The organism is Paenibacillus sp. J2TS4 (genome assembly GCF_018403245.1).
Lineage (GTDB): Bacteria > Bacillota > Bacilli > Paenibacillales > NBRC-103111 > Paenibacillus_L.
Window position 1 is genome coordinate 634384 of record NZ_BOSH01000001.1, and the last position, 115343, is coordinate 749726.

Below are 115343 nucleotides of genomic sequence, written 5' to 3' on the forward strand. Positions count from 1 at the left end.
TTATGGGGCACGCTCACCCGGAAGTAGTGGAAGCGGTCCAAAGGACAGCCGCCCGGGGAACGAGCTTCGGAGCGCCTACCGAGCTGGAGACCGAAATGGCCAAGCTCGTTGCGGAACGGATTCCGTCGATTGACATCGTTCGGATGGTCAACAGCGGAACAGAAGCGACGATGAGCGCGCTTCGCCTGGCCAGAGGCTACACGGGCCGCAATAAAATTATGAAGTTCGAGGGATGCTATCACGGACATTCGGATTCTCTGCTCATCAAAGCCGGCTCCGGAGTGGCCACCCTGGGGCTGCCTGATAGTCCGGGCGTTCCGGAAGGGGTCGCCTCCAATACGATCACGGTTCCTTATAACGATCTTGAATCGGTTCGGCTGGCCTTCGACAAGTTCGGTGAACAAATCGCGGCTGTTATCGTCGAGCCTGTAGCGGGCAATATGGGAGTCGTACCTCCGCTTCCGGGCTTCTTGCAGGGCTTGCGGGATGTAACGAATGAGTACGGCACGCTGCTTATTTTTGACGAGGTCATGACCGGCTTCCGGGTCGGGTATTATAGCGCCCAAGGCTTGTTCGGGGTGACGCCGGACCTGACCTGCCTCGGCAAAGTCATCGGTGGCGGTCTCCCTGTCGGGGCCTATGGCGGCAAACGGGAAATTATGGAGCAAATGGCTCCGAGCGGTCCGATTTATCAGGCGGGCACCTTGTCCGGCAATCCGTTGGCGATGGCCGCTGGATATACGACGTTAAAGCTGATGACGCCGGAAGTGTATGAGGCGCTGGAGAAGAGAGCCTCCAGACTGGAGGAGGGCATCACTGCCAACGCCAGGGAAATCGGCATCCCGAGCACCATTAATCGAGTGGGCTCCATGGTCTGTCCTTTCTTTACAGAGCAGCAAGTAATCAACTATGATACGGCAAAAACATCCGATCTCTCGCTGTTTAATCGGTATTTTGCCAACCTGCTTGATGTAGGCGTCTCCGTCGCCCCTTCCCAATTCGAGGGAATGTTCGTCTCCGCAGCACACTCGGAGCAAGAGATCGAGATGACGCTGGAACGGCATTATGAAGCGCTGAAGAGGCTGTAAGCGAGAAATGAGAGCGAGAGTCTCATAACCATTCATTCATAGCGATCTCCCCGCCAGGGGTATCCACTTGACTTTTATTAACCCTCTGCCTTGGCATGATCGATTCATGCCAAGCTTTTTTCTTTTACATGCAGGACAGGAGGATGTCAATTTGAGTAAATATGTAATTGCCGGCTTGCCTTTGGATTTGATTCTTATTATTGGCTTGTTTGGGCTTGTACTCGTCGGGATATGGTTTATGGGGATTCGTTCGAGGTGAAGCTGTCGCGCAAAGGAGAATGGCTGGTTGTTACGTCTGCGACAACGGCTATAACTAGGACCAGGCCGCGGGTCAAGTCGGAGGATGACCCGCTTACGGAATTGGTAGAGAACAGGGAAGCGGCGAATTTGCAACCTCTTAGAACCACTGTGGAAGCTGCCTTGGACTCAGCTTCGTCCGCCACTCCAAATGCGGCAAATCTGTCCGACGAATGCGTGGAGGGGTTTCTAATTCATCTCGGCATTCCGGACAAGCTGAAGGCCAAGCTGTTGCGTACGGATGGCGTTCGCCGCCAAGGGAACCGGCTTCTCATCCGTTTATTCCCCGCAGAAAATAGCGGTTATGAGCCGGAATGGATGGATTTGGACGTCCTGTATGAGGATGATTATTGTCTGGTAGTCAATAAACCGGCGGGAATGGCTGTCCATCCGACCGATCGGGGCGGACGGGGGACACTGGCCAATGCGGTAGCCTCCTATTACGAGTCGACCGGGCAAGCCTGCCGGGTACGGCATATTCACAGGCTGGACGAAGACACGACCGGCCCGGTTCTCTACGGCAAGAACGAATTCGCCCAGCTTATTCTGGATGAGAAGCTGCGTGATAATGAAATGGAGCGGTTCTATGTCGCGTTAGTGGCAGGTCAGGTAAAGCCGGAACAGGGCACGATCCAGGCTCCTATAGGAAGAGACAGGCATCATTCCCAACGACGCCGGGTAAGCCGCAAAACAGGACAGGCTGCGATGACTCGTTACGAAACGCTGGAGAGCTATGCCGGGGCCACTCTGCTGAAGCTGAAGCTGGAAACCGGGCGCACCCATCAAATTCGAGTCCATCTAAGTTATATCGATCATCCGATTATCGGAGATCTACTTTACGGGGGGAGGACCGCTTCCATTTCTCGTCAGGCTTTGCATGGACTGGCCTTGTCTTTTCCCCACCCTCTTACCCGGGAGATCGTGGCTGTGGAAGCCCCGCTTCCCGATGATTTAGCTAATTTAATTCAAGCCTGCTCAGAAGGCTAACCGAAAAAATGTGGCATGCTCTCCTTAAATCTCCCATATAAATGGATTGAGCAAGGAAAGTCTCGATTCAAGAAGGGAGGAGTCAGGGTGACCGAGCATCAAAGCGGGTTGCGCTTCGACGTATATGAACGGGTGCACTTGGATGAAAGCTTGGCAGGCATTCAAGCGCTTGAGGAAATCGAAATGATCCCGCACATTCAGGTGATGCAGGAGGAAGAGCAAGCCGTTTTAAAAGGAAATTTGTGGCTCACCGGTACATATTTGGGAGACGATGGGGAGGACAGGCGGACGCTGGAGCATTTTATTCCGGTGGAAATTACTCTGCCCATGAACCGGATTCATCGGCTCGAAGATATTGCCGTCGAAATTGAAAATTTCGATATCGATTTGCTGTCCGCTCGCAGCCTCAATGTAACCGGCGTATTGTCGCTGCATGGAATCGAAGTGACCTCCAAAGCGGAGGAAGGCTGGAAGGAAGAAGAGGAATTTACCGTCGTTCACAGGGCGGAAGATGCAGAAGCCTGGAATCAGCAATGGGCAGCCGAGGCTGAGATGGAAGAGAGGGGACAGGAGGTCTCGGAGCGTCAGGAAGCGTCAGCCATTGGCAAGGAGGAAACGAGGGCGCGGGAGTTCCCGGCGACCGAGGCGGAAGAGAAGGCGCAAAGCAAACCGGTCATCCGGCCGGAAGTGGATATTCGCCGCGAACCGGAAACCTTTGCCGGGATGGAGAGAGCGGATGCGAGAAGCCGGGATGAACCAGTGGAGCCGCAGGAACCGCAGGCCTTCTTCGATGGGACGGATGCCGCGCAGGACGGGGAAGAGCAGTCCCGGACATCTGCGGAGCAAATATCGGTATCTTTCCGTCCGGCTTCGCCAAGAAGCAGCCCGGAGGAATGCAATGAGGACGGTGATCAGGGGGCGGCAGCTGCCCAATCAGGAGAAGACGCGGAGACTTCTGCGAATAGCGTCTCCTGGGCGGACTCCTTTTTTACCGTGCGTTCAGACGACAAGAGCCCAGATGAACGGGTTGAGATTGATTTGCCAGAGCTTCCCAAGATCGACCCGATGGAGCCATCTGCTAAACCCGGTTTTTCCGATGATGGACGATCGGAACAGAGCGAAAGCGCGTCGAACGAATCTTGCACATCCGGTGCGGATGCAGAGCAGCAGCCTGTGGTCGAAAGGGACCGTTCACAGTCAGGCTCTGAATGGTCAGATTTAGCGGGGACGGATCGTTCCGAGGGTCCTATCTCTGAAGAGAAGGCGGAAGCGCCGGTCTTGCAGGAGAACGAGCCTAACGAATTTATTGCAGCTAACGAAGCTAATCAAGCTAACCAAGAGCTGGCGGAGGCGGTTTCTGCCGAGGCTAACGAGGAAGCAGAGGAGATCATTGCGGTATCCATGCCGGAGGAGAAGCAGGAGCTGAAGATTGCTTTCGGTAAAAAGTCGTCCTCCGATCCTAATCCGCCGTATCATCTAACTAATCTGGTTCAAAAAACCGATATTACCGAGCTCGAAACCGATCACGCCGCCAATACAAGGGAGCAGGAAGCTGCAGAGAAGCCGGCGGCGAAGGAAGGCGTAGAATGGAAACGGCTGTTTATCCGCGAGGAAGGCGCGGAGAATCAATTCAAGAGGATGCGCATGTGCATCGTGCAGAAGGAAGATTCCATCGACACGATCGCCGAGAGATACAACATCAATCCTCGTGAAATTATTTTGTGCAACCGTCTAGGGGATCAGCCGATAGAAGAGGGACAGGTTCTTTACATTCCATGATTTAGTTATATTTTAAGCCCCAAGGCTTCCTACTTGGAAGCCTTGGGGCTTATTGTTGTTTGTTGGGATTAACGGAAGCTTCTCAGGCTTCTTTCTTGGAACGAGATGCTAATCTTTATTGGCCGAATTCAGCGTATGAACAAATATTCTAGAGTGGCACTGTCGGACAGACTCATAGGGTAGTATCGGATTCAGTACATATCGAACAGAAAGCCGAGATATAGTAGGAAGAAAGCGAATAAAAAAAAGACGTCCAGAGGATTGGGAAGCAATAAAGTTCGGATAAATTGCACGCATATGAGTGGGAAAAGCACGGCTCTAATCGTAATTCTTATTTTGAACCACCATCGCTGCATCGTCGGATCCCCCCTTTTACGATAACTTGTATGACTAAGTTTATGAAACGGACAAACCTGGATATGCTGTATTCATGGGGAATTTATCAAAATATTGACTCACCCGGCGAATATGTTTATCATAGTCTATATGTAAGCTCCCTTGAGCGGGGGGCGGGAGAGGATTTTCTTCCCATTGGACAACCAAATATAACCCATAAGCGAAGATAGGGAGGAGTAGGCAGTGAACCCTTCAGAGAGCGGAGCCCCAGGCTGGAAGGCTTTGCAGGATGTAACTGGCCGAATGTCGCCCTGGAGTTTGTAGAGAAGCGATAAGTCTGTTGTCTGGACAGAAGCGCTGCTCTGCCGGACACAGCCGTTATCTGTTCAAGTGCCGCGTGCAGGATTGCGCGGAATTAAGGTGGTACCACGGAAGAACAGCCTTTCGTCCTTTGCGGCGAAAGGCTTTTTGACATTGGGATTTATTCCGGGGCCCCCCGCAAAGTAATAGGAATACGCTTCGAAGGCCAAACGTCACTTTGTGGGGTATTTGGTGTTGAATAGACAGGAGGTATTAAGGTTAATGAATGAAACGAAAACGAATCAGCCTTCGATCGAGATGCCTACCACATACGATCCGAAAGAGGCCGAACACAAATGGTACCAAAGCTGGTTAAAGGGCGAATATTTCAAAGCGGGACAAAGACCGGACGCTGAGCCATATACGATCGTTATCCCGCCTCCGAACGTCACGGGAATGCTTCATATTGGTCACGCGCTGGACTTTACCCTCCAGGATATTGTGATCCGCACGAAGCGGATGCAAGGGTTTGACACATTGTGGCTGCCGGGCTCCGATCATGCGGGAATTGCTACTCAGACCAGGGTAGAGCAGAAGCTGCGCGAGGAAGGGCAATCCCGGTACGATCTGGGTCGTGTTGCCTTCCTGGAGAAGGTATGGGAATGGAAGGAGCTTTACGCCGATTCCATTCGCGAGCAATGGGCCAAAATGGGCTTCTCGCTGGACTACTCCCGCGAGCGATTTACTCTGGACGAGGGTCTTTCCAATGCGGTGCGGGAAGTGTTCGTTTCCTTGTATGAGAAGGGGCTAATTTACCGCGGGAAGTATATTATTAACTGGGATCCTGCGGCCAGAACGGCTCTGTCGGATATCGAGGTCGAATATAAGGAGGTTCAGGGCAACCTGTATCACCTGGTCTACCCGTTGAAGGACGGCAGCGGCTCGATTACGGTGGCAACCACCCGTCCGGAGACGATGCTGGGAGATACGGCGGTAGCGGTTCACCCCGAGGACGAACGGTATAAAGACATGATTGGCAAAATGCTGATCCTGCCCATTGTCGGCCGCGAAATCCCGGTCGTAGCCGATGAATATGTCGAGAAGGAATTTGGAAGCGGAGCGGTGAAAATTACTCCGGCCCACGATCCGAATGACTTTGAAGTAGGCAACCGGCATAATCTGCCGCAAATTCTCGTCATGGACGAATCCGGAACGATGAACGATAATGCCGGCAAGTATGAGGGAATGGACCGATTTGCTTGCCGCAAGCAGATCGTGGCCGATTTACAGGCTGCGGGTGTGTTGAGCAAAATCGAAGAGCACGTTCATCAGGTAGGACATAGCGAACGCAGCGGAGCCGTAGTGGAGCCGTACTTGTCCACTCAATGGTTTGTAAATATGAAGCCGCTGGCTGCCAAGGCGATTGAGACGCAAAAATCAGGGCAAGGCGTACGTTTTGTTCCCGACCGATTCGAAAAAATTTATTTGAATTGGATCGAAAATGTCCGCGACTGGTGTATTTCCCGTCAGCTGTGGTGGGGACACCGGATTCCAGCCTGGTATTGCGGTAATTGCGGAGAGATTCATGTCGCTCGCGAAGCGGTCAGCCAGTGCGGGAAGTGCGGCGGAACCGAGCTTCGTCAGGACGAGGATGTGCTTGATACCTGGTTCAGCTCGGCGCTATGGCCTTTCTCCACGCTGGGCTGGCCGGAGAAGACTGCGGATCTGCAGCGGTTTTATCCGACCAATGTGCTCGTGACGGGCTATGATATTATTTACTTCTGGGTGGCCAGAATGATTTTTACCGCCCTGGAGTTTACGGAAGAAATTCCGTTTAAGGACGTGCTTATGCATGGGCTGGTTCGTGATGCGGATGGACGCAAAATGTCCAAATCGCTCGGCAACGGCGTAGACCCGCTGGAAGTAGTGGACAAATATGGAGCCGATGCCATGCGTTATATGATTTCGACCAGCAGCACACCGGGTCAGGATCTTCGATTTCGCTGGGAACGGGTCGAGCAGGCCCGTAATTTTGCCAATAAAATATGGAACGCCTCGCGCTTCGCGCTAATGAACCTTGAAGGCTTCCGTACGGAAGACATCGATTTGAGCGGATCGCTTGGCACGGCTGACCGCTGGATTCTGCACCGGTTCAACGAAACCGTCCGCGACGTCACCCGGTTGATTGATCAGTACGAGTTCGGAGAGACGGGCCGGCTGCTCTATAACTTCATCTGGGATGATCTGTGCGATTGGTATATTGAATTCAGCAAGCTGTCCTTACATGGGCAGAAGCCGGAGGAGAAGAAGAACGCGCAATCGGTGCTTACCTACGTGCTGGACGGGACTCTGCGGCTGCTTCATCCGTTCATGCCGTTCATTACCGAAGAAATCTGGCAGCACCTTCCTCACGAAGGGGAGACGATTACGCTGGCCGCATGGCCGCAAGAACAGAAATCGTTCGAAGCTCCCGCTGCCGTTAAAGAAATGGAGCTGTTGATGGGCATCATCCGGTCCGTGCGCAATATTCGCGCGGAGGTTAACGTGCCGATGAGCAAGAAGGTGGAGCTGCTGATTAAGCCGGTTCATGCCGACGCTAAAGCTATTCTGGAGCGCAACGAAGAGTACTTGCGGCGGTTCTGCAATACGTCGCTGTTGGAGATCAACACCGAGCTTGCCACTCCGGATAAGGCGATGACGGCCCTTGTCACCGGAGCGGAAATTTATTTGCCGCTGTCGGGCTTGATAGATCTGTCGCAGGAAATAGCGAGACTGGAGAAGGAGCTTCAGACACTGCACGCGGAAGTGAACCGGGTGGAAAAGAAGCTTGCCAACGAAGGATTTATCGCTAAAGCGCCGGCCAAGGTCATTGAAGAGGAAAGAGCGAAGCTCGCTGATTATTCCGACAAGCGCGATAAAGTGATGGCACGGCTGGCTGAATTGAAGCAATCTTAATTTTGACCCGCCTAATGGATAGCTGAACCTGTCAAATTATAGCCTTAACTTCATATATTAACTTGAGAGTTCAAAAGGCAGACTTTTTGAACCTCCTCTTAAAAGGATGAGAGCAATGAATGGAAAAAGCGGACTGACAAGCTCAAGTTTTCAAACGTATGCCGAGGCTGTTGACTGGATTACCGGATTGCAGCCCTTCGGAATTCGCCCCGGATTGAAGCGGATGGAAACGTTCATGGAAAAGCTGGACCATCCGGAGCGGAGGCTCAAATTTATCCATGTAGCGGGAACGAACGGCAAAGGCTCTACCTGTGCCTTCCTGACCAAAGTGTTGCGTCGCAATGGATATGATGTCGGTACATTTACTTCCCCTTATATCGAGAAGTTCACGGACCGTCTTCGGTACAACGAAGAGGATATAGGCGAGGAAGATTTACTGCGGCTGGCCAACCGGCTTAAACCGCTGGCGGAAGAGATGGCCGCATCCGAGCTGGGTCACCCGACGATGTTCGAGTTTACGACGGCTCTGGCTATTCTCTATTTTGCGACCGTGGTTTACCCCGATTATGTCGTATGGGAAACCGGGCTGGGCGGAAGATTGGACTCGACCAATATTGTAAACCCTGTATTGTCGGTCATTACGAATGTTGGCCATGATCATATGGACGTGTTAGGAAATACTCTGGACCGGATTGCTTTGGAAAAAGCCGGCATAATTAAAGCCGGCGTTCCTCTTGTCTCCGCCGTGGAGCAGCCGGAGGCATTGGAGGCTATCGAGCAAGTTTGCAGAGACAAAAAATCGACGCATTACTGGCTCGGACGTGATTTCGAGTATCAGGTGGTATCGTCTGAGCTTAATCGGCAGCAGTTTGATTTTCGCGGGCCTTTTCGGGAGATGACAGGTTTAACGATTTCTCTTAATGGATATCATCAGTATAAGAACGCGGCTGTCGCTTTGATGGTTATTGAGGTTCTTCGCCAGTATTATGCTCTGATCGTGGAGAAAGAAGATCTATATGCCGCTTTAGCGGAGACGGTATGGCCGGGCCGGCTGGAAATGGTCTCTGACCACCCGCCTCTGCTCTTGGATGGAGCCCACAATCCAGAGGGAGCGGCGACGCTGGCGGAAGCATTGGCTTCCGTGTATAAGTACCGCAAGCTGCATCTAATGATCGGCATGCTGTCGACGAAGGAGCATTCTGACTACTTTAGGCATATACTGCCTTTGGCGGATACCGTTATCCTTACCGAGCCGAATTTCCGCAAAAAGCAAAGTGCCGAAGCTCTGGCGGTTAAAGCTCGTGAAGTGCTGCAAGAGCAAAATCGGGAAATCGAAATTACGGTGGAGCCCGATTGGAAGAAAGCATTGGAAATGCTGCTGAGCAGAACCGGTCCCGAAGATTTGGCAGTCGTCTCCGGAACCCTCTATTTAATTTCTGATGTCCGTTCATGGATTCTGTTTGAGTCCGAATCTGAAAAAGGTTGGTGAGCACATCGTGAACATTCCAGAGCACGTTCATTTTATCGGTATCGGCGGGTATGGCATGAGCGCCATCGCCAAAGTTATGCTGGAGATGGGATACAACGTCTCGGGTTCCGACTTGGCTTCGCAGGAATTGATTGAGAAGCTGGAGGCAAGAGGAGCCCAGGTTTATATCGGTCATCAGGCCAATCATGTCCAGGGGGCTGATTTGGTCGTTTATTCGACCGCATTGTCCAAAGATAATGTGGAGATGCGTAAAGCGGAGGAACTTCACATTCCCATTCTGCATCGTGCGCAAATGCTCGCCCGGCTAATGAACGAGCGGAAGGGGGTGGCGGTCGCCGGAGCACACGGCAAGACTTCAACCTCCTCCATGATCGCCCTGGTTATGGAACGATGTGAACAGGATCCGACCTACATCATTGGCGGAGAAGTGATGAATCTCGGCAACAATGCCAAGGCAGGGCAAGGAGATTTTGTTGTTGCGGAGGCGGACGAAAGCGACGGCTCCTTCCTGCAGTACCATCCCTTTCTGGCGGTGGTGACCAACATTGAAGCGGATCATCTGGAAAATTATGAGGGTGATTTTAATAAGCTTAAGCAGGCTTATGCTCAATTTTTATCTCAAGTGAGTCAGGGAGGGAAGGCGATCGTTTGTTATGATGACGAGAACCTTCAGGATTTGCTGCCAAGTATTCAGAGCGAAGTCATTACTTACGGCTTGCGCGAGGAAGCCGACTATATTGCATCTAATATACAGCTGGGGGACCGCAAGGTGTCGTTCGACGTTCGGCGACACGGCGAATGGCTGGGTCGAATTCACCTGTCCGTTCCCGGCAAACATAACGTCTACAATGCTCTGGCTACGTTAATTACCTGTATGGAAGCCGGCTTGAGCTTCGATCAGGTCGCGGAGGCCATCACCGAATTCCGGGGAGCTAAGCGCCGTTTCCAAGTGCTGGGTGAGATGGATGATGTTCTGGTCATTGATGATTACGCTCACCATCCCACAGAAATCGAAGCGACGATCTATGCTGCCAAGGCTACGGGCAAACGGATCATCGCTATTTTCCAGCCTCAGCGGTACACCCGTACCTTTTTCTTGTTGGAACAGTTTAGTCAAGCTTTCGGGCAGGCCGATGAGGTCATTATTACAGACATCTACAGTCCGGCTGGGGAGGCACAGATCGAAGGGGTGTCTTCTTCGAGGCTGGTGGAGCTTATCCGCAAGAACAGCAATCCGAATGTGACTTACATTCCGACAAAAGAAGAAGTGCAGAGCTTTTTGCTGGATCAGGTCAGACCTGGCGATCTCGTTCTGACGATGGGGGCCGGCGACATATGGAAGGTCGCTGCCGGCCTGGTTAATGAATGGGGAACGAGACAGCAAAAGGTCCAGTAGTCTCAGCCGTAAAAGACCTGATGACTGGTTGTATATGGCATTTTGCCTAATAATAGCAGATTTCTATAGTGGTTTGATGAAAACCCCCTTTTCTATGAGAAGGGGGTTTTCCTTTTTGCGGCCCGATTTTTCTGTGAACCGGGCTACTCTTCTTTCATATTTTGCAGGGACAGGTCATAGTCTAGTAGTACCAAGAAGGACAAGGGGAGAAAGCAATGAACAAAGCGAGGATCACATATCGACTGGACAATCAGCCGGATGGAGACCGGGAACGCACAAGGAAGCGGGGGCGGCATGCGGTGATTCCTCTTCATCAGGAGGAGTTTCAGGTGGTGGAGGAAACTCCGGATCGTCTTAACCAATATACAAGTGATTTCGGGACGTGGAAGAGTCCCTTTGATGAAGAAACGGAAAGAATAGAACGACTGATCCGGGAAACGACGGAACGCAGGCAGCCGGATTGGGATAACGAGCCGAAGGGCAATCCTCCGTCCCCGATTATAGAGGAGGAGCCGAGGCGAGAGAGGGAAGAAAGCTTGAGGGGTTCGTATTCCCCGCCCTATGAAGAGCAGCCGGTTATAACGACGACGAGATATGTCCGCTATTCTAAACCGCCCTGGCTCAAAATTGTTAGCGCCGTAGCCGCAGCTGTAGCTACCGGGGTGCTGCTAGGATTTTTCGTTTTGTCGATGTTGGGCGGCAAGGTGAGTCCACAGGAAATCGGAACGGGGGGCCAGATCTCACCGGATTCCGCAGCTTCGGTCAGCGGGACTGAAGGCGGAGAGGATGCTGGAACCATAGGGGCATCCGGGAACACGCAGAACGGGATGACAGAAGCAGTCTCCCAGAGCGCAGTCAGCGGGGTCGACATTCATATTGCGGCCAAAACTTTGTCAATACTCCAGAATGGAATATTCAGCACTGCAGAAGGAGCGCAGACGGCTCAGGAAGAATTGCGCCGCCAGGGGCTGGCCGGAGCTATCGAACAGTCCGACAGGCATTATGTATATGCTGGTATTGCGGCCGATCGCAATGATGCGCTTAATTTGAGCAAGGAACTGCAAAGCCGGCAAATAGAGATTTATGTCAAAAATTATTCTCTGCCGGCACTGACTAAAGTGAACTGGCCAGGCAGTACGGAGATACTGGAAAATTATTTGACGCAATCGGATCAGTTGGTCCAAATTATTAGCGGAATGACGGCTGTTCATCTGGAGGAAGCCACTCCGACACCGATGGATGAGAAAAGCATGCAGTCCTTGAAGGAGAGACATGAAGTGTGGAGCACGGCAGCCTCCAATGTATCCAGGGAAGCCCCGGAAGAGGCGAAGCCGATTCTGCAGAAGCTGGATCAGGCTATGAATACGGCCATCCAATCCATTGATGAGTATAAAAAGAATCCTGCCGGCTCGATGCTGTGGGAGGCCCAGACAAGCCTGATGAATTTTGTTCTCGCGGAGAAGGAATTGTTGGAGAAAATTGCAGTAAAGTAGCGTTTAATCAATTTGTGGAAGCACGTCCCGATGCGGATTATTCTCAATCGATATGAAGGAAGCTTTCATTCCGATGCTTAGCACCCTGTTGGGGAAATTGTGCCGCATCGGAATGATTTTTTTAATTGATAAGAATTTATCACTCCACTTTCCCAGAGCGAAAATCGGCTTGAAACCTTTGCAGTGACTGGAGCGCGAAGAGATCAGGTATCTTACTTTTTTTCGCCTAACGCCCTCTTTTTTCCTTTTTTCGACAAACCGGATGTGAAAATACGAATCTTTTCGACATTCATTGTATTGACATTCGTTAACCCGTATAATATGAATAGAGTTTGTAAATTTATCGCGAGGGACAACAGCTAATGAAGAAAAATACGCTAACTTTGATTTTGTTTTTACTGATCGGCCTGATAGCCGGGGCTATCATTACTCAACTACTCGCACCGGTACAAGCCCTTTCTTTTCTGACAAAATCGGCCGATATTGTTTGGCAGCCCAAAGCGGATTTACAAATTATTAAATATGATTTGTATTTTCAGATCAAACTAAATTTGGTAAGCATATTAGGGATTGTTCTGGCTATTTGGATTTATCGGAAGCTTTAATAACCGGTAAAAAGTGCGGAGAGAGGTTTGGAACGGGACCAGCGTTAGCTGTAAGCTTTCGTGAAGAACATCTATTCAAGTGTGCCTCTTGTATTTGTCGTCTAAAATCTTTATCAGGATGTGATAAATCCGCACTTTCGAGGACTATCACGGCTTAGGTTTTGATGAGTCTCCGTAACTTTCGCGTGAGCGGCTGCCTGATATCATTTGTGATCAAAAGGGAACTTTCTGAACAATCTATTTAAAGAGATTGTGTTTGGTGTAGGGAGGTTTTGGTGTGATCCCGCGCTCCAATAGGAATTCCTGGCTGGCCCATTGAACAGGCAACTGGAATAGTCGATGCTCCATAGCCAGTCTATTTTCGAGGAGGTTTCGTCGTGAGTTCAACACCTTCAGGCCGTCTTATTCTTGCTTCCACCTCACCGCGCAGGCGGGAATTGATCCGTAATCTCGGTCTTCCTTATGAGGTGATGGCTAGCGAAGCCGACGAAACGATCGAGGATGGATTAACTCCCGGACAGATTGTAGAAACGTTGTCCGAAAGAAAAGCCCGGGCTGTCTATGAACGTTTGCCCGCTGGCCCTCCACGTCAAATCGTGGTCGGTTCGGATACAATCGTTGTTTATAACGGAAGGGTGCTCGGCAAGCCGGAAGACCGGAATGACGCTCGAAGAATGCTTCAGATGCTGCAGGGCAGCACGCACCAAGTGTATACGGGCATTGCTTGCATCGAGACGGGGACGGGCAAGTCGTTGATTGCCCATCGGATGACGAAAGTCGTCATCAAGCCGCTCACTGAAAGCCAAATTGACCATTATATTGCAACGGGAGAACCGATGGACAAAGCCGGCTCCTACGCCATTCAAGGCATTGGGGCTACGATGGTGGAGTCGATCGAGGGCGATTATTTTAACGTGGTAGGACTTTCGTTAAATCTGCTTTCTGATATGCTTCAATCCTTTGATATCGACGTTTTGTAATAGGTTAATTAATCGGCGTTAAAGATTGTTAGTCCAGAAGGAGCGATAAACTGCGGAGCGGGTTTCTCCTTTGTATTTCACTGCACATACTTTGGGATACATAATGGAAATACAAGCAAGAGACTTGGAAGCCGGAGTCTTCTCTACGTAAAGTTTATTTCTGACAAAGCTTTAATGCCTTAATTTCTAACAAGGAAGTGGGGAGAGAATGGAATCTCAAACAATGACATTGAGCGAGATTCCCCATGAGGACAGACCTAGAGAACGAATGCAGCGGTATGGGGCTCATGCTCTGAGCAATGCGGAATTGCTGGCTATTTTGTTACGTACGGGAACCTATCAGGAATCAGCGGTTCAACTCGCACAGCGCATTTTGCGCGAGGCGGGGTCTTTGCGTGGCTTGGTTGAGATGAGCGTCGATCAGATGATGGAGACCCGAGGAATCGGCATGGCCAAGGCGCTCCAGCTCAAGGCAGGAATTGAGCTTGGTCGCAGGCTGGCGACCTCATTCCATCAGGAAGCTGTAACGATTCGATCTCCGCAGGATGTCCACTCTTTGCTCTCCGAAGATTTGAGATATTTACAGAAGGAACACTTCGTTTGCCTGTTTCTAAACACTAAGAATCATGTCCAGGCCAAGGAAACCTTGTCCATAGGCAGTCTTAACGCCTCTATCGTTCACCCCCGGGAGGTTTTTCTGGCAGCGATTCGAAGAAGCAGCGCATCTATTATTTGCGTACACAATCACCCCAGCGGCGATCCGACTCCTAGTCCCGAAGATATTGAGATAACCCAAAGGCTGGTTGAAGCGGGGCAAATTATCGGAATTGATGTGCTGGATCATATTATTATCGGAGATCGCAGTTATATCAGTTTGAAGGAAAAAGGGTATATGTAATATAATGATTAAATGCAGTTGAATTGCAGGAAGGGAGCTTCTATTTATGTTTGGTGGATTTTCAAAAGACCTGGGGATTGACCTGGGAACGGCTAATACCCTCGTCTATGTCAAAGGAAAAGGAATTGTCGTCAGGGAACCGTCCGTTGTTGCCCTGCGTACCGATACAAAAACGATAGAAGCGGTCGGGGAGGATGCCAAAAAAATGATTGGCCGGACTCCTGGCAATATTCGCGCCGTACGTCCCATGAAGGACGGTGTCATTGCCGATTTTGAAACGACGGCTACGATGATCAAATATTTTATCCGCCAGGCGTTAAAGCAGCGCCCTCTTTTTCAGCGCCATCCGAGTGTAATGGTATGTGTGCCTTCGGGCATCACCGCCGTGGAGAAAAGAGCGGTAGAGGATGCGACGAAGCAAGCCGGAGCGCGTGAGGCCTTTACGATCGAGGAGCCGTTTGCGGCGGCGATCGGGGCAGACCTGCCAGTATGGGAGCCCACTGGAAGCATGGTTGTCGATATCGGGGGCGGTACAACCGAAGTCGCAGTTATTTCTCTCGGGGGCATCGTTACCAGTCGCTCGATAAGAATTGCCGGCGATGATCTGGATGATGCCATCACCCAGTATATTAAGAAAATGTACAATTTAATGATCGGGGAGCGGACGGCCGAAACGATGAAGATTGAAATCGGCTCTGCCATTGCAATGGAAAAAAACGAAACGATCGAAATACGGGGACGCGACCTGGTGAGCGGATTGCCCAAAACGATGACGGTTACTTCGGAGGAAATTGCCGAGGCGTTGTCGGATCCGGTGACCAGCATCGTCGATGCGGTCAAGGTTACGTTGGAGAAATGTCCTCCGGAGCTGGCGGCAGACATTATGGATCGCGGCATCGTGCTGACCGGAGGCGGTGGATTGCTCCGCAATTTGGACAAGCTGCTGGCCAGAGAAACCGGGATGCCGGTTATGGTCGCCGAGAACCCTCTGGATTGCGTCGCTATTGGAACAGGAAGAGCGCTGGACAACATTCATTTGTTCAAAGCCAAATCTACAGCCGGAGGTCGAGTTAGACGGTAAAATGACGATAGATTAGAAGGTGGATCTGTTTGTTCAAATTTATGGGAAACAAAAAAATTGTTGTCCTTTTGGTTTCCTTGATCATCTTCGTTATTTTGATGGGTTTGACGATGCTGAGACCTGGAATGAGCTGGCCCGAAAAGTTCGTAAAAGACACGGTCTCCTGGACCCAAGGGCTATTCTACAGACCCGCTCAAGCGATAGCGGGTTTCTTTCAGGATATCCGCGATTTAAAAAATTTGTACGACGAAAACAAAGTGCTCAGAGCAACATTTTCTCACTACGCCAAAGACACGATGAGGCTGAATAAGCTGGAGGCGGACAACAAAAATTTGAAAGAGTTGCTGGAGTTTACCAATAGGCAGAAAGGCTTGGACAACTACAAATATCATGTGGCCCAAGTCTACGCTATGAGCGCTGACCCATATAGCGGCGTCGTCAACATCGATTTAGGGGAGAGAGACGGGATCCGTAAGGATATGGCCGTTGTTTCCGTCCATGGGCTGGTGGGACGGATCGACAAAGTGTCTGAATTTACCTCCAGCGTGCAGCTGCTGACTGAACTCGACGCGACGAACAACCTTTCCAAGGCAATTTCTGCAACGGTCAAAGGGAAAGAAAAATCATTTGGCATTATTCAAAACTACGACCACGAATCCCAGATGCTCGTTATGACCAATATTGATACCAACGACGATCTTGTCGAAGGCGATACCATCATTACTTCAGGAATGGGGCTTGTTTTTCCGAAAGGAATTGAGATTGGCACCGTCATCTCCAAGGAAGACGGTGATTTCGGCATCAACTATGTAGCCAAAATCAAGCCGTCCGCGACTTTTCGCCATCTGAGCGAGCTGATGGTCGTGGAAGTTCAAGATCCCGAGGTGAATTGATGGGACGCAATAAATTAACGCTTCTGTTGTTGCTGTTATTTCTGCTTGAGGGCACGGTAGCCAAATGGATTATCCCGCCCTCCTGGCAGCTGCAAGTAGTCGTCACTCCGCATTTGACCTTGGTAGCCATTATGTTCATAGGCATCTATCTTAATAAAAGGTTGGGGCTCGCTTACGGGCTGGGGTTCGGCCTGCTCCACGACATTGTCTATTACGGCCCGATGATTGGGACTTATTGTATGACTATGGGGGTCATCGGCTATTTAAGCGGATACATCCCCTTCCGTTCGCAAGCCAATATTATGACGAGCTTATTTCTGGTCGTTTCCGGCAACCTGCTTTTCGAATGGATGATTTACGGAATATACCGGGTGACACAAATCCGGCATATGGATCCTCAGTGGGCGTTTATGAATATCATGCTCCCGACTATTTTGGTCAATTTGCTTTTTGCATTGATGATTTATGTACCCATGAGAAAAATGCTGGATCATATCCGTAAAATTCAAAAGCGGGAGAAGGAGTAATTTTCATGCCGGGGGAGGAAAAGCGGCTGGACGAATGGAATTGTTAGGGCAGGAGGTTACGAAGGAACATGACTGCAGCCAAACACCATGTTACGATAAAAGGGGTTAAGGACGGGCTGGTTTTCGTTCTGGACGATACCTGCCGCTTAACGGATTTGCTGAAGGAGTTGCAGCATAAGCTCGAGAAAACTCATCAGAAAATCTTAACCGGACCGCTAATTCGAGTCTATGTCAAATTGGGCAAACGTGTCATTAATGAGGCGGAGCAAGAGCAGATTAAAGAAATTATTGGCAAGCGCGGCAATCTGATTATTCAGTCGTTCGAAACTTCAGTGCCAACGGCCCTTCCTTCCGATATAGTTCCAAGCGGCATTAAAGTGATGACGGGAATTGTGCGCTCAGGGCAGACTGTCTCTCATGACGGTAATTTGATGTGGCTCGGCGACGTCAATCCCGGAGGAACGATATTGTCAACCGGTGACATCTTTATTATGGGTTCTCTGCGTGGTTTGGCGCATGCGGGAAGCGAAGGCAATGAGCAGTCGATTATCGCCGCCTCTCACATGAGGCCCACCCAGCTTAGAATCGCCGGCATTTTCAGCCGTCCGCCGGACGAATGGGGCATTGATGAAGCTTTAATGGAATTTGCCTATATCCAGAACGGAATGATGGAAATTGATAAGATTTATCATATCCATCGCCTGCGGCCGGAACTGGGCAAAGGTTAAATTTATTGGGAAATGGGAGTGAGCATATGGGAGAGGCAATCGTCGTCACTTCCGGTAAAGGCGGTGTGGGCAAAACGACGACGTCCGCCAATGTCGGTACTGCCTTGGCCCTCCAAGGCAAGAAAGTTTGCATGGTGGATACCGATATCGGCCTGCGCAACCTGGACGTCGTCATGGGATTGGAAAACCGGATCATCTATGATCTGGTAGATGTAGTAGAAGGACGATGCCGGCTTAGCCAGGCATTAATCAAGGACAAACGGTTCGAGGAGCTGTACCTTCTGCCAGCCGCCCAAACGAGTGACAAGCATTCCGTGTCTCCGGATAATGTTCGCGATATTGTGTTGGAGCTGAAGAAAGATTTCGAGTTTATTGTCATTGATTGTCCGGCGGGAATCGAACAGGGCTTCAAGAATGCGGTGGCCGGGGCGGATAAGGCCATCGTCGTTACAACCCCCGAGAATGCGGCTGTACGAGACGCCGATCGGATTATTGGCCTATTGGAGAAGGAAAACGTCGAATCCCCCAAGCTGATCATCAACCGAGTTAAAGGAAGTATGATGAAAAAAGGGGAGATGCTGGATATCGACGAAATATGCTCGGTTCTTGCCATCGACTTGCTCGGGGTTGTGCCCGATGATGAGCAGGTGATTAAAGCCGCCAATTCCGGTGAGCCGACGGTGATGAATCCGGACTCCCGGGCCGCTCTTGCCTATCGCAATATTGCCCGTCGGATACTAGGGGATACCGTGCCTCTCTTGTCGTTGGAAGAGAAGCCCGGCATTTTCAAAAAAATGAAACAGTTCTTCGGGATGGGATGATCTAACCGTGCTCGCTAAACTTAAGAGGATCGATTGGTATATCGTTCTGATCCTTAGTGTCTTCATGATCATCAGCTCGCTTCTCATTTATAGCGCAACGGTTGATGTGCCGAAGTATGCTCATCTTAATTTTCATGTTAAAAATTTCATATATTACGGGCTGGGATTTCTGCTTTTTATGGTCGTATCGTTAGTCGACTATCGGCTCATTATGAAGTTCTCCTGGTACGCTTACGGATTAGGAATCCTTCTGCTACTGGGCCTGTATAAATGGGGGGTAGTCCGCGACGGGGCCATTGGCTGGTATCAGCTTCCCGGCAACTTCGATTTTCAGCCTGCGGAATTCATGAAGCTGGCCCTCATTATGGTGATTGCTTCCTTCATGGGCCTGAGGCAGGGAGAATCGCTGCGGACGATAAGGGATGTCATCCCGATCGGGTTGATCGTCTTCGTCCCGTTTATCCTCGTCTTCCAGCAGCCGGACTTGGGCAATGCAGTTATCTATTTGGCTATTCTGCTGGGTATGCTGTGGATCGGCAATGTGCCGTTCAAGCATGCCTTGATCGGAACTGTAATCGCAGCAGTTTGCATAGGCTCGTTCTACTATTTGTACCAGCATTATCATGATCCGATCGAGGCCTACCTGCAGGCCAATAACAAAGGGCACTGGGTCAAAAGGATCGATACTTTTTTAAACCCGGAGCAGGTGGATAAGGATGCGCGTTTTCACCTGGAGAGAGCCCAGATTGCTATCGGCTCCGGTTCCTTGATGGGGGACGGATACCTCAAGGGAGACTCGATTCACAACAACTTCGTTCCTGTTGCGTATTCGGATGCTATCTTTGTTGTCGTCGCTGAGGAGTTCGGCTTTGTCGGCTCGGCGGTGCTGCTTATGCTGCTGTTCAGCTTTCTGTATCGGATGATTCTGATTGCGCTGCAATCGAATGACCGGCGAGGCTCCTTTGTCGTGATCGGAATCGTATCCATGTATGTCTTTCAAATTTTTCAAAATATCGGCATGTGGTTCGGACTGTTGCCGGTTACCGGGATCACGCTTCCTTTTATCAGCTACGGAGGAACGTCGCTGTTGATCAACATGGTTTCGATCGCCATCGTAATAAGTGTTCAGATTCATCAGGATACGGAAGAAGAGTGACGCTGGACAGTAATGCTGAGAATGAACTTGAACAATGACCTGAAGAGTCGCACCGAAGAATTCCAAGAATAGCTAAACTATATAAATTGAACTAATGATTGAATAGGTCATGAAGTGGAGAAAGAAAGATGCTTCCAGGGCGAGTTTTGGCTTTGTATTCCTACCATCCGAAGGCCCATCCAAATAGAAGGAATACAAAACAAGATGTTTGAAGCTTCGGAGGCACTTTCCTTCGGAACGGAATGAGAGCTATTCTTTAGTTCAACATATATATTTGCTAGTAAGCTCTTGTTTTCGCCATACCGATCAAAAGGGGCGGAAGCGGGGGCTTATTTTGTTGTTTGGCGAGCTTTGGAGTGAAGACAATACCTTGTTCATAAACCTCCCCCAACGGACATAGGATGAAGTAAACAAGCAGTAAGTGGAATTTAATAAGTCCGCATGGAAGAAGCCGTTAGAAGTAGGGCAAGTCCAAACCGGGAGGGGTATGTGGTGGAAGTAAAAAGCAATGTGCGCCAGCGCAGACAAGAGCGAATTAAATCGATCCAGAATGACGGTCCGGACAGCATTCAACCGAAGGTTTCACTTCCGGTAATCGAACCGCCCTCCCCAATGGATGAAAGGTGGTCTGACCCGGAATATGTTTGGAAGATCAGACAAAGACAATGGATGGAGGCCGCCGTCCGTTCCTCTAATCGGGAATCGGATGAGGGGGGAGCCGGGGGGAATCGGTTTGTCCCGAGCGGTAAAACCATTTGGGCGAAATTGTTGATTAGTATAATATGCTTCTTGCTCGTTGGAGGGTTGTTCAAGTTCGAGCACCCTTGGGCGGTTCAGGGCAGACATTGGGTAAGCACTGCCTTGACAGAGGACATGCCCTTTACCGTCTTTGCCGGATGGTATGAGCGGACCTTTGGCGGCCCCCCTTCTTTTTTACCGGCTTTTCGCGGCAAGAAGGAGCAGGAGGCCCATAAAGTTAACTCTCCTCAGCTCAGGCATTTTACCGTTCCGGTGCAAGGAACGATTATTTCTTCCTTTACGGAAACCGAGCCGTGGATCGTTGTGCAGACGACAGGGGAAGCGCCGGTCTATGCGATGGATACAGGAAGAGTTGAATTTGCCGGCTATATGGAAGACACAGGCTATACGATCGTGATTCGTCACGCGAATGGATTACAGTCTATTTATGGATATTTAAAATCGAATTTATGGGAAGTCAACGACTGGATCGAGGGCGGGGAATTACTCGGAAAGACCCAACCGGGAACCGGCCGCTGGCCGCAGCAATTGTATTTTGCCGTTAAGAAGGAAGAGGAATCGATAAACCCGGCGGATGTGGTTGCCTTTGAATAAGTGGCTCGGAACCCGCTATCGTCTACATCCTCTATTTGTTGTCATGATGCTCCTGTCTCTGATTACGGGCTATTTTCTGGAACTGCTCACCCTGTTCGGCATCGTATTCATTCACGAGCTTGGGCATGTATTTACAGCCAAGAGCTTCGGATGGAACGTAACGGAGGTCCGTCTGCTTCCCTTCGGGGGAGTGGCGGTCGTGGAAGAAAGCGGGAATGTTCCGGCCAGGGAAGAATTGATTGTAGCGTTGGCGGGTCCCTTGCAGAATGTCTGGATGGCTCTATTTGCTCTATTTATAATGGCGATGGGCGGATCCGATCCGGAATGGTGGGTTTATTTCATGAAGGCAAATTTGTTGGTGGGCGCTTTTAATCTGCTGCCGATTCTCCCGTTGGACGGAGGGAAAATCATGCAAGCTTCTCTCAGTTACCTATTGCCCTATCATCGCACCTTGTTCATTACGACTGTGATAAGCCTTATTATGAGCGTTGGCCTGGTCGTTATTGCCATGCTCCCTTGGTCTGGAGGGGGAATTCAATTAAACCTGCTGGTCATCGGCCTGTTCCTTCTTTATTCCAATTGGTACGGGTATCGTCATCTTCCTTTTCAATACATTCGATTTTTGATGAGCCGTCACGACCGATTTGCCGCACATTGGATGCGTGGAGCTATCGCTCAGCCGATTATTGTGTCCGGGAGCCATCGGGTTCCGGAGATCATCAGGTTATTTATGAGGGAACAGTACCACTTGATCTATATTATGAGTGAGCGCGGGGTGATCCGGCATGTCGTGCCGGAGCAGAGACTGATCGATCTTTATTTTAGTGAAAAAAAAAGGAATTATGCGATTTCCGACCTGTTCGTGTAAAATGAAGAATAGCGGCTTAATGGATCAGAGGTGATCGTTTGAAACAAGTATTAGTTCAGAACGGGCGAGGCTTATGCAGCATTGCCGTCGTCGAGGACGGACAACTGATGGAATATTATGTGGAGCGTCCGTCCGAAATGGAGAAGGCAGGGCATGTATATAAAGGCAAGATTGTCAATGTGGTGCCGGGTCTTCAGGCTGCATTCGTAGATATTGGCCTGGAGAAAAACGCTTATTTATATATCGATGATCTGCTGCCTGCTCATTTGGAGAAACAGCCGGAGGACAAACCTCCGATTCGCGATTTGGTTAAAGAAGGGCAGACCGTGGTCGTTCAGGTGAAGAAGGAACCAGTCGGAACGAAAGGAGCCCGGGTAACGACTCATTGCACCATACCGGGGCGGTGGCTTGTGTTTCTTCCGGAGGCAGATTATTCGGCCGTTTCAAGAAAAATTGACGACTCCGAGGAAAAAGTTCGTCTGAAACAAATTGCGGATGACATTCGCCAGCCGGGCGACGGCATCATTGTTCGGACGCTTGCACAAGGGCAGACAGCGGAAGTATTGAAGGATGACTTCCGACTGCTTAAAGAGGTCTGGTCAGAGGTAGAGGAGAAGGCCCGTCTCAGTTCCGCTCCCCGTTTGTTGTATCGGGATCTCTCGCTTTTGCCTCGCCTGGTAAGAGATTTGTTTACCGATGCTGTGGACGAATGGATTGTCGATAACACTCAGGCCGGGGAAGAAATAAAAGCCATGCTGAACGAGCTGGCTCCCGAGCTGGCGGACAGGGTGAAGATTCATTCTTCCGGCCATCCGCTTTTTGAAGCCTACGGTATTGCCGGCGAATTGGAAGCCATGTCCCGCCGACAGATCTGGTTGAAGTGCGGAGGTTATGTTATTGTTGATCGAACGGAAGCACTGACCGTCATTGATGTGAATACGGGCAAATATACAGGAGAAGACGATTTCGAGCACACCGCCTTCGCGACTAATGTGGAGGCTGCCAGTCTGATTGCGCGGCTGATCCGCTTCCGGGATTTTGGCGGCATTCTGCTGATCGATTTCATCGATATGGAGCAGGAGGCCCACCGGCAAGCCGTCGAAGAGACGCTGAGAGAAGGGGTCAGCGGGGATCGAACCCGGACCAATCTCGTGGGCTGGACGAAGCTGGGGCTGTTCGAACTGACCCGTCAGAGAAGCCGGCCGGCCGTAGATGAACAATTCAACAACCGCTGTCCGCATTGCGGAGGGAGCGGTCGAATTCTTTCCACGAGTGTCAGGTAGAGGCAAATTTGTGTACGGGCTGTACGGGGCCGGGGGCTCCGGCGCCCGACCGCTCAAGAATCTAACGGAGGAAGGCCTTCCCTCCGGGCTGTCTCAGGAGGCGTGTGGAGGTCTGTGTAGCATTCAAAGCAATACAGAGCTCCATCATCCCCCACAACTCCATTGAGGAAGCCATCCATGCAATACACTTCTTTGTCACATTGACAGCATCCCCCGATATACTCCTTCATTCCATCCTCTCCTTTTCGCGAGATCTCAAAGTGAAGTCATTTAATTATCGCTGCAAGTTAAGTTTGGACGCCCGAACCGCTGTTACCCAGAGGATTGCAGGCAAGCCCCTTGGAAAAATGGGGAACTAAAGTGCAGAAATTCACTTTAATCTTCCCTTTTTTGGAAAAGTCCTGACTATAAAAAATATTATACCAAGTTTCATTATAGTTGTGCTCAAAACGGTAATTATCCCTTTGGACAGTGTATTCTGAACCATTAAATGGAATTTGCACCGTTAGTTTCTGCTGGGTTATTTACAAATTGGAAACAAACGGATATCATTATACTACGATGACATGGCAATGTGATAACTTGGTAATGCATTAAAGTAATTTATCACTTCATTGAGATTTCCCAAGGCGCGATGTACGTTGCGTGATCATGGTCAATCGCAGATATTGCGGATGATTCGATCTTTAATGGAGGAGGGTATCGATGATTGAGGCGGTTGTTTTTGATTTCGACGGATTAATAAGGGATACGGAGACGTATGAATATTATTCATTTGAGGAATTGTTAAAAGAATATGGCGTCGAGCTGCCATTGCTAATGTATGGACAACGAATTGGAGGGGATATGCATTCGTTCTGTCCATATACCTATCTTGAGGAATGTATCGGCCAATCGTTAGACCGCGAAAGCTTGAGAAAGCGGCGTTGGGAAATCTACACGGATTTGATCTTACACGAAATGGCCAGACCTGGAGTGGAGAATTATTTAGCTTCGGCTCAAGCCATGGGCTTGAAGATAGGCTTGGCGTCCAGCGCGCCATACAACTGGGTTATGCCAAATTTGGAGGAGCTCGGTTTAACGCACTTTCAATGCATCCGCACCCATGAAGATGCCGCTAAGGTTAAACCCGATCCCGAGCTCTATCTTCAAGTATTGAAGGCATTCGGAGTACGTCCGCAGCATGCGGTTGCTTTCGAGGATTCCCCTAACGGAGCATTGGCTGCCGTCAGAGCCGGAATGCGCTGCGTCATTGTGCCTAACACGCTTACGAAGCAACTGCCATTCGAGAGCTGCGATCTGCGTTTGGATTCCATGCTGGATATGGAATTGGAGGAGGTCATCGCGCGGCTGACCGGATGACAGTCCTGGGGCGAGGCTCCCCGCAAAGTACTCGGAAAAACTTCGAAGGCGTACGTCACATTGTGGGAAGTTCTTCGGAGTTTCTCGCAAGTACTCGGCAAAGCATCGAAAGGACACGTCACTTTTCGTTGCAATTTTGTCGCATTTACGTTGCTTTCCATAGGACGATGTGGTAGAATGATTCAGGTATGTTGCTGCAACATGCTGTAACCGCACATGTCGGGTACGAAGTGCCGAATTTCGCAAGGGCAAGGCCACCTGGACGATGGCGAGTCTGAGACATGAGGAGGTGCAACGAATGTACGCAATTATTGAAACTGGCGGAAAGCAGTACAAGGTTCAAGAAGGCGATGCGCTTTACATCGAGAAGCTGAATGTGAACGAAGGCGATGTGGTTACTTTTGACCGGGTTCTTCTCGTTTCGGGAGACAAGGGCGTTTCGATCGGATCTCCGGTCGTTTCCGGCGCTTCGGTTTCTGCGAAGGTAGAGAAGCAGGGCAAAGGCCGCAAAGTACTGGTTTACAAATACAAGGCGAAGAAGAATTACCGCCGCAAGCAAGGCCACCGTCAACCCTACACTAAAGTGGTCATTGAGAAAATTCAGGCGTAACGGGTCGGCCGATGATTAAAATCATCATTAACAGGCGGACTTCAGACGATGCCATCCACTCCTTCTCTGTGCAGGGACATGCCGATTTTGCCGAGTCTGGCAAAGACATCGTGTGCGCTGGCGTTTCCGCGGTTACTATCGGGACAGTGAACGCGATAGAGGAACTGCTTGGCATTGTGTCGGATACAGTCATGAAGAGCGGCCGGCTTACGGCTCGTTTTCCAGAGAGACTGCCTGACGAGCAGGAGGAGAAGCTGCAGCTTCTGTTGGAAGCGATGGTCGTCACGCTGAAATCTATTGAACAATCTTACGGTTCCTATATAACGATCAGTCAATTAAACGGGAAAAGGAGGTAGACCGATATGTTGAAGTTGGATCTTCAGTTATTCGCATCGAAGAAAGGTGTCGGTTCCACGAAGAACGGCCGGGACAGCATTGCCAAGCGCCTTGGCGTGAAGCGTGCCGATGGTCAGCTGGTGACAGCCGGAAGCATTCTTGTCCGTCAACGCGGAACCAAAATCCATCCGGGAACGAATGTCGGAATCGGCTCCGACGATACTCTTTTTGCGAAAGTGGAAGGCGTGGTCAAGTTTGAACGCTGGGGTCGCGATCGTAAAAAAGTAAGCATCTACCCGGCAACGGATGCGCCTGTCGCAGCAACGGTAGAAAGATAATCAACGGTGAACAAGACTCCGGCAGCTCCTGCCGGAGTTTTTTCTCTCTCTATATCGTACATAAGGCATTCATCTTCTGTGCCATAATCGTTAATCCCCTATTTTCGAGGCATATAGATGAAGTCCGATTAGGAAGATGCTATACTTGAACAATGTGAATCCATGGGGGACGGTGCGAAGCCATGAATCGGACGAAAATTTTGCGGTCTTTGACTATGCTTATTTTCTTGGGCTCTTTATTAACGCTCGCCGCGGTGGGGTTGCCTTCCTATGTGCGTTGGGTTGTTGCAGCCCTGCTTGCGGTAAGTGGTTATGCGTTCTATGAGCTGGAGCGAAGACGCTTGCAATGTACACATGACGAACGCCTGGTACAGACGGTCAATCATCACCGCCATGATTGGATGAACGACTTTCAAGTGCTGCTTGGGCTGTTAAAGCTTAAAAAGTATGATAGCATGCAGCCTTATATGGATAATATAAGAGTAAGAATGCATCAGGAGAGCTGTATGGCTAAATTGGGCTCCTCCTCGTTGATTGCTTACTTAATGTCGTTCCGCACAAAGCGGCGACCCTTGGAATTGGAGATGTGCGTAGAGCAGGAAATTAATCTGGCCGAGTTATCCGTCGGGGCCGATCAGGTTGTGGAAGTTCTGCAAAGTACGGTTGAGCATTATTGCCGGTGTGCGGAAGAAACCGACGGGGAGCCGAACCAGCTCAGCATCGAGCTTGGTGTCGAGATGGAGGATTTGCTTCTGGATTGTGTATATAGCGGGGGCTACCGGGTGGACAAGCTGCGGGAAGCTGTCTCGGAGTTAAGGCGCAAGTGTGGCAGCCGGGCTCATCTGGAAGCAGAGCTCGACGAAGATAAAGCCGTTCTCACCTTTCGTTTTCCGAATGTATTGGTCCGGGATCGGTGTGATGCCGCGGGTTGAGTTCCAATATCGATACGTCCCGTAATTGTATTTATTCGTCAGACTAATAAGCTTGAGAGAAAGTCGGGGTGATCCGGTTATGTTTGTAGACAAAGCTAGAATATTCGTCAAGGGCGGAGATGGAGGCGATGGGATCGTTGCCTTTCGCCGGGAGAAATACGTTCCTGAGGGAGGTCCGGCCGGTGGCGACGGAGGCCGGGGGGGCGATGTCATCTTCCGGGTCGACGAAGGCCTGAGAACGCTGATGGATTTTCGCTATCAACGCCATTTTAAGGCCCCGCGGGGAATCAAGGGACGGAATAAAACAATGCACGGAGCTAACGCCGAGCATTTGATCGTCCGGGTACCGCCGGGGACGATCGTCATCGATGAAAATACTCAGGAAATCGTTGCCGATCTGACCAATCACGGTCAGGAAGTTGTGGTGGCGAAGGGAGGCCGCGGAGGCCGGGGCAACACCCGCTTCGTGACTGCCAAGCATACCGCTCCGGAAATTGCCGAGCGGGGAGAAGAAGGCGAGGAGCGCTGGCTCGTCCTTGAGCTGAAGGTAATGGCCGATGTAGGGCTTGTTGGCTTTCCGAGTGTTGGCAAATCAACACTGCTTTCCGTCGTTTCCGCCGCCCGCCCCAAAATTGCCGATTATCCCTTTACAACGTTGTCCCCGAATCTGGGAGTTGTCGATACAGACGACGGCAGAAGCTTCGTCATGGCCGACCTGCCCGGTCTGATTGAAGGGGCCCATGAAGGCGTCGGCTTGGGACATGAGTTTTTGCGACATATTGAGCGTACCCGGATTATTGTCCATGTCGTAGACATGTCGGTCACGGAGGAAGAGGGACGCGATCCTTATACGGATTGGTTGAAAATCAACGAAGAAATCCGACTGTATAACGCCAAGCTTGAGGACAGGCCGCAGCTGGTAGTCGCCAATAAAATGGACATACCCGAGGCGGAAGAGAAGCTGCAGCGGTTTAGCCAGCAGCTGCTTGAGAACCACGGGGTGGAGAAGGTGTACGCTATCTCTTCGGCTACCCATCGAGGGATTAAAGAGTTGATTTACGCTATTGCAGATCAGCTGGATGCCATTCCCGAGGCACCTCATGTCGAGGAAGTAGCGGAAGTCGCGGAACGAAAAATATACCGCTATGAACAGAAGGATGAAAAAGAGTTTACCATTCGCCGGGAGAACGAAACCTTTGTCATCGAAAGTCCGGCCATTGAAAATCTGCTGAAGCGGACACAATTTGGCTCCCATGATGCGGTTATGCGCTTTGCCCGGATTATGCGCAAGATGGGTGTGGACGATGAGTTGCGCAAACGAGGGGCAACTGACGGTCAGATCATTCGGATCGGTGAGTATGAATTTGAATTTGTGGAGCAGGGCTAACCCTTCCCCATGCTCATCCGGAGCTTAAGCTCCACATCCTGACGGACAAAAGGCTACAGTGCAGATCGTCTTTTCCGATGAGAAGACGAGGCTGCGTTTTTTTGTTTTCAGTTGGTTTCTGTTATATAGGTTCTGGGGCTCCCCGCAAAGTAATGGGTTTAATTATTTGCCTATTGCCACGCCGTCGGCAATCCGTTATAATGTCCACTAGGTAGGAACAAAAGTGTGTGTGAGGAGGACGAATGGCGGTATGTCGGAGGGAAACAACAAGGACCCCTTTTATTTGGTTCGTGAAGATATATTGCCGGAAGCCGTTCTTAAAACGATGGAGGCCAAGGAGCTTCTCGCTCGTGGGGAAGCGAAGACGATTCATGAAGCGGTGGATAAGGTGGGAATCAGCCGCAGTGCTTTTTATAAGTACAAAGATGGAATCTTCCCTTTAAGCAAAGTCGATAAGGAAAGGATCGTTACCGTATCGATGAATCTTGAGCACCGATCCGGGATATTGTCCAAAGTCCTTGCCTGCATAGCAGGTATTGAAGGAAATGTCCTGACCATTCATCAGACGATTCCGTTGCAAGGGATGGCCAATGTCGTCATATCCGTCGATACATCCAGAATGGAGGATCCCATCAGCGGGATGCTGAAGGCGTTGAATGAAATGGATGGAGTTCGTAAAGCGCTTGTCATCGGACAAGGTTGAATGAACCTGTCTGATCTTTTGAATAGGTAAAAATAGAAAAGGAACTACAGGAAGATGGGGGTAGCGCAGATGAAGCCGATAAAGGTTGGATTGCTTGGTTTGGGGACGGTAGGAACTGGAGTGGTCCGGATTGTGGAAGGCCATCAGGAAGATTTGGTCATGCAAACGGGCTCTCCGCTTAAGATAGAGAAGGTGTTGGTGAAAGACCGCAGCAAAGCGCGGAACATTTCGGTCAGCGAAGACAAGCTGACAGAGGATCCGTGGGAAATTATTTATAATGAAGACATTGATGTGGTTGTAGAAGTGATGGGCGGAATTGAGCCGGCCAAAACATACATCCTCGAGGCGCTTGCCCGAGGCAAGCATGTCGTCACGGCCAATAAAGATTTGATGGCCCTGCATGGACAGGAGATTCTGGCGAAAGCGGCTGATAAAAGCTGTGATGTCTTCTATGAAGCAAGTGTGGCGGGAGGCATTCCGATTATCCGCACGTTGATTGAAGGCTTTGCCTCCGACCGAATTACGAAAATTATGGGGATAGTGAATGGGACGACCAACTATATTTTGACAAAGATGAGTCAAGAAGGAGTCTCCTATGAAGAGGTGCTGAAGGAAGCGCAGCAATTAGGCTATGCCGAGGCCGACCCCACCTCTGATGTGGAAGGGTTGGACGCCGCAAGAAAAATGACCATTCTGGCGACACTTGGCTTTAACGTCCAAGTTTCGCTTGATGATGTGAGTGTAAGAGGAATCAGCTCTATCTCCAAAGAGGATATCCTGTACGGGCAGAAGCTCGGGTATGAAGTCAAGCTGCTCGGAATCGCTGAATGCCGGGATGACTCGATCAGCGTCACCGTGCAACCGACGATGGTTAAAAAATCGCATCCATTGGCTTCCGTCAACGGGGTTTTCAATGCGGTGTATGTGTATGGAGAAGCGGTGGGCGAAACGATGTTCTACGGCCCGGGAGCCGGGGAATTGCCTACGGCTACTTCGATTGTCGCCGATTTGGTGGCGGTAGCCAAAAATCAGAATCTTGGGGTTAGCGGACGAAGGCTCTTTACTCCATACAAGGAAAAGAAGCTTAAATCCGATGAGCAGGTGGACTACAAAAACTTTATTTTGCTGCATGTGGAAGATGATCCTGGAGTGCTGGCCAAAATTGCGAAGGTATTCGCGGAACATGAGGTTAGTCTGGAATCGGTGCTGCAGCAGCCAAATCCCCACAATCCGAAGGCAGAAATTATTATCATTACTCATGATGCCAATCAGGCAAGCATGAAGAAGGTGCTGGAGGATTTCCAGACCCTGGATGTCGTTCATAAAGTGAAGAGCGTCTACCGGGTAGAAGGTTAAGCCGAGGCAAGAGACTATAAAACTGACAATATAGGAGAGCCTGAACTATGAGATATTTAGGATTGCTGGAAACTTACAAATCATATTTGCCTGTCAACGAGAATACGCCGATGATTACGCTGCACGAGGGGAATACACCCCTCGTCCATGCGGAGAAGCTGTCCGAGGAATTGGACCTGGATATTTATTTCAAATACGAAGGACTTAATCCGACCGGATCTTTCAAGGACCGGGGGATGGTGATGGCGGTAGCCAAGGCGATGGAGGAAGGCAGCCGGACCATCATGTGTGCATCGACCGGCAATACATCGGCCGCGGCGGCAGCTTATGCGGCACGAGGAAATTTGAACTGTATCGTCTTGATCCCTAATAATAATATTGCTCTCGGCAAACTGGCCCAGGCTATCATCTATGGAGCTAAAGTCATCGCAATTGAAGGAAATTTCGATCGTGCTTTGGAAATTGTTCGCGAAATTACGGCTAAGCATCCGATCACACTCGTGAACTCTGTTAATCCATACCGGATTGAAGGGCAAAAGACGGCCGCTTTTGAAGTTTGTGACCAGCTTGGCAAAGCTCCCGACTATCTGGCTATTCCGGTCGGCAATGCCGGGAACATTACGGCTTATTGGAAAGGGTTCAAAGAGTATCATCAGCTTGGCAAAGCTTCTGCCCTGCCGAAAATGATCGGATTTGAAGCCGAAGGGGCCATGGCGATTGTTAAAGGAGAGCCAATCCGTGATCCGGAAACAGTAGCTACGGCGATCCGAATCGGGAATCCGGCCACCTGGTCGGGTGCCGTCAATGCGGCTAATGAATCCGGCGGCCAAATCAATTATGTGACTGACGAGCAAATCGTTCACGCTTACCGGTCCATCGCTTCGAAGGAAGGGATATTCGCCGAACCCGCATCGGCTGCTTCGATTGCCGGCGTGATCAAGCTGAAGCAGGAAGGCTATTTTGCCGGTGGCGAATCGGTCGTATGTGTACTGACCGGACATGGTCTGAAGGATCCGAATATTGCCATCAAGAGTGTAGAGGCAGAGCCGTTGGTCGTTGAAGACAACGAGCAGGCGGTCATGGAAGCGATCCGGAAGCTTGAAGCGTAAATGGAAACTGGAGTGAACGATATGAACAAGGCGAAAGTCCGGGTCCGGGTTCCCGCCAGTACAGCTAACCTGGGACCAGGCTTCGACAGTCTCGGAATGGCTCTTAATCTATACGCCTGGATCGAGATGAGTCGATCCGAGACAACGAGCATTCATCTATATGGAGACCATATGGATCAGGTGCCGACGGACAAAACGAATTTGATTTATAAAGTGGCTCAGATGGTATTTGCAGAAGCGGAAGTGGAATGTCCGGATCTGGAAATATCGGTTTACAGCGATATTCCGCTTACCCGCGGCCTCGGAAGCAGTGCATCGGCCATCGTTGGAGCGCTCGCAGCGGCCAACCAATTAATCGGCAGTCCGTTGTCGGCGGATAAGCTGTTCCAAATGTCGAGCGCTTTGGAGAAGCATCCCGACAACGTAGGAGCATCGCTATTCGGAGGAATTATCGCGGCTTATTGGGACGGGGAGCGGGCGGAATATATTAAAATCGAGCCCAAGCCGAACCTGAAGGTGCTTGTCGCGATTCCGGAGTTCCATTTATCAACCGATAAAGCGCGGAAAGTGCTGCCCGACTACGTTCCGCTGAAGGATGCTGTATTTAATGTCAGCCATACTTCCTTGCTAGTCGCGGCCCTCTGCAGCGGGCGATATGATTATATCCGCCATGCGATGAAGGATGTTCTCCATCAACCGTATCGGGCGCAGCTTATTCCTGGAATGACGACGATTCTGGATAAAGCGACGGACTTCGGAGCGCTGGGGGTCGCGCTGAGCGGGGCGGGGCCTACGTTGCTAGCGCTGGTTGATGCGGATAGCGGCCATAAATCTAATCTGGAGCATTTTCTGCTGGAAACTTTACAGGCTGAGGAAGTTTCCGCCCGAACGATGTGGCTCAAGCCGTCTTTAACCGGGGTGGAGGTGCTCACTTCATGGGACGAGCAGCGAAGCTTCCTCGATAACATTATACATGGAGAAATGCCTCCAGCTAATAAAGGTGAAAGTGTTGGAAAAATGGGTGGATCGTATTAGTTTTTAGGCACGCAAGGCCCATTTGTAGCACGCACTGCATTGTTTTGCTGTATATTATGCCAAAGGTCTATTCAACAGGGGATTTGACCAAGCTCATGTCCCGCTGCAATCCGCGCCGGCAGAGGTGTGCGCTCGGACACGATAGGCCTGCCGCATTGTATACGGCCCTATTTTTTACAGCTCCTTAATTGCCGATCCGGGATGTACCTTCCATTGCCTTGCATTTTCCCAGGACAGGTGATAAGATTCATAAGAAAAACTTGATATTTTATACAAAGGAGAGGTCCGGGGTGACACGAATAGCCTTTCTTGGACCCGAGGGAACGGTATCTCAAGAATCTGCCCACTATTTTTTTAACAATGATAATTATGAATACATTCCGTATAATTTTATTTCGGATGTTTATAACGCAACCGTAACCGGGGAGACAGATGTCAGTGTAATTCCGATAGAAAATACGATTGACGGCTCCGTCAAGCTGCATGTGGACCAGTTGGTCATGGGTCATCTGCCCATCCAGGCGGAATGGATTTATCCTTCGATGCAAAATTTAATCGGTTACAAGCCAGCGGGAGACGAGGGGTTCCAAGGGATCGACACGATTGTTTCGATTGATGTCGCTATTGCCCAATGCCGCGAATTTTTGAAAGCTCATTTGCCCGAGGTTCAATTTGAATTTGTCAGCAGTACGGCCGAAGGGGTTAGAAGGGTTCAGCAGCAGCAATCGGCGAATGTAGCTGCGATCGGTACGAGCTTGGCTGCCAAGCTGTACGGTTTGGACGTATTGGCGTCCAATATTACGGATCATCACAACAATTACACTCGCTTCATTCTGGTAGGGAATTCCCCGCCGCCGTTGAAGGCTGCCGATAACTATAAGACGACGGTATTGGTTACTCTTCCCGAGGATTATCCTGGAGCATTGCATCAGGTGTTGTCCGCTTTTGCCTGGAGAAGGATCAACCTGTCCAAGATTGAATCACGTCCCACTAAGCTGAAGCTTGGAACCTATTATTTTTACATTGATGTTGAGGCTTCAATGGATTCTGTCCTGCTGTGCTCAGCTATCGAGGAAGTCAAGGCTCTCGGCTGCCAGCTTCGCATTCTTGGCTCTTATCCCAGTTACAAATATGAAACAACTGATACAGCACAATTGGAGGTGTAGGCATCCATGGCACAATGGATCTATTTGAATGGAGAATATGTAACGAAAGAAGATGCCACTATCTCGGTTTATGACCATGGCTTTTTGTATGGAGATGGGATCTTCGAAGGGATTCGGATCTACAATGGCAACATTTTCAAATGCAAGGAGCACTTGGACCGGCTGTACGATTCAGCTAAATCCATTATGCTGAATATTCCTCTTTCCTATTCAGAGATGGAGGAAGCTTTAGTGGAGACGATCAAGAGAAACGGACTGAAAGATGGCTATATCCGTCTTGTTGTTTCGCGTGGACCTGGAGATTTGGGCTTGGATCCGCGGCGTTCTCCTAAAGCAAATGTAATCATAATTGTCGAACAGCTGTCGATTTATCCGGAGGAAGCTTACGTGAACGGGCTGAAGACGGTTTCCGTATCTACCCGGCGCAATGTTCCTGATGCGTTAAACCCAAAGATCAAATCTCTGAACTATTTAAATAACATTCTGGTCAAAATTCAGGCTAATCTCGCTGGAGTGGGTGAAGCCATCATGCTCAATTCGCAAGGGTATGTGGCCGAAGGCTCCTCGGACAACATCTTTATTGTCAAGCGCGGGACGGTTTATACGCCTCCTTGCTATTGCGGGGCGCTGGAAGGGATCACTCGTGCGGCAATTATCGAAATCTGTCACAAAATCGGCTACACCGTAAAGGAGGAGCCATTTACGCTTCATGATGTGTACGTGGCTGATGAAGTCTTCTTCACGGGTACCGCTGCCGAGGTTATCGCTGTAAGAGAAGTAGATGCGCGTGTCATCGGCGAAGGCAAGGCGGGTCCGATTACGACTCACCTGCTGCAGGAGTTCCGTAAATTTGTTGAAATCGATGGGCTGAAAGTATACGAATAGGTTTACGAATACAATAGTATTAGCAGGAAGCTTCTACGAAACCATTAATGGTTTTGTGGGAGCTTTTTTGTATCCTGAAATACCACTTTCCTTGGAACGGAATGATCGCTGTCATTAGTGCCATATATATAGGAAATATGGAAGCTGCTTATTATTCGGAGGGCCAGATAAGAGATTTTTTCTCTTTAAAGGATGTCAAAAGCCTATTTCCTGCATACAATGTAATGTCATTTCTGGGCACGGTGAATGTGCCGGAGGCAAGGTCAGGTTCTTAGGCTTCAATCATTAGGCACAGGGCGAGAGAGAACGGCTACCGAAGCAGTCGGCCCGAAGTCGTAGCCTCGTTCCGTACATTACAAGGAGGTTTTAGGCTTGAAAATCCATATCGTCAAGAAAGGTGAGTCTTTATATCAATTGTCGAAAAAGTATCATGTGGATCTCGACAAATTGATCGAGTTCAACCCGCAAATCGCGGACCCGGACAAAATTGATGTTGGCATGAAGGTAAAAATCCCTTCCACATCCATACCGGTGGAACAGCCCGCAAGTGACATTGCCCATAAGCATATTGTTCAACAAGGGGATACTTTGTGGAAGCTTTCCCAGAAGTGGGGCATTCCGCTGAAAGCGATGATAGACGCTAATCCCCAGCTCAAAAATCCGAGTATTTTGATGACCGGGCAATTGGTCTATATCCCGAAATGGAACCCGAATGCGCCTAATGTTTCCGGAAATGACGCAGCGCATGAAGCGAACCTGGGAGCACAATCGAATGTGATGCCAATGAACGTTCCCCCTCATAAAAAGAACACGGCAGCCATTATTCAGGAAGTAACGGAAATGCCCCTGCCGGAAATGCCGTTCGTTGAAGAAGAGAAGGAAGAAATAAAAGAGGTAATCGAAGAACTCAAGCCGGAAATCGAAGAGGAAAAAGTAGAAAAAGAAATCATCGAAGAAAAAGTAGAAAAAGAAATCATCGAAGAAAAAGTAGAAAAAGAAGTCATCGAAGAAAAAGTAGAAAAAGAAGTCATCGAAGAAAAAGTAGAAAAAGAAATCATCGAAGAAAAAATTGAAAAAGAAATCATCGAAGAAAAAGTAGAGAATATCAACAAATCGGAAAATAAGTCCTATCCGCCAGAAAAAGTTGAGATTGAACAGGTGTTTGAGAAGAAGGAAACGTCTATTAGCCCATTGGAGAAATCGAAACATCACCATGCTTACCCTTCTGTCACCTATACGGAGCATTCCTTTGAGCAGTTTAATGTTCCCGCTGTTGAAGCAGCGGCGGAATATCCTGGATGGACGCAAACGGGTAAAAGTCCCAATATGCATCTTCAGTCCCATCAAGAGTGGCCAGCGTGGTCGAACCCAAATGTGGAAGCGATGATGACTCCTTTTGAGCAAGCTAATCTTCCCCAACTCTCAAATGTATCTCCGAATCCATTGCCGGAATACGCGCTCCAGGCTTATGGAGCCTTGGAGAAGAAAGACTGTGGCTGCCATGATCAAGGCCATTACTGGCCCCAAGCTGCTCCTATGGCCGCTTATCCTGGCCTGGAATCTTATGCCATGCCTATGGCAAATGTAGGCCATATGCCGAATGTAGGTCAGATGCAAAGCTTAGGCCATATGCCGAATATGGGTTACATGCCGAGTGCAGGTCATATGGAAAGCTTAGAAAACATGCCGAACGCAGGTCATATGTCCAACGTAGGTCATGTGTCGAATGCAGTGCCAAAAGCTAATGTAGAGGCTTTACAGGAGAAGGGGAAAAAGGAAAATATAAGCGGCGCCCTATTGAAGGAAAAAATGCACTCCTCCGATCACTGGTCGCACGAACATATGCATTCGATGGGCCATTGGCCGCACGATGGACATATGCATTCGATGGGCCACTGGCCGCACGATGGACATATGCATTCGATGGGCCACTGGCCGCACGATGGACATATGCATTCGATGGGCCACTGGCCGCACGATGGACATATGCATTCGATGGGCCACTGGCCGCACGATGGTCATATGCACTCGATGGGCCACTGGCCGCATGATGGTCATATGCATTCGATGGGCCACTGGCCGCATGATGGACATATGCATTCGATGGGCCACTGGCCGCATGATGGTCATATGCATTCGATGGGCCACTGGCCGCATGGCGGTCATATGGCGAATGTAGCTCCGATGGCTAACGTATCCCCAATGGCCAATGTAAACTCCATGGCGGCGATGGAATCGATGCCGAATGCCGGGCATATGCCTATGGCTAATATGCAAGCGGTGGCGAATGTAGGGGCCGTCCCGAACATGGAATTCGCGCCTCGTGCCGAGGAGATGTTTTATTACGGAACAGTCGCGGATCCTTACGGTATACCTCAATGGGGACCCTATTATGGGCAAACGGCCTGGGATTATTCGCCAATGACCGCGCCTTTATCCCACCAAGCAGGTGGAAGCGGGACAGAAACGGACTCAACGAACAGAGATAGTGAGAATGAAGGAGTGCCTGCTGAGGAAGCTCAGGACGAAAAACGCGCAGAAATAAAGAAAAGCAACCCTTCCAAAGGCGGTAAGGCTGATTCCAAGGCTTCTCTGCATTCATTTACGCGCAAGAAAAAAAATCGGGCGGCGGTAAAGAAAACAAGAGCCAAAAATCCGTGGATTAACTACTAAGCTGGCAAAATTAGCGTATATTCCCTTTATTTCTGGATAAACTAAAAAAAAATTCAGAAGAAGGGGATTACCGTGAGCTTTTCAAGCCTAATTAAACAGCTGAAGAAGCTTTTAAAGCAAAAAAAACGATGGGTATCGTTGGGGCTCATTATTTTTGCCGCGGGAGTATCCATAACGGCTTCCGCTTATTATTTAAGTAAAGACAGGACGTCTACGGTCGAATTTCAAGAGGATAACTCCTTGCCTGTATGGAATTCTGATGTCCTTCTGTCCGATTCAGGACCGGAAAAGCAGAACAAAGAATGGATGGACGTCCTGATGCGGGAGAACGAACCTAAACAGGTTTTTCACCAAATTAACTATGTTTGCGGAGAAGAGATCAGTTTGCTGGGCTGGTTGGAGCCGGAGGAAATCGCTCAGTTATCTTCCCGGTATCCGAATGCTCTTTTGACTGTAAATGAACATTCCCAGGTTTATTTAACGGAGAAAATAGACGATTTATCGGAACAATGTAAAGGAAATGCTTATTTCGGAATTGATAAAGACGGCAATTTATCGTTGTTCAAGGGTATCCCGTCCAATGATCAAATTATCCGAACGTTTTTCCAATTAAATGTTCAGCATCTGAAGAGCAGTCTTCCAAGAGAAACATTAGATCAACTGTATAATGGCATTCGCATTATGGATTTTGACGATTACAACAGCGTAATTTCAACCTTCAGCGATTATGCCGTCCAGGGAAATAAAGCCGAGTAGCGTCCCAACATGAGTGAGCTGAACCTCAGTCAGCCGGATAAAAGAGTGGATATGGATAGTTCGATCCTTTCCGGAAACGGCGATCGATTCCGGCATATTTTCAACATAAGGCAGTGAAGCGAAAGAAAGCCCCTTTTCGTTTCCTGCCTATTTGTCATTCACAAATCTTCCTCCTTCTACTCATAGTTAAGATTATCTGCTATAATGACAAGGAATACATATGTTCGCTTGTGAGATTGGAGAGAGAACCATTGCGGATTATGGGAATAGATCCGGGGATCGCGATCGTCGGGTTTGCATTTATTGATAAGCTGGGAAGCCGCCTCGTTCCGGTGCAGTACGGATGTATTCAAACCGAGGCGCATACTGAGCCGGCCGTACGTCTTAAGGAAGTGTATGATGCGACGATACAGCTGATCGAGAAGTACCAGCCGGAAGCTGTTGCTATAGAGAAGCTGTATTTTAACCGCAATGTGACGACCGCCTTTACAGTGGGCCAGGCCAGGGGAGTAATGATGCTGGCTGCAGTGCAGAACGGGCTGCCGGTAGCGGAGTACACCCCGCTTCAAGTCAAGCAGGCCGTGGTCGGTTACGGGAACGCCGAGAAGCGGCAGGTGCAGGAAATGGTCAAAATGCTGCTCCGGCTATCTCAGATTCCTAAGCCGGACGACGTGGCCGATGCTTTGGCGGTAGCAATCTGCCACTCCCATTCTTATGTGCTTTCGCAAAAAATGACCGAGGTATATAAACGATGATAGATTTTTTAAGAGGACAGCTTGTTCACATGGAAAAGGATTATGCCGTGCTCGACGTTCACGGAGTAGGATACCGTGTTTTTTGTGCTCATCCGTACTCCTTGGGAGGACATTCCGATGAGCCGGTTACTCTGTATATTCATTATCATGTCCGGGAGGATGCGACGCTTCTATATGGATTTCCGACTAGGGAAGAACAAACGCTGTTCAGGCGTTTAATTGAAGTGAACGGGATCGGTCCGAAGGTAGCCCTTGGAATCCTGTCGGCTGGTAATCCGGAGGCGGTTATTACAGCCATTGTTCAAGAAAACCTTTCGTTCTTGACCAAGCTTCCAGGGATCGGCAAGAAAACCGCACAAAGAATCATCCTCGACCTGAAGGATAAGCTAGGCGATTTAACGATCGGAATAAGCGATTCTACGAGCTTTGCATCGTCCATGACTGAACACTTGCCCGACGCATCCAACGCGTCCGAGGAGGCCAAGCAAGCGCTGCTGGCGCTTGGTTATTCGGATGGAGAAATCGAGAGGGTATGGCCGGCGGTGAAAAAGCGAACGGACGAATCGGATCCGATCGATACGGTTGTGAAGACTGCGCTGCAGCTTTTGTTCAATGATAAGAATTTTTAAGATTCACCCTTATTATCATTCACCGCGAAACGTTATTTCGCCTTCTAAGGACGGCGCCAGCCGTTTACGCTGTTCCGGGGCTCCCCGCAAAGTAATGTATAAAACTTTTATCGAAGCAAAGTCAGGAAGCTCGACCGCGATTAGAGGAAGGTTTAGACGCCGACTCCGTTGGAGTGCGGACGGAATACGCTACGAAGGCCATACGTCACTTTTTGTGGGGGTTATTTTGCAAGGGTAACATCGAAGGATAGCTACGGAGGAGGGCCCTAGATGGACGAACGGATCATATCCGCTAATTTAATGATGGAGGACCAAGCGGTCGAGCTCAGTCTTCGTCCAAGATATTTGGCGGAATATATCGGACAAACTCAAGCTAAAGAAAATTTGAAGATATATATAGAAGCGGCCAAGCTGCGCAAGGAAGCGCTGGATCACGTCTTGCTGTATGGTCCGCCTGGTCTCGGAAAGACGACGCTTTCCAATATTATTGCCAATGAGCTGGGTGTCAACATTAGGACGACCTCGGGTCCCGCCATTGAGCGGCCCGGAGATCTGGCTGCGATCCTGACCAATCTGCAGGAAGGGGACGTGCTGTTCATAGACGAAATCCATCGGCTGCATCGGACCGTCGAAGAGGTGCTGTATCCGGCCATGGAGGATTTCGCCCTGGACATTATTATAGGCAAAGGGCCGAGCGCCCGCTCCGTCCGTCTTGATTTGCCTCCCTTCACCTTGATCGGGGCCACTACACGGGCTGGCTTGTTGTCCGCGCCTTTGCGGGACCGATTTGGCGTGGTCAGCCGGCTGGAGTACTATACGATTGATGAATTGGCCTATATAGTAAGCCGCGCTTCCGAAATTCTGCAGGTGGATACGGTCGGGGAAGCAGCGAAGGAAATCGGCATGCGGTCTCGGGGGACTCCAAGAATAGCTAACCGTCTGCTTAAGCGGGTACGCGATTACGCCCAAGTTAAAGGGGACGGAATGATTACCAAGGAAATAGCTCGAACGGCGCTTCACCTTATTCAAGTGGATGAGCTCGGGCTGGACGAAATTGATCATAAAATGCTGCGAGCGATCATTAATCACTTTAGAGGCGGACCGGTCGGGTTGGATACGATAGCCGCAACGATTGGAGAGGAAAGCCAGACTATCGAGGACGTATACGAGCCCTATCTGCTTCAAATAGGCTTTCTGCAGAGAACTCCACGCGGCAGAATGGCTACCGTTCATGCTTACCGCCATCTCGGGATTGAACCGCCGGAGAAGCCGTAATGAAGAGCAGGCAGCGGCGGTTTACCCTTCTTTATGATGCCCGTTGCGTATTGTGCGTTAGAACCGTAAGCGCGCTTCGCAAGCTGAACATAAAGGCGGATTTGGCGATGATTCCACTTCAGGAGGCTGATCCGACTCTATTTCCCGAAGGGGTTACGAGAGAACAATTGCAGTCGCAGCTGCACATTATCGATGAGAGCAACCGGATTTATCGAGGGGCCGAGGCAGTGCTCCTGATCATGACAATGGTTAGAGGCTGGAGATGGCTGGCGGTTTTATACCGTGTTCCTGTTTTGCGTCCTTTAGCTAATCGGCTCTACAGATGGATAGCGGACCATCGTTATAAACTTTTCGGGCAAATCGATGAGTGTGATTCCGGAGCCTGTACATTGCACTCGCGGGAAGAATCTAAACAGCCTCCATCAGATTCCGGATCAACTTAACTTCACACTTTGGGAGATAGTTTAGATGTTTTCGAAGCTTCGAAGGCACTTTCCTTTGGAACATTGAAGGACTGTTTTCTTTAGTGCCACTTATATAGATTACAGAACCTTATCATCAGACGATAAGGTTTTTTGGCGTAGATCGAAAGGGATGTGCAACTTTTTCCAAGTGGAGGAGTCTAAAATCTAGAGGCTTGTCTACAAGCCTCGACAAAAAATTTGTAATCCAAATGGGCGCAAAATTGAAATCAGTGCTTGACGAAATAAATGCCTCACGGCACTTCCTCCAGGCAGATAATAAATTTTAAGGTGCAAATATGCACCGGAATGTTACCGCTTTATTCATTTTCGCAATTAAGGTGTAAAAATGCACGCTATTTTCTACCTTTTATGAAAATTGACGATATTTTCAAAATTAGAAGGTAATTTTGCACTCGAATACCCATTTTCGGGAAAAAGGTTAGATTTAAGAGGTATTTTTGCACTTCAATCTTCTTATCGGGCAACTGCTGGATTTAGGGGCACTATTGTCCATATGAGGGCTGAAATGAGAGATCTCAATTATGAGAACCTGCATATATCCATTTTGCCAAGAGGAGATTGGGCGTCTAAGCACTGAGATGGAGCCTTACAATTGGAAAAAATATTGAAATGAAGAAGGAGACCTCACGAATGGCACAATTTAAACGTTCGAGATGGACAGGATGGATACTTACTTTATGTTTAATATGCATGGCAGCACCGTCTGCTTTCCCCCAGCCGGCTAATGCCGCTGCTTTATCGCTGGATACGATTCGGGTGGCTTTATATATTGAATCCTCCCAGTACAAGCTCACTGTCCCGTCCATAACGGTTTCTGCAGATGGTGGTCTTCGTTTGGGGGTTCGCTCCACATCCGGCAGCGGCAACGAGCTTATCGATCCGGGAACGACATCGATTCGTGCCAGCCTGGATCAATACGGAGTTTTCCTGATGGAAACGGATCAATACAGCGGAGCCAAGACGTATTATGATCAATTGGTTAAAGCTGGGTACTCGGCGACTTTGTTTACTGCGGTTAAGCAAGGGAAAGAAATGTATCAGGTAGGCATTGGAGCCTACCCCGACGCTGCGGCCGCTGCAGCGGCCAAGGACAAGCTGTCTGCCGATTCCTCCTTGTCCGCACAGGCGGTCTCGCCCCTGTTAACAGGCCCCCTTCGCTGGAACGCGGGAACTTATGCCAATGAAGCGGAAGCGGCTGCCCAAGTGGTTAGTTTGCGGCAAGCCGGACTTCCAGCTGTGTTGGCTTATCATGAGGACGCTTCCGGTGCCCGGGTGTTTTCCGCATGGCTGGGGAATGAAGCGGATCAAGCCGGTCTGGCCGCCGTCCAGTCTCAGGCTCTGCAGGCTATGCCGCAGCTGGCATTGACTCCTGTTGAGGCAACACTGCCTTATATGATCAAGAGGGAGGAGAAATCCGGTGAGAACGGAATAGTTATGCCGCATTTTCAGGTTCAGGCCAATAGCAAGCTATGGATTACACCTCAGCAATCCAAGCTGAAGATCAGTGAGAAGGAAAACCGCTCTTACCGGGGAGGCTTGGAGCTAAGCCAATATAACGGCAAGCTGGCCGTCGTCAATGAATTGCCTTTTGAGCAATATTTATATTCTGTCGTTAGTACGGAGATGGGGACGGGATGGCCGATGGAAGCTTTGAAAGCGCAAGCGGTAACGGCTAGAAGCTACGCATTGGAGAAGGGCCTCAAATATGAAATCGCTCACTTGTCCGACAGTACGATCGATCAGGCGTATAACGGAGTGGAGTACGAGGATGTTATTCAGGCCGTGAATGCGACAGCAGGAGAAGTGATGAGGACGGATAAAGGGATTTTCAATCCATTGTTTTATTCTAATAGTGGAGGCATTTCCGCTGAGTCCGAAGAAGTATGGGGAAACCCTTCTCCTAACTACAGTAGTGTCGAAAGCCCGGATTCGATTGCGGAAAAAGGCAAGCTAACCTGGTATCGGGTATGGCTGCCTAGTGGAAAAGCCGGTTATATTCGTTCGGATTTATTAAAAGCGACCGGAAAGAAGAACGCCGCAGGGTTGCCCTATTATGAGCCAACGGAAAACGGGGTTAACGTTCGCGCTTTTCCTGATGCAGCGAGAGCGGAAGCTGTAGGCAAGGCCAGCCTCGGAGACCAAATCATAGTTTTTGACGAAGTAATCGAGAGCAACGCTTATTCCTGGATTCGAGGGGGCTATACGTCGGCCGATTTGTCCGATAGAATGAATAAATCGATTGCGGAACCGATACCCGGTCCCGTTCGCCGCTTGGAAGTGTCCAAGAGGGGCGCTTCCGGAAGAGTAATTGAAGTTAAAGCAAACGGGCAAATCGTCAAAGTTCAATATCCGGATGCCCTGCGTACGTTATTCGGAGGCTTGCCCAGCACCTTGTTTGAAATTGAAGAAACGGGAAGGTATACTATACTGGGAGCAAACGAAGTTTCCCGTACATATCCGGAATCTTCCCTGCCCCTACACGCGCAGCAAAGCGGAACGTCTCAAGCGGCGCTGTCCAATGAATTTTTCGTTCTGAATGGCAGCGGCGATGTTCGTCTGGCCACGAAGGACCAGCAATTCATATTCAAGGGCAAGGGCTATGGCCATGGCCTGGGGATGTCCCAATGGGGTGCTCGCGGATTGGCAGAGCAAGGGTATGACTACCGGCAAATATTGCAACACTATTATAAGGGAGTTACCATCGCTAAGGACTGAATAAGGTATGGATGTTGAATTATTTAATTATGAATTGCCAGAAGAGCTGATTGCTCAGACTCCGCTATCGAACCGGACGCATTCCCGGTTAATGACGTTGAATAAGCATACGGGAGAGGTGGAGCACCATTATTTTGAGCAATTGGAACGTTATTTAAAAGCCGGGGATTTACTCGTGTTGAACGATACGCGGGTCATTCCAGCCCGGCTTTTTGGGTGCAAGGCAGACACGGGAGCCAAAGCGGAGGTGCTGTTGTTAAAATCACTGGGAGAGGATCGCTGGGAAGCGCTGATTCGACCGGGCAAACGCTTCAGGGAAGGCTCCCGAATTATGTTCGGCTCCGAGGAGGCGTCCGAGGAAGAGGATACGTCTTCGGGATCAAAACCTCTTTTGTCCGCTGTAGTAGAGCAGTCAGGAGATATGGGAAGCCGTATACTGAAGTTTGAATACGACGGAATCTTTAATGAGGTCCTGGACAAACTTGGTCAAATGCCGCTGCCGCCCTACATTAAAGAAAGATTGGATGACCGCGAGCGTTATCAGACGGTTTATGCCAAGCATGAAGGATCAGCCGCCGCTCCGACGGCCGGGCTTCACTTTACTTCCGCTTATCTGGAGCGGCTGCAGAAGCAGGGAATCCGACTGGCTTATGTCACTCTTCATGTCGGACTCGGTACATTTCGTCCCGTTGCCGCCGAACGGATTGAGGAGCATGAGATGCATTCGGAATTTTACAGCCTGCCTCAGGAAACGGCGGATGCGATTAATGAGACCCGATTGGCGGGAGGCCGGATCATCGCCGTGGGAACAACCTCCGCACGAACTTTGGAAACTGCCGCAAGACAATGTCAGCAGAACGAGACAGGGGAGCCAACCATTGGGGCTTGCAGCGGTTGGACCGATATTTTTCTGTATCCCGGCGTTCCTTTTCTGCTGGTCGATGCGCTGTTGACCAACTTTCATTTGCCTAAATCGACTTTGCTAATGCTGATCAGCGCTATGGCGGGCCGAGAACGGATACTAAAGGCTTATGAGGAAGCGGTTCAAAACCGGTATCGCTTTTTCAGCTTCGGCGATGCCATGTTTATATATTAGTCTTATCAAGCGGAACATACGTTAAATGCGAATGCAAAAGGATGAGATGCTATTGTCAGCAGTAACTTACGAATTAATCAAAACGTGCAAGCAAACCGGAGCCCGGCTGGGACGAGTGCACACTCCACATGGAGTTATCGACACCCCTGCCTTTATGCCGGTGGGGACCCAGGCTACGGTCAAGACGATGAGTCCGGAAGAATTAAAACAAATGGACGCGCATATTATATTAAGCAATACGTATCACTTATTCCTCCGGCCTGGTCACGAAATTGTGAGGAAGGCCGGAGGACTGCACCGATTTATGAATTGGGATCGGCCTATTCTAACAGACAGCGGGGGCTTTCAAGTATTCAGCTTGAGTGATATGCGCAAAATTTCCGAGGAGGGGGTAGAATTTCGCTCCCATCTTAGCGGAGAGAAGCTGTTCTTGTCTCCAGAGAAGGCTATGGAAATTCAGAATGCGCTTGGATCCGACATTATGATGGCCTTCGATGAATGCCCTCCCTATCCAGCGGAGCATTCTTATTGCAAGCAATCGTTGGAACGAACGACCCGCTGGGCGGAACGCTGTCTGAGAAGCCACGCTCGACCGGAGGATCAGGCACTGTTCGGAATCGTTCAGGGAGGAATGTACGAAGATTTAAGAAAACAGAGCGCTGCAGAGTTGACTTCGCTCGATTTTCCGGGTTATGCTATTGGTGGATTGAGTGTCGGGGAGCCCAAACACTTGATGTATGAAGTGTTGGATTATACTGTGCCCTTGCTTCCGGCGGGGAAACCGCGGTATTTAATGGGAGTTGGATCTCCGGATGCTCTGGTGGAAGGTGCGATGCGTGGAATCGATATGTTTGACTGCGTCTTGCCCACTCGAATTGCTCGCAACGGAACCGTCATGACCAGTTCCGGAAGGCTTGTTGTACGCAATGCCAAATTTGCCGAAGATTTCGGGCCGCTTGATCCGGAGTGCAATTGCTATACCTGCACTCATTATTCCCGGGCTTATATCCGTCATTTAGTGAAAGCGGATGAAACGTTCGGGATTCGTCTGACTACGTATCATAATTTGCACTTTTTGCTTGATTTGATGCGCAAAGTGAGACAAGCTATCCTAGAAGACCGCCTACAGGACTTCAGGGATGAATTTTTTGAACAGTATGGCATGAAGAATAATTCCAGCGGGTTTTAAATCGGGGGACGGTATGGAAAGGGGTGAACGCAAATGAAATACATGGCTGAAGCGGCTGCAGAGCCGGTTGGCGCAGGTAATTTATTATTTTCCTTATGGCCTATCGCTTTAATGTTTCTGGTCCTTTACTTCTTATTGCTGCGACCGCAGCAAAAAAGACAGAAAGCTAGAAATACGATGCTGCAGGCTTTGAAAAAAGGCGATAAGGTTGTTACCATCGGCGGCCTGCACGGAACAATTATCGAAATTACCGATGACACTTGTGTGCTTAGGGTTAACGATGCCACCAAAATGACTTTTGAAAGATCCGCAATTAATTCCGTCGTATCTTCCACGAGCTCGGAATAAACTTTATTTATGAATTACATAGTTAATTAAAAAAGAGCCCTTAAAGGCTCTTTTTTAATTGTAGAAATTTATAACTCCACTTTAGCTGGCTAAAATCAGCTTGAAACCTTGCAGTGACTGGAGCGCGAAGAGATCAGGCACCTTACTTTTTTTCGCCGAGGAGAAGGGTAGCGTCTTTCATTTGCATTTGTTCTCTGAGTGTGCATCGTCATCGCTCCTTTCGTCTCCTACTGGCTATTATTCCCAATAAAAGCTCGAAAGAAGCAAATTAACCACTACCGCGATTAGCGGTTTAGTTCAACTGTATTTTGTGTGGGTAAATTGAAGCGAATGAGGCGAATGGACTGGACTAGATGGAAAAACCGCATTTAAAATGGAGGTTTTTTGCTGATATCCCTCTTTTTGCACAAAATAGATAGAGGTTTTCCACTTAGTTTCCGTTTTTAACCTCAAACGGAGCAAATTAGCTGTATGAAATCCATTTAGACCCCTATGATGTGTGAGCAGAACGCTAACTCGGCACCAGCAATTGTCCTTTTTTCGACCACCTACGAAGCTTATCCTCCCTTTTTTAATCATCATTCGCCCAAGCTGCTTCCTTTCCAAGGCCTGACAAAGGTTCTAACAGGAGAACTGGCTCGGCCCTGGCTGATACGCAGCGCTATCAAGGACGCGCTGACACCAAGAACAGAACCGGCTACCGCATCGGTAACCCAATGAATTCCCATATAGAAGATCGAGAAAATAATGAAGGCCGCTGTCAAGCTGGCAAACCAGCCCCAGAATCGATTTCCCGATTTCAAGGCGATGACGGCCATAGTCACGGAAAGCGATGTATGGAGGCTCGGAAAGCAATTATCGAGTCCAGACAGAGAACGATAGGTTTGTTCAAAGGTCGGAAAGGAATCCAAAATGAGAAGCCGTACGTCCGGGTGAAACGACCAGGCTTCAAAAACCGGAAAAAACAAATAAAAGGGAATGGCCACTACGTAATTAATTATCAGGGCGTAACAAACGGCGTAGAACAACTTGTATTGCTTTTGGTAAATATATAAAGCAATCGAAACGATCATGACTGCCTGGAAAACGACGACATAGAAAAAGGTGGAAAGGGAAGTCAATGCCGGATGCTCAAAAAAATGTTGAATCGACGCTACAAGGTCTCCCTCCAGCTGATAGATGGCTGGAGTAAAATCGGGTTGGGCGGGGATTATTTCCTCCAGCCACAGCTCCATTCGGTTGACTAGTAAAATGGCCAGCACAGCGGCGAGATGGAGGAAGATTCTGCGCGAAGTGAATAATTGCTGAATGAATGATCCGGCCACCGGAATAGGATTGCTTTGGGTAGTCGCAAGTAGTAATACAATAACGGTAATACCGGTCCAAATGGTGACCTCCGTCATGGTGTGGAAGCTAAACATGAAGAGTTCCTCCTAATGTGGCTGCTTATTCGACAAATAATAACAACGACTCGTATTATATCACATCAGGATTAATTGTGTAACGGGCAGTCACTTATTAGTATTTACCCCAATAATTCCGCCTAATGCTCCAATAAAGAAGCTGGCCGCACTGAATAGAATCGTATTCAAATCGAACCCTTTATCAAAACCAAGAAATCCAATAAGAATAATTATAATACTGTAAATCAGCCCAAGAATTCCTCCGTAGTACCAGCCCTTTAATTCCGCTCTCTTACCCGCGATCCACCCCCCCAGACAGAGGGACACCGTATGAATAATGTAAGCGTAAGCAGGGAGCGCGTCTTCTTTTTGGTCTGTAAGCATAAGGATAAGAGAAGTCAAGACAGCGGCGATGCTCATAATGATAAAGGCATAAAGCAGACCGGCCAGAATAGGGGAGTGGATCCGGACACCCGAAGTATTGTTTTTAGATTCCATAGCATTTTTCCTCCTCACACGAAACCCGGTATTTTTAATACATTGTATGGCCAAGCCGGAACGAATAGTACAAGGGTGAGAGGACTATCTGTTATGGACGGGTTTGGCAGATTTATGTATAATCTTCAAATAGCAGCAAGCAAATAAAGGAGTGCAAATATGAACGAGCTATCGACGGAAGCAGCGAACTGGCAGATCGTTGCCGCTGTAGTCATTTTCCTGATAAGCTACGCTTTGTTTATTGCGGAGAAGACGAATCGGGCGGTAATTGCGCTGGCTGGCGCCATTCTTATGATCGTATTAGGTTTGGTCGACTTCAAGGCGGCCTATTCATTTCACTTGCCATGGCAAACTATTTTTCTATTGATTGGGATGATGCTCCTTGCTGGAATTACGAGCAGAACCGGAATATTTCAATATCTGGCCGTCCGCGCTGCCCAAAAGGCAAAGGGAAAGCCAATTCCGCTGCTTATCCAGTTATCTCTTCTGAGTGCAGGATTCGGCGCATTGTTTGATAATGTTATGACCATACTGCTGTTAGTCCCGGTTACGTTATCTCTAACTAAAATTTTGAAAGTGAATCCGGTCCCTTTTTTAATAGCAGAAGTTATATCCGCCAATCTGGGCGGAACGGCGACATTGATTGGTAATCCGCTTAACATGATGATTGGCTCTGCAGTTCAACTCAGCTTTACCGATTTTCTTATTTATCTCGGGCCGGTTGTCGTTATTATTTTGGGAGCCGCTCTTTTGTATTTCAAGCTATTGTTCGGCAAACAACTGCAGGTCCTTTCCAAGCATAAAAAAGAACTGATGAAGTTGGATGCTAAAACTTACATTACGGATAAAAAGCTGCTAATAAAATCACTTATTGTCCTGGGATTGACCTTAATCGGATTTCTTATTCATCCGGTCCTTCATCTGGATGCGGCGGTAATCGCCTTGGCCGGCGCTACGCTTTTAATGCTGATTGGAATTAAGGACCATGCCGTAGAAGAGGTGCTGGATTCGGTTGAGTGGGTGACGGTCTTCTTCTTCGCCGGATTATTCGTCCTGGTCGGAGGATTGATGGAAGCGGGGGTTATCCGCAGTCTGGCGACGGGGATGCTGCAAATTACAGAAGGAAGTATTCCATTTATGGCGATGCTTGCTCTATGGGTAACGGGGCTGGTCTCGGCGACGATAGATAATGTTCCTTTGGTAGCAACGATGATTCCATTGGTACAAGATATGGGCGTTCAATTAAATATGAATGAGTCAGCCTTGAATCCGATTTGGTGGTCTTTGGCGTTAGGCGCTAGTTTAGGCGGTAACGGCACCTTACTCGGGGCTTCGACGAATTTAATCGCTGCGGGGATGGCCAAACGGGAAGGGAAAAGCTTTTCTTATATGGAATTCTTGAAAGTTGGAGCTCCCATCCTATTCATTTCGTTAATCATATCGTCCTTGTACATATATTTTATTGTGTTATAAGCCAGAGACGGTTTTATATCCTACGCTGAAGCTTCAGCATGACATTTTGCCAGCATTTATATAAGGAAATATTGTATGACGGAACAAGGGAAGGGTCAGAATACCCATTGAACCATTCGGTGTTCAAAGCTTGATTAATACAAGCTGGAACAGGAGGAAAAATCAATGGACGCTCTGATCCTTGCTTTTCGTACAGTGATTATGTACGCTCTCGTTTATATAGTTCTGCGACTAATGGGCAAGAGGGAAATTGGCAAGCTGTCCGTCTTCGATCTGGTCATCTCGATCATGATTGCTGAAATAGCTGTTTTTGTTATCGAGGATGAGGACAAGCCGTTCTGGGAGGGGCTACTGCCTATTGCCATATTGCTTATTATTCAAATTAGTATTGCGTACATTATGCTTCACAGCCAGAAATTCCGGGTTTTTCTGGACGGCAAGCCAAGCTTCTTGATTAAGAATGGCAAGCTCAACCGAAAAGAAATGAAAAAACAAAGGTATAACTTGGATGATTTGATTCTTCAACTGCGTGAAAATAAAATTACGAATGTATCGGATGTTGAATTCGCCATTTTGGAGACCACCGGCAAGCTGACGGTCGTGGAGAAGCAAAAAAATCAACAAAAGCAGCTGCCGCAAGGGCAGTCAGCCTCCACTCAGCAAGCTAATCAAGCCGGTCAGCAGCCGGCACAGAAGAAGAAAGCAGCGAATAAGAAAAACAATGCGAACAAGCAGCAGAATCAGGCACAGGCCCAAAGTAGCGGCCAGCAACAGCCTCCAAGCACCGCCCAGGAAAAGATTCGCTACGAAGGTCTGCCTCTTCCTCTGATTATGGATGGAAAAGTACAGGATAAAAATTTGGAGACTATAGGGAAGACCAGATTTTGGTTAAAAAATGAGCTGCAAACTAACGGAGTGAATGACTTTAAAGAAGTATTCTTTTGTTCGATCGACCATAAGGGAAAGATATATATAGATAAAAAATGATTGAGGGACGCCCTGTGCAATTGCCACAGAAAGGCGTCCCTTTTTTAGAGTGGGAAAGCAGGCTTTACAGTTTTTTTCCGATCCAGGGGATTCGTTTGAAATCATCCCAATCCACTATTTTGAACATCGCAATACAAACCGAGTAGATGGCAAAACCGAGCAGGAGCGCATAGATGAAACGGGGAAAAGGCTGAGAAATCCAACTCGAGTTCATGACTCCATAGCAGCCGAAGCCCATAATGACCATAGCAGCGATGACTTTGAAGAAATGTGCGGCATCCATAGAAAATTTCACAAGACGGGAGACGCTGGACCAGTTTAACCAGGCCACAACGATGGTATGGATATTGATGGCCATAATTGCGCCGAGGATCCCGAAATTGGGTTTGGAAGCAAGCCAATAGATTAGGAAGAGCTTGACCCCCGCTCCAATTAATGTGTTGCGAAGGGCGATGCCCGGTCGGTTCAGAGCTTGCAGCGTTGCTTCCAAGGGACCTTTTAAATACATGAATAAGGCGATGGGGGCCAGCATTTTTAACATAACGCTAATTTCGCTTTCATTATACAAGTAATAGGTGATAGGATCTGCCAGCACATACATAATAACGGCGAATGGGGCTCCGGAAACGAGTGCGAGCCGAAGCGATTGGTGGAGCCGCTTATGAATCGTCTTCATATCTTTTCTCGCCGCTGCCTCGGACAAGGACGGAATGAGTGACACGGAAAGCGAATAAGTAAGGGCGCTGGGAAGCATGAGAACGGGTAGAATCATTCCTTGCAGCGCACCATATTGTGAGGTTGCCATTGCAGTGGCTACCCCAGCCGCCGCCAAACTTTGGACGATGAGAATCGATTCCAGGAAGTAGGAGGAGGAACCGACGAGACGGCTCCCCGTAACCGGTACAGAGATCCGGAATATTTTTTGCAGCACATCTCGCTTTCCGCTCCCGGAGCCAATTTTAGCTGAATGATAAACGTTGTATTTTTTGCGGATAACTGCGTACTGGTACAACAGAATGGCCAAACCGGCCAATTCCCCGATCATTACGCCGAACATTGCGCCTGCAGCGGCAAACTCTATGCCGTAAGGGAGCATGACATAGGAGCATGCCAGCATGGTTACAATTCTTACCAGTGTTTCGAAGGTTTGGGAGACTGCAGTGGGAATCATATTTTGCCTTCCCTGAAAATATCCGCGATAAACCGATGAGACTCCAACTATCAGAATGATCGGACTCATACATATGAAGGTATAGTATACTCTTGAATCGGTAAACAGATGAGTCGTAATCCAGGGGGAAGCAACCAGGCTTAGCAGCGTGAATAGCAGACTTAGGGTTGTAATGAGCCCCAGGGAGATATGAAGAACCTGTCGGGCTCGCTTTTCGTTGCCCTCGGATTCCGCCTCTGCGACCAATTTGGCGATAGCGAGAGGGATTCCGCCTGTCGTAATGGTCAATACGACACTGAGAAAAGGCCAACCCATCTGATATAGACCGACTCCTTCGGCACCAATCACCCGCGGTAAAGTAATGCGAGGCACAAAGCCGAGGAGCCGGTTAATAATACCTGCGGCCAGGAGGATCATGGCTCCTTGAATAAACGATTGTTTGTACTTGCTCAAATTAGTCCCCTCTTCCCATTAACCCGGAGGTTGTCTTCTATAATGGATATGCAGAGGGTGGCCAAGCTCATGCTAAAATTTCCTAGAAAATAGACAGCTCTGGCAGGATTATAGAAGGCTGCGCAGAATAATTAGTATAATTAAGGAGGGAATGGCCGATAAGGAGGGAATGGCCGATGAATCCGGAAAGTCCCCGTATGGAAGATAATCTTGAAGAAGTTATAATGCATCTGTGCCAAATGAAAGCGGAGGAATTCGCTGCTAGCGGCTATGAACAGGTTAGCGCGAATGAAATTTGGAGTTGCGTCAGTGACAAATATAGTAAAACAGGTCAGCCTGCTCTTCATCAATTGGTTAATGATATTCTATCTCTAAGTGTTCCCAAATTTATGAACTGGATGACTATGCAAGCGTTTAAGGGTGCCCCGTTCTAGGAACGGGCTTTTTTCTTGCGGGCGGTTTTACCGAAACATCTTCCTCTTTTTTTCGTATTAAACCGAGTAGGATGTCGAATGAAAGGGTCGTTCGCAAAGAATAGCAAATTGACTCGATTTTTCATGGTTAGTATAATAGCAATATTGAGTATGGAAGGGAGACTCTCATTATATGAATGGCAAGAGAATGGCCGCATTTGTTATACTCATCGTGCTAACGCTCGGTGTAGTCGGCTTTACCAGCTCCCAATTGGTGAGCAAAGTGAGGCTGGGCCTTGATTTGAAAGGCGGATTTGAAATTCTTTACGTCGCCACTCCGGTGCATGATGAAGGCACGGTGACGAAGGATGCTTTAAGAGAAACGGCTAGAAGCTTAGAGAAGAGGGTCAATGCGCAAGGAATAGCGGAGCCTGAAATAACTCCGGAAGGAGAAGATCGGATTCGCGTGAGAATTGCCGGAGTTACGGATGAAAGCAAGGTCCGCGAAATGTTAAAAAAGCCGGCTATTCTAACGTTTCGTGCTCCGGATGGCACGGTGCAACTGGACGGAACGGATTTCAAACCGGGCGGTGCCAAGGTCGAATATGAGAATGGGACTATGCCCATGGTCGCGATTGAACTGAAGAGCGCAGAGAAGTTCGCCGAAGTGACAGGAAGATTGGTCGGACAGCAGCTCGGCATCTATTTGGACGATGACATGATTTCCAATCCTACGGTTAACTACGTTATCAATAGCGACAAAGCGACAATAACCGGCCAATTTACTTATGAAGAAGCGAAGAACCTGGCGGATACGATTAATCTGGGCGCTTTGCCGTTGAATTTGACGGAAAAGTACACTCAAAGCGTCGGGGCTACTCTTGGCCAGCTTTCATTGCAACAAACGGTAAAAGCCGGTTTAATCGCCTTTGTGCTTATTATTTTGTTCATGCTGGTATTCTATCGAGTGCCGGGAATCATCGCTACGATTACATTGATTACCTTTACCTGGTTATTGCTTCTGGTATTCGTTCTAATGAACGCTACCTTAACGCTTCCGGGTATAGCGGCCTTCGTTCTTGGAGTCGGGATGGCTGTGGATGCGAACATTATTACGTATGAACGGATCAAGGAAGAATTACGCAGCGGTAAAAGTGTTCTGTCCTCTTTCCGTGCAGGATCGAAAAGCTCGTTCCGGGCGATTATGGATGCGAACCTCACCACTATATTGGCGGGAGTCGCGCTCTATTTCCTCGGTACCGGAGCGATTCAAGGCTTTGCGTTGACATTGATCTTCAGTATTATCATCAGTATTCTGACGAACGTATTCTTTTCGCGATTGCTCCTGCACCTGCTGATCCGCTCTAATGCCGTGAGTAAACCGAAATATTTCGGCGTAAAGGAGGCGGAAATCCGTGAATTATAATATCCATTTCGACTTCGTTAAGCATCGCAAAAAATTCTTCGCGTTTTCGATCATTTTAACGGTGCTCGGAATCGTATCCCTCCTGCTGTTCGGATTAAACCGGGGGGTTGATTTTAAAGCAGGAACTACGCTCGATATTACGAGCTCCCAGGTGATGGACAAGACCCGGGTGGAACAAATCTTTAAAGATGCGGGATATGATATTTCTCCTACGGTAGGCGGGACAACAGCCTCTGCCAGATTTGACAAAGTGCTGACCCAGCAGGAAGTCGAGAAAATCATGGAAGGATTTCATGCCGCTTATGGGGAAGATGTCAGCCGGGAGGAAAATACGGTAGACGTCGAACTGGCCAAGGAGCTTGCGATCAAAGCCATTTATGCTGTATTGGTTGCAAGTATTGGAATCAGCATTTATATCGGCATTCGTTTCGAGTGGAGATTTGCAGTTGCGGCTATTATATCGCTGCTGCATGACGCATTTATCATCATCAGTCTGTTCTCTATCTTCAGGTGGGAAGTCAATCTTCCGTTCGTTGCGGCGGTATTGACCATCATCGGTTATTCGATTAATGATACGATTATTATTTTCGACCGGATCCGGGAAAATCTGCGGTTTGCCAAAATCAAATCGTTTGCGGATCTGTCCGAGCTGGTCAACCGCAGTATATGGCAGACGATGACACGGTCCATCAATACGGTTGTAACGATTCTGTTCGCAGCTGTCCTGCTGTTTATTATGGGAAGTGAGTCGATTCGTTACTTCTCGTTGGCCATTGTTCTGGGCTTAGCCTTCGGGGCGTATTCCTCGATCTTTATCGCCAGCCCGCTGTGGCTGCTGTTCAAAACGAAGTGGCCTGGCACGGCCAAAAAAATAGCAGCTGCCAAAAACGAACCCTGAGCGTCTGTTACGTTACTGTTTAATAATAAGTCTAATGCCGCGAGACTTGCTCCGCGGCATTTGTCTTCAAATCTTTTTCCCAAGAGAGGTGGCAAGATGTCTTATCATTCTTATGGCAAGGCAGGACTGGCCGCTTTGCTTCGTCTAGCCGGAAATTTGCTGCTTGCTTTGATCAAAGGCATAGTGGGGTGGTTGGCGAGCAGCCCAGCATTAATTGCCGATGCTGTTCACACCGCTTCTAATGGGATCGGGGATCTGATCGTTCTGCTGCGACTTCGGGAATTAAACCCTCCCAGCCATAAAAGAGCGCGAGGGCAAGGCAACCTAAATATGCTGCTGATTATCGGAGCGGCTGCTGTGCTGCTCGTGTCCGGGATAGAGCTTGGACTGGAAGCTGTCCATATCATTCAGAAGGGCGAGTATGGGCCGCCTCAAGGTTATGTCGTACTCCTTCTTCTTCTGTCTTTAGCTGTGAAAGCGTTAGCTGACCGGGGAGGGCAGGCAGGTGAGAAGAGGGCATTGCTTACCAAGCGGTCTTATAGGCGAGAAAGAAAGTATTCCTATGCCTCGTCATTCATCGCCTTGATTGGCACCGCTGTAGCATGGTGCGGGGCTTGGCTGGACATTACGCTGCTTTTTATACTCGATCCGCTTGCGGCTATAGGGATTGGCCTTCTGATTATTAGGGCAGGGTATCGGCTTCTGCTGGAATCCCGGACGATGTCTTTTCAACGTGCTTTGGGGGAGGAGGATTTGGAGGAGCTGATACGTGTCGCCCAGCGGGTTAAAGGGGTTATAGCCGTGGACGATTTAAAAGCGTATGAGCAGGGACATTTCGTCCTCGTGGACCTTCAGGTGAGCGTTAATCCGCAAATCACTGTAATGGAAGGCAATGAGATTGCCAAACGAATCAAGCATCATTTGATGAAAAGGTTTATGCACATCGCCGATGTCATCGTTGCAGTACAGCCTTATGACGGTGGCTATCCTTACCGGAATTCTGCGGATGCCGACCTGGAGAATCGATCGCTGTTTCATTAAGAAAAGGGGGAGAAGGAGATGCTTGCTTCCAGGGCAAGATGGAGGATCAGGGAAACGAATGACGATGCCGTGACGCGGTTGATCGATGAGCTTAGCCTGTCCCCGCTGCTGGCCAAGCTTCTGGTAGCCCGGGGGATGGAACAAATAGAGGAGGTCCGCAAGTTTTTGCAAGTTGGTGCGGCTCAGATTCATGATCCTTTCTTAATGGATGGAATAGAAATAGCTGTAGAGCGGATTCGCAGTGCTTTGCAGCGTCAAGAATTCATTCGAATCTATGGAGATTATGATGCTGACGGGGTTAGCAGCACGTCCTTGATGGTTTATTTGATGAGAGAATTGGGGGCGAATTTCGATTATTATATTCCCCATCGAATCCATGAAGGCTACGGCTTGAACAACAGTGCGCTGGACCAAGCAAAGGAACACGGAGTCAGCTTAATCATAACCGTCGATACTGGAATTAGCGCCTATGCGGAGGTTGAATATGCGGGCAGTCTTGGAATAGATGTGATCGTTACAGACCATCACGAGCCTCCGGAAATATTGCCGCCGGCGCATGCGGTTATTAATCCGAAGAAGCCGGGATGCTCCTACCCATTCAAGCAGCTTGCGGGAGTGGGAGTAGCTTTCAAGCTGGCTCACGCCTTGCTGAATCGTTTGCCTCATGAGCTGTTGGAGATGGTAGCTATAGGCACCGTGGCCGATTTAATGCCACTGACCGATGAGAATCGGGTGCTGGTGAAGCTGGGCATCGACGCGCTGCGCAATTCTGGCAATCCGGGACTATTGGCGTTATTCGATGCGGCAGGTATAGAGCGCAAGGACGTATCGGCCGGTCATATAGGTTTCTCGTTGGCGCCTAGAATTAACGCCAGTGGCCGGCTGGAAAGCGCGGGGGATGCCGTTCGTCTGCTGACGACGAACGATCGGGAGGAAGCGGATCGCCTGGCCTTTGAGCTGGATCAGTTGAATAAGGAAAGGCAGCGGATTGTGGAGGAAATGACGGCAGAAGCTTTGGCCATGCTGGAGGAAGGCCCGGATCCTGCTGAACAGAGAGTCCTGATTGTCTCCAAGGAGGATTGGAACGCCGGGGTTATCGGAATCGTCGCCTCCAAGCTGCTGGAGAAATACTACCGCCCGACCATAGTATTGGGGATTGATCCACAGACAGGGATCGCCAAAGGCTCTGCCAGGTCGATTGCCGGGTTTGACCTGTACAAGGCCTTGACCTCTTGCTCTGATTTGTTCGAGCACTATGGAGGCCATCAAGCGGCTGCCGGAATGTCTATCGCACAGGAGCGTATTCCCGAGCTTAAGCATCGTCTGGAGGCGCTTGCTCAGGAATGTCTGACGGAGCAGGACCTGCTCCCCGAAATTCAAGTGGACCTGTGCAGTACCTTGGAAGAAGCCACCTTGGATGGAATCAAGCAGTTGGAGCAGCTAGCTCCGTTTGGGATGGGAAATCCGTCTCCGCGTGTCGTGTTTACCGGGTTGGAGTTAAATCAATGTAAAAAAATGGGAAGGGAACAACAGCATCTGAAGCTGACCCTGTCTCAAGAAGCGAAGCAGGTACCCGCTATGGAAGCGGTCGGGTTCGGCAAAAGCTTCATGGCGGATAAAATGGCTCCTTCTGCACGGATCGATGTGCTGGGAGAGCTGTCGATCAACGAATGGAATGGCATCCGTAAGCCGCAGCTGATCATTCAAGATTTGCGCATTCCGGAGCCTCAAGTCTTTGACTGGCGCGGCATACGTAACAGCGATGACAGATGGTCATCCCTATTTGCCGAAGCAGCGGCAGTAAATAATTATGGCGGAGGCAAGCAAAATACGGCTTTTGTCGTTTTTAATGACCATAATTATAGCTATCTTTCACCCGGGTGGATAACGAGAAGCAGTATCTGGAGCTTCGCCGACTCCGGGCCGCCAAAGCCTATACATAATGAATCAGGACATTCGTATGCGGAAATAACCGATCTCATTCTTATGGCGATGCCCCAGCAAGCGTCGCAGGCAGAGCAAGCACTGCAGCAGGCGATAGGTGTTGAGAGGGTCTATGCAGTATTCGAGGATAGCTCCCGGAACGAGGCGGTGATTCCGGGAAGAGAGCAATTTAAACAGGTCTATGCTGCGTTGTTACAGCAAGCAAAGTCAACGGTGGAAGAGCGGGCTCTGTTGGATTACATTAGTAAAAGGTCAGGGTTGCCGAAGGGCTCCATTCAGTTTATTATTAAAGTATTTGAAGAACTTAGCTTTGTCGAACGGGATGGTACCGGATACCGGTGTGTAGCCTCTCCAGTCAAGAAAGAGCTATCATCCTCACGGTTATACAGAAGCAATCAGGAGCGACAGCGAACAGAGGAGATGCTGCTCTATTCCTCTGCCAAGGAATTAAGTCGTTGGGTCAGGTCCCAATTGACACACCGAATCTAAATCAAAATGTAACGGAGGCAGAACATGAATTTCAAGGAGCATATTCGGGTTATTCCCGATTACCCGCAGCCGGGCATCCGCTTTAAAGACATTACAACGCTGCTTAAAAATGGACCGGTTTATAAAGAGGCAATTGAAGCTATGAAGGAGCGGGTCAGCCGCTATGAAATTGATTATATCGCCGGTCCGGAGGCACGGGGATTTGTTGTCGGAGCACCGCTTGCTTATGCATTGGGGGTAGGGTTTGTACCGATTCGCAAGAGCGGCAAGCTTCCCGGGGATTGCATCGAAGCCGATTATTCACTCGAATATGGTAAAGATAAGCTGGCCATGCACCGCGATGCGATTCAACCCGGCAGCAAGGTGCTCATTGCCGACGACCTTTTGGCTACGGGAGGGACACTGGCGACTTCTATCCAATTAATCCGGCAATTGGGAGGAGAAATTGTAGCGGGCGCTTTTCTCATCGAACTGACCTACTTGAATGGAAGAGAGAAGCTGGGTGATCTGGAAGTTATCTCTCTTGTCCAATATTAGTTTTCCCAGGAAATATTTGGTTATAACCGCGATCTATTAAGGTCGCGGTTTTTTGCTGTTCTTGTGAGCGTAACGAAACCTCATATCGTTAAATCGCTATTTTTACACTGTTTTAAATTTTAACCAAACTGTGTATCGTTATGTTCCTTTCTTCGCATCATATTATCGTTTTTCCTGCGCGTAGTATTACCTAGTTTCGTTACACGCCCGATTCACCTGTATTTGCACAAATAAGGCTATCCAGTTTCATTAGAACGATTGGGGCCATCCCTCTTAACTTTCGTAAGATGATGTAAAATCCCAGGCGAGATGCGGAATAATAATAATTTTAGAGCAAATATAGGGTTGACAGATCGTTAAATGATTTTATATACTCAAAATGAAACGTTTCATCTCTTAGAGAGTACCATTAATTATCTGTTTAGGAGTTTAAAGTCACATGCAACCAACGATTAAAGATGTCGCTAAACGAGCCGGGGTTTCGGTAGGAACTGCATCCAAAGTCATTAACGGGGGCGGTAACGTTAAGCCGGAGCTGAAGGAAAGAGTCCGCCGTGCCGTAAAAGAACTAAATTATCTTCCCAATGCTGTCGCAAGAAGCCTGAAATCATCCAATACCCATACGGTCGCTGTCCTGTTGGCCGACGTTACGAATCCTTTCCAAATGACTTTGGCCAAAGGAATTGAGGATGTCATGTACAAGCGCGATTATCAGCTGTTAATTAGCTCGACCAAGGAGAATGTCGAGATCGAGCGCAAAAATCTGATGATGCTGTACGAAAAAAGAGTGGACGGAATTATCGTATGTACTACAGGCCAGGCCAACGATGAGATTCGTGCCATCATCCGTCGCCATATCCCGGTTGTTCTGGTTGACCGTCCGGTCTATTCATTGGCAACCGATATCGTTGCCGACAACAGTATGGTCGGAATGGAGCTTCTGGTTCAGCATTTGGTGGAGCTTGGGCATCGGAGGATAGGGGTCGTTCACGGAGATTTGAACACGATACACGGTAAAATCCGTCATGACAGCGTTCAAAAAGCGCTTGAACGGTTTCAGCTCCCTATGGTGCCGGAGTTGCAGTATACCGGGGGTTTTTCTTACAGCGGGGGTGCCAGTGCCCTGGAGCATTTTATCGCTCTGGATGATCCGCCTACGGCGCTTTTGTCCGCCAACAATAATATGACGGCCGGAATTATGAAAGCTTGCCGCCACAGAGATATCCACATTCCAGACGATATGACGCTCGTTTCGTTCGGTGAACTGGAGTACAATTGGAATTTGATTACTCCTTCGGTGACTCATGTGAGCCAGTCCCCCCTTATTATCGGGCAGAAGGCGGCTGAACTGCTGCTGAATCGACTTCAAAACGAGGGGAAAGAAGAAGTATCACATGTTTTTTACACGCCGGAGCTGATTATCGCGGAATCGTCAGCCCAAAAGAGTGCAAATCGTTGATTGCATCCTCTTTTTCAAAGTTAAAATGAAACGTTTCATCCAAATCATTCCATTGAAATACTTAAAGAATGCAGTGAAACTCCTACACAGAATACTTAAAATGCAGAAGGTCAGGTGATAGCTTGAAAGCGGTTGTTAATTACGCAGCAGGCAAAGGGAAGGTCGAGATTCGAGAGGTGCCGATTCCACAGTTAGGTCCCAAGGATGTGCTGATAAAAGTAATGGCTGCAGGGGTTTGTGGAAGCGATCTGCATATGTACCACGATATTCAAGGGTTCGAGGTGAAGCGTCCGGTTACGCTGGGACATGAATACTCGGGGATTGTCGCTGAAGTTGGCCGAGAGGTGACTCTGTTCCAACAGGGAGACAGGGTTGTCAGCGAAACTCCCGCTTACGTCTGTGAGAAATGTATATACTGCCGCACAGGACAATACAATCTTTGTCCGACCCGCAGAGGATTCGGAGTCCTCGAAGACGGAGCCATGGCGCAGTATGTGAAAACGCGGGAAACGATTGTCCATAAAATTCCTGATAGCGTTTCCTTTGAAAAAGCGGCTATGACCGAGCCGACTTGTGTGGCGTACAATGCAGTGGCTCATCATTCCCGTATTCGCCCCGGCGACTATGTAGCAGTATTCGGGCCCGGACCGATCGGCTTGATGTGCGTCCAGGTAGCGAAGCTGTTCAATCCCGGACAATTAACGATTGTCGGGACGAAGGCGGATCATAATCGCTTGGAGATCGCCAAGCAATTCGGAGCCGACACGGCTATCGTGGCCGATGAACAGGATGTCGTTAAGGAAATCATGTCCTACGGCGACGGTTTGGGCCCGGACCTTGTGCTTGACGCGGTAGGAATATCCATTACCTTGAAGCAAAGCATCGACGTCGTCCGTCCCGCCGGCCAAATTACGAAAATCGGCTGGGGACCTGCACCGGTCGGCTTCACGCTCGACCCGCTTATTCAAAAAGCGGCGCGCCTGCAAGGATCGTTCAGCCATAACTGGCCGATGTGGGAAAAAGTGCTGCTGATGATGGCTAAAGGCGAACTTGATCCGCTGCCGATGACGAAGACGTACGGAATGGACGATTGGAAAGCTGCCTTCGATGAAATGGATTCCTTGGTGCATGCCAAATCGATTGTTTGTCCCAATAGTTAAATAATGAGTAAGTCAGGAGGAGAGAAATGAAACCTATTGTTCAAATATCGTTAGACGTAACCAGCATTAAGGAAGCACTGGAGATGGCGGAAATAGCGGTGGAAGCAGGGATAGATTGGATAGAGGCCGGTACCCCGCTGTTGTTGGCAGAAGGACTTCATGCGGTTCGAGAGCTGCGCAAAGCTTTCCCGGAGCATCCTATCGTTGCCGATCTAAAAACGATGGACGGCGGTTACCTGGAAGCGGAAATGATGGCGAAAGCGGGGGCCACTCATGTCGTCGTTATGGGTGTGGCGCATCCGGCAACTATTCGTGCTGTCGTAAGAGCGGCCCGCTATTATGGCATCAAGGTGATGGGAGACGTGCTGGCGGCGGAGGACAAAGTGGCGAATGCCAAAATGCTGCAGGACAACGGCGTGGATTACATCATCGTTCATACCGGCTTTGACGAGCGGGGAGAAGACCCTGAACGAAGTCCGATGGATCATCTTGATCCGATTGTGAAAGCGGTAACAATTCCGGTGCAGGCGGTGGGAGGATTGTCAATAAAGCAAGCAGCCGAGATGCCTGCGTACGGAGCCCCGCTGGTTGTTGTGGGAGCGCCGCTCGTCATTGACAGCAAGCAATTTGCGGCCAGCACCAACCGTGAAGAACTGAAGCAAATATTATCCGATTTAGTCGTAACCGTAAAACAATAACCTTTAAATTACATCAAAGGAGTTAACGGAATGAGCCATAAGAAACAAGCTAGAATCTCCGTTTTTCCAAAAGGATTTATGGAAGAACTGTCTGACGGAAGAATGGATTTATTTGAATGGATAGAGCTGGCGGGGAAACTAGGTGCCGACGGCTTGGAATTATATCCGTTGTTTTTGCAAAGCACCGGGGAAAGTTACCTCGCTAAAGTGAAAGCGGCTGCCAACCAGCAAGGACTGGCTATTCCGATGATGTGTTCCTCTCCCGATTTCACGCATCCTGATCCGCTGTTCCGGGTGAAAGAAATAGACAAGATGAAGGGCATGATTGATGTCATGGCCTATCTGGGACCGGAGGACTTTCGCAGCTGCAGAGTATTATCCGGGCAAAACAGACCGGAGCTTGCCAGGGAAGACGGAATTCGCTGGACCGTGGAATCCATCGCAGCTTTACTCCCATATGCCGAAGAGAAGCGGGTCCATCTGGTTATGGAAAACCACTACAAGGACGGATTTTGGAACTATCCTGAATTTGCTCAGCCAACGGATATCTATTTAGAAATTATCGCCCAAATTTCCTCGCCTTGGTTTGGAGTTAATTATGACCCGTCCAATGCCATATTTGCGGGAGAAGATCCGCTGAGACTGCTGGATCTGGTTAAACATCGGATGATCACGATGCATGCCAGCGACCGTTATTTAAAGGACGGATTTACTTTAGAAGATTTAAAGGATTATTCCGTCCAGGGTTACTCTGAGGCGCTGGCGCATGGCGTTATCGGCAAAGGGATTAATGATTACGATTACATCTTCCGCGTGCTGAAGGAAATCGGTTATGACAATTGGATTTCGATTGAAGATGGAGTAAACGGCTTGGGTGACCTTGAAGAATCGGTCCATTTCCTCCGCCTTAAGATCGATCAGTACTTAACCGTGTAGTGTAAAGAATTAGTATTTATTTTATAAAGGGGTGTTGGCAAGATGGGCAAGAGAATGAATAAGAAAAAAATAGCGGCAGCCGTTTCATTGGCAACGGTATTGATGGGGACGACCCTCGGATGCGGGGGCGAAGGCGGGGGAACGACGGAAGGACAGGCCGGGGAAGGGAAAAAGCCCTATGAAGGGGTTGCTCTCCGATTGGTTGGCGCCAACCATCCGTGGACGGAATCGATTAAACCGTTAATTCCCGAATTCGAAAAAGAAACGGGAATGACCGTAAATCTCGAACAATATTTTGAAGATCAGCTGACGCAAAAAATTACGGTGGAATTTACATCCGGATCGCAGAGTATTGACGTATTTATGATTCGCCCATTACAGGAAGGAAAGCAATTTGTGCAGAATGGCTGGGTGGCCACTCTGGATAAAGCCTCATCTGATCAGGAATGGGATTTGAATGATTTCACCAAATCATCGATAGGAAGCTTGCAGACTTCGGATCAAAAGCTGTTCGGCGTTCCCGTCGTGACCGAGCGTGAAATTCTGTATTATCGTAAAGATCTGTTTGAGCAGCATAATCTGCAGCCCCCGCAAACATTGGAAGAGATGATGGAAATCGCCAAGAAGCTGCATGATCCGAGTAATGAATTTTATGGTTTTGTTTCGCGCGGACAACGTTCGCCCGCCGTCACCCAATTCTCGAGCTTCCTGTATGCTATGGGCGGAGATTTCATGCAGGACGGCCAAGCGACGCTTAATACGCCCGAGGCTATAGAAGCCTTCCAATATTATGGAGATATGCTCAAGGATTACGGTCCTCCAGGAGTATTGAATATGAGCTGGCCGCAAGCGGCTGGTGTATTTGCCCAAGGGAAGGTTGCAATGTATACCGATGCGGACAGCGTCTTTCCGAACATGACCGACCCGAGCAAGTCGGAGGTTTCGGATAAAGTGGGCTTTGCCGTATTCCCGGCCGGGCCTAAAGGACAACATCCGTATAACGTCACTTCGTGGGGGCTCGCCATTAACGCCAAATCCAAACAGCAGGATGCTGCATGGGAATTTATCAGATGGGCTACGAGTAAAGAAATTACCGCTAAAGTTCAGGCTGAAGGGAATCCCGGCCCTCGCCAATCGGTATGGGAGACAGAAGAAGGTAAACAAGCATTCCCCGACGGTTTAGTGGACGTCATTAACCAGTCTAACGAAATCGGTAAAAGCTATGATCGTCCTTTGATCATTAATGTAGGCCAAGCCCGCGACGCGATCGGCTCGATTATTGTGAAGGCGATTACAGGCGAAGATGTGGCCAAGGCGGCGGAAGAGGCGAACAAGCAATTCCAAGAACTTTTGGATAAAGAGAGCAAGTGATACCTAATCCAGCATAGAAAAAGGTGATACCAATCGAACGGTGGGTTGAAAGACATATCAAACTGCTTTTTACACTCCCTGCTGTCTTATTTGTTGGACTCATGATTGTTTTTCCGATCGGTTACACCACGTATCTCAGTTTTTTTGATTGGAGCATGTCCAATCAACAGCCGCCCCAGTGGGTGTTTTTGGACAATTACAAGAAGCTGCTTTTGGACGATCCCAGGTTTTGGCCCGCTTTTTTCCGGACTTTTTATTTCACTCTACTGGCTATTATTATGGAAATCGTTCTTGGTGTGGCGATTGCAGTCATGTTCAATAAACCTTTTAAAGGTAAAAATGTTGTCAAAACGTTATTTCTGATGCCGATGGTGGCTACTCCGGTAGCCCTCGGCCTCGTCTGGCTCTTAATTTTTGAGCCGACAATCGGTTTTGCGAACCAGGTGCTCGCATTTTTGGGGATAGACCCTCAACTGTGGATTGCCTCGGAAAAGCAGGTTATTCCTGCATTGGCCCTGGTTGATATTTGGCAGTGGACGCCGATGGTGACTTTGATTACTCTTGCCGGCTTAAGCGGACTTCCGCAAGATTATTACGAAGCGGCCCAAATAGATGGAGCCAGCAAATGGCAGCAATTTTGGCGGGTGACCTTGCCTCTTATCCTGCCGACGATTTTTGCCGCCGCCTTGCTGAGGTCGATAGACGCACTCAAAACATTCGATATCATCTATGCGATGACTCAAGGGGGTCCCGGATTTGCTTCGGAAACGCTTAACATTTATGGATTTACATTAGGGTTTCAATATTTTCAGTTGGGATATGCTTCTTCCCTGCTAATGCTGTTCTTCTTCCTGGTTCTAATCATCAGTCTGGTCATCCTTGTTATGCGCAGACGAATCGAGGTGCTCCATTGAACAGGAAAACACGTTTACAGAACCGATTGCATATGCTTCTGGTCCTGGTAGTTACCTTTATGTTCTTGTTTCCTTTTCTATGGATGATTCTGGCTTCCTTCAAAACGCAGTCGCAGATCATGTCCAAAGGCTCGTTCCTGTTCTTCGAACCGACCTTCAACAATTACAAAAGCGTATTCGCCGAATACAACTACACGAAATATATCATCAACAGCTTTGTTGTCGGTCTGCTGTCGACTTTCTTCGCGCTCGTACTAGGCCTCCCGGCTTCGTATGCGATTGCCAAGTACAAGCAGCACGGCTTGGGATTGGTCATTCTGATTGCCCGAATCATTCCGGGAATTTCCTTTATGATCCCTTGGTTTATCATTTTTTCGAAATTGAATTTGGCCGATACGTATACCTCACTCATTCTGAGCCATATGCTTGTCGGCCTGCCGTTTATTATTTGGGTCATGATTTCGTTCTATGAGAATCTGCCTTCCGAGCTGGAAGAGGCCGCCAGGGTGGATGGCTGCACGATTCAAAGTGCATTTGTACGAATTTTACTGCCACTGTCTTCGCCGGGTATTATTACTTCATCGATTTTGGCCTTCATTTTTTCCTGGAATAACTTTATGTTTTCATTGGTTCTGTCCGGGGATAAAACGAAAACCTTGCCAATTGCTGTCTACAGCTTTATGTCTTACTCCGAGATCAACTGGGGCGGTTTGATGGCCGCGGCGGTGATCATCACCTTGCCTATCCTTGTTATCGCGCTTATTATGCAGCGGTATATCATAACTGGGATAACGGCGGGTGCGGTCAAAGGCTAACGTCAAGGGAGCTATACCGGCCATGCCGTCCCTGAAAGAAGCGGTGCGGTTCGCGGATACCAACCGCTAGTGGCTCCAGGAAACCGGATCCCGGTTTCCTTTGCGATCCCAACCGACAGATGATTACTTAACCATTTTGATTTCTATATATACACGGCACTAAAGAATTTATAGATCATGGAGTGGAGAAAGAAAGATGCTTCCAGGGCGAGTTTTGGCTTTGTATTCCTACCATCCGAAGGCCCATCCATATAGAAGGAATACAAAACAAGATGTTTGAAGCTTCGGAGGCACTTTCCTTCGGAACGGAATGATCGCTTTCTTTAGTGCCATTTATATTAGTAAGGTCCGGGAGGTTATCCGATGTTTGAAAATATACAGGTGAAGGTAGAGGGCGGATTCGATCTCCCTTTTCCTCGCATGATCCCAGTTAGACAGTACTTTAAAACGGATAAAATAAACCATATTCCGTCTGCAGTGAAAGAGCAGTTTAAACGACCGGAAGCAACTAAGCAAATTCGCGCCGGGATGAAGGTGGCGGTTGCCGTAGGCAGCCGGGGCATTGCGAACCTTAAGCAGATTACCGCTTCCGTCATCAGCGAACTCGTCCGCTTGGGAGCAAGGCCGTTCATTGTTCCCGCCATGGGCAGTCACGGGGGAGCGACAGCAGAAGGACAGCAGGCGGTGCTGGCGGAATACGGGATTACCGAAGAGGCTATGGGCTGTCCGATTAAAGCTTCGATGGAAACGGTGCTGGTCGGTACGTTGCCGGGCGGGATTCCTCTATATTTCGATAAGCACGCTTATAGGAGCGATGCGGTCGTAATCATCAACCGGGTGAAGCCGCATACCGATTTCAAGGGAAGGGTGGAAAGCGGTCTGCAGAAGATGATCGTAATCGGCCTCGGCAAGCATAAAGGCGCTTCTTATATCCACAGCCTCGGCTTTGACCGATTCCACGATGTCATTCCTGAAGCGGGACGAGCGTTGATCCAGGCGGCCCCTATCGCTCTAGGCGTGGCCATTATAGAGAATGCATATGATGAGACGTGTGACATTCAAGTAATGCCTGCGGAAGAGATTTGCGCGAGGGAACCGATTTTGCTGGAACAAGCGAAGAACATTATGCCCCGGCTCCTTGTCGATTCAATCGACGTCCTGATCGTAGATGAGGTAGGCAAAGATGTTAGCGGGTCCGGGATGGATCCGAACATTACCGGGCGGACGGGATCGGGCTTGACTCAAGGCTTCGATGCGGCTCCGCCGATTCAGAAGATCATCCTTCGCGATCTAACCGCGAAGACGCATGGGAATGCCGCCGGTTTTGGAATGGCGGATATAGTAACCCTAAGACTGTTCCGCAAAATAGACTTCGCCTATACGTACGCGAACTGTATTACATCCACAGCACTTCTCGGGGCCAAAATTCCAATGGTGCTGCGTTCGGATAAAGAAGCACTGGCCATAGCTATCAAGACCTGCAATCGGGTTACACCGGATACCGTCAAAATCGTCTGGATCCGCAACACACTGGATCTGCAGCATATTTATGTTTCGGAATCGTACAGGAGTTTACTCTGCAACCGAAGCGGCATAGATATTTTGGGAGAAGCGGAGGAACTTCTATTCGACGAAGAAGGGAATGTGATGAACCCCGTTTTTCGCCGCTGAATGAACCGGCTTTTTATTTTAAACAAACCTGTCCCGCGCAAAGAGGCTGATCCTATTCCTTGCGAGAATAGAATCAGCCTTAAGGCATGACTATGTCGGACTAGTTCAATATTTCCTCCCAATTAATCGTTCCGTTCTGAATCTGTTCACGGAGCTCTTTATTCATAATATCTTTAGGGCGTCCGCCGTTAGGCCAATCGGTATCGTGACCTTTCCATTCCGGACGATCCATCGAGAGTATAAATGCCGCTACGTTAGATACTTCCTGGTCGGTCAATGACCCTCCTTGCCCTTTAGGCATCGTGTTCATAATGTAACCGGCCAGCTTCGTCATCCGCGACAGTCCGGCTCCATCATTGAAGGAATTATCGCCCCACAGAGCAGGTCCAGTGCTCGATCCGGTTCCTGATCCGTCCACCCCGTGACAGGCCAAGCAAGATTGCTTATACAGCTGCTCTCCCTCCTCCAGATCAGGGATGGGCAAATGTTCGGTAGCATTTTGCATTCTCCAGGGGAGGTCCGCGCCTACCGGAATGCCATCCGAAATATAGGTTAAATACGCCATCATGGCACGCATTTCCTCACTGTCGTATGGAAGCTCCTCTCCGTTCATACTGCGGACCATACATCCGTTAATCCGGTCTTCCAATGTAAAGACAATTCCTTCCCGGGCACGATATTGCGGGAAAGCCGTCGTCACCCCGACAAATGGCGAGCTGTTCATGTCCAGACCCGCCCCGGCATGGCAGCTAATACAGGACAGCTTGTTTCCTACATAATCGGGAAGCATCGTATCGGTTTCACTAATTAACTGATAGCCGTATTTAATAGCTTCTCCTACAGGTCCTTCCGGCACGTCGTCGAGGCTAGGCGGATTGAATTTGATCTCCTCTTGGACAGATCCTGCCTGGGAGGCAGGCGCTGAATCTGGAATGTTCATTAATTCGGTTACCTTATAGCCGACTAAAAACGCACCCAGCACAAAAAATCCGATGATAATAGCGACGTTAGTTTTCATCCTTCTCTCCCCTTTATCCTGTTGTATATACTTTCACTATAAAGGAAGGCCGGTTCCACTACTGTGAAAAAAGTCACATTGTCCATTTAAATGGAAGCAGGATCAAGCGATTTTCATGAAATTTTCAAATCTCACTTTGCCAAACGAAGCGGTGTTTTTCTATTTCGTCAAGCACTCTATGTGAACGTTCACTCAACCGTCACTTATATTAACGCTCCGCTGCTGTGTTGATTGAACCCATTAATCTGATCATCAGAAATGGTATAATAGAGATCACGAGAATAGTTAGGGCTGGCTAGGGCTACGAGGTTGAATTCGATTTATTGGTGGGGATGAGGGGTAGAGCGGATGAACATTTTATGGGTCGAAGATGAATTTAAAATTGTCGAAAGAGTCGTTGCTTTCCTGGATCAGGAGGGATGCCGGGTCACCCATGCGTTATGCGCCGAGGCGGCATTAGATCTGCTGCGCAAACAATCGTTTGACCTGATCTTGATCGATTGGATGCTGCCCGGACAATCCGGAACGGATCTATGCAGGGAAGTTCAGCGGGAACGCAAAGTTCCAGTTATTATGCTGACGGCCAAAACGGATGAGTGGGATAAAGTGATTGCGCTTGAGATCGGGGCTGACGATTATATTACGAAACCGTTTGGCATGAGAGAGTTGCTGGCCAGGATCAAAGCGGTTCTGCGGAGGTCCGGCTCTGCCGGCATTACCGAAGATAAGGTGTTACGCAGCGGGTCATTGACGATCGATCCATTTCGGCATGAAGTGAAGAAGAATGACCAATTCATTTCGCTGACACCGACTGAATTCGAACTCTTGGTCACGTTAGCCGAACAACCCGGCCGAGTTTTCAGCCGCCTGCAATTGATCGATCAAATGTTGGGCGAGGTTTACTATGGTTACGAACGGACCATTGATTCTCACATCCGCAATCTTCGCCGCAAAATTGAGGATGATCCTGCCCAACCGCAATATATCGTTACGGTTTATGGGGTTGGCTATAGGTTTGGCGGAGGAGCTTTACCGTGATACCGCTGTGGAGAACAAGCAGGAACGGCCTCGCCATACGCAATAGAGGCTCCCTTCTGGCAGCGATGATCCTGGCGGTCTTCTGTGCTTTGACCCTGTACGCCGTGACTGCTTGGATTCAGAACAACACGGAGAATCAATATAAACGGCAGCAAACGATACAAACAAGCACCTACCTCAGTTCGCTCTATGAGCTGTATGGGAATTGGGAGCGGGTGATAGCAAAGCTGGAAACAGCACGGCAGGAGGAACTGCCCACTCCTTTGAATGAAATAGGCGGGAACCTGCAGATATGGTCTGCAGATAACGAATGGGTCTGGCCGCCTGTCGATCCACCGAATTCAGATCCTATTTGGAGCGAACGGCAGATTTTACTGTTAGACCGGGAAGTGGTCGGTTATTATCAAATGTCTTTTCCGGCTGGAATCGCCGGGAGTCCTCAACTGGTCTATTTTTCCCTTATTTTCGGACTGTTGATTTTCGTGGTCATTTACCTGATCATGCGAAACAAAGATGAGGCTCAAGCTCAATTACTTCACCGTCTATCCGATCAATTGACCCCGCTGGCTCAAACGCACCCGGAACACGTGACGAACCAGAGCAGTAAATCCGGTCAAATCACAATGCAAATGCTAGAAGCTGAAATCGCCAAAATCTCGCAGCGGCTGTATCGTCTGGAGACGATCCGCAAATCGATGGTCGCGGATATCGCCCATGAATTGCGGACCCCTTTGTCAGTGATGCGAACGCAATTAGACCATTGTTTAACCCAGCAAATCCCTCTGGATCTGACGCAGGCAGCTTTGCTGCAGGATGAAATCTATCGCATGAGCAAGCTGCTATCCGACTTGCAACAGCTGGCTTTAGCGGAATCCGGCCATCTGCCGCTTTATCCAACATGGTTCTCGCTGCGGAATATGATTCATGAGCTTATCGAGTTATTCGCCGTAGACGCAGAAGAAACAGGCGGGATCAGCATTGAGCTGCAGGGGGAAGGCAGCTTTCGCATCTATGCCGATGAAACTCGCTTCAGACAAATTTTGATCAATTTGATTGGCAATGCGTTAAGATATGCGCGTAGTTCGGTGCTGATCCAGGTATCCTTCGAAGCTGCGATGTGTACGATTGCTGTGACGGACGATGGGATGGGCATGGAGGAGGAAGAGCTCCCGAACGTTTTCGAACGCTTTTATCGGGGAACGATGAAACGCCGTGAAGCGTCGAACGGGTCGTCAACCGGGCTTGGGCTCGGTCTTCCGATCGTTAAGCAGCTGGTCGAGCTGCATCACGGAACCATTGCCGTCAATAGCAAATGGAATGTCGGAACAACCTTTCGGATTCAAATCCCCATATTTCATGATCCTGTAGCATCAGATTGAGGATCTGCACAACATCTTCATAATTCCTCCATCACTCTTTCATAATGTTTCGTTAAACTATGACTCACATTGCAATAAAGAGGTGTGAAGATGATTCAAGCAGAGCGACTTACTAAAATATTCGGTTCCGGCGGTTCAATGGTACGAGCCCTTAGAGAGGTGGATTTATCGATCGCCAGAGGAGAAATGATCAGCATTGTCGGACCGTCCGGCTGCGGTAAAACGACCTTGCTCCATGTCCTCTCCGGGATAGAGCTTCCATCAGAAGGAACAGTCGTCATCGACGGATTTGATCTGTATGGAGCAGCAGAAAAAGCACGCTCCGCTTTCCGTCTGAACAAGACCGGATTCGTGTTTCAATCCTTTCACTTAATTCCGGTATTAAACGCTTTGGAGAATGTGGCGCTCCCGCTGATTGGACAAGGAGTGCCATCAAAGAAAGCGCACGACAAAGCAAAAATCGCTCTAACCCAAGTGGGCCTCGGCGACAAGTTAAACGCTCGCCCAACCAAATTGTCAGGAGGGCAAAACCAGCGAATTGCGATTGCTCGCGCCATCGTTTCCGACCCGGTTGTCCTCTGGGCCGATGAGCCGACCGGCGCGCTCGACAGCCAGACATCCGAACAAATTGTCGGGCTGCTGCGGCACATCAACGAAACGATGGGTACGACGATCGTTATGGTCACCCATGATAAAAGCATCGCTGCCCAATCGGACCGGACGATCCGGATGGAAAACGGACGCATCATCGACCAAGGGGAAGCGAGGGCGGAACGATGAGAAGCATGCTGACTCCTTCCCTCGTGTGGCGTATGGCGTGGCGGTACCTGTGGACCCAGCCCCGCCAAACGCTGCTGACTGTGCTGGGCGGCTGCATCGGAGCTGCATTGATCATGGCAACCGTTGTCTTTTTTCAATCGTTTGATGAAAGTGGAAACCGCTGGCTGAAACAGCATTATGGTCCGATTGATTGGGAATTGAAGCCTCCGGCAGGAACCCAACATTTCACGCAAGAGGAAGTGCAGGCAATTGCCGAACGGTTACAGCCATACAATGTACAGCTACTGCCTGCTGTTATTTTTGAAACAAGCGTCAGCAAAGTCGACGGTCAGCTGCAGCCCGTGCAGACAGGTTTACGCTATTTGGCCATAGGAGTCGACTTTGCTCAAGCCGCTGAATTTGATCCCGATCATCCGCTTTGGGAGCTGTCTTTGTCTGCCGATCAAGTTATACTATCCGAAGCGATTGCGAAGCCACTCGGTCTCGTCGAGGGCGATACGGTGGCGATCCCTGATAAACGCGGAAACTCTCAACTTTTTCAAGTGAAGAAAATCGTCAAAGAAAAAGGCATGACCGGTTATAGGGGCCTATTCGCTGCCGAAGGAACCCTCATTATGGGAATCCGCCAGGCCCGAAATTTAAGCGCTACTCTTGACGGAGCCTTCACCTCCATCCTGGCTGGCCGGGAAGATTATGCATTAGCAGAACAATCGGCCGTACGCTTTCCGACCCCGCTGCCGTTGTTCGATCTGCATGAGCAGAAAGTAGCGGATGAAAACCAGGTAAACAAAATGAAACAGCGGCATGGGGCTATTTTTATCATTTGCAGCATAACCGCTATTTTGGCCGGAGCCTTGCTGATGATCCAAATTCTGCAAATGCTGGTCTATTCACGCAAGGAGTCCATAGCTCTGCTGCGTGCTCTCGGCTTTCAAAACAGACAAGTAAGAGCCATTTTTTTCATCGAAACGACATTAATCAACTTATTAAGTACGGGCGTAGGTATTGTGCTGGGAATACCGCTGGGCTTCGGCGTCATTCGTCTGTTTGAATGGTTTAATCAGGACCTGCTCTACGCCTATGGTGCAAACTCAATTCCTATTATGCCTTATGTATCTTTTGGCGGTATTGCCCTGTCTTGCGCTGCGGTTCTCGGGTTATTAACAGTTATCTCATTCGTCGCTTGTTACCGGATGGGCAAAATGAACATCGTACTTGCTTTGCGGGGGGATCAAGATCCGGAGAAAACAGGCGGCGGACAGTGGATTCGCAAGGGGCTGCGGATCGTGCTGACGGTTTGTGCTGCGATTATGGTGTGCGGCCATTTTATTCAATTTTTCAGCGGGAAAAGTTTAGAGATCATGATAACCAATACAGGATTTGTACCGCACCGATCGTTGTCTGTCTTAGCTTTATGGTTTGGGGCTTCAGTATCGATGCTGTATTTGGTCGTTCAGGGGCTGCCCTATATCCAGAAAGGGCTAAAACCGCTTTTAACCCGGATCGGTATAGGAGATGCGGCTCAAATATTGGCGTTCCGTTATCCGGCAGGAAATTATCGGCGCACGTTTATTGTCACGCTGTTATTTAGCTGCTGTTTCATGGTCCTAGTACTCATCTTGATCGTCACCCAGCACAACTATCGGGATATCAGCCAGAAATCGTATTCGATTCTCGGTTATCCTGCTTATATCAAGTACTATAGTGAGCAGGAGAAGCAGCAGATCTTAGCTGGTTTACAGCAGGACCCCGAATTGGCAGAGGCCGCTCAAAATCCGCCGGTGATGGAACCTTATATGCTTGGATTCGAGCCGAACGATGTCTTTCTGGATTTACAGCAGTTGAATTTGACGGTGCCAAGCGAGGCCTTTCTCGCGCATGGGGCACCCAAGCTGTCACAGCGTTCCCCGGCATTCGCTTCTGATGAAGAAGCCTGGGCGGCTGTGCTAAGCAACCCCCAGGCCGTTATTCTGGATCATAAATACAGCTACGAGATGAGTACCGCCCTCTCAAGGGAGCTGAATGTGGGCGATCATTTGACGCTTAACGTGTACAATAAACCGGCAGAACCTAACACACCTGATTTCGGAAAGCCTCGAAAAGTTGTCGATGCGATCGACATCGACATTATTGGCTTCGCCGATACTTCTACGGGGATGGAATTTTATAATGTCATGTTTGTCCATCCGCAAATTTACGACCAATTGAAAGAGCATGGATATCGTTGGGAGTATTTAAAGGAATCAGGGTATGTTCTGTTGTCTTTGCCCTCTAACGATCTTCGCGATCTGCGCAAAATCGAACAGCGCCTCGCCGCACAAGGGATCAAAGGCTTCTATTCGCCTGGGATTTCCAAGGCCGGAGAAGACATGAATATGATCCAAATGCTCTGGATTTTCATCGGATTTATGACCTTGGTGACTTTGAATATCGGTTTAGCCGGATTAGCGATCCTTCAATACCGCGCAGTTCAGGAACGAGCCAAGACCTTAGCGATGATGCGCTGTATTGGGCTTAGCATCCGACTGATTCGACAAATGCTGCTGCTGGAAGGAACAACGATCAGTTGGCTGGGTCTCTTGAATGGCTGCCTGTTCGGCTCCATCGGCGGTTACACGATCGTAAGATTGGCCGAATTGACTAAGCCGCCTACCTCGCCAGCCCTGTCATTTGATTATCCATGGGAGATCATCCTGCCCATTATCGGCACTTTAATGCTGATCGCTTTTCTGCTGAATCTGGCTCCTTCGCGAAAGATCACACGCTTATCTCCAGGGGAGGCCATTCGTTCGGCGAGCGAATAACGATGACGAATGTTTGAACCTTGCGGGTCGGGATGATTGGATTTCACTCGAATTTGAACTGGACTTGGAGGAAGCGGAACTGCATTTCATGTTCTATTCAGTTAACGATAAAGAAAGGACGGAGGAAATTCCGCTTCTTCCTTAGGGGTTTGTTCCGGTGAAACGAGGGCAGCGCGAAATTCATCTGTCGGACCGAATCTGGGGAAAGCGGAAGCAAAAGATGAACGGACAGGGGCATGCAGCTCCTGTCCGTTAGTCTATTAATCGACTTGCCTTAAGGCGATTCGTTTATTATTCCCGATCGTTAGACAGCTTCAGGACTTCCAGCAAGCGGAGGAACAAGCTGAGCAGAATCGCTACGATGGTCGCGAGCGCCATACCCTTCAGCTCGAAATTCCCCCATTTGAAGGCTGCTCCGCTAATTCCAATGACGAGTACAATGGTTGTCAGAATCAGATTGACCGGTTTCGAATAATCGACCTTGGACTCGACCAGCATCCGGATGCCCGACGCCCCGATGACTCCGAACAGCAGGAGGGAAATGCCGCCCATGACCGGTTCCGGGATAGTCATGATGAGTGTGGACAGCTTGCCTGAGAAGGACAGGATAATGGCGAAAACCGCCGCACCGCCGATGACGAATACTGAATACACCCGGGTGAGAGCGAGCACACCGATATTTTCTCCGTAAGTCGTGTTTGGTGTCGAGCCTACGAAACCGGAGATGATCGTTGAGATCCCGTTTCCAAGCAGCGATCGATCGAGTCCGGGCTCCTTGGTTAAATCTTTGCCAACGATGTTGCCGGTTACGATCAGGTGGCCGATGTGCTCAGCGATAACGACCAGCGATACGGGCAAGATAACGGCTATACTGGCCCAATCCCACTTGGGGGTATAAAATGTAGGCGCAGCAATCAAGCTCGCCGCATGCACTTTGCCGAATTCGACAAGACCGAGCCGATACGCTACGAAATAGCCGACGATAATTCCGATCAGAATCGGAATTATCTTCAGGAAGCCGCGGAAGAGAACGTTGCCGAGCACAGCGACCAGCAGCGTCACCATCGAAGCGGTGACCACTTTGGGATCGATGCTCCATGCGGACGATGGAATATCTTCGGGCTTGATCAGTCCGGCCATCCGCGCGGCCGTCGGAACAAGCTCAAGACCGATAACGGCCACGATTGCACCCATGGCGGCAGGGGGAAAGACGACATCAATCCAGCTGGTGCCGACCTTGCGAATTAGAAGTGCGACAAGCGAGAAGATGACTCCCGTTATGATGAATCCTCCCAACGCCATCTCATAAGACCCGTTGTTGTTCAGAATGACGAATACGGGAGACAGGAACGCAAAGCTGGAACCGAGGTAAGCGGGGATTTGCCCTTTACAAATGAACAGATACAGCAAAGTGCCTATTCCGTTCATCAGTAGAATAGTGGCCGGATCGACCTTGAACAGGATCGGGACCAGCACGGTCGAGCCGAACATCGCGAACAGATGCTGCAGGCTCAACGGTATGCTTTTGATGAGGGGTGGACGCTCGTCCACTCGGATCATGCGCTGCAAGAGACATCCTCCTTTTAATTTTCGATAGGAATAATTAGGCTCATACTAAAAGCCCCTCGAATATATTATCAGAACGGAGGCCGGTTGACATTAGTTTTTTCTCCATTATGGAAATTTTAGCGGTAAGGCTCTTATCCTTCATAATCAAAAGGGGACTTTATATACGACCTCGCCAGTTAATCTTGACGGGTAGTCCAACGGATGGAATTAGTGATCAGGCGGATCATATTCGGATTAGCCCATGTTTCTGCTGTATGCCCGGGAGTCAGGACACAGACTCGGCCTTTGCCATACGGGTGGGCCCAGACCGCGGGCGCCTTCTCGCCATTCTCTGCAACCAGCTCTGCTAAAATAGCCGTATCTGCATCTCCATCAATAAAATACTGTTCATCCGTGATTTCCCAATCGGAGATTCCGGAGGTGACGGGGTGGTTTTCGGAATCCGTCATCTGGACCAGCAGCTTGTCGGTTCCGGGCGGATGGTGGGTGAACGTTCCTTTGACCAGCTTGCGGTAAGTCCCGTCCTTCGGGTATTGGGCCAACCCGGAATGGATCGCTATCAATCCTCCTCCTTGGTTTACGTAGCTCGCTAATTGCTGCTGACGCTCTTCCGGGCACCAGAGTCGGTCTGTTCTTATCCCATTCTCTACAAGCAGCGCGTCGCGGCCAATGACAATACCGTCGAACGAATTTAAGCGATCCCACGGAAATTGCTCTACGTCAGTCGATATTTCCAGATCGCAAGGGACGGAATCGGCCGAAGCCGTCAAAGGAGCGCGGGATCGTTCCGCAGGATGATAGCGGTCTTCAAGCAAAGCAAATAGTTTAATCATTTCGGTTCCTTCTTTCGTCTAATTTTTGGATAAAAATCCTGTATAAATAATATTTAACTAATATAAAGGAATAACAGCCTGTCTACACTGTTGGCTTCCTTATAAATGGAATGGTAGGGCACATTCCTTCGGAACGGAATGACCGCTTCCTTTAGTGCCACACAGATAGCCTAATAATACAATAAATAGTTGGGCTCGGGAACCTGTGCACAGCCGATCCCATCGAGCAATCGGGGAGTTTCGACACGTTTCTTGACGGGATGCCTATTGAGGTTCATAATGGATTAAAATCATCGAAACGGAAAGGGTTTAGGAATGGGGATCGAGCTGTTACTTGAGAAGGCATCAACCTATTTAAAAAATAGCGACCTGAACAAGATACAAGAGGCCTATGAATTTGCCGAACAGGCTCATCACGGTCAGGTAAGAAAATCGGGAGAGCCTTATATCCTGCATCCGCTTGCGGTAGCCGAAATCTTGGTAAAGATGCAGATGGATGCAACCTCAATCATCGCCGCTCTTCTTCATGACGTTGTGGAGGATACGAGCGTTTCATTAGATATGCTTCGGGATAAGTTTGGAAATACATGCGCTATGCTGGTGGACGGCTTAACCAAGCTGGAAAAGATTCAGTTCAAGTCCAAGCAGGAGCAGCAGAACGAAAATTACCGCAAAATGTTTGTCGCCATGGCTCAGGACATCCGCGTGATTCTTATTAAGCTGGCCGATCGGCTTCATAATATGCGGACGTTGAAATTTCAATCTGAGGAGGCCCAGCGGCGGATTGCAGATGAAACCCTCGAAATCTTCTGTCCGATTGCCCATCGGCTAGGGATTTCTGCCATTAAGTGGGAGATGGAAGATATAGCTCTCCGTTACCTGAATCCTCAGCAGTACTACCGGATCGCGAACCTGATGCAGAAGAAGAGAACAGAGCGAGAGCGGTATATTCAGGATGTCATCGTTAGAATTAAAGAGAAAGTGTCCGAAATGGGCATCGAAAGCGATATATCGGGACGTCCCAAGCATATTTACAGTATTTATAAAAAGATGACCTCGCGCAGCAAGCAATTCAATGAAATCTACGATCTGCTGGCCATTCGAATCATCGTTGACAACATCAAGGATTGTTACGCCACGTTGGGGATCATCCATACTTTGTGGAAGCCGATGCCCGGCCGGTTCAAGGATTATATTGCGATGCCCAAGGCCAATATGTATCAATCACTGCATACGACGGTTATCGGTCCCAAGGGAGAGCCGTTGGAGGTTCAGATCCGGACGTGGGAAATGCACCAGACGTCCGAATATGGAATTGCCGCCCATTGGGCTTATAAGGAAGGCTCCGCCGTTCCTTCCGGCAGTTTTGGCGAGAAGATGAATTGGTTCCGGGAGATTCTGGAGCTGCAGAACGAAGCCCGCGATGCTTCGGAATTTATGGAATCGTTGAAGATGGATTTCTTCAGCGACCTTGTATTTGTATTCACCCCTAAGGGAGAGGTTATTGAGCTCCCGGCCGGTTCGGTCCCGCTCGATTTTGCCTATCGCATTCACACCGAGGTAGGAAATCGGACGATCGGGGCGAAGATCAATGGGCGGATCGTTCCGCTCGACTACAGGCTCAACAACGGGGACATTGTAGAAATTTTGACCTCCAAGCATTCTTACGGACCGAGTCAGGATTGGCTTAAGATTGCGAAATCGTCCCATACGAAGAGTAAAATCAAGCAATGGTTCAAGAAGGAAAAGCGGGAGGAAAATATCAATAAAGGGCGCGAGGCGATAGAACGGGAATTAAAACGGCTCGCCATAGACCCTGCAGTGTGGATGACGGACGATAAGATGCTGGAGGTTGCGGGGAAGTTTAATTTTAACGACATTGAGGACATGCTGTCGGCGATCGGATTCGGGGGAATTACCGCGGCCCAAATCGTTACCCGGCTGACCGAGAAATTACGCAAGGAAGAGAGCGCCCCTCTTCAGTTAACCCATGAAATCAAGGAAGTCAAATCAGCTCCCGAGAAGAAAAACCGGCCTACGCATGGGGTGCGGGTTAAAGGAGTGGACAACCTTCTCGTTCGTTTTGCCCGCTGCTGCAACCCGGTTCCCGGAGACGATATCGTAGGGTATATTACCCGAGGTCGCGGGGTATCGGTTCATCGAACCGACTGCAGCAATATTCCTGCTCCGGAAGGGGAAGAGGGGAACCGGATAATAGAGATCGAATGGGAGGACTCCGTCGAGGCCAATTACAGTGTGGAGATCGAAATTACCGGTCACGATCGGCCTGGTTTGCTGAATGAGGTGCTGCAGGCGGTCTCCGAAAGCAAGACCGTCATCTCTGCGGTTTCCGGCCGTTCGGACAAGAACAAAATGGCGCTCATCCACATGACGATTCTGATCCGAAATATAGATCACCTTCATTCTGTCGTTGAAAAAATCAAACGGATCAAGGACATTTATTCCGTTCAACGGATTATGCAGTCGTAGACTACTCGTAAGAAAAGAGGCATAGACGTGAAAATAGTAGTACAGCGCAGTAAAGAGGCTTCAGTCACCGTGGACGGGGAAATCGTGGGAAGCATCGGCCGGGGTCTCGTTCTGCTGGTCGGAATAACTCATGATGATACCGAAGAGGACGCCCGCTATGCGGCGGACAAAATAGCCGGGCTGCGAATATTCGAAGATGAAGAAGGCCGGATGAATCATTCGGTGACCGATACGGGCGGACAAATCTTATCTATCTCTCAATTTACGTTATACGGAGATTGTCGCAAAGGGAGAAGGCCTAATTTTATGGCCGCTGCCCGTCCGGAACAGGCGGAACCGCTGTATAACAAGTTAAATGAACTGCTGCGAGACAAAGGCTTGACCGTCGAAACCGGTCGATTCGGTGAAATGATGGACGTCCAATTAGTTAATTGGGGTCCTGTTACTTTTATTGTGGATAGTAAGCTATAGAGTCGTTGCCGCAAGGACCCCGGGGTCCCTTTTTTTAAATTGCGTGTCAAGGACGCCGCAGGCGTTTATTATTACTTTTGCAGGTAAGGGTTTCGTTGGCAGAGTATTTATTTAGCAAGCGGGAATATTAAACGACATAAACATTGACTTCGGGTCAAAAGGAGATGTCTGCGTGCGCCGTTCTGTCAAGGAAGAGATAGTGCTCCTCTCTCAGATGACGAGCTTCCCCGTTCCTTATCACGAGGCGATATCTTCCTTGTCTCTTAACGGGTCGTCCGAGGACAAGCCATCCTGTAATTCAGCTTCAGAGACAATGAAGTGGGTTCCGCGTAAAATCATTCGATAAAAAATTAAAAGCATACTATAATGAGTGATATGGAAACGGTGTGAAGAACATGCCGCTTTGATTCTAATGGAAACCAGCACTTGGTTTCGTGATCAAAGCGGCTTTTTAATTTGGAAAATGATCTTGAAATGAAGGGAGAGTTACGATTGAGCAGTTTTGAGGCGAGAATGAACGAGTGGCTATCATTCACTCGGTTGGGCCGAAGTTGAAACTTTGCGGTTTGCACGCGGAATCATGCGGCCTTTTACTTCAGGCGGATTGGCGTCGCATTTAAAACGATTCCGACAGACAGGCTAGACGTATATTAGACAAGCTTGTAACCGTCAACAACTCATGACTCAAGTCACGAGCTTGTAACTGCCCGGAAGTACGTACGGCGGCTAGCCTCCTTCCTTGGGGTGGCGTTACCATAGGCAGGTTGACTGCTGCCCGACTGCATAGGTATACCTACACAGCCACTTCAGCGATGTACTGGATTCCAATGCGCTGAAGATTCATAGCGCCAATGCGATCATCATTCGAGCGATACCCGCACTTCTGACAACAGAAGCGGTGCTTTTTCTTATCCCGATTGGCTCTCTCTGTATGCTCACATTTGGGGCAGGCTTGTGACGTGTAACGGGGATCAACCTCCATTACTTTGGCTCCATGGAGGATGGCCTTATACGTGATCATCTGGCGCATCTGCTAGAAGGACCAAGAGACGGTTTCATAGCGATCCTGGACCCGAACCCGCTCTGTACGGTTTCGAATGCCCGTTAAATCTTCCAATACAAACAACGTACGGCCCCATATCGGTGGACGAGTGCCTTGGATATCCGGTGATTGATATCTGTCATCCAGCGGTTTTCTCGTCCCCCGATTCGCTTTAACTTCCGGCAAGCGGAGGCTGTCCCCAGTTGCTGCAGCTGCTTTCGCAAATGCTTGTACTTCGAGCGCTTATTCTTAATGGGTCTACCGTGAAAGAACGTACATTGACCTTGGGAATCATAGCTGGTCGCGATAAAATTGATGCCCATGTCTGTCGTAACCCATCGATTTGTTCAGGAGTGGGCAAGATCTTCACTTTGGCGGTTAAAGTGATCTTCAACTCAAGTCACCTGGCTTCGTGTTAATATGATCAGCTAGGCTGTATCCTACACACTCCATTATACCAAACATATGTTCCTGTTTGAAGCAGGAATTCAGAAATAAGTGGAAGATCACTTATCTAATCAAAAGAGGAGGAGTAAAGGGGCGTGACTAATAAGAGAAGGGTGTAAATTCCTCTCACGACTCAAGTCGCGAGTATCCTTTACGCAGATCATGAATATGTTGATCGTTATCAACGGTAAGCAACGTTATCGTCAATTTTTAGCGGTCACTAACGACCGTTAGCATGACCCGATTCGCAGAATCGCGTATTTAATAGTCACTTTTGACCATTAGAAAGCAAAATTATGGTTTTTCACAGGAATATGCAAGGTTAATGGTCATAATAGTCCACTATAAATCCTAAATCGCGAAAGGACCGCTCTAATGGTCATTCATGTCCATTTGTAGTTTTTTTGCGCGTTGTCTTCTGCAAATCGCATAAATTCTGCCTCCGACATAATTCCTTCTATGTTCAGCAGATGAAATTCTCAACACAATATCGGACCGGTTGCAGTCAAAGTCAGCCTATGCGAAAAGTTTTATTCCACAAGCATCTTGTGATACACTCTACATTAGATAATTATGCTTACGGAATTCCCCCTCGGAGGTGCGAGTTTGATAACTATTGGGATAGATCGAATCGGATTCGATGATTTTTCGACTGAAATTTTTCATATTGCCAGACTTTTTTTTGAACAACCTGAAGTGAAGTGGGAGCCGCCTTTAGAGGATGAAATAGATTGGAGAGCCATCATCGAGCTGAAGCAGGATGAGGGGATTCAGGAGTTTCTAGTCAAGACCTGTCTTAGCTCCAAAGAGCAAGGCGAAGTCTGGACCTATGAGCATAAGAAGACCTTAACTGGGGAAGGCAGTGCGGAACGGATGGAAGTCAAGCGGGCCATTCTGCATTCATTGCTTCAGGTTCTACAGCAGGCGACCGGATTGGAGCAGCCCTGGGGGATTCTGACCGGAGTCCGTCCCACCAAGCTGATACATAATATGATGGCGGAGCATGATATCGAGCAATGCCGACAAATCTTAAGGGAGCAATATTTGGTCACCGATCCCAAGGTAAAGCTGCTGGCGGATGTCGCTGAACGCCAATTGAAGGTCATCCCGGATTTGTTTCATTTAGACCGGGAGGTCAGCATTTATATCGGCATTCCTTTTTGCCCGACCAAATGTGCTTATTGCACCTTTCCTGCTTATGATATCCGCGGAAATAACGGGTCCGTTCAAGGCTTCTTGGAAGGACTGCATTATGAAATCCGGGAGATGGGCCGCTGGATGCAGCAGGCCGGTCTTGGGATCACGACGATTTATTGGGGCGGAGGAACGCCAACCAGCATCGAAGCAGAAGAGATGGATGCTTTGTTTCAGACGATCCAGCAATCCTTTCCTGGAATGAATCAGGTGAGAGAGTTGACGGTAGAGGCCGGACGGCCGGATACGATTACCCCCGATAAAATCACGGTAATGAAGCGGTGGAATGTGGATCGGATTAGTATAAATCCGCAAAGCTTTACCCAAGCGACACTAGATTCGATTGGAAGGCATCATACGGTTAAAGAAACGATAGAGAAATTCCAGCTGGCTCGCGAAATGGGTATGAACAATATAAACATGGATTTAATCATTGGTCTGCCTAATGAAGGAATAGAGCAATTGCAGCTGACGTTAGACGAAACGGCCAAGCTGCTTCCCGAGTCGTTAACGGTTCATACGCTTTCCTTTAAAAGAGCCTCCAAAATGACGAAAAATCGAAGCCAGTACGAAGTAGCGGAACGGGACGAGATCGCGGAAATGATGAACATGGCCTCCGCATGGATGGACCGGTATGGCTACCAGCCCTATTATTTGTACAGGCAGAAAAATATACTCGGAAATCTGGAAAATGTCGGTTACTCTTTGGAAGGACGGGAGAGTCTATACAACATCGTCATGATGGAGGAACGGCAAACGATCATTGGGCTGGGCTGCGGAGCGGTAAGCAAAATTCTCCATCCGGCAATTGCAGGGGAAGATGGCAGGGTGCAGCAAAAAATCGACCGGTTTCCGAATCCAAAAGAACCGATTGCTTATATCCAAAACTATAGAGAATATGTGGATAAAAAAATCCGATTGTTAAATCAAGCTTACAATACTAAAGCAGAAGGGATTCGAACAAGCGGAGAATAAGACTTCAAATTGATTCTTTACCATATGGAGGGTCTACAGTGAGGAATAAATGGATATTATTAATGTCTACCGCCATTATTCTGCTGGCAGCAGGAAGCGGTTGGTTATACTACAAGGAAAAGTATGGGGGCGGCATCAGCTTCACCTCGCGGGAAAAGCCGCAAGAATTGGAGAAAGTGGAGTTTGTTGCTCAGCCGGCTGATGAATACGACGTCATCGTTGTCGGAACGGACCCGGAAGGGATTGCCGCCGCGGTTTCCGCGTCCCGCAACGGCCTCAAAACGCTGTTAGTCGACGGTCATGACCGTGAAATTCTCGGTGGCTTGATGACGCTCGGCTGGTTGAACAGCATTGATATGAACTATGACGTGGAGAATAAATCTATCGTTCCCGGGGCGAAAATGCCCGTGCTGAATAAAGGAATTTTTCTGGAATGGTATGACAAGGTAGAGGGAGATTCATTTGACGTCAACACGGCGGCCAATGCTTTTAACAAAATCGTGCAAAATGAAGAACTGCTCGATCTGCATCTGAAGGCAAAAGCGATCGAACCCATTACCGAGCACGGTCAGGAAGACCTGACGGTCGTGGAAGGGGTATCGATTACAAGGGAGGACGGGACGGTTCAGCAGGTCAAGGCCAAGGCCGTCATTGATGCTACCCAGGATGGGGATTTCGCCGCGGCCGCAGGAGTTCCTTTTACGCTTGGCCGGGAGGATTTGGGAGATATGAAATCTCAAATGGCCGTTACGCTTGTTTTTCGCCTGGATAATGTGGACAACGAGGTTTGGAAGCAGGTTCGACAACGTCTGAGCAATGATAATAACCCGAATACCGGCGCTACCGAAATGTCGGCCTGGGGTTATGATGAAATGCAAAAATATCCGGCGGTCAATAAGGAACGGTTAAAAATGCGCGGTTTAAATATCGGCCGCCAAAACGACGGCACGATTCTGATCAATGCCCTGCAAATTTTTGGAGTCGACCCGTTTGATCCTGAGTCCCGCGCGGAAGCTTTTGAGATTGCCAAGGAAGAGATCCCCCATGTTGTAAAATATATGAAGGAGCTGTATCCGGAATTTGCCAACGTTGAATTTGTTGATACCGCTCCGGAGCTTTATGTGCGGGAAAGCAGACATATGAAAGGGATGTACCGGCTGACGATTCTGGATCTGCTGGAGAACCGCGATCAATGGGACCGCATTGGCTTCGGCTCCTACGCCGTTGACATTCAACGGACGAGTCCGGCGGATAACGGGGCAGTCGTTATGGATCCGCCCAAATACGCCATTCCTTTTCGCAGCATAGTTCCGCAGAAGGTGGATAACTTGCTGGTCGTAGGGCGTGCCGCCAGCTTCGATACGCTCCCGCACGGGAGCGCGCGGGTCATTCCAACCGGGATGGCGACGGGAGAATCCGCAGGAGCGGCGGCAAAAATTGCTATAGATAGTGAGATGACTTTTCGCGAGCTGGCTGAGTCCAAGGAGGACATCAAGAAGCTTCAGGACTTGATCAACAGCAAAGGAATGGATGTCCAGCCCTATACCCCTAAAGTGCATCCTTATATGGAGCATGAGGCTTATCCGGGCTTGAAGGTGGCGGTTTATCTCGGTATCGCCATTGGCGGCTACAGCAATGATTTCAGGCTGGACGATGCGTCCAACCCGCAAAGATTTGTTAACCAATGGAACATTGCCAAACGGGTGTATCCGAATTCGTTTAAGGGCGATGCATCGGCCTCTATAGCGGGCATAGATGAAGCGGGCAAGCAATTGTTGACGCTTGAGCAGGCCTGCTACACGATAGCTAAAGCGGTAGAGCTGGACGTAGCCAGAGATCAGGCCCAGACCGAATTGATAGGCAAAGGGCTGCTTAATCCGTCCACAGTAGATAAAATTAAAGACCCGAACCAGTTGACGAACGGGGATACGTACATGCTGCTGAAGGATGCTCTCGAGCGGGTGGTCGGCGTGAAGTTCTAGAGGAGCGGCAAACAAAAGATAGTGGAGATAAAGTTTGGACCTAATTGCGGTGAAATAAAGTTTGCAAATGCCTTTATTTAGAGCCGAACGCTTCAGTGGTGGGGGATGTTCCGAAGACCTATGAAAAAGACTTTCTCTGCAGTCTCAAACAACATTTATTTCGAATTAAGGGCAGATCCTGAGTCTGACCATCCCTCTATCAGCACCGAAGCGTGTCAGAAATCAACTTGTAATCAAACTGTAATATTAGTTTCATAGTCTTGTAATGATGTTTGTCTATACTTAGTCATGACCCCTTTTGTAATATATACAATTAATTTCAACCTACACCACGTGGTGTAGGTTCTTTTCTTTTTAATGAGTTTCTTGGTTGGGATTCATTCTTTAGATGGGGGTGCCTATTGACATGGTCTCCGACGAGACACGGAGCCCTCACAATAATGACAAATAATAGGCATGATTTCTAATAGACGGGGACTCCAACCAGACGAAATCATTTGACATGAATAGGACATAATAACACATGATCTCTGATACTTGACATTCTTTCCTCACCACATTACAATCAATACTAATCTTACGAGCTCTTGTGAGCGTCGATGTTTATTTGATTTATTTATTGGATCCGTTGAAGGGACCGAGTAATTCAACCCCACCTCTCCAGAGAAGGAAGCCTTTGGCTGCAAGCTTCCCGAGGATGATTGAATGAACGACCTCCCGGAGGACTGGCCGTGACCCCCACAGCTTATTCAAGAAGCGGGTGGAAGTAGCAGCTTGGCGTAGTCGGGCGTTAACCGAGCAAAGTGCGGAATATTCCCGGGATGATGAATCCTTATGCAGGGAAGAATCCGAATGTGGGTGGTACCACGGGAGATTGTAATAATCCCTCGTCCCTGGTCTATTGAGGCCGGAGGCGGGGGTTTTTTATTTTGACAAAAGGGGGCTAAAGCGAATGAGTTTTCAAAAGCCAAAAGGCACACAGGATTTACTCCCCGGCGTTGTGGAGAAGTGGCAGTTCATTGAAGCTAAAGCAAGAGATTTGTGCCGCCGCTATCATTATAAAGAAATCCGCACGCCGATCTTCGAGCATACCGAGCTTTTTCAGCGCGGAGTGGGTGAGACGACCGACATTGTCGAGAAGGAAATGTACACTTTCCAAGATAAAGGCAATCGCAGCATGACCCTTCGTCCGGAAGGAACGGCCGGTGTCGTAAGAGCCTACGTAGAGAATAAGCTGTATGCCGAACCGGACGTAACGAAGCTGTATTATATCGGGCCGATGTTCCGATATGAACAGCCCCAAGCGGGACGTTACCGTCAACTGCATCAGTTCGGGGTCGAAGCGTTCGGCTCGACCGATCCTTCGCTGGATGCGGAGGTTATCGCTCTAGGCTACAGCTTCTACCATGAAGTGGGCATTCGTGAGGTGACGGTCGAGATTAACTCTGTCGGCACCCCGGAAATTCGTGCCCGCTTTCGTGAGACGCTGCTGCAATTTCTTCAGCCGATGCGAGAGGAGCTTTGCAAAGACTGCCAGAATCGGATGGAGAAAAACCCGCTGCGGGTGCTCGACTGCAAGGTCGATCAGCATCGATTTGAAGGGGCGCCGGAGCTAATTAGTCATTTGGACGAGGAATGCTCCGCTCATTTCGAAGCGGTTAGGAATCGCTTATCGGCGATGAATATCCCGTACCGGATTAATCCGCGGCTCGTACGCGGGCTCGATTATTACACGCACACCGCTTTTGAATATAAGGCGGGGGGCATCGGAGCCATCGATACAATAGGCGGCGGCGGCCGGTTCAATGGACTGGTCGGCGATGTCGGCGGTCAGGATCAGCCAGGCGTCGGTCTTGGTCTCGGGCTGGAAAGAACTCTGCTCGTTCTGGAAGCCCAGCAGGTGAATGTGCCCGGCGGGGAGCCGATAGACGTCTATCTGCTACCGATGGGGGAGCGGGCAGAGAGCGAAGCGGTAAGATTGTTGTTTGAGCTTCGTTCTCAAGGGATAGCGGCAGAGAAAGACTATATGCAGCGAAAGATGAAGGCGCAAATGAAAGCGGCGGATCGCTGCCAAGCCCGCTACGTAGCCATTCTCGGTGAGGATGAGCTGGACCAAGAGGTCATAGCGCTCAAGGAAATGGCTACGGGAGAGCAGCAATCGGTGCCGCTTAATGAACTGGCCGACCGTTTGAAGCCGGCTCAGGCCTGACCGTGGCAGACGGTCGACGGCGATCGAATCGATCTCGCTCGGCTTAAGCGCAGTCGATCGGCGGCGGGCGCGGCAACAATTGCTTGCCATGAGGTTGGCTGCCAAGCTCACATCCCCTCATGGGCGGCATAAAGCTTGCCGCCGGAAGAAGGGCTTTCCGGCCAGCCGCCATCTCACGCGAAACGTTTGCCCGCTGGCATGCAGTGCTGCCAAAACTAGCTGCATAACGGGTAGCCAACGTTACTTGCAAAAGTACAGGTCTTTGGATGGATTTTACCCGGAACAGGCCAATCTAGTGCAAAAACGCAGTGAATTTTAGCGGTTTGATTGGTTTCAGGCTTTTGCTGTAAAAAACCTGCATTTTTGCACATCAGTTTGGATTGTTTGCCGTTTTTCAAAATCGACATGCACTTTTGTATTGCGATCGGACCGCTCACGGTGAACCATCAGCTTATACCAGATTTTAGAATTTTAATAAAAAATGTTAATTTTTCTTGAGGAGGAAGACAGCGATATGTCCATGCTAAAAACGCATCATTGCGGCCAGCTTACTAAAGCCAATGTAGGAGAAACCGTTCAATTGAACGGTTGGGTACAAAGAAGACGCGACCTCGGAGGAGTGCTTTTCATTGATCTGCGGGATCGAACCGGAATAGTCCAAATCGTATTCAACCCGGATTTCTCAGGGGAAGCTCTGGAAATAGCCGATAGAGCCCGTAACGAATATGTATTAGCCGTACGCGGTAAAGTAATTGAGCGGGCCGAGGATACGAAAAACGATAACCTGGCGACGGGAGAAATTGAAGTTCAGGTGTCGGAAATCGAAATTATGAATATCGCCAAAAATCCGCCGTTCTTCATTGAAGACGGCATCGAGATCGATGAAGCGCTGCGGCTGAAATACCGTTATCTTGACCTGCGCCGCCCGGAAATGCAGAAGACTCTCAAGCTTCGCTCCAAAGCGGCTAAAGTTTTCCGTGATTTCCTGGATGACAACGAGTTCGTTGAAGTGGAAACACCGATTTTAACGAGAAGCACGCCGGAAGGCGCAAGGGATTATCTGGTGCCCAGCCGGGTTCATGAAGGCAAGTTTTTTGCCTTGCCGCAGTCTCCCCAACTCTTCAAGCAATTGCTGATGGTCGGGGGGCTGGAGCGCTATTATCAGATCGCTCGCTGCTTCCGTGACGAGGACCTTCGGGCCGACAGACAGCCGGAGTTTACCCAGGTCGACATTGAGACGTCGTTCCTTTCTCCGGAGCAGCTTCAGAGCATGATGGAAGAGCTGATGGTGAAGCTGTTTAAAGAGACGGTTGGCGTAGACATTCCTCGTCCGTTCCAAAGATTGACTTATGCCGAAGCGATGGGTAAATATGGTTCCGACAAACCGGATTTGCGCTTTGGCCTGGAATTGGTCGAAGTGTCCGACATTGTGGCTAACAGCGGAGTCAAAGTCTTCTCGACCGTAGTGGGCCAAGGTGGTCAGGTGAAGGCGCTGAATGCCAAAGGCTGCGCTTCCTGGAGCCGCAAGGAACTGGATGATTTGCAGCCGTTCGCCAATCGTTATGGCGGCAAAGGACTGGCATGGATTCAAGTCAAGGAAGGCGAGTGGAAAGGACCGATCGTCAAATTTTTCAGCGAAGAAGAAATTGCGGCTCTTACCGAGCGCCTGCAGGCGGAGGAAGGCGACCTGCTGGTCTTCTCTGCAGATAAGCCCAAAGTGGTGGCAGACGTGCTCGGCAACCTGCGCTTGAAGCTGGGCAGCGATTTGGGACTGATTGACGAGAGTCAATACAAGTTTGCCTGGGTTGTTGACTTCCCGCTGTTTGAATACGATGAAGAGGAGCAGCGGTATGTCGCCGCGCACCATCCGTTTACCCGGCCCATGGAGGAGGATATCCATTATTTCGACACCGATCCGGGCCAAATGAGAGCGCAGGCTTATGACCTTGTATTGAATGGCTATGAAGTCGGCGGCGGCTCCATGAGGATTTACAAGCGGGACATTCAGGAAAAAATGTTCACGGCTCTCGGATTCTCAGAGGAAAAGGCGCGCGAAAAATTCGGATATCTGCTGGAAGCTTTCGAATACGGGACTCCTCCGCATGGCGGAATAGCCTTTGGATTAGACCGGCTTATTATGCTGCTGGCCAGACGCAGCAATTTGCGTGAGACCATTGCCTTCCCCAAGACGGCAAGCGCCTCCTGCCTGCTTATGGACGCTCCGGGCGAGGTGGACAGTCAGCAGTTGGAGCAGCTCTCCATTCGCATTGCGATGAAGCAGCCTTCCTCCAAGTAAGTCAACCCTAATCTGTTTGAAGAAGGAGGAAGCCCAAGTGCTGAATCAATTTTCACGGACGGAGCTGGCGATCGGTCCGGAAGGCCTCGACGTTATGAAGCGCAGCACGGTTGCAGTGCTTGGTGTCGGCGGCGTCGGCTCTTTCGCAGTCGAGGCATTGGCCCGTACCGGCGTCGGCCGGATCGTCATGATCGACAAGGATGTCGTCGATATTACTAACGTTAACCGCCAGCTTCATGCTCTGCTGTCTACCGTAGGCCGCCAGAAGACGGAGCTGATGAAGGAGAGGGTCCGCGACATCAATCCGGAGTGCGATGCCGTCGCTTTGCAAATGTTCTACACCGAGGAAACGTATGAGAAGCTGTTTGAATATCCGCTTGATTACGTCATCGACGCTTCGGATACGATCAGTTATAAAATTCATTTGATCAAGCAGTGCCTGCAGCGTAAAATCTCGCTGATCTCGAGTATGGGCGCCGCTAACAAAATGGATCCGACCCGCTTTCAGGTGGCCGATATATCGAAGACGTCGATGGATCCGATTGCCCGGGTAATCCGTCAGAAGCTGCGCAAGGAAGGGATTACCAAAGGGGTCAAGGTCGTATTCTCCACCGAGGAACCGGTCAAGCCGCGGGAGGAAGTCACCAGGCAGATTGTTCCCGAGAATGCGCCCGAGATCCGCAAAGCCCAGCAGCCGCCAGCCAGCAATGCCTTCGTGCCGCCTGTAGCCGGACTCATTATGGTTAGCGTAGCGGTACGCGACCTGCTTAAGTCGGCCGGTGTTTAAGCAGGAGGCGGCGCTGGATGCTGACTTTAATCGTAAATGACCTTTTTACTCTGGAGGTTTAGCATGGATTTATTTTCCTACTCGTCCTCTTCTGCCGAAAATCGGCTGCTGGCTGACCGGATGAGACCAAGAGATTTATCGGAATATATCGGACAGGAGCATATCGTAGGCCCGGGCAAGCTGCTGCGCCGGGCGATCGAAGCGGATCAAGTCTCCTCCATATTGCTGTATGGTCCTCCCGGAACGGGGAAGACGACTTTGGCCCATATCATCTCGGAGAAGACCAACGGGGAATTTGTGAAGCTCAATGCCGTTGATGCCAGTGTCAAGGATGTGCGGGAAGTCATTGCCCAAGCGGAAGATCGCAAAGCGCTGTACGGTACAAAAACGATTCTGTTTCTGGATGAAGTACACCGATTCAATACAGCCAGACAGGATGCTCTTCTTCCGGCGGTGGAGCAGGGGACGATCATTTTTATCGGAGCGACAACCGAAAATCCGTATCATCATGTCAACGGAGCGCTGCTGTCCCGCTCGACCTTATTCGAGCTCAAGTCTCTGAACGCGGGACATTCGCTTCAAGCGATGCGCCGGGCAATCACGGACAGCGAGAAAGGGCTTGGCCGCCTTTCGCTGAGAGTCGAAGAAGAAGCGCTGGAACATATAGCAGCCATGGCCAATGGCGATATTCGCCGGGCACTGAACGCTCTGGAATTTGCGGCGTTGACGACTCCTCCGGGCGCTGACGGAATCATTGTCATTACGCTGGCTGTTGCAGAGGAATCGATCCGCAAGCCGACGGTGAGAGCGGACAAGTCGGTGCAATACGATGTATTGTCCGCTTTTCATAAAAGCGTACGCGGCTCGAGTGATGCGGCATTGTATTGGTTCTTGTATGCGGTCGAGAAGCTGGGAATGGACCCGATGACTTTCCTGCGGCGGTTGATCGTCGCCTGCAGCGAAGATATAGGATTAGCTAACCCGCAGGCGATGGTACAGGCGGTCAGCGCCATGGACGCCTATCATAAAATCGGCTGGCCCGAATCGAAATACGTCATCGCCCAAGCCATCATTTTCGCGGTGGAGAGCCCTAAATCGAATTCGATTCCTGTAGCGATCTCCCGTGTTATGCATGCGATTGAACAGCAGCCATCGGCCGAGGTGCCGCTGCATTTGCGCGACACCCACTACAGCGGTGCGGAAAAGCTCGGTCACAAAGGCTATAAATATCCTCATGATTATCCCAATCATTATGTGGACCAGGCCTATCTTCCCGAGGCTCTTGAAGATTCCTCATTCTTTATTGCCGGGGAACAGGGAATGGAAGAAAAAATAAGAATAAACCAGCATAATCGAAAAAAACGAAAGCCTTCCCCCTAAAAAGCGAAGCTTTCGCTTTTTTTTGGTTATATTTGTGTAAAAAATGACATTCAGGTCCGGGAAGATTATAATATAGGATGGGGAAAAAAACGATATAAGTAAATAGGGGAGAAGGTACATATAAACGTATTGACCAAATGATCATCCGTTCTGTTTGCAAAAGGGGGCTGTTAAACAAGAACGAGACGCTGGCGAGAAGGTGATATGAATTTGTTTACGACAGACAATGCTATTTTACTTATTGCTATCTTGTTGCTGGTAGGCGTAATGACTACGAAATTTTCTGCCCGATTTGGACTTCCTTCGTTAGTTTTATTCTTCGTCGTAGGGATGGTAATCAACCGGTTTATTTACTTTGATAATGCAGCCATTACCCAGATGTTCGGGGTTCTGGCGCTGATTGTTATATTGTTCGAGGGAGGGCTCCAGACTAAGTGGAGCAATATGCGCAAGGTACTGGTTCCGTCCTTGTCTTTGGCCACCTTCGGGGTATTTCTGACGACGATCATTATCGGGGCCTTTGCCATTCTGATCCTGGATTTAAGTCTTATCGAAGGAATGCTGCTAGGAGCGATAGTCGGTTCCACGGATGCGGCGGCGGTGTTCGCCGCCCTGGGAACCCGGAATATTAAGCAGAAGCTGTCCTCAACGCTGGAGGCAGAATCGGGAACGAACGACCCGATGGCGGTCTTCCTCACCGTTTCGCTGATTCAGGTTTACCAATCTCCGGATTCTAACCTCTGGTTTTTGCTGATTAACCTGTTTTGGCAGATGGGAGTCGGCTTGCTGATGGGACTGGTCATTGCCAAGGCGGCCGTCTGGTGCATTAACAAAATCAATTTGGACTCATCCGGACTGTACCCGGTATTATCGATTGCTTTCGCTATCTTTGCCTACAGTGCTACGGCTTTATTGAACGGAAGCGGACTTTTGGCCGTCTATGTCATGGGAGTTATCGTTGGAAATTCGGATTTGACTTATCGGCATTCCATCTTTCGGTTTAATGAAGGGTTTGCCTGGATGATGCAGATTTCCATGTTTATTCTGATGGGACTGCTGGTCTTCCCTCGGGAATTGATCAGCATCGCATGGCAAGGACTGGCTTTATCAGCCTTGTTGATGTTTGTGGCGAGACCAATTGGCGTATTTCTCAGTATGATTTTTATGAAATTTTCCTTCAAGGAAAAAATATTGATCTCCTGGTGCGGATTACGTGGAGCCGTTCCTATCGTTCTGGCCACCTATCCGCTGCTTGCCGGTATAGAGAACGGTCATCTTTACTTCAATATGGTCTTCTTTATCGTCCTGACCTCGGCCCTCATTCAAGGCTGGACAATCACTCCTTTGGCTAACTGGCTAGGATTGACGGGGGACAAAAAGCCGGCCACTCCCCATAGTCTGGAGTTGGTTTCCATAGGTAAAACCAATACGGAAATTATCGAGATTCATGTAGAAGAGGAAGCGGCCATTGTGGGAATGGAGATCAGAGAGCTGCATCTTCCGCAAGATACACTGATCACAGCCGTTATTCGCGGAGAAAAAGTGATTACACCCAGGGGAACAACGGCTATAGGCGCAGGCGATATTCTGTATGTTCTCGTGTCCAAACACCAGACAGAGCGAGTGAAGAGTATATTTCTTGAAATGAAGCCCGGTGAGGAAGAGAACGAAAAGGAGAAGCCGGAAGGCGATAGTGATTGGCCTGATACCTCATATGTCAATCCGTCAGAGGGAAGCGATGGAGAGGGAAGAGAGGAAGCGGGATTGGATGGAGAGGGGGTTGGACATGGTGGAAGAAACGGAAGAGCATAGTGAAAATATCGTAATAACGACCGATCAAGCAATAGGTAATATCAATAAGTTAGAGATGGATCCAAAGTGGTGGGAAGGAAGAGCGCCACGTTAAAGCACATAGCAAAAAAGGGACGGTCCCTCCGATCAACGGGTTGATCTTGAGGGATTGTCCCTTTCCTTTTGTTTCATTGGCGCGATGCAATCAGCATTCGCTGCCGAAGGTAGGCCGTGCGGCGTGCAATCGCGGCGGCTATGCCCTCGATTCGTCGTCCAGCCGCTCGGTTCGGTCGATGATGCCACCGCCCAAGCATTGCTCCCCGTCATAGAATACGACGGCTTGCCCGGGGGTGATCGCCTTTTGCGGCTGGTCGAATTCGACCCGGCAAGTGCTGTCGCTGCTCATCGTCACGGTCACCGCTTGATCCTGCTGGCGATAACGGAGTTTACCGGTGCAGCGGATCGGCTCTGCGGGCAAGTCTCCCTCGATCCAGTTGACGTCGGTGGCAGTCAGCGCGGTGGAGTACATTCTCGGGTGAGCATCCCCTTGAACAACGTACAATATGTTGTTGGTCAAGTCCTTGTCCACCACAAACCAAGGCTCGCCCGTGCCGGACCCGCCAATGCCCAGGCCTTGGCGCTGCCCTAGAGTGTAATACATCAGGCCGTCGTGCTTGCCCTTCCATTCACCGTCGAGGCTGCGGATATCCCCGGGCCGGGCGGGCAGGTAATGGCTCAGAAATTCCTTGAAATTTCTTTCGCCAATAAAACAGACGCCTGTGCTGTCCTTCTTCTTGGCGGTGGCCAGACCGGCTTGAGCGGCAATTTCCCGCACCTTTGCCTTAGGCAGGTGGCCGATGGGAAACATAGCTTTGGAGAGCTGGTATTGATTTAACGCATTCAGGAAGTAGGTTTGATCCTTATTGGCGTCCAGTCCCCTCAGCAAACGGTATTTACCCTGCTGCAGCTCCACTCGGGCATAATGGCCCGTAGCAATATATTCAGCTCCAAGCTCCAACGCTTTTTGCAAAAACTCCCCGAACTTGATTTCACGGTTGCACATGACGTCGGGATTCGGAGTTCTGCCTTTGCGATATTCGTCCAGAAAATAAGCAAACACTTTATCATAATATTGTTTCTCGAAATTGACCGTATAGCAGGGAATCCCGATTTGCGCACACACTTTGCGCACATCTTCGGCATCCTCTTCTGCCGTACAGTGGCCAAATTCGTCCGTATCGTCCCAATTTTTCATGAAGATGCCGATGACATCGTAGCCTTGTTCCTTCAGAAGAAGTGCGGCGACCGAGGAATCGACTCCACCGGACATTCCGAGGACGACTCTGGTTTGGTGAGCCGGTTTGTCCATTGACTATCCCTCGCTTTACATGGGGTATATTTGGTAAAATGATTAACTTCACAAGGTCCCTGCATAGAGCATCTGCGAGCAAAAGAGGACTTTCAACGCCATCTCCGATAGACCTATGACAGAAGCTGTTTATTATTGTATCACAAACCGGATGAAAATCCGCTATTCTTGAAAATCAGAAGCATTATTATTTTCATGAAAATGTCATGGTTTTCATTTCCGTAAAAGCAATTCTGTGTTAACATATAGGTTAAGGTGTGTCATTAATTTTTTTTGACCTTTATCCGACTTTTTCCATCGCTGATGGGATGCTTTGCTTTCGATTTGGGCAAGCTGGATAACAATAATTGTACTAGTTTTTTGACTTTGAGCAGAAAGTCTTGCCAGCGAGAATAGAGCGGGGAGCAGATTACCTTCGACAAGCATGTGCTAAGCCTCAGGATGAGGCAAGGAAAGCGGCAAGCTGCATGAGTCAGGGAAGAATCCTAATTCTCCGCATCGAGACTTTCCATTATACTTTCTCTCAACCTTTACCACTATTTGCGCATAAGTCGCGAGTATGACACGAATGAGGTGTTACTTTGAAGATCTCGACAAAAGGACGATACGGTCTCACTATTATGATGGAGCTGGCTAATCGGTATGGAGAAGGTCCCACCTCCTTAAAAAGCATTGCGGAAAAACACCAGCTGTCCGAGCATTATTTGGAGCAGTTGATCGCTCCTCTGCGTAACGCCGGGCTGGTAAAGAGCATACGCGGAGCCTACGGCGGTTATATACTATCCAAGCCTGCCGAGGAAATAACCTCCGGAGATATTATCCGGGTATTGGAAGGCCCGATCAGTCCGGTCGATTTCACGGAAGAAGACGATCCGGCCAAACGCGCTCTGTGGATCCGTATTCGCGACAGCATCGCGGAAGTACTCGATTCGACGACATTGGCTTATCTTATTTCCTATAAAGACGAAGGCAAGAACGATAGTTACATGTTCTACATTTAGGAGTCCCAGATGAAGCCTATTTATCTCGATCATGCCGCCACAACACCGATGCATCCCGCTGTGCTGGAAGCGATGACTCCCTATTTTACCGACGTATTTGGCAATCCGTCCAGTGTACATTCCTTTGGCCGTCTTGCTCATCGCGCATTGAATGAGGCAAGAGAGCGAGTCGCCGCTGCTCTCGGCTGTGAAGCCAGGCAATGGATATGGACGAGCGGGGGGACAGAAAGTGACAACCTGGCCATTCTCGGCACTGTTGCCGCTTCGGAAGGCAAGCAGCATATTATTACGTCGCAGGTGGAGCATCATGCCGTGCTGTATGCCTGCCGCTATCTGGAGAGGCAGGGCTGTGAAGTCACCTATCTCCCGGTGGATGAAACCGGGAGAGTGGACCCGCTGGATGTCGAACAGGCGATCCGACCGGATACGGCTCTGATCAGCATTATGTACGGGAATAATGAAGTGGGTACACTCCAGCCCATCCGTGAGATTGGAGAAATAGCGAGGGCTTCGGGGATTCCTTTTCATTCCGATGCCGTCCAGGCACTCGGATTGGAGCCTGTCGACCTGTCCCGGCTTCCGGTAGATTTGGTAAGCTTCTCCGCGCATAAAATCGAAGGCCCTAAAGGCGTAGGGGGATTGTACTGCTCCCCCCGAATCCGCATTGCTCCTCAATCCTTCGGCGGCTCCCAAGAGCGCAAACGCCGTGCAGGAACGGAAAACGTAGCGGGGGCCGTCGGTTTTGCCGCTGCTGTAGAAAGAGCCGTTGCCAGAGTGGAGCATAATCAGATGCGGATGAATGAATTACGGCGAACGATGATCGACGTATGGTCTCGCGAGCTGGGGCCTCAAGACTATGTCATCAATGGCCATCCGCAATTCACGCTTTCCCACATTTTGAACGTCAGCTTCCCAGGAGTTTCTACCGAAACGCTTTTGATGAACCTCGATTTGGAAGGCATCGCTGCCGCCAGCGGTTCCGCCTGTACTTCGGGAGCGTTGGAAGTCTCCCATGTGCTTCAAGCGATGAAGCTTCCCTCTTCGGTTACCCATTCTGCTGTTCGTTTTAGTTTTGGATCCGGTAATCTCGTTGAAGATGTCGAATGGGCCGCTTCTCGAACGGCGGCCATTGTGCTCAGAATGCATAAGAAGTAAAACCTCCTCTCTTTTCGATTCATCCGTATAAGCATGGCTCGTTTGACAAACAATTTTGTAAGGTGAGAACACGCGCCACGGTAACCGGATAGGCCGGTTCGGTTCGAAAGGAGAGACGGTTTTTGCGCAGGGCTAATGATATGCTGGGTCTGCCCGTTATTGATGTTCAATCGGGAAAACAGCTTGGAACGGTTAAAGATTTGTTGATCGATCCCGAGTGGCTTGTGCAGGGAATTATTCTGGATACAAGACACTGGTTCTCCAGTCCAAGATTTATATTATGGGAAGATATTGCTTCCTATGGAGAAGACGCTGTTACGGTCGAGGGAGAAGATGTTATAAGGATGGAGGAAGACACCCCGGATTCATGGGTCCTGTTATCCGGCTCAGGCAAAATTATTGGTTTGCCTCTGCTTACGGTAAACGGACAGCAGCTAGGTCGAGTGGAGGATGTTTATTTTTCTCCAAAAATGGATAAAAAAATAATAGGCTTTGAATTATCCGAAGGCTTCCTGTCCGATGTGAAGGAAGGCCGGAAGTGGTTGCCTGCCCCAGCGCAGGCGACTATGGGACAAGATGTGATCATAGTCCCGGTAAGCAGCAAGGATGAGCTGGAAGAAAATTTATATGAGGAATAGGGGGAAAGAGATGCTGCGATGTCCTAATTGCAACTCCAAGGATATAGGGAAAATCGGCTCCCATCAATTTTATTGTTGGGGCTGCTTTATTGAGCTTACGGTAAATGGAGAGAAGATGTCCGTTTATCAAGTAGAGGAAGATGGTACTCTTAGCTCGTTGGATGATTTGTTTTTTGAGGAAGAATTTCCTCAGGAAATCCATGCGAATTAGCAGGCTGGCCGAGTAACCCTTGCATCCGGTTTTTCATGAGACGAAAGAACGCTTTTCGTCTGATGAAAAGCCGGATGTTTTAGTTAACACGCTGAATTGTCGGTAGAACCTGTGGGTTAAATCACTCTGCTGCTACATATACTACTGTAGATAGCTAGTCCGGCTGCTTCCTGAGATAGCCTGGGCTTAGGCGGGGTGAATTCAGTGGAGCCTTTTTACAAAAATAAATGGTTCGGAATCTTTCTGTTTGCGCTGGTTGGTTTAATCCTACTGTATATGCTTATACTCGTGAAGCCTATTATTCTATGGGGCTACAAATTTTTGAGCGCGGTGCTGGCCCCGTTCGTGATCGCCATGATTATTTCATACGTTCTCAATCCGGTTGTCACCTTGCTCAATCATAGAAAGGTTCCCCGCACGATAGCGGTGCTGCTGATTTATGCCGTTTTTATTACGTCTCTTGTTGTGATTATGATGAATTTAATCCCGGTTTTTGTGACCCAATTAGCGGAACTGAACGAGCATATTCCACAGATGACGATGAAAGCCGAAAGTATGATGATGACGCTTAATGACCATCCGCTTCTGCCGGACAGCATTCGGGAAGGCATCTATAATTCGCTTAATAAATGGGAGGACGCGATTTCCACTGCCATTTCGGATTATATCAACCGGATTGGAAGCACGATTAACATGTTATTCGTTGCCTTCATCGTTCCTTTTGTAGCGTTTTATATATTGAAGGATTTTAAATTGATTGAAAGAGGCGTCATTACGATTGTTCCCAAGGGGCACCGGCGGCCTACCGTAAAGCTGCTGCGGGATATCGATCAAGCGTTGGGGAATTACATACGCGGACAGTTCATTGTATGTCTCATCGTAGGCTTGCTAGCTTATATTGGCTATTGGATTATCGATATGCCTTATCCATTGCTTATGGCCAGTGTAGTGGCGGTGTTTAATATTATTCCCTATCTGGGGCCCTTCTTCGGTGCGGCCCCGGCGATCCTTATGGCGGCAACTGTCTCCTGGAAAATGGTTTTGTATGTCGTTATCGTGAACACGGCCGTGCAAATTCTCGAAGGCAATGTGATCTCTCCCCAAGTGGTGGGACGCACGCTGCACATGCACCCGCTTTCGATTATTTTTGCACTGCTTGTCGGCGGCGAGTTGGCGGGGATTATCGGGCTTATTCTGGCCGTTCCTTTATTTGCTGTTTTGAAGGTGATCATCCAGCATATTTTTATTTATTACGTCCACCGCAAACCGACTTGACCAACGAAATAGTACAGCTTACCGGGCTTCGCTGAATGGAATGCCAGCGGCTCTCACAGCGGATCATGACAATTGTTGACATGGCAGGGGAAAAACCGCTATAATTTGGGGCATATGCAACTGAATATCGGCTAAAGCGAGGATGAATTCCATGAAGTCATAGCCCATTCGCCAGAGAGGGGGTTCCTGTGAATAGCACAGGCTGAAAGAACCTCCGGAATGAAGAATGACGGAAGCTGTTTTCGGAGTGTGGATGAACTCCACCGGGGGAGACTCGTTACATCTCGTGTGAGGAGATTGCATGCGGCGCTATTCCGCAAGGCAATAACCAGGGTGGTACCGCGATTTAATCGTCCCTGAATCAAGGGGCGTTTTTTGTTTTCTTTTAGAAATAAGGTGACAAATGGAGGAAGGTATGAATGAAAGCTAGTGTAATTCGCCAAAAATGGCTTGACTTCTTTGCGGAGAAAGGACATAAGATTGAACCGAGCTCCCCGCTCGTCCCTCATAACGACCCGTCCTTGCTCTGGATTAATGCCGGGATGGCTCCGCTCAAGCCTTATTTCGACGGTCGTGTGAAGCCGGATAATCCGCGTATCGCCAATGCGCAAAAATGTATTCGCACGAACGACATTGAGAATGTGGGCAAGACCCGCAGACACCATACGTTCTTTGAAATGCTCGGCAACTTTTCGATTGGCGACTATTTCAAAGAAGAAACGATTACATGGGCGTGGGAGTTTCTTACCGACCCTAAGTGGATCGGCTTTGATCCGGAGCGTCTGTCGGTGACGGTCTATCCGGAGGACCAGGAAGCTTTCGATCTGTGGCACAATAAGATTGGGCTGCCCGCGGAGAGGATTTATAAGGTAGAGGACAATTTTTGGGATATCGGGGAAGGCCCCTGCGGTCCATGCACAGAAATTTTCTACGATCGGGGGGAGGCGTACGGAGATCTGAACGATCCGGAATGCTGGCCTGGCGGAGAGAACGAACGGTTTCTGGAAGTATGGAACCTTGTGTTCTCCCAATTTAATCATAACAAAGACGGAAGTTATACTCCTCTGCCGAATAAAAATATCGATACCGGCGCCGGGTTGGAGCGATTCGCCTCTATTTTGCAGGAGGTCGACTCCAATTTCGATACGGACCTGTTCGTTCCTATCATTGAGAAGACCTGTGAGATCACCGGGGCTCGCTATAAAGAGAAGGAAGACATGGATGTAGCTTTGAAAGTGATCGCGGATCATATCCGGACAGTCGTCTTTGCTGTCGGTGACGGAGTTCTCCCCTCCAATGAAGGACGGGGTTACGTAATTCGCAGGCTGCTTCGCCGCGCGGTCCGTTACGGTAAAATGCTCGGCATGAACGAGCCGTTCTTGTATCGTCTTGTACCGACCGTAGGCGAGGTCATGGGTGTGTACTACAAAGAAGTGGCTGACAAGGCTGAATTTATCATCAAAGTCATCCGTACCGAAGAGGAACGGTTCCATGAGACTTTGTCCGACGGTCTGGCTATTCTGGCAGGGTTCGCGGATCAAGCGAAGGAGGATGGAACGGGCGTCATTCAAGGGACGGACGCGTTCAAATTGTATGATACCTATGGATTCCCCCTTGATTTGACCGAGGACTTTGCCCAGGAGCATGGATTGACCATTGACCGGGAAGGCTTCGAACAGGCGATGGAAGCCCAGCGGGAACGGGCTAGAGCAGCTAGACAGGATACCGAAAGCATGAACATTCAGGGCGGTCCGCTGGCTGATTTTACGGATAAAAGCGAGTTTGTTGGTTATAATGAATTGGTAACTACTGCTAAGGTGATGGCCATCGTGAGCCAAGGACAAATGGCAGATTTCGTTAGCGAAGGAGAGGTATGCCAGGTCATTCTGGACCGGACACCGTTCTATGCGGAATCGGGAGGCCAGGTTAGCGACACGGGCATGCTGAACGGCGCTCAAGGAAGGGCAACGGTTGAGGACGTAGGCAAAAGCCCGAATGGGCAGCACGTCATGACCATTAGGATGGAGCAAGGATCTTTACGCCTAGGGGAGACGGTCGAGGCAGTCGTGGACCGGATCAAACGGGACGACATTATCAAGAACCATACGGCTACGCATCTGCTTCACCACGCCTTGAAGGATGTACTGGGCGAGCATGTGAATCAGGCCGGATCGCTGGTTGCTCCGGATAGACTTCGCTTCGACTTTTCCCACTTCGGCGGGATCAGTCCCGAAGAGCTTCAAGATATAGAGACTCGTGTCAACCGCCAAATTTGGAACCGGACGAGCCTGGACATATCGCTGAAGCCGATCGCTGAAGCCAAGGCGATGGGGGCGATGGCGTTGTTTGGGGAAAAGTACGGCGATATTGTGCGAGTGGTGCGAATTGGAGATTACAGCATCGAGTTATGTGGAGGCTGTCATGTGGAAAGCACCGCCGAAATCGGTTTGTTCAAAATTGTGAGCGAGAGCGGGATCGGCTCCGGAGTCCGCCGGATTGAGGCGGTAACCGGAAGATATGCCTATGAATATTTCGATCAGCAGCTGGATTTGCTCAGACAATCCGCCACTCTGCTTAAAGCAGGAATCCATGATGTACCCAAGCGGATTGATACGATGATGAATCAGGTCCGTGAATTGAACCGGGAGCTGGAATCTCTTCGCGGCAAGCTGAGTCATCTGGAGGCAGGCAGCTTGACTGACCGTCTGCAGCAGGTGGACGGGGTGCCTGTCTTGGCTTCCAAGGTCGATGCGGGAGATATGGACTCTCTGCGTACGATCGTCGATGAATTGAAGGCAAAGCTGGAATCCGGAATTATAGTGCTGGGTGCCGCCATGGACGGTAAGGTTAACCTTGTCGCCGCCGTTACGGCCGATTTGGTAGGCCAAGGCTTCCACGCTGGCAAGATCGTGAAGGAAGCGGCCGCTATATGTGGCGGAGGCGGCGGAGGCCGGCCTGACATGGCTCAGGCTGGAGGCAAGGACCCCTCCAAGCTGGATGAGGCGATCGGGCAAATTCCGGAGCTGATCAAACGGATGAAATGAAGATAACCGCGATTCGGTTATCGCACAGACTGGAAAAGAGCTCCGCAAGAGAAAATTTGTCCATAAAAGAGGAATTATTGTCGATGGCAGAGAATATATCAGCATAGATAAATCTTGTGGATTAAATGGCAAGGTTGGCATAGGCTATGAAGTAAGTTTTGCCCGATCAGGCAAAACTCTCAGGAGGTGCGGTAATGAATTCCATGGATAAAACAATGAAATTTAATGTGAAAGCCGAAGGGATAGAGGCATCACCGGAGGAAGTTATGATTGCCGTTTACGACGCCCTGCAGGAAAAGGGCTACAATCCGATCAATCAGATTGTAGGCTACCTGTTATCCGGGGATCCCGCTTACATTCCGAGACACAACAATGCCAGGAGCTTGATCCGCAAGAGGGAGCGGGATGAACTGATTGAGGAATTGGTTCGTTACTATTTGCAGGGCAAACAGCGTAAATAAATGGTAACGCAAACGGCTTGTTGACAAACCTATGGAGATTGACGCATGAAAATAATGGGGTTAGACTACGGAGATAAGACAATAGGCGTCGCTGTAAGCGATGAATTCGGCTGGACCGCCCAGGGCTTGGAGGTCATTCGCCGAACGAGCAAGGCCGCCGATTTGGCAAGGCTACAAAACATTATTCAGGAGCATGGGGTAGAAGAGATTGTAGTCGGACTTCCGAAAAATATGAACAACACGATCGGTCCGCGCGGGGAATTAAGTATGGAATTTGCCGAAGCATTGCAAACTAAAGTCAAGCTCCCCGTACACCTTTGGGATGAAAGATTGACGACCGTATCCGCGGAAAGAACATTGTTGGAGGCGGATGTCAGTCGAAAAAAGCGGAGGCAAGTCATCGACAAGATAGCCGCTGCTTTTATACTGCAAGGCTTTTTAGATTCTAATAAAAGAAGGTGAGGTTGTACAATGGCGAACGATGAGATGCATTTGGACGAACCGGAAATTATTTATATTCCCGATGAAGAAGGAAACGAAGAAGAATTTGAAGTAATCATGAAGTTTGAGGTTGACGGCTCGGACAAAAAGTATATGATGGTCGTTCCCGTGGAAGCCGATGACGACGAGACCGATGAAGTGTATGCATTCCGCTATGAGGAAGAAGGAGACGATCTTAAGCTGTACACGATCGACGACGAAGAGGAATGGAATATTGTGGAGGAAACCTTCAACACGCTGATGGATGAGTTGGAGGAAGAGGAAGAAGACGAAGAGGCTGAGGGAAAATAAATGGATGGCTATCAACTAAAGGACGCCAAGCCGATTGACGTATTGAAGCAAGCCTTCGGAGAAGAAATCATTCTGGATGATGAAGAAAGCTCACGCACTTATGTGCTGCTGACCGAATTTTCAATTGGGCAGCATGAATATGCGGTGCTGGTGCCGGCTGAATCCGGCAAAGATGAGGAAGCCTCCGTCTTTCGGATTACTCGGAACCCGGCGGGCGATCCAGAATTGGAAACGATCGACGACGATGACGAGTGGGAAATGGTATCTGAAATTTATGATGAAATGGTAGCCGATTTCGATTGATGGATAGTAGAACATTTTTAAAGAATGTGCTAGGATAAAAAGGGCGGCGAAAGCCGCTCTTTTTCGACATTATATTTATAAATTCCGGGGCTCCCCGCAAAGTATTGTATAAACCTCTTTCGAAGTAAAGTCTGGAAGATCGACCGCAATTAGGGGGAGGTTTAGACGCCGACCCTGTTAGGGTGCGGAAGGAATAAGCTTCGAAGGTCATACGTCACTTTGTGGGGGATATCATGCAGTGACATATTTTGCGCAAGTTCATCCGTGAATCAATGGGTGTGAACGTAAAGCGTTTGGGAGGGCTCGAGTGACGATTCGATGAAGAACGGTCATAATAATCATTCGCCAAATAGGAAAAAAAGAACAGGTATCGGGGTATTCTTTTCGCTGCTGCTGCTGCTGGTCGCTTTGGGGACGGTGTCCGGCTATATTATTTATGGAATGAAGCCGACTCCGTATTCGGATCAGATGGTTCGGCTGACGATCGCTCCGGGGACGGGATCTAAGCAGATTGCCGATATTTTGCATAGGGAAGGAATTATTCGCAATCCCTGGGTGTTTACAGGTTATTTGCGGTTTAAGCAAGAGGGGACCCGATTTCAGGCCGGTGAATATGAAATGAATCCCGGCATGAGCTTCGATGACATTATTTACAAGCTGAACCGGGGGGACATTGTTAAGGAAGAAATGATGAGGTTCACGATCCCGGAAGGATTCACGATCCGGCAAATCGCAGATAAGCTGAGCGAGCAGAATGGTGTGGATGCCGAGAGGTTTATCGAGCTTGCTCAAAATCCTTCAATGGTAGACTCCCCTTGGCTCGATTCGCTGCCTGTGGAGGATCCGAATCTGAAATACAAGCTGGAAGGCTATTTGTTTCCGGAAACGTATGAATTGAACAAAGACAGCTCGCCGGAAGAGATCATTAGCCGGATGTTGGCTGAATGGGATCGCAAGCTGGTGAAGCTGCCGGAAGGCTGGCAGAGCACGATGGAGGAGCGTGGATTGACTTTCCATCAACTTCTCACTTTAGCTTCGCTAATCGAAAGGGAAGTGACGGTGGAGGATGAGCGTCCGTTGGTGGCCGGGGTTATTTATAATCGAATAGAGCAGGGCATGAAGCTGCAGATTGATGCGACGGTACAATATTCGCTGGATGCTCCTAAAGAACGCTTGTACAACAAGGATTTGCTGGTGGATAGCCCTTATAATACGTACGCTAACGCTGGAATGCCCCCCGGGCCCATTGCCAGCCCGAGTCTGTCTTCGATAGAAGCCGCGCTCTATCCGGAGCAATCCAACTATTTATTCTACGTAACCAAAAAAGACGGTTCCCAACGACATCTGTTTGCGGAAACCTACGCTCAGCATCAGAAAAATATAAAAGAAAGCGAAAGTTAACAGCGATGGCAAAAGCGATTTTTAACCTTTGCTGCACGGGTTGCCGTTGAATAAGATTTATATTCGGGAGGAGCTGATTTCAGCGTCCTCCCTTTTCTCAGTTTAGGAGGAGCGCAGCGATGAGAACAACGTATCGATATGTGTTCGGAAACGGGGGTTATTTCTAAATTCTCTCTCGAAGCAACCCCGTGATTCTCGTCTTAATCGAAAATAAGCATGAACAGTCCATAAATTTTCAACGTTTTTAACAATTTTTTTGAAAAAAGACTAAACAAAATGGGTCGAAATGTCGAGAAAATAGTCATCAAGACTTAAATAGGATGGTGGCTGTCTTTGAAACTATCGAAAATATCATTTAAAAAGCTGTTTTCCCGCAACCAAAGGCCTAGTTCTGAAGGTGGTCGCTCATTTTCGTGGAAAAATTTCAAGCTGAAAAGCCCTGCGAAATCCGTAGGGATGAAGTTGTTTCTTATCTTTTTCTTTAGTATTATAGTGCCTGTCATTTTTCTAGGTATATTTTCCTATAATATTTCTAAAGAGATTATCCAGGATAAAGTCTCTTATGCCAGTGAACAGACCGTTCATCAGGCTACGGAGAAGCTTGATTTGGTGTTCCAAAATATTATGGATGTAACGACGCAATTATTTGCGGATTCTGAATTTCTAAGAAATCTGCAGCTGATCAATTACAATACGGATGAAGATTACTCGACCTATGAATTAATCAACAAAATTCAGCAGCGGTTAAATACATTAATTAATTCCAACAATACGATGACCGGACTCTATTTGCTTCCGACTGGAGATGAGCGGTTGTTGGGAAGCGGCTCGCTCAGCACGGTTAGGACCGCAGAAATCATTGAGGAAGAGTGGTTCCAGCAAGCGGTCCAGAACGGAGGGGTCCCCGTATGGCTGCCAACCAAACGAGATGGTTACGTAGGTGGAGATACCGTTTTTGGGATCGCAAGACTTCTGTCGAAAGATTACGTGATTCTGGCGGAAATTCGCGTGAATGTAATGAACTCCAGCATTGCCAATATCGCGACCTCCGGGGGCGAGGCAGTGATTGTTGATCTTCATAACAATTTAGTGAGTGTCGAAGACGCAGAGCTGATCGGAGATCCGTTCGAAATAGATGTTAACGACGACAATTTCGCCTATGCCGAGGCCGTTTCCAAAAAAGTAACTCTGGACGGCGAAGAGCAGCTGGTCGTCTACAAAAAGATGAGCGCTACCGGCTGGACAGTTGCCACTACTGCGCCTTTAGCGGGACTGGTTAAAGATACCGATAAAATCTGGTATACGACTCTGATTACCGTTATTGTTTCCACTGTCATCGCCATTCTGATTGGACTTTACATTGTCCGGATGATTGGCAGGCCGCTCGTCCATCTCCGTGATTTGATGAGCCAAGGGGCACAGGGGAATTTGACGGTGCGGATTAAAAATTACGGCTCCGATGAGATTGGCGAGGTTTCGGCCAGTTTTAACCAAATGATGGAGCAGATCACTCGTCTCGTAAGGCAAACGAATCAATCTGCAGCCGATGTGCTGGAAACGGCGGGTGTTCTTCTCCATTCCTCACGGCAGACGGCAACCTCTGCCAAGGAAATTGCTATCGCCACAGAAGAGATTGCAAACGGGGCTTCCAGCTTGGCGATGGATGCGGAGAAAGGGAACAGCCTGACCCAGGAGATTGGAATTCAGATGAAGCAGGTCATCGCCGCCAACGTGGAGATGGGCTCTGCAGCGGCTGAAGTGCATCAAGCAGGTGAGCAAGGAACGACTTATATGGGCGAGTTGACGACCAAGACGAATTTGACTGAAGAAATGACTCGCTCTATGGTAGAGAAGGTAGATAAACTTAAAGAAAGCACAAGCTCCATTAGAAAAATATTGGAAGTGCTGCAAAACTTGACGAAGCAGACCAATATTCTATCATTGAATGCGACTATTGAAGCAGCCCGCGCTGGTGCTGCTGGAAAAGGCTTCATGGTCGTGGCCGACGAAATTCGCAAGCTGGCCGACCAGTCCAAGCAATCGATCGAAGTCGTCGGTGAAATTACGGAAAAAATTCAAGGCGAGATCGATGAAACCGTATCGGTGCTGTCAGAAGCTTATCCGGTATTCCAGGAGCAAATTGAGTCGGTTAAGGAAGCGGAGCTGATTTTCCACAGAGTACAAGAGCATATGGGCGGCTTTGTGGAGCAATTGTCTGCGGTGACCCAATCGATCGAGACGCTGGAGGAATCGCAAGTAGTGCTGCATGAGGCGATGACGAACGTGAGCGCGGTCTCTGAAGAATCTTCGGCCACGTCGGAGGAAGTAGCTTCGCTAAGCAACGAACAGCTTAACGTTAGCGATGAGCTCGTTAAATTGTCAGAAAAACTAGAAGCCCTCTCCAACTCATTGAAAGATTCTCTCTCAAAGTTTACAATATAGAATAGACGGAAAAGTTCCTGTTCCTTAATTTAAGGGACAGGATTTTTTCTAGCGCTTCGAGTATAATCCTATTCATAAGGTACTGTCCTGTGGATGGAACACCGAAGCTAAATTTCTATATAAATTGAACTAAAGAAAAGATAATGATCCCTTTCTTTAGTGACACTTATATAGCGAATGAATTCAAAGGAAGTGTGGGTCACAAGTGAAGTATCCCGTTTACAAATGGTTTACCATTCTGCTGCCTACTTTAATCATTGGAGGATTCGAGTATATTCGTCATGAGTTTTTGCTGGATGTCCTCACGATGGAAGCAGGGAACGTGTACATTACCGTCATGACCCTAATTCTGTTCTATCTGTTTGCCACCTGGATGTTTCGTCATATCGAGATGACGAATAAGAGATTGGCAGAGGAGCAGGCCAAGCGGGCTGTCTATGAAGAAAGGGAGAGGCTGGCTACCGAGCTGCACGACAATATCGCGCAGACGTTGTTTTTTCTTAATGTAAAGCTGCAGAAGAAGCAGCTGGAAGAGGCTCGGTCGATGATTTCCGGAATTAATAATGACTTACGTCAGGCTATCTTTAATTTGCGCGCCTTGCCGGAGGAGGGAGTCGTCTTTGAAGACCGGGTAACTAAGTGGCTGGATGAATGGAGTATGGTGACAGGTGTCGAGGTCCAATTAAGAATGGAATTGAACGGACATCGCTTTACTTCGGCTGAAGAGGTTTTGTTATTTGGAATTATTCAGGAGGCTTTTACGAATATTCGCAAACATGCGAGAGCCAGTCTGGCTGAGGCTCATCTGATCGTTCAGAATGAAGGATGGGTGCTCAAAATTGTCGACGATGGGGTCGGCACGGTTCCGCAGGAGGAGCAGGATAGAAAGTACGGACTTTCCATGATGAAGCAGCGGGCTGCCCAGTTGGGCGCCGTATTCCATTTTGGCAATCGCCCGAAGGCGGGGACGGAGCTAACGGTAGCCTGTAAGAAAGGGGGGCCGCTACAATGAAAAATAAATACCGGGTATTAATTGCAGATGATCACCCTTTGGCCAGGCAAGCGGTGCGGACGCTTCTCGAAGATGACGAGGCGTTTGAAATCATCGGGGAAGCAACCAATGGGATCGAAGCGGTGGAATTGTGCGCGCAGCTTGAGCCCAATGTCGTGCTGATGGATATTCATATGCCGGGAATGAACGGCTTGGAAGCGACTCGCCGAATCAAGGCCTACGACCCCGCTGTAAAAATCGTTATCCTCAGTGTCTCCGATGCTGTGGCTGATTTATTTAGCGCAATCCAGTTCGGAGCCCAGGGCTATTTGTTAAAAAATATGGATCCGGCCGACTGGGTCGACTATCTACATGCCTTGCTGGAAGAGGATACCGAAACCGCCCGCCGAATGGCTGACCGATTATATTATCAATTCAAAGCGGTCAAGCCATCGGAAGGCCCATTGCCTAGTCTATTAACGCCGCGGGAGAAAGAAATATTGGCCTATATTTCCGAAGGGGTGACGAACAGGCAAATCGCCGATAAGCTGGTCATCGCCGAGAATACAGTCAAAAATCATGTGAAAAATGTGCTGGAGAAGCTTGGTCTGGACAACCGCGTGCAGCTGGCGGCGTACGCTGTCAGCCATCGGATTTCACGGCCGGAAGAAGACTAACCTGCCCGCCTGTTTCTTAAGAGGGGCAGCTTTATATGATTTGCTCCATGCTTTGCAGAAGAGGTTTATTCGGCAAGTAATGGAGCGTTTTAATGTACCGAATAGTTTTGGTTTTAGCTCTCATCACGATAGAGTGGGTTTCCGCCCGTTGGCCAGGAGAGTAGGCTACCCCGCTTAAAAACTCGCCAGGTGTAATTCCCGTGGCGGCAAAAATAACATCCTCTTCTCCGATCATATCCTTCATCGTTAATATTTTTAACGGATCTTTAAGCCCCATTCGCACGCAGCGTTTGTATTCTTCCTCGCCGGAGGGCATCAGCCTTCCTTGCAGCTCCCCGCCCAAGCAGCTCAAAGCGGCCGCCGCAAGCACTCCTTCCGGTGCCCCTCCCGATCCGATATACAGATCGATGCCGGATTCCGGGAAGGAGGGAGCCATCGCGCCTGCGACGTCCCCGTCACTTAAACATTTGATGCGGACACCGACCTTGCGCAACTCTTTCATCAGTTCCTGATGCCGCGGCCGATCCAGAATCATAACCGTCAAATCGGACAATGGCTTGTTCAGGACGGCAGAAGCAGTCTGCAATTTGACCTCGATGGGGTCGTCGAGACTGAGCTTGCCGGCTAAAGCAGGCCCTACGGCGAGTTTGTCCATATACATGTCAGGCGCATGCAGCAAATTTCCTTTGTTGGCAACGGCCAGGACGGCCAGCGCATTGTTCAGCCCTTTGGCCACCAATTCGGTTCCTTCGACGGGATCAACCGCCACATCTACCTCCGGACCTTGCAGATTGCCCACTTGTTCTCCTATGTAAAGCATGGGCGCCTCATCCATCTCTCCTTCGCCAATGACGACAGTTCCTTTGACGGATACAGAGTCAAGCATCATTCTCATCGCTTCGGTAGCGGCAGCATCCGCGCTGTTCTTATCCCCCCGTCCCATCCATCGGGCGGAGGCAAGGGCTGCTAATTCGGTTACTCTTACGATTTCCAATGCTAATTCTCTCTCCATAGAAGTCACTCCTATTTTTATATAATACATCATAATTAATTTTATGTTATGTAACATATTAGCGCAATCCTTTTATTTTTGGAATATATTTTTGTAAATTTGTGTGCGTGATGTACTAATGACCTCGAGCCCACCTATGATAGCTTTAGCAGGGGAGGGTTGAATGCTTTTGGAAAGCGATACAATGGGGAAGATGAATATTTCGGCTAAACTATGGAAAGAAATGCAATTCTTTAATGGGGAATGGGAGAGGGCACAAGACTATTAAACTTTTCCGGACAAAAGGTTTACTTCGATGCGGACAAACGATATATTTGGATTAATTAGAAACAATATGACGTACTAAACGTATGGAAAAATGGGATTTACATAAAAGTCAGGAGGGAACCGTCATTAAACTATCATCCCGGCAGTTGGAGATTGTGGAGTTAGTCCGACGTCATGCGCCGATTACAGGGGAGCAGTTAGCCGAGGCGCTTGGTCTGAGCCGGCCAACCATCCGCTCCGACCTGTCGCTGCTTGTCATGCTTGGTTATTTGGACGCCAAACCTAAGGTAGGTTACTTTTTGGGGACCTATGCTGCTGCAACCTCTCGGGCCTATGCCCGTACTATGGAGCTGAAGGTAAGGGACGTACAGGCAGTGCCTGTGGTCGTCCGTGATAATAGCACGGTACAGGATGCAGTTGTAACTATGTTTACCGAGGATGTGGGGGGGCTTACCGTCGTAGACGAAAAAGGCAGACTGGCCGGCATTGTATCGAGAAAGGATCTGCTCAAGGTTACCCTTGGCAATGCGGCTGCGGCGACTATGCCAATCAGCCTGGTGATGTCCCGGGAACCCAATATCGTTACCGTAACCCCCGATGATTCCGTGTTGGATGCCGCGCGTAAGTTGATCTCCCATGAGGTGGATATGCTGCCGGTTGTCGCTGAAGAGCAAACGGAAGGCCGCGAAGTGGTAGGGCGCATTACGAAAACGATTATTACCAAAGTATTTATAGGGATGGCAGGAGAGTAATTTATGACAGAGAAGGCTTTTATTTAAACGGACGAAGGTGCGCTCCAGGTCCGCGACGAGGGGGAAAACTCATTGAAAGAAAGTAAAATCTATACAGTCTATATTTGCTCCGATTCCGTCGGCGAGACGGCCGAAGCGGTCGCGCGAGCCACGATACGACAGTTTGACGAGCAGTCCGTGCAGCTGCGAAGATTCGGCCATATCCAGAACGAGGACGAAATTAAGGCGGTTATGGAGGAAGCGGCCGAGACCGGAGGGTTCGTCGTCTATACGCTCGTTCAGCCGGAATTGAGGGAAATGCTGAGAGAAGAGGCCATTCGTCTGGGGGTAAGAGCCGTCGATATCATGGGCCCGATGATGCAGGCGTTTATCGATACCTTCAATGGGTCTCCCAAACGTAAGCCGGGCTTGCTACATGAAATGAACGATGACTATTTCCGCTATATTGAAGCGATAGAATTCGCCGTCCGCTGTGATGACGGCAAAGACACCCATTCCTTAATCCATGCGGATGTCGTTCTGATCGGCGTTTCCCGCACCTCCAAAACCCCGCTAAGCATATTTCTTGCTTACAAGGGCTATAAAGCGGCGAATATTCCGCTGGTTCCGGAGGTCAGTCCGCCGCGGGAATTGTTCCACATCCATCGCAACAAAATTATTGGGCTGACGATGGACCCGGAGCATCTGCTCAAAATCCGGACGGAAAGGCTGCAGGCGGCCGGACTGCCCTTTGGGGCCAAATATGCAACGATGGAGCGAATCTGGGATGAGCTGGATCATGCTGCGCGCTTGATGGAACAGCTGCGGTGTCCCGTCATTGATGTGACCGCAAGAGCGATAGAAGAGACCGCCGGACTTATCATGAAGCGACTGTAAGAATAGAAGAGTATAGAACATCATCGCCGGGGACGGAAGTCCCCGGTATTTTTATCAGGGTTATGTATTCTCAAGATTTGTTTCATCTTCCCAAGATTGCATGTTATACCGATATTGTGGTTGATGGAGAAATATTAATATATAATTACTGGGAATTAATAACTATGAATCAGAGAGGATTGTGAAAAAAAGTACGTTTTTCTAAATAGATTGGGTCAAAAGATCTGGTTTATCGGAGGAATGAGATAAAAATCATAAAGCAAGATATGTTAACAGTTCAACAAGAAATGAAAATTAATATTATTTAGCGTATGTTAATATCTCTATGTAGAAAGCGTTAACAAATATTTTTATAGGCCTCCGGTTAACCTATGTTGTGAAGGAGGGACCAATCTTGAAAAGTTATACCCACTTACCTACTAACCGGGCGCTTTCCAAAGACAAGATTTATATTCGGAATCGGGAGATGGGAATCCAAACCTCCTGGCCGCTGCACTCTCATGAAGGGTTTGAAATTTATTACTTCATTGAAGGCGTGGCCAATTATATTATTGGAGACAACATTTTTCAGCTTCTGCCGGGGGATATGCTTATTTTCGAGGGACAGACTCTTCATCGGGTCAACCCGGATACCGAGGTCCCTTACGTGCGAAGCTATATTAACTTTTTACCCTCCTATCTTGAATCGTTCGTGCCTCAGGAGCTTCTCGACAAGCTGCTTTCACCATTCCATAACGAGAATGGCCAGCTCATTCGCTGGGGGCCGGAGGAGAAGGAAGACATCGATAGAATATTCGCTAACATCGTATTGGAAAGGGATAAGGAGAAGACAGGCTACCGGTTTATGATGCAGACTTATGTCGCCCAGCTATTGACCAGGATTTATCGCAAGTCTAAAGAGATGGATCCTACTCTGGTCGTTCCCAACGCATCGCAAAAAGAAATGTATGTTCATCGCGTTCTTCGCTACATTAACGATCACTATCAGGAAAATTTGTCGCTCGACCAAATAGCGGGTTCTCTTCACTTGAACAAATACTATATGTGTCATTGCTTTAAAGAAGTGACAGGGTATACGATCAATGTTTATTTATCCAAAAGAAGATTGGATGAAGCAAAGAAAATGCTGCGTATGACCGACCTGCCGATTGGGCAAATTTCCGATCAGATTGGATTCAACAGTGCGATTCATTTTAGCAGACTGTTCAAGCAGCATGTTGGCGTCAGTCCGCAAACCTACCGAAATATGAATCTGACGAATTCGGAATACTAAAGCTTTTGTTTACCAGCGAAGCCATAGCCGTTCTCCGGCAGACGGTGATAACGGCCCAAAGGGAAGTACACTGTACAGCTTGCGGGGAAAGGCTTGGTCTATAAATTATTTTATAAAAAGGGAGTTGTCATTATGAAGAAATGGAAGCGTGCCACAGTCCTTTTACTGTCCGTCATTCTCGCGGTCTCTCTTGCGGCTTGCGGCGCCAAAGATTCCGGTGAAGGAGCAGGCGGCGGAAAGAAAGTTTCCCTTGATTTCGTATGGTTCACGGATGGAGTAGAAGGGGAAGTCATGAAAGGGCTACTCAACGAGTATCAAGCCCAGAATGAAAATGTAAAGATTAATTTAATTGAAGTAGCTTATAAAGATTTGGGCACCAAACTGAAGACGATGATTTCCGGAGGCAAGCCGCCGGCATTAAGCCGGGTGTCGGATACCGGAATGTTCGCCAACCAAGCTCTGGATCTGAGCACTCATCTCGGCACGGCCGACGAATTCTCTTCCCAGTTTATCGATTCCATCAAGCCTTACTACATTGTGGACGATAAAGTGATCGCGGCTCCGATGGATGTTACAGCTAACGGAATGATCTACAATAAGACGCTGTTTGACAAAGCGGGTGTTAAAGTGCCGGCCTCCCCGGATGAAATATGGACTTGGGATGAATTCTCCGAAGCCTTGAAGCAGGTGCAGGAAAAAGGCGGAGCG

96 protein-coding genes, 1 pseudogene and 2 other annotated features (2 of these 99 only partly in view) are annotated in these 115343 nt (G+C 49.1%); of the genes and pseudogenes, 88 read left to right on the forward strand and 9 right to left on the reverse strand.

What is annotated here, in order from left to right; genetic code table 11:
• The 41 genes from hemL to yajC all read left to right on the forward strand — a co-directional run.
• Positions 1 to 1088: the 3' portion of a glutamate-1-semialdehyde 2,1-aminomutase gene (gene hemL / locus KJS69_RS02870; RefSeq protein ID WP_213581844.1), read on the forward strand. The gene continues 214 nt to the left of window position 1, outside the view; only the last 1088 of its 1302 coding nucleotides appear in the window; its start codon lies off the left edge, out of view; its stop codon occupies positions 1086 to 1088.
• A gap of 255 nt (positions 1089 to 1343) precedes the next feature.
• Positions 1344 to 2372 (forward strand): RluA family pseudouridine synthase, encoded by a 1029-nt coding sequence (locus KJS69_RS02875; RefSeq protein WP_249730320.1) that lies wholly within the window; start codon positions 1344 to 1346, stop codon positions 2370 to 2372.
• 87 nt (positions 2373 to 2459) lie between these two features.
• On the forward strand, positions 2460 to 4151 hold the full coding sequence (locus KJS69_RS02880; protein WP_213581489.1) for a LysM peptidoglycan-binding domain-containing protein: 1692 nt from the start codon (positions 2460 to 2462) through the stop codon (positions 4149 to 4151).
• A 550-nt stretch (positions 4152 to 4701) separates the two neighbouring features.
• Positions 4702 to 4942: a binding site (T-box leader), on the forward strand.
• A gap of 127 nt (positions 4943 to 5069) precedes the next feature.
• Complete coding sequence (locus KJS69_RS02885; RefSeq protein WP_213581490.1) at positions 5070 to 7742, forward strand: valine--tRNA ligase; 2673 nt, start codon at positions 5070 to 5072, stop codon at positions 7740 to 7742.
• Positions 7743 to 7848: 106 nt separating this feature from the next.
• Entirely contained in the window at positions 7849 to 9231 is a 1383-nt protein-coding gene (locus KJS69_RS02890; protein WP_213581491.1) for a bifunctional folylpolyglutamate synthase/dihydrofolate synthase, read from the forward strand.
• A 7-nt stretch (positions 9232 to 9238) separates the two neighbouring features.
• Positions 9239 to 10627 carry a UDP-N-acetylmuramate--L-alanine ligase gene (murC, locus tag KJS69_RS02895; protein WP_213581492.1) on the forward strand — a complete coding sequence of 463 codons (1389 nt, stop codon included), beginning with the start codon at positions 9239 to 9241 and terminating at the stop codon, positions 10625 to 10627.
• 215 nt (positions 10628 to 10842) lie between these two features.
• Positions 10843 to 12120, forward strand: a complete 1278-nt coding sequence (locus KJS69_RS02900) for an SPOR domain-containing protein (protein WP_213581493.1) — start codon at positions 10843 to 10845, stop codon at positions 12118 to 12120.
• A 362-nt stretch (positions 12121 to 12482) separates the two neighbouring features.
• Entirely contained in the window at positions 12483 to 12725 is a 243-nt protein-coding gene (locus KJS69_RS02905) for a DUF4321 domain-containing protein (RefSeq protein WP_213581494.1), read from the forward strand.
• Positions 12726 to 13102: 377 nt separating this feature from the next.
• Positions 13103 to 13705 carry a Maf family protein gene (locus KJS69_RS02910; protein WP_213581495.1) on the forward strand — a complete coding sequence of 201 codons (603 nt, stop codon included), beginning with the start codon at positions 13103 to 13105 and terminating at the stop codon, positions 13703 to 13705.
• 208 nt (positions 13706 to 13913) lie between these two features.
• A complete protein-coding gene (gene radC / locus KJS69_RS02915; RefSeq protein ID WP_213581496.1) occupies positions 13914 to 14603 on the forward strand; it encodes a RadC family protein in 690 nt (229 codons plus the stop codon).
• A 46-nt stretch (positions 14604 to 14649) separates the two neighbouring features.
• Complete coding sequence (locus tag KJS69_RS02920; protein ID WP_213581497.1) at positions 14650 to 15684, forward strand: rod shape-determining protein; 1035 nt, start codon at positions 14650 to 14652, stop codon at positions 15682 to 15684.
• A 29-nt stretch (positions 15685 to 15713) separates the two neighbouring features.
• Positions 15714 to 16577 carry a rod shape-determining protein MreC gene (mreC, locus tag KJS69_RS02925; protein WP_249730322.1) on the forward strand — a complete coding sequence of 288 codons (864 nt, stop codon included), beginning with the start codon at positions 15714 to 15716 and terminating at the stop codon, positions 16575 to 16577.
• The gene (gene mreD, locus KJS69_RS02930; RefSeq protein WP_249730323.1) at positions 16577 to 17104 is read left to right on the forward strand and encodes a rod shape-determining protein MreD; all 528 of its coding nucleotides are present in this window, start codon (positions 16577 to 16579) and stop codon (positions 17102 to 17104) included. Before mreC ends, mreD begins: the two co-directional genes overlap by 1 nt.
• Positions 17105 to 17172: 68 nt before the next feature.
• Positions 17173 to 17832 (forward strand): septum site-determining protein MinC, encoded by a 660-nt coding sequence (locus KJS69_RS02935; RefSeq protein ID WP_213581499.1) that lies wholly within the window; start codon positions 17173 to 17175, stop codon positions 17830 to 17832.
• A 26-nt stretch (positions 17833 to 17858) separates the two neighbouring features.
• A complete protein-coding gene (minD, locus tag KJS69_RS02940; RefSeq protein ID WP_213581500.1) occupies positions 17859 to 18653 on the forward strand; it encodes a septum site-determining protein MinD in 795 nt (264 codons plus the stop codon).
• 7 nt (positions 18654 to 18660) lie between these two features.
• Positions 18661 to 19809, forward strand: a complete 1149-nt coding sequence (locus KJS69_RS02945) for an FtsW/RodA/SpoVE family cell cycle protein (protein ID WP_213581501.1) — start codon at positions 18661 to 18663, stop codon at positions 19807 to 19809.
• Positions 19810 to 20301: 492 nt separating this feature from the next.
• On the forward strand, positions 20302 to 21162 hold the full coding sequence (locus KJS69_RS02950; RefSeq protein ID WP_213581502.1) for a M23 family metallopeptidase: 861 nt from the start codon (positions 20302 to 20304) through the stop codon (positions 21160 to 21162).
• Entirely contained in the window at positions 21155 to 22030 is an 876-nt protein-coding gene (locus tag KJS69_RS02955) for a M50 family metallopeptidase (RefSeq protein ID WP_249730324.1), read from the forward strand. Before KJS69_RS02950 ends, KJS69_RS02955 begins: the two co-directional genes overlap by 8 nt.
• 38 nt (positions 22031 to 22068) lie before the next feature.
• A complete protein-coding gene (locus tag KJS69_RS02960; protein ID WP_213581504.1) occupies positions 22069 to 23313 on the forward strand; it encodes an Rne/Rng family ribonuclease in 1245 nt (414 codons plus the stop codon).
• Between the two features lie 705 nt (positions 23314 to 24018).
• Positions 24019 to 24675: an HAD family hydrolase gene (locus tag KJS69_RS02965; RefSeq protein WP_213581505.1), complete on the forward strand. Its 657-nt coding sequence runs from the start codon at positions 24019 to 24021 to the stop codon at positions 24673 to 24675.
• Positions 24676 to 24873: 198 nt separating this feature from the next.
• Positions 24874 to 24961 (forward strand) — a sequence feature (ribosomal protein L21 leader region).
• A gap of 12 nt (positions 24962 to 24973) precedes the next feature.
• Complete coding sequence (rplU, locus tag KJS69_RS02970) at positions 24974 to 25285, forward strand: 50S ribosomal protein L21 (protein ID WP_213581506.1); 312 nt, start codon at positions 24974 to 24976, stop codon at positions 25283 to 25285.
• 11 nt (positions 25286 to 25296) lie between these two features.
• Positions 25297 to 25641, forward strand: coding sequence for a ribosomal-processing cysteine protease Prp (locus KJS69_RS02975; protein WP_213581507.1), 345 nt, complete (start codon positions 25297 to 25299; stop codon positions 25639 to 25641).
• A gap of 6 nt (positions 25642 to 25647) precedes the next feature.
• Positions 25648 to 25959: a 50S ribosomal protein L27 gene (gene rpmA, locus KJS69_RS02980; protein ID WP_213581508.1), complete on the forward strand. Its 312-nt coding sequence runs from the start codon at positions 25648 to 25650 to the stop codon at positions 25957 to 25959.
• 182 nt (positions 25960 to 26141) lie between these two features.
• On the forward strand, positions 26142 to 26891 hold the full coding sequence (locus KJS69_RS02985; protein WP_213581509.1) for a Spo0B domain-containing protein: 750 nt from the start codon (positions 26142 to 26144) through the stop codon (positions 26889 to 26891).
• Between the two features lie 79 nt (positions 26892 to 26970).
• Positions 26971 to 28278, forward strand: coding sequence for a GTPase ObgE (gene obgE, locus KJS69_RS02990; protein ID WP_213581510.1), 1308 nt, complete (start codon positions 26971 to 26973; stop codon positions 28276 to 28278).
• Between the two features lie 250 nt (positions 28279 to 28528).
• Positions 28529 to 28981, forward strand: a complete 453-nt coding sequence (locus KJS69_RS02995; RefSeq protein WP_213581511.1) for an ACT domain-containing protein — start codon at positions 28529 to 28531, stop codon at positions 28979 to 28981.
• Positions 28982 to 29050: 69 nt separating this feature from the next.
• Complete coding sequence (locus KJS69_RS03000) at positions 29051 to 30337, forward strand: homoserine dehydrogenase (protein WP_213581512.1); 1287 nt, start codon at positions 29051 to 29053, stop codon at positions 30335 to 30337.
• A 47-nt stretch (positions 30338 to 30384) separates the two neighbouring features.
• The gene (gene thrC / locus KJS69_RS03005) at positions 30385 to 31446 is read left to right on the forward strand and encodes a threonine synthase (protein ID WP_213581513.1); all 1062 of its coding nucleotides are present in this window, start codon (positions 30385 to 30387) and stop codon (positions 31444 to 31446) included.
• Positions 31447 to 31467: 21 nt separating this feature from the next.
• Entirely contained in the window at positions 31468 to 32481 is a 1014-nt protein-coding gene (thrB, locus tag KJS69_RS03010; RefSeq protein WP_213581514.1) for a homoserine kinase, read from the forward strand.
• 290 nt (positions 32482 to 32771) lie between these two features.
• Positions 32772 to 33647, forward strand: coding sequence for a prephenate dehydratase (gene pheA / locus KJS69_RS03015; protein ID WP_213581515.1), 876 nt, complete (start codon positions 32772 to 32774; stop codon positions 33645 to 33647).
• 6 nt (positions 33648 to 33653) lie between these two features.
• Positions 33654 to 34532 (forward strand): branched-chain-amino-acid transaminase, encoded by an 879-nt coding sequence (ilvE, locus tag KJS69_RS03020; protein WP_213581516.1) that lies wholly within the window; start codon positions 33654 to 33656, stop codon positions 34530 to 34532.
• 372 nt (positions 34533 to 34904) lie between these two features.
• Positions 34905 to 37205 (forward strand): LysM peptidoglycan-binding domain-containing protein, encoded by a 2301-nt coding sequence (locus tag KJS69_RS03025; protein WP_213581517.1) that lies wholly within the window; start codon positions 34905 to 34907, stop codon positions 37203 to 37205.
• Positions 37206 to 37277: 72 nt separating this feature from the next.
• Positions 37278 to 37961, forward strand: coding sequence for a BofC C-terminal domain-containing protein (locus KJS69_RS03030; RefSeq protein WP_213581518.1), 684 nt, complete (start codon positions 37278 to 37280; stop codon positions 37959 to 37961).
• A gap of 251 nt (positions 37962 to 38212) precedes the next feature.
• Positions 38213 to 38716, forward strand: coding sequence for a crossover junction endodeoxyribonuclease RuvC (ruvC, locus tag KJS69_RS03035; RefSeq protein ID WP_213581519.1), 504 nt, complete (start codon positions 38213 to 38215; stop codon positions 38714 to 38716).
• A complete protein-coding gene (ruvA, locus tag KJS69_RS03040) occupies positions 38713 to 39345 on the forward strand; it encodes a Holliday junction branch migration protein RuvA (protein WP_213581520.1) in 633 nt (210 codons plus the stop codon). Before ruvC ends, ruvA begins: the two co-directional genes overlap by 4 nt.
• Positions 39346 to 39615: 270 nt before the next feature.
• Positions 39616 to 40620 (forward strand): Holliday junction branch migration DNA helicase RuvB, encoded by a 1005-nt coding sequence (gene ruvB, locus KJS69_RS03045; protein ID WP_213581521.1) that lies wholly within the window; start codon positions 39616 to 39618, stop codon positions 40618 to 40620.
• Positions 40620 to 41063 (forward strand): thiol-disulfide oxidoreductase DCC family protein, encoded by a 444-nt coding sequence (locus tag KJS69_RS03050; RefSeq protein ID WP_213581522.1) that lies wholly within the window; start codon positions 40620 to 40622, stop codon positions 41061 to 41063. Before ruvB ends, KJS69_RS03050 begins: the two co-directional genes overlap by 1 nt.
• Before the next feature lie 672 nt (positions 41064 to 41735).
• Positions 41736 to 43820 carry a SpoIID/LytB domain-containing protein gene (locus KJS69_RS03055; protein ID WP_249730325.1) on the forward strand — a complete coding sequence of 695 codons (2085 nt, stop codon included), beginning with the start codon at positions 41736 to 41738 and terminating at the stop codon, positions 43818 to 43820.
• A 7-nt stretch (positions 43821 to 43827) separates the two neighbouring features.
• The gene (gene queA / locus KJS69_RS03060) at positions 43828 to 44916 is read left to right on the forward strand and encodes a tRNA preQ1(34) S-adenosylmethionine ribosyltransferase-isomerase QueA (protein WP_213581523.1); all 1089 of its coding nucleotides are present in this window, start codon (positions 43828 to 43830) and stop codon (positions 44914 to 44916) included.
• 46 nt (positions 44917 to 44962) lie between these two features.
• On the forward strand, positions 44963 to 46105 hold the full coding sequence (gene tgt / locus KJS69_RS03065) for a tRNA guanosine(34) transglycosylase Tgt (RefSeq protein WP_213581850.1): 1143 nt from the start codon (positions 44963 to 44965) through the stop codon (positions 46103 to 46105).
• A 33-nt stretch (positions 46106 to 46138) separates the two neighbouring features.
• Entirely contained in the window at positions 46139 to 46453 is a 315-nt protein-coding gene (yajC, locus tag KJS69_RS03070; RefSeq protein WP_213581524.1) for a preprotein translocase subunit YajC, read from the forward strand.
• A gap of 578 nt (positions 46454 to 47031) precedes the next feature.
• Here yajC and KJS69_RS03075 read toward each other — a convergent pair.
• Both KJS69_RS03075 and KJS69_RS03080 read right to left on the reverse strand, forming a co-directional pair.
• Positions 47032 to 47874 carry a phosphatase PAP2 family protein gene (locus KJS69_RS03075; protein ID WP_213581525.1) on the reverse strand — a complete coding sequence of 281 codons (843 nt, stop codon included), beginning with the start codon at positions 47872 to 47874 and terminating at the stop codon, positions 47032 to 47034.
• A 90-nt stretch (positions 47875 to 47964) separates the two neighbouring features.
• On the reverse strand, positions 47965 to 48354 hold the full coding sequence (locus tag KJS69_RS03080) for a TIGR04086 family membrane protein (RefSeq protein WP_213581526.1): 390 nt from the start codon (positions 48352 to 48354) through the stop codon (positions 47965 to 47967).
• Positions 48355 to 48513: 159 nt separating this feature from the next.
• Between KJS69_RS03080 and KJS69_RS03085 the strand changes: the two genes are divergently transcribed.
• A complete protein-coding gene (locus tag KJS69_RS03085) occupies positions 48514 to 49827 on the forward strand; it encodes an ArsB/NhaD family transporter (protein WP_213581527.1) in 1314 nt (437 codons plus the stop codon).
• Between the two features lie 165 nt (positions 49828 to 49992).
• On the forward strand, positions 49993 to 50814 hold the full coding sequence (locus KJS69_RS03090; protein WP_213581528.1) for a DUF421 domain-containing protein: 822 nt from the start codon (positions 49993 to 49995) through the stop codon (positions 50812 to 50814).
• A gap of 64 nt (positions 50815 to 50878) precedes the next feature.
• Here KJS69_RS03090 and spoVB read toward each other — a convergent pair whose 3' ends face one another.
• Complete coding sequence (gene spoVB / locus KJS69_RS03095) at positions 50879 to 52438, reverse strand: stage V sporulation protein B (RefSeq protein WP_283777434.1); 1560 nt, start codon at positions 52436 to 52438, stop codon at positions 50879 to 50881.
• Positions 52439 to 52614: 176 nt separating this feature from the next.
• On the opposite strand from spoVB, the gene KJS69_RS03100 reads away from it, so the two are divergent.
• From KJS69_RS03100 to KJS69_RS03165, 14 genes are all read left to right on the forward strand, one after another.
• Positions 52615 to 52872, forward strand: a complete 258-nt coding sequence (locus KJS69_RS03100) for a post-transcriptional regulator (protein ID WP_249730326.1) — start codon at positions 52615 to 52617, stop codon at positions 52870 to 52872.
• Between the two features lie 172 nt (positions 52873 to 53044).
• On the forward strand, positions 53045 to 54277 hold the full coding sequence (secD, locus tag KJS69_RS03105) for a protein translocase subunit SecD (RefSeq protein WP_213581529.1): 1233 nt from the start codon (positions 53045 to 53047) through the stop codon (positions 54275 to 54277).
• A complete protein-coding gene (gene secF / locus KJS69_RS03110; protein ID WP_213581530.1) occupies positions 54267 to 55175 on the forward strand; it encodes a protein translocase subunit SecF in 909 nt (302 codons plus the stop codon). Before secD ends, secF begins: the two co-directional genes overlap by 11 nt.
• Positions 55176 to 55271: 96 nt before the next feature.
• Positions 55272 to 56216 carry a cation diffusion facilitator family transporter gene (locus KJS69_RS03115; RefSeq protein ID WP_213581531.1) on the forward strand — a complete coding sequence of 315 codons (945 nt, stop codon included), beginning with the start codon at positions 55272 to 55274 and terminating at the stop codon, positions 56214 to 56216.
• Positions 56217 to 56234: 18 nt separating this feature from the next.
• Positions 56235 to 58649, forward strand: coding sequence for a single-stranded-DNA-specific exonuclease RecJ (gene recJ / locus KJS69_RS03120; RefSeq protein ID WP_213581532.1), 2415 nt, complete (start codon positions 56235 to 56237; stop codon positions 58647 to 58649).
• Positions 58650 to 58673: 24 nt separating this feature from the next.
• Positions 58674 to 59186 (forward strand): adenine phosphoribosyltransferase, encoded by a 513-nt coding sequence (locus KJS69_RS03125; protein WP_213581533.1) that lies wholly within the window; start codon positions 58674 to 58676, stop codon positions 59184 to 59186.
• 439 nt (positions 59187 to 59625) lie between these two features.
• The gene (locus tag KJS69_RS03130) at positions 59626 to 60645 is read left to right on the forward strand and encodes a LacI family DNA-binding transcriptional regulator (RefSeq protein ID WP_213581534.1); all 1020 of its coding nucleotides are present in this window, start codon (positions 59626 to 59628) and stop codon (positions 60643 to 60645) included.
• Positions 60646 to 60767: 122 nt separating this feature from the next.
• On the forward strand, positions 60768 to 61805 hold the full coding sequence (locus KJS69_RS03135) for a zinc-binding dehydrogenase (protein WP_213581535.1): 1038 nt from the start codon (positions 60768 to 60770) through the stop codon (positions 61803 to 61805).
• A 26-nt stretch (positions 61806 to 61831) separates the two neighbouring features.
• On the forward strand, positions 61832 to 62503 hold the full coding sequence (locus KJS69_RS03140; protein ID WP_213581536.1) for an orotidine 5'-phosphate decarboxylase / HUMPS family protein: 672 nt from the start codon (positions 61832 to 61834) through the stop codon (positions 62501 to 62503).
• A 30-nt stretch (positions 62504 to 62533) separates the two neighbouring features.
• A complete protein-coding gene (locus KJS69_RS03145) occupies positions 62534 to 63439 on the forward strand; it encodes a sugar phosphate isomerase/epimerase family protein (protein ID WP_213581537.1) in 906 nt (301 codons plus the stop codon).
• 42 nt (positions 63440 to 63481) lie between these two features.
• Positions 63482 to 64810 (forward strand): ABC transporter substrate-binding protein, encoded by a 1329-nt coding sequence (locus KJS69_RS03150; protein ID WP_249730327.1) that lies wholly within the window; start codon positions 63482 to 63484, stop codon positions 64808 to 64810.
• A gap of 155 nt (positions 64811 to 64965) precedes the next feature.
• The gene (locus KJS69_RS03155; protein WP_249730328.1) at positions 64966 to 65724 is read left to right on the forward strand and encodes a carbohydrate ABC transporter permease; all 759 of its coding nucleotides are present in this window, start codon (positions 64966 to 64968) and stop codon (positions 65722 to 65724) included.
• A gap of 32 nt (positions 65725 to 65756) precedes the next feature.
• Positions 65757 to 66539 carry a carbohydrate ABC transporter permease gene (locus tag KJS69_RS03160; RefSeq protein ID WP_213581860.1) on the forward strand — a complete coding sequence of 261 codons (783 nt, stop codon included), beginning with the start codon at positions 65757 to 65759 and terminating at the stop codon, positions 66537 to 66539.
• Positions 66540 to 66902: 363 nt separating this feature from the next.
• Positions 66903 to 68210, forward strand: coding sequence for a nickel pincer cofactor-dependent isomerase, group 22 (locus tag KJS69_RS03165; RefSeq protein ID WP_213581538.1), 1308 nt, complete (start codon positions 66903 to 66905; stop codon positions 68208 to 68210).
• Positions 68211 to 68310: 100 nt separating this feature from the next.
• Here the strand turns inward: KJS69_RS03165 and KJS69_RS03170 are convergent, their stop codons facing one another.
• Entirely contained in the window at positions 68311 to 69228 is a 918-nt protein-coding gene (locus KJS69_RS03170) for a c-type cytochrome (protein ID WP_213581539.1), read from the reverse strand.
• A 348-nt stretch (positions 69229 to 69576) separates the two neighbouring features.
• Between KJS69_RS03170 and KJS69_RS03175 the strand changes: the two genes are divergently transcribed.
• The 4 genes from KJS69_RS03175 (at position 69577) to KJS69_RS03190 (ending at position 75229) form a co-directional block, all read left to right on the forward strand.
• Positions 69577 to 70266 carry a response regulator gene (locus KJS69_RS03175; RefSeq protein ID WP_213581540.1) on the forward strand — a complete coding sequence of 230 codons (690 nt, stop codon included), beginning with the start codon at positions 69577 to 69579 and terminating at the stop codon, positions 70264 to 70266.
• Entirely contained in the window at positions 70263 to 71645 is a 1383-nt protein-coding gene (locus KJS69_RS03180) for a sensor histidine kinase (RefSeq protein WP_213581541.1), read from the forward strand. The genes KJS69_RS03175 and KJS69_RS03180 overlap by 4 nt, the downstream gene beginning before the upstream one ends.
• A 90-nt stretch (positions 71646 to 71735) precedes the next feature.
• A complete protein-coding gene (locus tag KJS69_RS03185; RefSeq protein WP_213581542.1) occupies positions 71736 to 72425 on the forward strand; it encodes an ABC transporter ATP-binding protein in 690 nt (229 codons plus the stop codon).
• Positions 72422 to 75229: an ABC transporter permease gene (locus KJS69_RS03190; protein WP_213581543.1), complete on the forward strand. Its 2808-nt coding sequence runs from the start codon at positions 72422 to 72424 to the stop codon at positions 75227 to 75229. Before KJS69_RS03185 ends, KJS69_RS03190 begins: the two co-directional genes overlap by 4 nt.
• 291 nt (positions 75230 to 75520) lie before the next feature.
• Here the strand turns inward: KJS69_RS03190 and uraA are convergent, their stop codons facing one another.
• Both uraA and KJS69_RS03200 read right to left on the reverse strand, forming a co-directional pair.
• Positions 75521 to 76789: a uracil permease gene (gene uraA / locus KJS69_RS03195; RefSeq protein WP_213581862.1), complete on the reverse strand. Its 1269-nt coding sequence runs from the start codon at positions 76787 to 76789 to the stop codon at positions 75521 to 75523.
• 185 nt (positions 76790 to 76974) lie between these two features.
• The gene (locus KJS69_RS03200) at positions 76975 to 77631 is read right to left on the reverse strand and encodes a ThuA domain-containing protein (protein WP_213581544.1); all 657 of its coding nucleotides are present in this window, start codon (positions 77629 to 77631) and stop codon (positions 76975 to 76977) included.
• A gap of 315 nt (positions 77632 to 77946) precedes the next feature.
• Here KJS69_RS03200 and KJS69_RS03205 point away from each other — a divergent pair, with 315 nt between their 5' ends.
• Together KJS69_RS03205 and dtd are read left to right on the forward strand one after the other, a co-directional pair.
• Complete coding sequence (locus tag KJS69_RS03205) at positions 77947 to 80121, forward strand: RelA/SpoT family protein (RefSeq protein WP_213581545.1); 2175 nt, start codon at positions 77947 to 77949, stop codon at positions 80119 to 80121.
• 27 nt (positions 80122 to 80148) lie between these two features.
• Positions 80149 to 80592 (forward strand): D-aminoacyl-tRNA deacylase, encoded by a 444-nt coding sequence (gene dtd / locus KJS69_RS03210; protein ID WP_213581546.1) that lies wholly within the window; start codon positions 80149 to 80151, stop codon positions 80590 to 80592.
• 793 nt (positions 80593 to 81385) lie between these two features.
• Here dtd and KJS69_RS03215 read toward each other — a convergent pair.
• Positions 81386 to 81969 (reverse strand): annotated as a pseudogene (locus tag KJS69_RS03215) (RNA-guided endonuclease TnpB family protein); the annotation flags it as partial.
• A 718-nt stretch (positions 81970 to 82687) separates the two neighbouring features.
• On the opposite strand from KJS69_RS03215, the gene KJS69_RS03220 reads away from it, so the two are divergent.
• The 7 genes from KJS69_RS03220 to KJS69_RS03250 all read left to right on the forward strand — a co-directional run bounded on the left by KJS69_RS03220 (position 82688) and on the right by KJS69_RS03250 (position 94716).
• Positions 82688 to 84250 carry a coproporphyrinogen III oxidase gene (locus KJS69_RS03220; protein ID WP_374706599.1) on the forward strand — a complete coding sequence of 521 codons (1563 nt, stop codon included), beginning with the start codon at positions 82688 to 82690 and terminating at the stop codon, positions 84248 to 84250.
• Between the two features lie 62 nt (positions 84251 to 84312).
• Positions 84313 to 86232, forward strand: a complete 1920-nt coding sequence (locus KJS69_RS03225; RefSeq protein WP_213581864.1) for an FAD-dependent oxidoreductase — start codon at positions 84313 to 84315, stop codon at positions 86230 to 86232.
• A gap of 952 nt (positions 86233 to 87184) precedes the next feature.
• Positions 87185 to 88441: a histidine--tRNA ligase gene (hisS, locus tag KJS69_RS03230; RefSeq protein ID WP_213581548.1), complete on the forward strand. Its 1257-nt coding sequence runs from the start codon at positions 87185 to 87187 to the stop codon at positions 88439 to 88441.
• Positions 88442 to 88961: 520 nt separating this feature from the next.
• Positions 88962 to 90737 carry an aspartate--tRNA ligase gene (gene aspS / locus KJS69_RS03235; protein ID WP_213581866.1) on the forward strand — a complete coding sequence of 592 codons (1776 nt, stop codon included), beginning with the start codon at positions 88962 to 88964 and terminating at the stop codon, positions 90735 to 90737.
• Between the two features lie 37 nt (positions 90738 to 90774).
• Positions 90775 to 91524 carry a tRNA threonylcarbamoyladenosine dehydratase gene (locus KJS69_RS03240; RefSeq protein ID WP_213581549.1) on the forward strand — a complete coding sequence of 250 codons (750 nt, stop codon included), beginning with the start codon at positions 90775 to 90777 and terminating at the stop codon, positions 91522 to 91524.
• Between the two features lie 63 nt (positions 91525 to 91587).
• Positions 91588 to 92904, forward strand: coding sequence for a replication-associated recombination protein A (locus KJS69_RS03245; protein WP_213581550.1), 1317 nt, complete (start codon positions 91588 to 91590; stop codon positions 92902 to 92904).
• Between the two features lie 204 nt (positions 92905 to 93108).
• On the forward strand, positions 93109 to 94716 hold the full coding sequence (locus tag KJS69_RS03250; protein ID WP_213581551.1) for a potassium/proton antiporter: 1608 nt from the start codon (positions 93109 to 93111) through the stop codon (positions 94714 to 94716).
• Between the two features lie 232 nt (positions 94717 to 94948).
• Here the strand turns inward: KJS69_RS03250 and mnmA are convergent, their stop codons facing one another.
• Complete coding sequence (gene mnmA, locus KJS69_RS03255; protein WP_213581552.1) at positions 94949 to 96064, reverse strand: tRNA 2-thiouridine(34) synthase MnmA; 1116 nt, start codon at positions 96062 to 96064, stop codon at positions 94949 to 94951.
• A 581-nt stretch (positions 96065 to 96645) separates the two neighbouring features.
• Between mnmA and cymR the strand changes: the two genes are divergently transcribed.
• The 14 genes from cymR (at position 96646) to KJS69_RS03325 (ending at position 110455) form a co-directional block, all read left to right on the forward strand.
• Positions 96646 to 97065 carry a cysteine metabolism transcriptional regulator CymR gene (cymR, locus tag KJS69_RS03260; RefSeq protein ID WP_213581553.1) on the forward strand — a complete coding sequence of 140 codons (420 nt, stop codon included), beginning with the start codon at positions 96646 to 96648 and terminating at the stop codon, positions 97063 to 97065.
• Between the two features lie 9 nt (positions 97066 to 97074).
• Positions 97075 to 98220 carry a cysteine desulfurase family protein gene (locus KJS69_RS03265; RefSeq protein WP_213581554.1) on the forward strand — a complete coding sequence of 382 codons (1146 nt, stop codon included), beginning with the start codon at positions 97075 to 97077 and terminating at the stop codon, positions 98218 to 98220.
• Positions 98221 to 98342: 122 nt separating this feature from the next.
• On the forward strand, positions 98343 to 98858 hold the full coding sequence (locus KJS69_RS03270; protein ID WP_213581555.1) for a PRC-barrel domain-containing protein: 516 nt from the start codon (positions 98343 to 98345) through the stop codon (positions 98856 to 98858).
• A gap of 10 nt (positions 98859 to 98868) precedes the next feature.
• On the forward strand, positions 98869 to 99069 hold the full coding sequence (locus KJS69_RS03275) for a hypothetical protein (protein WP_213581556.1): 201 nt from the start codon (positions 98869 to 98871) through the stop codon (positions 99067 to 99069).
• Between the two features lie 204 nt (positions 99070 to 99273).
• Complete coding sequence (locus tag KJS69_RS03280; protein ID WP_249730331.1) at positions 99274 to 100344, forward strand: AI-2E family transporter; 1071 nt, start codon at positions 99274 to 99276, stop codon at positions 100342 to 100344.
• A 419-nt stretch (positions 100345 to 100763) separates the two neighbouring features.
• Positions 100764 to 103388: an alanine--tRNA ligase gene (alaS, locus tag KJS69_RS03285; protein WP_213581557.1), complete on the forward strand. Its 2625-nt coding sequence runs from the start codon at positions 100764 to 100766 to the stop codon at positions 103386 to 103388.
• 194 nt (positions 103389 to 103582) lie between these two features.
• Entirely contained in the window at positions 103583 to 103849 is a 267-nt protein-coding gene (locus KJS69_RS03290) for an IreB family regulatory phosphoprotein (protein ID WP_213581558.1), read from the forward strand.
• Between the two features lie 45 nt (positions 103850 to 103894).
• The gene (gene ruvX, locus KJS69_RS03295) at positions 103895 to 104311 is read left to right on the forward strand and encodes a Holliday junction resolvase RuvX (protein WP_213581559.1); all 417 of its coding nucleotides are present in this window, start codon (positions 103895 to 103897) and stop codon (positions 104309 to 104311) included.
• Positions 104312 to 104320: 9 nt separating this feature from the next.
• A complete protein-coding gene (locus KJS69_RS03300; protein WP_213581560.1) occupies positions 104321 to 104641 on the forward strand; it encodes a DUF1292 domain-containing protein in 321 nt (106 codons plus the stop codon).
• Positions 104642 to 104944 carry a DUF1292 domain-containing protein gene (locus KJS69_RS03305; protein WP_213581561.1) on the forward strand — a complete coding sequence of 101 codons (303 nt, stop codon included), beginning with the start codon at positions 104642 to 104644 and terminating at the stop codon, positions 104942 to 104944.
• Between the two features lie 318 nt (positions 104945 to 105262).
• Entirely contained in the window at positions 105263 to 106345 is a 1083-nt protein-coding gene (mltG, locus tag KJS69_RS03310) for an endolytic transglycosylase MltG (RefSeq protein ID WP_213581562.1), read from the forward strand.
• A gap of 456 nt (positions 106346 to 106801) precedes the next feature.
• Positions 106802 to 108787: a methyl-accepting chemotaxis protein gene (locus KJS69_RS03315; RefSeq protein ID WP_213581563.1), complete on the forward strand. Its 1986-nt coding sequence runs from the start codon at positions 106802 to 106804 to the stop codon at positions 108785 to 108787.
• 205 nt (positions 108788 to 108992) lie between these two features.
• Positions 108993 to 109799, forward strand: a complete 807-nt coding sequence (locus KJS69_RS03320) for a sensor histidine kinase (protein ID WP_213581564.1) — start codon at positions 108993 to 108995, stop codon at positions 109797 to 109799.
• Positions 109796 to 110455 (forward strand): response regulator, encoded by a 660-nt coding sequence (locus KJS69_RS03325; RefSeq protein WP_213581565.1) that lies wholly within the window; start codon positions 109796 to 109798, stop codon positions 110453 to 110455. The genes KJS69_RS03320 and KJS69_RS03325 overlap by 4 nt, the downstream gene beginning before the upstream one ends.
• Before the next feature lie 31 nt (positions 110456 to 110486).
• Here the strand turns inward: KJS69_RS03325 and glpX are convergent, their stop codons facing one another.
• The gene (glpX, locus tag KJS69_RS03330) at positions 110487 to 111467 is read right to left on the reverse strand and encodes a class II fructose-bisphosphatase (protein ID WP_213581566.1); all 981 of its coding nucleotides are present in this window, start codon (positions 111465 to 111467) and stop codon (positions 110487 to 110489) included.
• A gap of 350 nt (positions 111468 to 111817) precedes the next feature.
• Between glpX and KJS69_RS03335 the strand changes: the two genes are divergently transcribed.
• The 4 genes from KJS69_RS03335 to KJS69_RS03350 all read left to right on the forward strand — a co-directional run.
• Positions 111818 to 112486 carry a helix-turn-helix transcriptional regulator gene (locus KJS69_RS03335; RefSeq protein ID WP_213581567.1) on the forward strand — a complete coding sequence of 223 codons (669 nt, stop codon included), beginning with the start codon at positions 111818 to 111820 and terminating at the stop codon, positions 112484 to 112486.
• Between the two features lie 72 nt (positions 112487 to 112558).
• Entirely contained in the window at positions 112559 to 113362 is an 804-nt protein-coding gene (locus KJS69_RS03340; RefSeq protein WP_213581568.1) for a pyruvate, water dikinase regulatory protein, read from the forward strand.
• Between the two features lie 394 nt (positions 113363 to 113756).
• A complete protein-coding gene (locus KJS69_RS03345; protein ID WP_249730332.1) occupies positions 113757 to 114635 on the forward strand; it encodes an AraC family transcriptional regulator in 879 nt (292 codons plus the stop codon).
• A gap of 129 nt (positions 114636 to 114764) precedes the next feature.
• Positions 114765 to 115343: the 5' portion of an ABC transporter substrate-binding protein gene (locus tag KJS69_RS03350; RefSeq protein WP_374706608.1), read on the forward strand. 699 nt of this gene lie beyond the right edge of the window; 579 of the gene's 1278 nt are visible here — the first part of the coding sequence; its start codon is at positions 114765 to 114767; its stop codon lies beyond the right edge, outside the window.

Coding starts and splice junctions, on each gene's coding strand:
- KJS69_RS02885 (WP_213581490.1), top strand. CDS start 5,070: ATGAATGAAACGAAAACGAATCAGCCTTCGATCGAGATGCCTACCACA.
- KJS69_RS02890 (WP_213581491.1), top strand. CDS start 7,849: ATGAGAGCAATGAATGGAAAAAGCGGACTGACAAGCTCAAGTTTTCAA.
- KJS69_RS02900 (WP_213581493.1), top strand. CDS start 10,843: ATGAACAAAGCGAGGATCACATATCGACTGGACAATCAGCCGGATGGA.
- KJS69_RS02905 (WP_213581494.1), top strand. CDS start 12,483: ATGAAGAAAAATACGCTAACTTTGATTTTGTTTTTACTGATCGGCCTG.
- radC (WP_213581496.1), top strand. CDS start 13,914: ATGGAATCTCAAACAATGACATTGAGCGAGATTCCCCATGAGGACAGA.
- KJS69_RS02920 (WP_213581497.1), top strand. CDS start 14,650: ATGTTTGGTGGATTTTCAAAAGACCTGGGGATTGACCTGGGAACGGCT.
- mreD (WP_249730323.1), top strand. CDS start 16,577: ATGGGACGCAATAAATTAACGCTTCTGTTGTTGCTGTTATTTCTGCTT.
- KJS69_RS02935 (WP_213581499.1), top strand. CDS start 17,173: ATGACTGCAGCCAAACACCATGTTACGATAAAAGGGGTTAAGGACGGG.
- minD (WP_213581500.1), top strand. CDS start 17,859: ATGGGAGAGGCAATCGTCGTCACTTCCGGTAAAGGCGGTGTGGGCAAA.
- KJS69_RS02965 (WP_213581505.1), top strand. CDS start 24,019: ATGATTGAGGCGGTTGTTTTTGATTTCGACGGATTAATAAGGGATACG.
- rplU (WP_213581506.1), top strand. CDS start 24,974: ATGTACGCAATTATTGAAACTGGCGGAAAGCAGTACAAGGTTCAAGAA.
- KJS69_RS02975 (WP_213581507.1), top strand. CDS start 25,297: ATGATTAAAATCATCATTAACAGGCGGACTTCAGACGATGCCATCCAC.
- rpmA (WP_213581508.1), top strand. CDS start 25,648: ATGTTGAAGTTGGATCTTCAGTTATTCGCATCGAAGAAAGGTGTCGGT.
- KJS69_RS02985 (WP_213581509.1), top strand. CDS start 26,142: ATGAATCGGACGAAAATTTTGCGGTCTTTGACTATGCTTATTTTCTTG.
- obgE (WP_213581510.1), top strand. CDS start 26,971: ATGTTTGTAGACAAAGCTAGAATATTCGTCAAGGGCGGAGATGGAGGC.
- KJS69_RS02995 (WP_213581511.1), top strand. CDS start 28,529: ATGTCGGAGGGAAACAACAAGGACCCCTTTTATTTGGTTCGTGAAGAT.
- KJS69_RS03000 (WP_213581512.1), top strand. CDS start 29,051: ATGAAGCCGATAAAGGTTGGATTGCTTGGTTTGGGGACGGTAGGAACT.
- thrC (WP_213581513.1), top strand. CDS start 30,385: ATGAGATATTTAGGATTGCTGGAAACTTACAAATCATATTTGCCTGTC.
- thrB (WP_213581514.1), top strand. CDS start 31,468: ATGAACAAGGCGAAAGTCCGGGTCCGGGTTCCCGCCAGTACAGCTAAC.
- ilvE (WP_213581516.1), top strand. CDS start 33,654: ATGGCACAATGGATCTATTTGAATGGAGAATATGTAACGAAAGAAGAT.
- ruvA (WP_213581520.1), top strand. CDS start 38,713: ATGATAGATTTTTTAAGAGGACAGCTTGTTCACATGGAAAAGGATTAT.
- ruvB (WP_213581521.1), top strand. CDS start 39,616: ATGGACGAACGGATCATATCCGCTAATTTAATGATGGAGGACCAAGCG.
- KJS69_RS03050 (WP_213581522.1), top strand. CDS start 40,620: ATGAAGAGCAGGCAGCGGCGGTTTACCCTTCTTTATGATGCCCGTTGC.
- KJS69_RS03055 (WP_249730325.1), top strand. CDS start 41,736: ATGGCACAATTTAAACGTTCGAGATGGACAGGATGGATACTTACTTTA.
- queA (WP_213581523.1), top strand. CDS start 43,828: ATGGATGTTGAATTATTTAATTATGAATTGCCAGAAGAGCTGATTGCT.
- tgt (WP_213581850.1), top strand. CDS start 44,963: ATGCTATTGTCAGCAGTAACTTACGAATTAATCAAAACGTGCAAGCAA.
- yajC (WP_213581524.1), top strand. CDS start 46,139: ATGAAATACATGGCTGAAGCGGCTGCAGAGCCGGTTGGCGCAGGTAAT.
- KJS69_RS03075 (WP_213581525.1), bottom strand. CDS start 47,874: ATGTTTAGCTTCCACACCATGACGGAGGTCACCATTTGGACCGGTATT.
- KJS69_RS03080 (WP_213581526.1), bottom strand. CDS start 48,354: ATGGAATCTAAAAACAATACTTCGGGTGTCCGGATCCACTCCCCTATT.
- KJS69_RS03085 (WP_213581527.1), top strand. CDS start 48,514: ATGAACGAGCTATCGACGGAAGCAGCGAACTGGCAGATCGTTGCCGCT.
- KJS69_RS03090 (WP_213581528.1), top strand. CDS start 49,993: ATGGACGCTCTGATCCTTGCTTTTCGTACAGTGATTATGTACGCTCTC.
- KJS69_RS03100 (WP_249730326.1), top strand. CDS start 52,615: ATGAATCCGGAAAGTCCCCGTATGGAAGATAATCTTGAAGAAGTTATA.
- secD (WP_213581529.1), top strand. CDS start 53,045: ATGAATGGCAAGAGAATGGCCGCATTTGTTATACTCATCGTGCTAACG.
- KJS69_RS03115 (WP_213581531.1), top strand. CDS start 55,272: ATGTCTTATCATTCTTATGGCAAGGCAGGACTGGCCGCTTTGCTTCGT.
- recJ (WP_213581532.1), top strand. CDS start 56,235: ATGCTTGCTTCCAGGGCAAGATGGAGGATCAGGGAAACGAATGACGAT.
- KJS69_RS03125 (WP_213581533.1), top strand. CDS start 58,674: ATGAATTTCAAGGAGCATATTCGGGTTATTCCCGATTACCCGCAGCCG.
- KJS69_RS03130 (WP_213581534.1), top strand. CDS start 59,626: ATGCAACCAACGATTAAAGATGTCGCTAAACGAGCCGGGGTTTCGGTA.
- KJS69_RS03140 (WP_213581536.1), top strand. CDS start 61,832: ATGAAACCTATTGTTCAAATATCGTTAGACGTAACCAGCATTAAGGAA.
- KJS69_RS03145 (WP_213581537.1), top strand. CDS start 62,534: ATGAGCCATAAGAAACAAGCTAGAATCTCCGTTTTTCCAAAAGGATTT.
- KJS69_RS03150 (WP_249730327.1), top strand. CDS start 63,482: ATGGGCAAGAGAATGAATAAGAAAAAAATAGCGGCAGCCGTTTCATTG.
- KJS69_RS03155 (WP_249730328.1), top strand. CDS start 64,966: ATGTCCAATCAACAGCCGCCCCAGTGGGTGTTTTTGGACAATTACAAG.
- KJS69_RS03160 (WP_213581860.1), top strand. CDS start 65,757: ATGCTTCTGGTCCTGGTAGTTACCTTTATGTTCTTGTTTCCTTTTCTA.
- KJS69_RS03165 (WP_213581538.1), top strand. CDS start 66,903: ATGTTTGAAAATATACAGGTGAAGGTAGAGGGCGGATTCGATCTCCCT.
- KJS69_RS03170 (WP_213581539.1), bottom strand. CDS start 69,228: ATGAAAACTAACGTCGCTATTATCATCGGATTTTTTGTGCTGGGTGCG.
- KJS69_RS03175 (WP_213581540.1), top strand. CDS start 69,577: ATGAACATTTTATGGGTCGAAGATGAATTTAAAATTGTCGAAAGAGTC.
- KJS69_RS03185 (WP_213581542.1), top strand. CDS start 71,736: ATGATTCAAGCAGAGCGACTTACTAAAATATTCGGTTCCGGCGGTTCA.
- KJS69_RS03190 (WP_213581543.1), top strand. CDS start 72,422: ATGAGAAGCATGCTGACTCCTTCCCTCGTGTGGCGTATGGCGTGGCGG.
- uraA (WP_213581862.1), bottom strand. CDS start 76,789: ATGATCCGAGTGGACGAGCGTCCACCCCTCATCAAAAGCATACCGTTG.
- KJS69_RS03200 (WP_213581544.1), bottom strand. CDS start 77,631: ATGATTAAACTATTTGCTTTGCTTGAAGACCGCTATCATCCTGCGGAA.
- KJS69_RS03205 (WP_213581545.1), top strand. CDS start 77,947: ATGGGGATCGAGCTGTTACTTGAGAAGGCATCAACCTATTTAAAAAAT.
- KJS69_RS03225 (WP_213581864.1), top strand. CDS start 84,313: ATGTCTACCGCCATTATTCTGCTGGCAGCAGGAAGCGGTTGGTTATAC.
- hisS (WP_213581548.1), top strand. CDS start 87,185: ATGAGTTTTCAAAAGCCAAAAGGCACACAGGATTTACTCCCCGGCGTT.
- aspS (WP_213581866.1), top strand. CDS start 88,962: ATGCTAAAAACGCATCATTGCGGCCAGCTTACTAAAGCCAATGTAGGA.
- KJS69_RS03245 (WP_213581550.1), top strand. CDS start 91,588: ATGGATTTATTTTCCTACTCGTCCTCTTCTGCCGAAAATCGGCTGCTG.
- KJS69_RS03250 (WP_213581551.1), top strand. CDS start 93,109: ATGAATTTGTTTACGACAGACAATGCTATTTTACTTATTGCTATCTTG.
- mnmA (WP_213581552.1), bottom strand. CDS start 96,064: ATGGACAAACCGGCTCACCAAACCAGAGTCGTCCTCGGAATGTCCGGT.
- KJS69_RS03265 (WP_213581554.1), top strand. CDS start 97,075: ATGAAGCCTATTTATCTCGATCATGCCGCCACAACACCGATGCATCCC.
- KJS69_RS03275 (WP_213581556.1), top strand. CDS start 98,869: ATGCTGCGATGTCCTAATTGCAACTCCAAGGATATAGGGAAAATCGGC.
- alaS (WP_213581557.1), top strand. CDS start 100,764: ATGAAAGCTAGTGTAATTCGCCAAAAATGGCTTGACTTCTTTGCGGAG.
- KJS69_RS03290 (WP_213581558.1), top strand. CDS start 103,583: ATGAATTCCATGGATAAAACAATGAAATTTAATGTGAAAGCCGAAGGG.
- ruvX (WP_213581559.1), top strand. CDS start 103,895: ATGAAAATAATGGGGTTAGACTACGGAGATAAGACAATAGGCGTCGCT.
- KJS69_RS03300 (WP_213581560.1), top strand. CDS start 104,321: ATGGCGAACGATGAGATGCATTTGGACGAACCGGAAATTATTTATATT.
- KJS69_RS03305 (WP_213581561.1), top strand. CDS start 104,642: ATGGATGGCTATCAACTAAAGGACGCCAAGCCGATTGACGTATTGAAG.
- mltG (WP_213581562.1), top strand. CDS start 105,263: ATGAAGAACGGTCATAATAATCATTCGCCAAATAGGAAAAAAAGAACA.
- KJS69_RS03315 (WP_213581563.1), top strand. CDS start 106,802: ATGAAGTTGTTTCTTATCTTTTTCTTTAGTATTATAGTGCCTGTCATT.
- KJS69_RS03325 (WP_213581565.1), top strand. CDS start 109,796: ATGAAAAATAAATACCGGGTATTAATTGCAGATGATCACCCTTTGGCC.
- glpX (WP_213581566.1), bottom strand. CDS start 111,467: ATGGAGAGAGAATTAGCATTGGAAATCGTAAGAGTAACCGAATTAGCA.
- KJS69_RS03335 (WP_213581567.1), top strand. CDS start 111,818: ATGGAAAAATGGGATTTACATAAAAGTCAGGAGGGAACCGTCATTAAA.